Below are 115,343 nucleotides of genomic sequence, written 5' to 3'. Positions count from 1 at the left end.
CGAGCCTCAGGAAGACGAACTGATCGAGGGTGACGTGGTCGATGGCGAAGCCGTTGAGGGTGACGCGGTCGACTCGGGCGCCGATGCGGATTCGGTTGCTGACGACGGCGCTGCCGATGGCGTCGGTAGTGGTGAAACGAGCGGCAGCGAATCGACTGATGGTGAGTCGGACGACGACTGAGGAAATCGCGCCTCTGGCCATTTTGCCCGGGGTGCGAGCATGGCCGTTTTTTCAGGCGGGTTCTCAGCCGTTGATGCGTTTTGGACAAACTTCAGGAACCCAGGCAATGAAACGTCTGCATAATTTCTGCGCGGGCCCGGCGGCGATGCCGACCGCCGTTCTGGAACGCGCTCGTGAAGAGCTGCTCGACTATCGCGGGCAGGGGGCGTCGGTGATGGAGATGAGTCATCGCAGCCCGACGTTCGAGGCGATTGCCGCCCAGGCCGAGCAGGACTTTCGCGATCTACTGTCGATCCCCGATAACTATCGCGTGCTGTTCATGCAGGGCGGCGCGACGATGCAGTTCGCCTGCGTTCCGCTCAATCTGCTGGGTCTGGGTGGTACACCCAATTACCTGGATACCGGCATCTGGTCCGGCAAGGCGATCAAGGAAGCCGAGCATCTGAATCTCGCGAATAAGCATCTGAGCATCGCGAATGAGCATCTCGCGGGTTCTCACATTGCCGGATCGACCCGGGGCAACGGTTACGTTCACGTACCGCGACCAGACGAGATCGCGCTCTCCGGCGACGCGGCGTATCTGCATTACTGTCATAACGAGACCATCGGTGGTCTGGCTTACGACTACGTTCCCCAAGTCGGCGGGGCGAATGGTGAGGTGCCGCTGGTCTGCGACATGTCGTCTTCCATTCTGTCGACGCCGTTGGATGTCAGTCGTTATGGCGTGATCTACGCCGGCGCGCAGAAAAATATTGGCCCCGCGGGTATCACCGTGGTCATCGTGCGCGACGATCTGCTCGAGCGCGCCTTGCCGCAGACGCCTTCGCTGCTGGGCTGGAAGGTCTATGCCGACAACGACTCGATGATCAACACGCCGCCGACCTACGCCTGGTATCTGGCTGGACTGGTGTTTCAGTGGCTCAAGCACGACATCGGCGGCCTGGCGGAGATGGAGGCGATCAACCGACGCAAATGCGAGGCGCTCTATACCGCGATCGATACCAGCGATTTCTACGCCAACCCGATCGAACCGGTCAACCGCTCGATCATGAACGTACCGTTCACGCTGGCGGACGAGTCGTTGAATTCCGTTTTTCTGAGCGAAGCCGAGTCGGCAGGACTTCTCAATCTGAAGGGGCATCGTAGCGTCGGCGGGATGCGTGCGAGCCTCTACAATGCGGTCAGTGAGGCCGACGTTCAGGCGCTGCTAACCTTCATGCAGGACTTCGAGCGCCGTCGCGGCTGAACACAGCGTTACCCAACGCCCTGGATACAGTTAATCAGGATATGGGCATCAGGATATGATCATCAGGATAATGTCATGAGTGACTCCTCGAATTCGCCGCTGGACCTTGCTGCTCTGCGGCAACGCATCGATACCATCGACAGCGAGCTGCTGCGCTTGATCAGCGAGCGCGCCGATTGTGCTCAGCAGGTCGCCCACGTCAAGACGGCCGACGATCCGGACGCCGTGTTCTATCGCCCCGAGCGCGAGGCCCAGGTGCTGCGCCGAGTGATGGAGGACAATCCCGGGCCGCTTCATGGCGAGGAGATGGCACGGCTGTTTCGCGAGATCATGTCGGCCTGCCTGGCGCTGGAAAAACCGATCAAGGTCGCGTATCTCGGCCCGGAAGGGACGTTTACCCAGCAGGCGGCGCTCAAGCACTTCGGTCATAGTGCGATCAGTCTGCCGATGGCGGCGATCGACGAGGTCTTTCGCGAGGTCGAGGCGGGCGCGGTCAACTACGGCGTGGTGCCGGTCGAGAACTCTACCGAAGGCGTAGTCAACAACACGCTGGACTCCTTCATGGATTCCGGCCTGCACATCAGTGGCGAGGTGGTGCTGCGAATCCATCAACATCTGTTGATATCCAGCGTCACCCGCCAGGACAAGATCTCGCGGATCTACTCGCATCCGCAGTCCTTCGCCCAGTGCCGCAAGTGGCTGGACGCGCATTATCCGCACGCCGAGCGTATCGCGGTGTCGTCCAACGCCGAAGCCGCGAGACTGGTCAAGACCGAATGGCACAGTGCGGCGATCGCAGGCGACATGGCGGCTCAGCTCTATGGGCTCGACCATGTTGCCGAGAAGATCGAGGACCGCCCGGACAACTCCACGCGCTTTCTGATCATCGGTAACGAGTTGGTGCCGCCCTCGGGTACCGACAAGACCACGGTGGTGGTCGCCATGCGTAACGAGCCCGGCGTGCTTCATGATCTACTCGAGCCGTTCCATCGTCATCGTGTCGACATGACGCGGCTGGAGACGCGGCCGTCTCGAACCGGTGCATGGAACTACGTGTTCTTCATCGACTTCAAGGGCCATCTCGATCAGCCCGAGATCGCCAGCGTGCTGGATGAAGTTCGCCGTCGCGCTCAGGACATGAAAGTGCTCGGCTCCTATCCGGTGGGTGTGCTTTAAGATGCGGGCAGACGATACGCCGGTTGGTGCGTCGACGCTGCTGATCGTGGGGCTCGGCATGATTGGTGGCTCGCTGGCCGCCGCGCTCAAGGTCAATGGCTATCGTGGGCGGATCCTGGCATGCGACCCGAATGCCGACGAGATCGCGACCGGGCTCGAGATGGGATTGATCGACGACGGCGGCCGTGAGCTGGCGCCGCTAGTCGCCCAGAGTGATCTCGTCGTGCTGGCGGTGCCGGTGTTGGCCATGAATCAGGTTTTCGCGCAATTGGTGCCGCTGATCGGCGAGCGCATCCTGACAGATGTCGGCAGCACAAAGCGTAGGGTGTGCGATGCAGCGCGGGAAGCCTTTGGCTATCTGCCGCCGCATTTCGTGCCCGGCCACCCGATCGCCGGCTCCGAAAAGAGCGGTGTGGCCGCGGCCAACCCCGAGCTCTACCGTCATCACAAGGTCATTCTGACGCCGGAAGCTGTCACTTCGCCTAACGCCGTAGATGCAGTGCGTGCGTTGTGGCAGCGCTGCGGCGCCGAAGTGCTGGAGATGCCGGTCGACCGGCATGATCAAGTGCTGGCGCGTACCAGCCACCTGCCGCATCTGCTGGCATTCTCGCTGGTGGATACCCTGGCACGGCAAGACGAGCGCCTGGATATCTTTCGCTACGCGGCCGGCGGGTTTCGCGACTTCACCCGGATCGCCGGCAGCGATCCGGTCATGTGGCGCGATATCTTCACGGCCAATCGCGGCGCATTGCTGGCGGCGCTGGACGATTTCGAGACCGGGCTCGCCCGGCTGCGGACGGCGGTAGAGCAGGGCGATAGCGACGCCATGCTGGGCACGTTCGATCGCGCCAGCCATGCAAGACACTATTTTGAAACGCTGTTGAATCAGACGAGTTATCAGACCATGGAAGCACGACAGGTTCAGTACCGGGTGTCGCCCGGCGGTTCGGTCAGCGGCCGAATTCGCGTTCCCGGCGACAAGTCCATTTCTCATCGCTCGATCATGCTCGGGGCGCTGGCCAACGGTATTACCGAGGTCAAGGGCTTCCTCGAGGGCGAGGATAGTCTGGCGACGCTGCAGGCGTTCCGTGACATGGGCGTGGCGATCGAAGGCCCGCATCAGGGTCGAGTGACCATCCATGGCGTGGGCCTGCATGGGCTGAAGAAGCCGGCCGGGCCGATCTACGTGGGCAACTCGGGTACTGCCATGCGTCTGTTTACCGGTCTTCTTGCCGGACAGGCCTTCGACACCGAGTTGACCGGCGATGCCTCGCTGACCAAGCGGCCGATGGCACGGGTCGCCGATCCGCTGCGGCTGATGGGCGCTAAAATCGATACAGCGGAAGGCGGACGCCCGCCGCTGAAGATTCATGGCGGTCAGCCGCTGAAAGGCATCGACTACGACATGCCGATGGCCAGCGCCCAGGTCAAATCCTGCCTGCTGCTGGCCGGTCTCTATGCCGAGGGCGAGACACGCGTTCGCGAACCGGCACCGACCCGTGATCATACCGAGCGTATGCTCAATGGCTTCGGCTATCCGGTGGCCCGCGACGGTGATCTGGCGACGTTGCAGGGTGGCGGCGAGCTGACCAGTGCGCCGATCGATGTACCTTCCGATATTTCGTCTGCCACTTTCTTTCTGGTGGCGGCGGCCATCACGCCGGGGTCGGATCTGGTGCTCGAACATGTCGGCGTCAACCCGACCCGTATCGGCGTGATCAATATTCTCAAGGCGATGGGCGCCGACCTGCACCTGGACAACCCGCGTGAAGTCGGCGGCGAGCCGGTCGCTGATCTGCACATCCGCTATGCACCATTGAGAGGGATCGAAATTCCCGTTGATCAGGTGCCGCTGGCGATCGACGAGTTCCCGGCGCTGTTCGTCGCCGCGGCCAATGCCGAAGGCACGACCCGTCTGCGCGGTGCCGAGGAGCTTCGCGTCAAGGAGTCCGACCGCATTCAGGCGATGGCGGATGGCTTGGAGATTCTGGGCGTCGAGGCGACGGTCTATGACGACGGTATCGATGTCGTCGGCAAGGGCGGTGAACGGCCTAACTATTCGGGTGGACAGGTCGACAGTCTGGGCGATCATCGTATCGCCATGGCCTTCGCCATTGCCGCGCTACGAGCCGACGGACCGATCACTATCGACGACTGTGCCAATGTGGCGACTTCTTTCCCGGGGTTCGTCACGCTGGCGAACAAGGTCGGGCTCGAACTGACGGAGGCCTCGATATGATGCAGTCAGCGCCAATCGTGACCATCGATGGGCCGGGTGGCGCCGGGAAGGGCACCATCAGTCGAATGATCGCCGAACACATGGGCTGGCACCTGTTGGATTCCGGGGCACTCTACCGGTTGACCGCGTTGTCGGCGTTGCGCAAGGGCGTTGCGGTCGATGATGCCCAGGCGCTCTCCGACCAGGCCCAGAGTCTGAACGTGGTGTTCGCGGTCGAGAATGGGGCAATGCAGATTCTGCTGGAAGGCGACGACGTGACCCAGGCGATTCGCAGCGAGGGAGTCGGTAACGCGGCTTCCCAGGTCGCGGCGCTACCGCCGGTACGCGAAGCGTTGCTCCAGCGTCAGCGTGATTTCCGCCAGGCGCCCGGCCTGGTGGCTGACGGTCGCGACATGGGGACGGTGGTATTTCCCGATGCATCCCTTAAGATCTATCTTACCGCCTCCGCCGAAGAGCGGGCGCGGCGGCGCCTGCTCCAATTGCAGCAGGCAGGGGAAGATGCTAGACTCTCGACCCTTTTGAAAGAAATACAAGCGCGCGATGCGCGTGATATGCAACGCGCCGTGGCTCCGCTCAAACCCGCCGAAGATGCGGTAGAGCTGGACACGACGCAGTTGGATATACCGGAAGTCGTGGAGCGTATCGAGACGCTACTCGCCGAACGAAACTTGGTTTAACGCCGATAATATCGGCCATGACTAGGCTCGAACGGCAACAGCTGACGACGCACTTCCGTTCCGGGGCCCCTGGCAAGATGTCATGACGTGCGACGATCCGACTGGCAAGTCGTTGCAGGTCGAACCAGCGCTAACATCCCCAGGGATATGTCGATAAGGCCCGTGCTCGCTGGTGGTACGGAGGAAGACGGTTTGACCGTCATCAACGTTGATCACGTAGGAATCACATGAGCGAAAGCTTTGCTGAGTTATTTGAACAGTCTCTCCAGGACATCAATATGGAACCCGGTGCCATTGTCATGGCGACCGTGGTTGACATCGAAGGCGACTGGATCACTGTTAACGCTGGCCTGAAGTCCGAGGGGCAGATCCCCGTGGCGCAGTTCCGCGACGACAATGGCGAAATGACCATTGCGGTCGGTGACGAAGTCAAGGTCGCGCTGGAAGCCGTCGAAGATGGCTTCGGTGAGACCCGCCTGTCACGCGAGAAGGCCAAGCGTGCCGAAGCGTGGAAAGAGCTGGAAGCGGCCTTCGAGAAGGACGAGATCGTCAAGGGCGTGATCAACGGCAAGGTCAAGGGTGGCTTCACCGTCGATGTAGCCTCCATCCGTGCCTTCCTGCCGGGTTCACTGGTCGACGTGCGTCCGGTTCGCGATACCGCGCACCTCGAGCACAAAGAGCTGGACTTCAAGGTCATCAAGCTCGATCCGAAACGCAACAACGTTGTCGTTTCCCGCCGTGCCGTTCTCGAAGCCGAGAACAGTGCCGAGCGTGAAGCGCTGCTCGCCACTTTGCAGGAAGGCCAGCAGATCAACGGTATCGTCAAGAACCTGACCGACTACGGCGCTTTCGTCGACCTCGGCGGCGTCGATGGCTTGCTGCACATCACCGACATGGCCTGGAAGCGTATCAAGCATCCGAGCGAAATCGTTGCTGTTGGCGACGAGATCAATGTCAAGGTACTCAAGTTCGATCGTGAGCGTAACCGCGTTTCTCTAGGCCTGAAGCAGCTGGGCGAAGATCCGTGGGTCAACATCGTCGACCGTTATCCGGAAGGCATGAAGGTCAACGCTCGCGTCACCAATCTGACCGACTACGGCTGCTTTGCCGAGTTGGAAGAGGGTGTCGAAGGTCTGGTCCACGTTTCCGAAATGGACTGGACCAACAAGAATATCCATCCGTCCAAGGTGGTTCAGGTCGGTGACGAAGTCGAAGTCATGATTCTCGACATCGACGAAGAGCGTCGTCGTATTTCCCTGGGTATCAAGCAGTGCACCACCAACCCGTGGGAAGACTTCAGCGGCCGCTATAACAAGGGCGATAAGGTTGCCGGCACCATCAAGTCAATTACTGACTTCGGCATCTTCATCGGTCTGGAAGGCGGTATCGACGGTCTGGTTCATCTCTCCGACATCTCCTGGAGCGAAACCGGCGAAGAAGCGGTTCGTCAGTTCAAGAAGGGCGATGAAGCGGAAGCGGTCATCCTGTCGATCGATCCAGAGCGTGAGCGCATCTCGCTGGGCGTCAAGCAGCTCGATTCCGATCCGGTCTCCGAGTTCCTGGCCGTCAACGACAAGGGCGCGCTCGTCACGGGCCGTATCGTCGAAGTCGATGCCAAGGAAGCCCACGTCGAGCTGGCGACCGATGTCGTAGCCGTACTCAAGGCTTCTGAAATCAGCGCCGACCGTGTCGAAGACGCGCGTAACGTGCTGAACGAAGGCGATAGCGTCGAAGCGAGAATCGTGAGCGTGGATCGCAAGAGCCGCGTCATCAATCTCTCGATCAAAGCGAAAGATCAGGTCGAGCCGCCGCGTCGCGCGCCGGGTAAATCGCGTGATCAGGAAGCCGAGCCTAACGGCCCGACCACCATTGGTGATCTGATCAAGCAACAGATGGGGCAGGACTGATTCTCTGAATTAGACCGCTTCACTGAAAACAGCGCCTCCGGGCGCTGTTTTTTTATGGGTCGTCGTTAGTGGAGCGGCGAAATGGATAAACGGACGAATGAGTGGAACGGTAGAATGTATCACTCAACAGCCACTTGGCAGCCACCTCGACACATCCGTCCATTCGGGCTTCCAGCCGTTGGGCCCGAATGCCACTTGGTCGAGCCGAGGGGCAGGAAAAATCTCAGCGCCCGAACCAGTGGCGAAGACCTCGGTCAGCGACGGTAGCCTGGCTCGTCGGAACTTTCGGTTTTCCCGCAAGATGGCTGATGGCTTGCTCTAGCGGGGCGATGATGGCTTCGAGATGATGTCGACACAGGCGCTGGTCGAGTGCGCCTGGGCACTTCGCCATCAGTAGCCCGCAGTGGTAGATTGCTTGATCCAGAGGGATGTGAATGTCTCGAAACGGCATGGCATTCTGACGGCAGCGCTTGAGTTCGCCGAGTAGCATTTGCAGCGTCTGGGCGTCCAGCCAGCAACGCCGAGTTTCATCGGCTGCCGCGGTTACCGAATTTTCGATGGCCCGGAACGAAACCTGCAGAAAGACGCAGGTATAGTAGAGCTGGGAACGCTCGGTAATCATCGTTGTCATCGCCATTTATAATGAGACTGATTCCCATTCTCTATCTCGGTGACCGCCGTGTCAAAGGCCACCTTCAAGAGGGCGCTTTGCGGTTAACTCTTTAAAGGAGTTTTTCAAGGTGGGATCTCGGCCTCAATCTGGCTGATTGCGGCTCTCCAGCGCATTGAGGACGCCACGCAGGATCGATAGCTCCTTGCGGCTCGGTTCGGCGCGGGTAAACAGCGCCCGTAAATGGGCCTCGGTCTTGGCATGGGGTTGAGTCAGAAATCCCGCGCTATCCAGGGCTCGGTGTAGATGTCCGTAGAAATGTTCCAACTGCTCGACCGTGGGATAGGGCCCATTGGCTCTGGGTACCTGATCTGCCGTTCCCTGTATTCGAGACTGCTGGAATGCTTCGTAGGCGACGATTTGTACCGCCTGGGAGAGATTCAAAACGCCATAGTCGGGATTGGCGGGAATATTCAGCTGATGGGTGCAGTGGCCGATTTCGTCGTTGGTCAGCCCGTAGCGCTCTCGCCCGAAGACAATTGCGACAGGTCCCTCCGGCAGACGCTGCCACAGCTCCGCCGCCATGAGATCCGGCGCGTGGTAACACGGAAGTGGCAAGCTGCGCAAACGAGCGCTGGCACCGATGACCTGGACGCAGTCGCCAATCGCTTCGGCAAGGGATTCGACGACACGACAGTCATCGATGAGATCCGCAGCGCCTGCGGCGAGCCGAGTGGCCTCCTCATCGGGAAACTGGCGAGGCGACACCAGTACGAGATCGCTCAGACCCATGGTCTTCATGGCACGCGCGCTGGCACCGATGTTGCCGGGATGAAAGGTCTGGACGAGAACGATGCGAATGCGATCCAGCATGCGTGGAAAGCTCCTGATGACAAAAGAAGAAGGCGAAGTCTGACATAGATGGAAATCTGGAGGGAGTTAGCTGCGGCAATCATCTCTAAATCGCGCGAGATGCACAGATGCAAACGAGAAGGGGGCGATTGGAAGGTGTAACGATCCGGGAGTAACGAATCGGGTGTAAACGCGGCAAGACTGGTCAAGGTCATCCGCTGCCTGTAAAGACGAGCCCACCGAAATCGGTGGGTTCGTCACTCGCTCCAGTCATCGATGAATCTATCGATCCTGCAGTAAGATTATTGGCTCTCGATAGCGTCCCCGGCAGCGTCGCTCTGTCCCTCGGCGTTGATGTCATCCAGCTCTTCCGAATTGGTAACATCGGTCGCTTCATCGGTTTCGGATTCAACGGCATCGAGTGATTGGTTAGCAGCGTCGCTGTGGCCGCTCTCCTTGTCTGAGCTCTCCTTGCCCGAGGCAGTGACACCGCTGCCTTCAGCGAGAGGTTTATCGTTGGCGTTCTCGGCTTCCTGCATCGCATCGCTCTGCGCGAAGGCGCCACCTGCAAATCCCATCAACATCATGGCGGTCAAGGAGGCAGTGATCAGGTTCTTTCTCATGACAAATTCCTTTTGTGGAGGAGAGCCGCGTCGAGCGTTTCGGTTGAAACAGGTTAACTATAGTTCATGGGATTCATTTGTCCGGAGAATTTGTACTCATCATTTTCGCAGCCTGGTGAGGCCCGGGATCATTGAACTATCGCCACGTCGTCGCCATCTAACCTCAGGCCACCGAGAGAGCGCTGCCTGTCATGCGCCGTCCGGCTCAGGCCGCGAAGAGGAGAATCAGTCCATGAATGCAAGAGACTATCTGGCCAAGCAGGGAATTCCGCTCGACAAGGAGGAGGAAAAGCCTCAGTCGCTCGAGGAAAAAGCTTGGGCTCGTGCTCGCGAAGCTGCCGAACATGGCCCCCGTAGTGGTACTCCGCATGACTGGGAAGATTGGGAGCGCCACCACGAGGAGCTGGCATCCGGGTCGCGCTCGATCCACAGCAAGGTCGGTGATCGAGATCGCACCAAGGCGCGGCGTGATCAATGAGAGGCTGCGTTCGAGGCTAAAGGGCACTATGCTCTACACGGGGTGAAGCAAGAATTTTCAAAGAGTTTCGTCAATTGGCCTTCGAGAGAGGGTTGTCAGACTCCTCGAATCGTCGCAAGGGATTGTCGAATACCAATAACGATGTCGTTCTGAGCAAAGGAGGCTACATGGACATCATTCGCATTATTGTCGCTATCATTCTACCGCCGGTGGGGGTATTCCTGCAGGTGGGTCTAGGGCTGCAATTCTGGATCAATATCGTGCTGACGCTGCTGGGTTATATACCCGGCATCATCCATGCGATCTGGATCATCGCAACGCGTTGAAGTACGGCTTCGATGCGAACACGACGGCTTCCTTCGGGAAGCCGTCGTCGTTTTAGCGCCACGATTGACTCAAGGAATTTTCTGATCTCTCCAAGAATTTTCCGCTAGTCGTCTTCACTGTCGATAGTGGTAGAGAATCCGCTCGTCCTTGTGTGGACCCACGATTCGCCATTCAAGATCCAGTCCCTCCGAGGTCAGCACCAATCTGGCGCTGTAGGCATCTGCCGCGCACTGATGAACCTCGGCGTTGACCAGGCTGTCGTCATCCTCCGGAATCAGATCAAACAGTGCGACGGCCGCTTCGACACCGCGTCGTTCATGGAAGAGTCCGATACGGTCATCAAATAGCTCCCAGCGATAGACGTTACGCATGGGAACGCTGCGACTTCCTCCGGCGACGGTGAAGGTGCCCGACTCGAAAAATCGCACCCGATCGTCATCCTGCGTGATCTCGAGCGTACCTTGACCGTGACCGTTCCAGCCCACGTGTGATGCTTCGCCAGAGCATGCATCGAATTCGAAGCGGGAGAGCTTGGGCAAAAGTCGGCGTAGCCGTATAATGGCCGTCAACTTTTTATCCCTGCAAGGTTGACCATTCATGTCGTATCTCGTTGGTGTCACGGCGTTATGGGCTTTTTCGTTCAGTCTGATCGGCGTCTATCTCTCAGGGCAAGTCGACAGCTATTTTGCCGTCATGACCCGCATCATCCTGGCGACAGTGGTCTTTCTGCCATTCTTGCGACCTGCTGCACTGCGTTGGTCTGTCCGCCTGGGCCTAATGGCGATCGGTAGCGTGCAGCTTGGCGTCATGTATCTCTTCTTCTATCAGTCCTTCCTGCTGCTGAGCGTACCCGAAGTACTGCTGTTTACCATCTTCACGCCGATGTACATCACGCTGATCGATGATTTGCTGGCACGACGCTTTTCGCCGCGATATTTGCTGGTCGCGATGGTGGCCGTGGCAGGAGCCGCGGTCATTCGCTACGACGGCGTGACCAGCGATTACTGGTTGGGTTTTGTGGTCGTGCAGGGGGCTAACCTGAGTTTCGCGTTCGGACAGGTCGGGTACCGCCATCTGGCGCGCAGTTTGCCAACTGGCGTGGCGCATCGCCACCTTTTTGGCTGGTTCTATCTGGGAGCGCTATGTCTCGCGATACCGGCATTCTGGATTCTCGGCGATGCGACGAAACTGCCGTCCACGCCGCTGCAATGGGGCGTGCTGGGCTGGCTAGGCATCGCCGCCTCAGGGTTGGGATATTTCCTCTGGAACAAGGGTGCCTGTCGCGTCGACGCCGGTACCTTGGCCATCATGAACAATGCGCTGATTCCCGCGGGATTGATCGTCAACCTGCTGATCTGGAACCGGGATGCCGATTTGACCCGGTTGTGCATCGGCGCCGCCATTCTCGTGGGTTCGCTGTGGCTCAACGCCCGTTGGGCCAAGCGCGGCGGGGCGGTAGCGGCAGTGCCGGCGGCCAGCCGTCCCTGACCACGAAAATCCGGCAATGGCGTCCGTCCGGCAACATCAGCATCAGATGTCTGGGTGAAACGTGAAGTGAGAAGTGGTCGACGAGCGCGGCACTCAGCTCTGCCAGGGACAGTGGTGCCACCAGGGGCGGGGCGAGCCAGTGGGGTTTGATCAACCAATGGCCGGTAGTCGCCTCGGGGAGCCGCTGAGCCAGGATGGTCCAGCAGCGGTGAGAGCACCATAGGCCCTGCCAGGCGTCCTCATTGGCGAGTGTCGGCAGTACCAGGCGCTTTCGCCAGGGGTGATAGAGAACCCCTGGCATGATGATCCGCTGTCGCAGCGGTCCATCGGCACCGAGACTCTGTCGCTGAAGCTGGGCGGCTGGCGATTGGCCCCTGGGTAACTGATGGAACTGGAGGCGATGGCATTTGATGGCCAGGGAGTCGAAACTGCCGATGCCGATCCAGCGCGCGGCATCCCGTTCGTCGCCGGGGCCGTCGGGTAAACCGAGAAAGAACTTGATGGCCAGTTCGGCATGATAGATCAGCGGCTCCTGCTCGGCTCCGGTCGCCGCCGTGCCAGAATCGGTGCCATACAGCAGATCGAGTTCGCCGAGCGTCTGCCTGTTCTCTCGCAGCGCTACGTTGTGCGCCAGTAACCGGGTGCGAGGCGCGTGATCCAGGATCCATTGCCACAGCGACTCGTGATAGATGCCCAGGCGATGGGAGCGGCGTGCCTGGTGATGGGCCTCGAAACTGGCTGTCCGAAATTCCTGCGCCAGTAGCCAGCGACGTCGTCGTTGCGGCTCAGCGAGGCCGAGCTCTAGCAGCGAGGGGCGACCGGAATAATCGGACGTGGCATCGAGTGTCGCCATATCCGGCGCGTGTAGCAGCCAGGCGATGTCGCGGACCCAGAACTGGCGAAGTGGTGCCAGATCTTCCCGCAACGACGCCTCCATGGCGTGAAAGGCGTCGAGTAGCGGGTCCGATTCCGAGTGAGGGAGCATCAGGGCCCGCTCAGCGCGGTTTGGCCGCAGGACCGATGACTGTCGCACCGGCGGTGACGGTGCGAGTCACCACGGCGCCGGCACCGATTCGCGCATTCTCTCCGATCTCGATGTTGCCCAGAACGGTCGCGCCCGCTCCTAGAAAGGCCCCGCGGCGCACCTTGGGATGACGGTCGCCGTTCAACTTTCCCGCGCTACCCAGTGTTATCCCGTGGAAAAGGGTGACGTCGTCCTCGATCACCACGGTCTCGCCGATGACGATACCGGCGCCGTGATCGACGAAGAGCCCCGACCCCAGGGTCGCGGCGGGGTGGATATCGGCGCTGAATTGAACGGCAACCCGATACTGGATATAGCTGGCAAGGTCGGTCAGGCCTTCCCGCCACCACTGATTCGCGATGCGGTGGCACTGCACGGCCCGGTAACCAGGGAAGAACAGAAGGGGGGTGAATGGCTCGGGGATGGCGGCATCTTCACGCAGCAGGGTGATCAGATCGCGTTCTGCAGCGGTCACGATGGTGGGGGCATCTTTGAGCGTGGTCTCGATTCGTGCAAGCGCGACTTCGTTGGGTAACTCAGGCGTCGTCAGCGTGTCGGCGATGATCCGCGCCAAGGCGGCGGCGAAGTCACTGGCGTCGAAAAGATAGCGCCGGTAAACGGCTGCGAGTAGCGGATCTCTTTGTACCGCCGCTCGCGCGGCGGCAACCAGGATTGGCCATAACGTGCGCGAGGTTGGGGCACACGACGCTGAACTCTCGGCACTGGACCGCTCGGAAGAAGTGCAAGCGTCGCGCTGGATTTGGCTTGCCATGGCGTCGATATCCTGGCTGATTCGGTAATCCCGGTGGTTCATGCCCTTATCCCGGGAGGCGATAGAAACTGAACTCATGCGTTTGCGTTGTCTTGACCAGCGTCGCCATCCAGCCTGGCCCGATGCTGCGATGATGAAAGAACTGCGCGCCATGAGTGATGTCCGGGAGCATGCCGTTGAGCGCGCGGCGAGCCATCTCTCTGGCCGTCGTATATTCCTTGGGTTCGTCGGCTTCATCGGGGCGTCCGTCACACCACCAGGAAAACTGACAGCGCCCGGTCTCCGAACCCTGCTGAACGACGCCACACAGCGTGGAAGGGAAGACCGGATCGCCGAGTCGATTCATGATCACATTGGCGACCGCCTGCATTTCTCGCGAGTCGGTGCCCTTGGCCTCCCAGTAGATCGATCGTGCCAGACAGGTAATCGCATCGTCCAGCGGCGCCTGCCCGCTGGGGTCGACGGCACGCGTGCCCTCGGGCGTTAGTCTTATCGCTGCGGGGGCCGGCGCTATCTCATCCATGTCAACGACGCGCTGCTCGAGTTTTTCGGCCTTCTGCCTGGCGATTTCGGCTTTTGTGGGCGACGGTCCAGCCAGCGCTGAGGTACTGCCTAGCAGCAGACATGTCAGCGCAAGGTAGCTCGTCAGACGCCGGTGTAAACGACTAGACGGCCTGGTCATCGGGGCCGATCGTTTGAATGACCTCGAAACCCTCGAACTTGGGCGGACCTAGATAAAGACCTTCGCGTCGGCTTTGGCCAGCATTGGCATGGGCGGCACGGAAGGCTTCCGAATGCGTCCAATCCTCGAAGTGCTGGCGGCTGCGCCAGACGGTATGAGACGCGTAGAGCACGTGATCTTCTTCCGCGGGGCCACGCAGCATCTGGAATTCGACGAATCCGGGCAGATCTTGAAGGTGCGTTTCTCGCTCCAGCCATATCGTCTCGAATTCCTGGGTGCGTTCAGGATTGACGCGAAAGCGGTTCATGGCGATGAACATGAATTACTCCTGGTTAGGACATCATCCCGGTTAGGACATCGGCTCAACGAAAGGCACCGTTTGAAGACCCTCGCCGCCAGTTTTCAGGCATGACCGGATACATTGCCAGCATCCTGTGGCAAAAGTCGAGTCGGAAAGGCTCAGCCAGCGGCGAGTGAGGCGTTGACGCCACTGGGAGTTAGTGGGCTAATCGAGGCAACAGTTCCCGCTTCCTGGTCATCATCCATGGATATTCCCCACCAGCGCCTAGTCTACTTTCGCGTCACGGTCGAATCCGGCTCGCTGCGCAAGGCCGCGGCGAGACTCGACATAGCGCCATCGGCGGTAAGCCGGCAGATTGCGTTGTTGGAAGCTGCCTTCGAAGCGCCGCTGCTCGAACGCACCTCTAGAGGGATTCGACCGACGCCCGTTGGCGAGATGGCGCTGGATTACTGTCGCCAGCGCGGCAACCTGGACGATGCGTTCATCGGTCGGCTGGAGGCGTATCAGCGGCTCGAGACCGGCACCATCTCGCTGGTCGTTGGCGAAGGGTTCATCAACGATCTGATCGATGCCCCGCTGAAAGCCTTTGCCGAGCGCTATCGAGGCGTCCGCCTGGACATCGAGCAGGGCAGTACCGACGAGATCATCGAATCCGTGGTCGAAGATCGGGCGCATATCGGATTGATGTTCCATGAGCGAGTACACCCGCAGATTCGTTTCTGGGCCTCCAGTGGCCAGCCGCTGCTGGCGATCTGCCCCGTCGATCATTTGCTGGCTCGGGAACCGCAGCCGATCTCGCTGCAACGGCTCAGCGAGACGCCCATGGCACTCTGGAAACCGGGACACGGTGTGCGTCGATTGGTGGATCAGGCCTTCGTGCAGGCGGGGCTCCGGCCGCAGGTGGCCGTGGAGACCAATTCGATGGCCGTGCTGCGTCGCGCCGTGGTGGCGGGAATGGGCATCACGCTGCTGCCTCGCTTTGCCGTTGCTCAGGAACTGGCCGAGGGCTCTGTCGTCGCGTTGGCGGTGGGATCGGCACTGTTTCAGAATTCCCAGGCCCACATGATCACTCGGGTGGGTCGGCGCCAACCTCAAGCGAGTCTCAAGCTGCTGCGTCATCTCGGTTCGTGGATGCAGGCATTCCGCTCGCTGTCAGGCTGACTTGATCGAGATGTTCAGCGCTGCTCGAAACGCAGCAGCGTGCCGAGCACGCCTGGCGCGATATCGGCTTGGGTTTCGCTGTGGCGGTGGTAGTCGATGCCGACAGCTTCCCACTGCATGATAGCGGCATTCAGGTCGCGGCAGGTCAACGTAAGCGCTACGGCCCGTGGTGGCTGCTCTTCCAGATCCCCCAGCGTCGGGAAGGTTTCTGCCAGGGTTCGGCGATCAAGCAGGTGGCAATCACCCTTGTGGGTATGGATGGTCCAGCGAGAGTCGCTACCCCGTACCGAACCGTTGCCATGAATGCGTCTAAAGTATTCGACGTCATAGCCGGGATCGTCGCTGACGTACCAGATATCGGCGATCGAGGTGGCGGTATTGGCATGCGATTCCTGCGTCGGATCGACGCGAAACAGCTCCGGACGCAACTGCTGGCACAGGAACTGGGTCAGAAAGGGGCGTTCCGCATCATGCAGGATGTCCAGTGCCACGCTGACCTCCTCGTCGCGTCCACCTGGGAGGTGTGCCGTGCGTCGGAAGACGATAGGACAGGCTTCGGTAAATCCTCGCGCCGACACCAGCGCATGATCGCGCTGAATGCTGTGGCTATCGAGAGCCACCATGGCGATGCCATCGCCTACCGTCTTCAAACGGGCCTCGATCAGACGGCCGAACTGGAAGCCGTTATCGTCCTGAAAGTCGAGACACTCGGGCCGTCCGATACCGATCAATTCGATGAAATTATTGCTGAAGAACAGCAAATGATTGTCCGTGCCCCACGGATGCTGATGGCGTGAGTTGACGGTGAAACCAAGATCCGTGGCTGCCTGGGCGGCATGATCGAGATTACTGACCGCCAGTAAAGGGTGATCGATACCGAAGCTCATGAGCCGTCCGTCCGATGGTGTCGTTGTCTGCAGTATTGCCTAATATCGAGATTCGAGGGAGATAGGGTACGGGATCGGCCTCGCTTTTTCTCATTCCAGCGCTGCTCTCATTCCAGCGCTGCCATGGCACGGTCGATATCCTCCAGCGTATTGTGCCAATGCGGCGAAATTCTCAACAGCGAGCCGGTCGCCGGCAGGCGAATGTTCAGCGGTTCGGCGGCCGTGTCGCACACCTTGGCCACGATACTGGCCGCATCGAGTTTCTGGCGAGTCTGCAAGGGCGCGGCATCCGGCAGGTGGATCGTGGCGATGCCGCTCTCGGGATGCTGCAGCAGCGGACGAAATCCGCGGTCGCGAGCAAGCTCGTAGACCCGCTCGGTCAGCGTCGTCACGTGTCTCTGCAAATGATCCAGCGTGATCTGCTGGAGTTCGCCGACCGCCGCTGTGAGCGCGATCTGGTTCATGACGGAGACGTCCGAAGCATCGAAGCGTCGTGCTTGAGGAAGATCGATAAAACGTTGAGTTTCCAGATTCAGGCGTAATCCCGCCAGCTCCGGGGCCGGGTTGGGATGCATCATGGCCATTGCCGGCTGACTGACGTAGAGCAGTGCCATTCCACGAGGACCGCGAAGCCATTTACGGGTGGTGGCGACCAGTACGTCGCAGCCGAGTCGACGCACATCGACTTCGACCTGGCCCAGGCCCTGGGCGGCGTCCACGATGAGCGGGCAGTGTGACGGACGGGGCAGGCTCCCCAGTGCCTCGATATCGTAACGGCGACCTTCGATGCTGGTGACCAGCGGCGTCAGGATCGCCGCGACGTCCTCGTCGATCTGATGCGCGATGGCTGCGGGATCGAACTGGCCGTCGGCATCGGTTGCCAGCAGCTCGATGTTGCGTGGCGATTCGCTGCCCAGGCGCCGCAGCAGGACGATATTCGAGGCCCACTCGCCCGGTGCGATCAGTAGGCGCCGGCCGGCGAGATTCAGGCTACCGACCACCTGCGCCATGAGCTGAGACGTACTCGCGCCAAACGCGACCTGAGCTTCGGGGGCTCCGATCATGGTGGCCAGCCGGGTTCTCGTCGTCGGCAGATCCCAGATTGCACTTTCGAGGCGCTGGCGCGGATAGGCCGCCATCTCCGCCTCCAGCCACTCCTTCAGACATGCCGATACCGCCGGGCTTTGCAGACCGACGGAGGCGTTATTGAGATAGCACAAATCGGATGGCAGCACGGGAGGCCCTTTTCCGGGTTCGGGATCTTGCGGTCATGTTAACCGAAGTCGGAAAAGGACATGTCCGCGTCGTGCGGAATTTTTCAGATCGCTACGCCTGGCCGCTGCCGTAACCCATGGCGACGCTGGCTTCGACTCCGGTCTCGACCCACACGCTTTGCGGAATCGTGTATTCCCGCAAACCATCGAGTCCGCTCGAACGGCCAAAGCCGCTGTCGCGAAAGCCGCCGAAGGGCGACATCACGTTGATGGCCTTGTAGCTGTTGATCCAGACGGTGCCGGCACGCAGTTGACCTGCGACACGGTGTGCCCTGGCCGGATCCTGCGTCCACACCGCACCGGCCAGTCCGAAGCGGGTGCTGTTGGCGAGTCGAATCGCATCGGCTTCGTCATCGAACGGCAGGGCGACGACGACCGGGCCGAATACCTCCTCGCAGGCTATCTCCATCGAGGCATCGACATCGGCGATGACCGTGGGCGCGAGATAGTAACCGTCCGCCCCTTCCGGCAAGCCCTCGGGACGGGTACCTCCGGTAATGATGCGAGCACCGGCAGCACGGGCACGTTCGATCATTGCGGTGACGCGTTCGAACTGGCGCGCGTTCTGCAGCGGGCCCATGCGGGTCGCTTCATCCGCCGGCAGGCCGACGGCGATTTCGCTGGCAGCTCGGCCGACGCGTTCGACCACGGCGTCGAAAATGTCGCGCTGGATCAGCAGGCGCGAGCCGGCGACGCAGCTCTGCCCGGCCGCCGCGAAAATCGCGGCCTGGGCGCCGGCCACGACATCGTCGAGCTTGGCATCGTCGAACACGATGTTGGCGGATTTGCCGCCGAGCTCGAGCACGCTGGGCACTAGTCGACGGGCACCGGCTTCCGCAATCAGACGGCCGCTGTCGGGCGAGCCGACGAATACCAGCTTGCTGATGCCGTCATGGCCGGTCAGTGCCGCGCCGGTGGTCGGGCCGAGACCGTTGACGATGTTGATCAGGCCTTGCGGCAGGCCGCCGGATTCGAGCAGGCGAGCAATCACCACCGAGGAGAACGGCGTTAGCTCGGAGGGTTTGAGCACGACACCGTTACCCGCGGCGAGGGCCGGGGCCAGCTGCCAGGCGCAGGTGAACATCGGCGCGTTCCAGGGCGTGATCTGGCCGACGACGCCGAACGGCACGTGGCGCACGTAGTTGAGATGTGAGGTGGGCACCGGAATGACCTCGCCGTGCTGCTTGTCGCACCAGCCGGCGTAGTACTCGAACATTTCGCGGACCTTGCCGACTTCGCCGCGGCAGTCGCGAATCGGCTTGCCAGCGACCACACTCTCGAGCTGGGCCAGATCTTCCTCATGACCTTCCAGTCGGCGGATGGCCGTGTTCATGCGGCGACCCCGTTCGCTGGCGGTCAGTGCCATCCATTCGGTTTGTGCGCGTGAAGCGGCCTCGACGGCTTGGTTCAGCAGTTCGGCACCGGCATCTCGATAGTTGATCAGCTCACCGCCGGTGGCCGGATTCGTCAGCCTGATGGCATCACCCTGACCGGTGACCAGGTCCCCATTGATCCAGTTGGAGCAGGGGGTGTCCCCGGCTTCCAGCGATAAACCGAATTGGGTGAGAAGACGACGCAAGGTTTGCTGAGCCTGACTGTTCAGTTCATTCATGCGGGGGTTCCTTCGTCGCTGGCGGCGGAATGCGCGAAATCCATACCGGCCTGGGCCAGAATCGCCGAGGTGATGTGATTGAAATCGTCGGCATCCGCCGGCTGATCGACGTTGGCGTGCCAGCCAGCGACCACCTGATCCAACAACGCCAGATCGAGGTCGAGACCCTCGGCGGCATCGCGCGCCAGACGCAGGTCCTTACGCATCAAGCCGCTGGTAAATCCGGAATCGAAACGTCCGGACAGGATCCATTCGGGGAAATTGACCTCGCTGATGGCGCTCCGGCCGGAACCGCTGTTGAGGCCGGCCAGGCAGGCCGCCGGATCGACGCCGGCCTTGGCGGCCAGCGTTACCGCCTCCGCAGTCGCGATCAGATGGGTGGCGCAGAGATAGTTGTTGGCCAGCTTGACGACGTGGCCGCTGCCCGGACCGCCCACATGCGTGCGTTTGGCGGACATCGCCTCGAGCATCGGCATGACTCGTTCGATCGTTGTCATGTCGCCGCCCAACAGCATGCCGAGCTTCCCATTCGCTGCTCCCAGCGGGCCGCCGCTGACCGGCGCATCCAACCATTCGAGGCCGGCATCGATCACCTTGGCCGCCAGTTCGCGGCTCACCACCGGATCGCTGGTGGAGGTATCGACGATCACGCTGCCCTTGGGCGCCAGGGTGAGCAGACCTGGGGACGTCTCGATGACTTCACGCACGTGATCGGAGGTCGGCAGTGACAACAGATAAACGTCGCTGGCCGGAATCGCGTCGGGCGTGACGGTGTCGAGACCCTGATTGCCCAGGCGCTGTCGGGCGGCTTCGAAAACGTCGCTGCCGGTGATATCGAAACCGGCGCGCTTTAGCGTCAGCGCCATGTTTCCGCCCATCTGGCCAAGACCGATGACGGTGATTTTCATGGAGTTCTCCTGGCTTGGTCTTGAAATTAAGCGTTCTGGTCGGAGCGTCGTTTCAGTTGTTCAGCAGTTCCCTTACCAGCGTCTGCCAGTAGGCAACGCCGAGGGGAGCGATGGCATCGTTGAAGTCATAGGCCGGGTTGTGCAGCGCGGCGCTATCGCCGTTGCCCAGCCAGATATAAGCGCCGGGGCATTGATTCAGCATGAAGGCGAAATCCTCCGATCCCATGCTGGGCGCCATGTCGCGGTGGACCTTGACGATACCGGGGAGCGTATCGAGGACTTCGGCGCAACGTGCTGCGTGTTCAGGATTGTTGATCGTTGCCGGATAGCGCGCCTGGTAGTCGAACTCGGCCTTGAGGCCGTGGAACTGTGCGGTGGCATCGATGGCATCACGAAAGCGCTGCTCCAGCCTGGCCTTGAGCGTCGCATCGAAGCAGCGCACTGTGCCGCGCAATTCGGCCGTCTCGGGGATGACGTTGTAGGCGTCACCGGCGTGAAACTGAGTAACACTCAGCACGGCAGATTGATGTGGCGGGGTCTCCCTGCTGATCAGCCCCTGCAATTGATTGGCCAGCTGGCAGGCGGCAAGCACCACGTCCGTGCCCAGATGCGGCATCGCGGCGTGGCAGCCACGCCCCGTCAGGCGCAGGGTGAAAACATCGAACGCCGCCATCACCGCACCATCGTGGACGGCAGCTTCGCCCACGGCGAGCCCCGGCCAGTTGTGCAGACCGTAGACCGCCGCCATCGGGAAGCGCTCGAACAATCCCTCTTCGACCATCACGCGGCCGCCACCCTCGCTCTCTTCGGCGGGCTGAAAGATGCAGTGCACCTGCCCTGCGAAGTCCGGGTTTCCTGCCAGCGCGCAGGCCGCGCCGAGCAGCATGGTGGTATGGCCGTCGTGGCCGCAGGCATGCATGCGGCCCGGTATCGTCGAGCGATAGTCGACGTCGTTGAGCTCCTCGATCGGTAGTGCATCGATATCGGCGCGCAAGCCGATGGCACGGCCCGGTCCTCGGTTACCCTCGATGGTGACAACGATACCGGTACCACCGCCAAGACCGGTGACCGGATCGAGGCCGTGCTCACGCAGAATCTCGACGATGCGCTGGCTGGTGCGGGTCTCTTCGAACGCGATCTCGGGGTGCCGATGGAAGTCGTGTCTCCACTCGGTCAACGTTTCAGGATCGGGATAGGAAGCGGGTTGGTTCATGATGTCCTCCGACAATGGTTCATGATCGGCTCGAATCATCGAGAGGCGCCCCGACATGGAGTGGAATACGCCGAGCGCGCCGCCGAGTGAAAAGACGTTTAGTGCAGCTCTTGATTCATAGCAGCACCTGAGCCACGACGGCCGAACCCACGTAGGTTCCGGTGAACACCAGCAGCGAGATGATGATCAGTTTCCAGCCGGTCCGGCGGAACATGCTGAACTCGCGGCGACTGAGTGCCAGGCCAGCGTAAGCCAGCACCGGCGTGACGATGGCGAGGAAGTTGACCGCGGCGAGCTGATCGACGATCCAGCCGCTGTCCGGGAAGAACGGCAACGTCATGAGGATACTGACCAGTGACACCCAGGCGACGCCGGGCAGATAGAACGGCGCCAATCGGGTGATGACCAGGCCGATCATGGTCATGACGTAAAGAATGATCATGCCCGGCAGGGCATCGATCAGCGAGGCGCCATTGATGGTATTGGCGATCCAGCCGACGGCGCAGGCCATTGCCAGCACCGCGGCGGTCTTGCCGAGATTCGTTTCGGGGCGTTCTTCGGCGGCCAGGTCGTCGTTTTCACCCTGACTGCCACCATCGGTTGCCGTATCATCCGCCATGCTATCGGCGCGGCTGCGCCCGCCCAGGCGGCGATAAAGCCATTCCGCGACGGGCAGCGCGATGAACAGTGACACGTAAAGCCCCGTGGCATAGGTCAGCAGGTTGCTGGCGCCGGCGAAGGCAAGCAGATCATCGGCGAGATCGGGCAGCGCCCCGGCAAGGGCTCCGGAGCAGGCCGCAACCATGCTGCCGCTGCCGACACCGCAGGCCATCGCCAGCGCGCGCGGATCAAACCAGTCCAGCGAGGCCAGGTAGCCGGCCATCAGCGCGAACCACAGCGTGCCGAACATGGTGCCGACGACATACACGCCCATCACACCGATTCCTTCCGGCCCCTTAAGACCGTACTTGTCGGAGATGATCGCGATATTGGGTTCGCGGGCGATCGAGTAGGTCGCACCGATCGCCTCCCGGCCCATTTTTAGCACCAGCACCGCAACCGGTAGCGCCACCAGCATGGTGCCGAGGTTACCCAGTTCCTGCAGGATCAGCGCCGGGCCGGCGCTGATGAGCTGGTCGATGGCTGGGCCGATGGTCGAGCCGAAGCGCGCGATGAAGGGCATGATCGAAATCAGGATCAGCGGGGTAGCCGCCTGGCTGACGCTTTCCGGCAGGAATCGCTTCGTTCCCGCAAACAGATGGGGGTTGAGTAGTACACCGAGGATAAAGGCATAGAACAACGGCAACAGCAGCAGGGCGCCGGGCCCCAGCGGGATCTTGAGAATGCCGATCCATTCGCTGAACAGCGAGAGTACGACGACCAGCAGGTGCAGGCGCCAGTTGAGCAGTTGGGAGAGGGACATCGGTCGCGACCTCTTTATTGTTGGTGGAGAGGTGATTGACCGAGTATCGAGAGAGAGCGTGATCGAATGAAAGGCGCGAGGTGTTCTGTTTATTGGATGGCCTGACGCAAAACGGGGCGGGCCAAAGGCCCACCCCGTTACGACGATTGCGGCTGTTGCCGCATCAGTGTTGCCGAACTGGAGAATCAATCCTCCGGCAGGGCGTACACCACGACCTGATCGCCAACCTGATCCTTGAGGATCGTGTTGCCGCCGGCGACGAAGGCAACGTACTGGCGGCCCTTGTACTCGTAGACCGAGGGATTGGCCACGGCCGGTGCTTCGGCCTGGTCTTCCCACAACTCTTCACCGGTCTCGAGCGAGTAGGCGCGCAGCTTGGCGTCCATCGAGGCACCGATGAACACGACACCACCGGCAGTCACGGCCGGGCCACCGATGGTCGGCGAACCCCATTTTTCCGGCATGAAGAAGCCGAACTGCTGCGACGCGCCCACCGGACGACGCCATTTCACGTCACCGGTATGCATGTCGATGGCGACGATTTCGCCGAAGGGTGGCTCCCAGCAGGGCATGCCGAGCCAGTTGGTTGCCACTTGCAGGCGCATGCCGTACGGCGCGCCTTTCTGCGGCGCGAAGCCACTCTCGTTACCGGAGCCGCTATCTGCTTTTTCGTAGTCTTCGCGGTTGTACAGCTTGAGGGTCTGCACGATATGCGAGGTGTTGACGATGGCGGTCTGGCTCTGGGGATCGAACGCCACGCCACCCCACTGCACGCCACCCGAGCTGTCCGGATAAGTCAGCGCACCTTCACCTTTGGTAGTCGGCGGCGTGTACATGCCTTCGTACCAGAGATCGTCCCACAGGCGCGAGCACTGACCGCCACCCACGGCGTCGGCGAGACCCCAGATCTTGGGCTTCTCGGACTGATCCAGCAGCGGCGCGGGCTTGGTCGGGAACGGCTGTGTCGGGGCATAGACTTCGCCTTCGACAGTGCCATCGCCTTGGGGTACCGGACGCTCCTCGATCGGCCAGACGTCCTCGCCGGTCAGGCGATTGACCACGAACAGGAAGCCCTGCTTGGTCGCCTGAACGAGTGCCGGGATCTGCTTGCCATCGACGGTGATGTCCATCAGCGTCGGGGCGGAGTTGATGTCGTAGTCCCAGATATCGTGGTGAACCCACTGACGAGACCACACCACTTTACCGGTCTCGATATCGAGCGCGGTGGTCGAGGTCGCCAGCGGCGCCTCTTCAGTGCGGTTGCCGCCCCAGTAGTTCGGTGACGGCGAGGAGACCGGCAGATAGAGCAGGCCGTTCTCGCGATCGGCGGACATGTGCGTCCAGACGTTGGCGGTACCGCTCTTCTCACGCATCTCATCGGAGAGCGCCTGGAACGTCCATTCGAGCTCGCCGGTCTGGGCGTTGAGCGAGAAGATCGTTCCCGGCGGTGCCTGTTCGTAGGCCCAGTCCATGCCGGCCCAACCGAGCATCAGATGGTCGCCGACCACGGTCGGTGGCTGAAGCACGGAAAGCGGCCACTCGGCGTGGGTGTCGTTCCACTGGTTGACATTAAGCACGCCGTTGTCGGCAAAGCCCTTGCAGAGTTTGCCGGTGTCGGCGTCCAGCGCGAACAGCTGAGCGTCCATGGTTCCCATGTAGACGATCTTCTGGCACGGCTCGCCGGCGACCGGGTTTTCAGCCTCCCAGTAGGAGACCCCGCGATTCTTCAACACCGGCTGGGTCAGCGCCTTGCGCGAGGACTGGGTGTCGAAGCTCCACTTCTCTTTACCGGTGCCCGGATCCAGCGCGATCAGGCGATAGAAGGGCGTGCCGATATAGATGGTGTCGTTGGCGAATACCGGGGTCGCGGACCACACCGTGGCCGGCGTGTCACCGGAGCCATCGGAGACGTCACCGGTATGGAATTCCCAGACTTTCTCGAGATCGCCGACGTTGTCCGCCGTGATCTGGTCGAGCGGGCTGTATTTCTGCGCGTTGAGCTGACCGTGAAAGCTGTCCCAGGTAGCGTTTTCGGGAACCAGCGGAATCGAAGGGCGATCGCTGTCCTTGCGGCCACCGGTGTTCGTCGTGGCAACGTCTTCGGAATCCTGAGCGTCGGCAGCGCTGTCGCTCTGAGTCGACTCGCTTTGAGTAGACCCGCTCTGAGTGGCATCGGACTGAGTGACGCCCTGAGTCCCGGCTGACGAATCATCGGCACTGCTGTTGGCCGAAGACTGACTGGATTCGGTGGGCTGATCTTGCGCCAACAGCGGTGCGGGAGCGATCAAGAGCGCGAGTGCCGTGGCCATTCCCAGCCGCTGAGCCGTGGATTTCAGCGTGGGGATGGACAGCGTCGGCGAGGGTATGGGCATGAATCGGCTCCTCATGAATGAACTGTTTTGGTGGAGGCGGTCGGGCTGGCCATGTCCATCAGCAGACCGATAAGGCCAACCACCATGGCGGCCGTCAGCCACCACTGATGCAGCAGCAACCCAGCGAAGCCGGTACCGACGAGTGCCAGCAGGATCAGCACGCGTAGCGCGACGCGGCCGCTACGACATGACAGCGGTGCCAGCACCAGCGTCAGAACGACCAGCGCGATCGTCGAGAGGATGACGACGAGCGCGCCGAGCGTGTCGTTGACACCGGTCAGCGGAGTGAAATAGGCATAAAGTGACACGGCGAGCCCGACGAGCGAGCCCACCAGCAGCACGATGATGCCCGCCCTGAATGATCGAGATTGCGACATGAGGTTGTTGTCTCCTGATGAGAGCGGTTTGGTGCACTTGGCGGCTGCTTCTGCGTTGCTCTGATATTGCATCAGGCCAAAAAACATCGACGAAACAGCTCGATGGTGTGGCTACGCTTGCTCGTATTCCACATTCCAAGCCGACCAAAGTATAGAGGATTTTTGGAAGTTAGCAGAGCAACTATTTCGTTTTTTTAGCGAATTCAGCTCAGTTTGCCGGCAGGTAATAGCAGCCAGCATAATGGGCGACCGTCACGCTGCTAGAGACACGTAGTATGGAATCGTTCAACACCATCGGCCTGATCGGCCGCCTGGGCAGCGACAAGGTGGTCGAGACACTCAAGCGCCTGGTGATCTTCCTGGAGCGTCGCGGTCTCGATCTGATCATCGAGGATCGCACCGCCGCACTGCTTGCCGGCCATGGCTATCGTGAAGCCAAGCGCCGAGAGCTTGGTACGCTATGCGATCTGGTGATCGTGGTGGGGGGCGATGGTAGTCTCCTGGGAGCGGCGAGGGCGCTATGTCACAGCGCAACGCCGGTACTCGGTATCAATCGTGGGCGGTTGGGTTTTCTGACCGACATCTCTCCAGACGAAGTCGAACAGAAGGTCGCCGAGGTGCTCGATGGCCAGTACGACACCGAGCGCCGTTTTCTGCTCGAGGCGGAACTCTATCGCGGCGAACGCTTGATCGGCTCCGGCACCAGTCTCAACGATGTCGTGGTGCATCCCGGCAAGGCCGCGCGGATGATCGAGTTCGAACTCTTCGTCGACGATCGTTTCGTCTACTCCCAGCGATCCGATGGGCTGATCATGGCGACGCCCACCGGCTCAACGGCCTATGCGCTCTCCGGCGGCGGGCCGATCGTGCACCCGGGATTGGAAGCCATCACCCTGGTGCCGATGTTCCCGCATACGCTCTCCAGCCGGCCGATCGTGATCGATGCCGCCAGTGAAATTCGCGTGCATATCGGCGATATCAACCAGGCTTATCCGCATGTCAGCTGCGACGGTCAGACCCGCGTCGTCTGCAAGCCTGACGATGTGCTCTATGTACGACGCCACGCTGAGCGACTGACGCTGATTCACCCGCGCGGGCACAGTTTCTTCGAGGCCTGTCGCTCCAAGCTGGGTTGGAGCAGCAGGTTGGGAGACTGATGTGACCCAGCCAACCGATATTGATGGCTACGATCTGATCGGAGATGTCCACGGCTGCGGTCAAAGCCTGATCCGACTGCTCGAAAAGCTTGGCTATCGGGCGGAAGACGGGGTGTTTCGTCATCCGCGCCGGCAGGTGATCTTTCTGGGCGATCTGATCGATCGCGGCCCCAACATCCGGCTCGCCGTTTCCATTGCCAAACGCATGGTCGATGCCGGCGAGGCGCACATCGTGATGGGCAACCATGAGTACAACGCTCTGGCCTACTGTCATCAGGCCCCGAGCGATAGTGAGCGAGACTGGCTGCGGGATCATACTCCGCGCAACAATCGCATCATCGGCCGAACGCTGGAGCAGTTTCACGCCTTTCCGCTGGAGTGGGAAAGCTGCCTTTCGTGGTTCATGACGTTACCGCTGTGTCTCGACCTGGAGGGGCTGCGGGTGGTGCATGCGTGCTGGGACGACCCCCTGGTCAACGCTTTCCTCGAACAGAGCCCCGATGCCCGTATCGACCGCGAGTTCCTGGTCGAGTCGACTCATCCCGGCAGTTTCGCGCACCGAGTGATGGACCGTTTGACTCGGGGCACGCAGATGCCGTTGCCATCCGGTGTGGAGATAAGATCGGGGGATGGATTTACACGGCGATCTTTCCGTACCCATTTCTGGTGTCGTCACCCGCGTACCTACGGCGATGTGGTCTTCCAGCCCGACAACCTGCCAATGGGGCTAGAGGATCGGCCGCTGAGTCCTCAAGAACGGGAGCGACTAGCCTATTATCCGGAGTCGGCACCGCCACTGTTCGTTGGTCATTACTGGTGCAAGGGCGTACCAGCATTGCCGCGGGCGAATATTGCCTGCCTCGATTATAGCGCGGTGAAGTACGGTCGTTTGGTGGCTTATCGTTGGGAGGGCGAGCAACGACTCGATGCCAATCGCTTTGTCTGGGTCGATGTGTCGCAGGAGGGCATCCGTGATTGATACCTTCCCCCTGCGATCGCGAGTTTTCATTTTCCACATCGGCCTCAGAGATCTGATTCGGTGCCGGTGTTATGCGCTCCCGGGGGTGATTACTGGGGGGATTATGAAAAAAATTCGATTTTTTTCGCAGCAGCTGGGAACTCCTTCCGACGATTGCCCTCGAAGTCAGTGTTCCCTTGAATGATCCCTTGCTCTTATCCGGCGGCCCTACCGCCGGATTTTTCTTTGTTGGGCTTGTAGAATGTAGGGCCTGTAGAATGGCGATCCCGAACGGCATCAGCGTTCGGCGGGCTATGGCACTTACTCAATGCAGGTTTTGACTGCCTGGCATTTTCGATGCACGAGCGTCGATACTCTCTCGGCAAGCGGGTCGGACGTCTTCCATGTATAAACTCCTCGAACTGGCCGGTGATCTGGACACACGTCCATTGCGGCAAGCGCTGTGGGCGCACCATATCGGGCATCGATTCACCCAGCAGGAGAATCAGCAGGTGCTGTGGCTGGCCGATCCCGAACAGCGAGATGCGGCTGCCCGGTTGATCGAACTCTGGCATCGTGGTGAGCTGGATGCATCGGCGGCCAGCGTTGCCCCTCGGCGTCGGCCCAGCGTCACCGGTCAGGCGTTCGGCCAGGCACCGTTTGCGGCCGGACTGATTGCCGTCTGTGTCGCTGTGTTCCTCGTCATGTTCCTTGCCGGCGATGCCATCGTTCGTGCTTTTACCATCGTCCCGCTCGACGTGGTCGGTCAGCGGATCGTGCCGGGAGATCTGATCTCCGATACCTTGGCCGGTGGTCAGATCTGGCGCCTGTTTACCCCGGCGCTTCTGCACTTCGGCTGGATGCATCTGATCTTCAACATGTTGTGGGTGTGGTATTTCGGTCGGCAGGTCGAGTCGGTTCAAGGTTGGCGTCGGCTCGGGATCATCGTTCTGATCGCGGCACTGTTTTCCAACCTTGCGCAATACTTCACCGGCACCGTCCTGTTCGGCGGTATGTCGGGGGTCGACTACGCGTTGCTGGGCTACGTCTGGCTGTTGTCGCGTCGCCGCCCGGGCAGCGGATTTTTCGTGCCACAGATGCTGATGGTCTTCATGCTGGTCTGGATGGTCTTTACCATGACGGGTCTGGGAGATGCGTTCGGCTTCGGCAATGTCGCCAACGAGGCGCATCTGGGTGGGCTGTTGATCGGGCTGGTCATGGGCTGGTTTGCCAGCCGTGGCGCGTCGGGCAGCGCAGGTCGCGACGCTTCAGGAGAAGACAAATGAGCGATATGAATTTCGACCGCATGGTCGCGCAGATGACGCCGGAAATGTACGAGAACTTCAAGCAAGCCATTCAGTTGCGCAAGTGGCCCGATGGTCGTCGTCTAAGCGCCGAACAGACCGAGCTTTGTCTGGAAGCGGTGATCAAGTATGAGATGATCCACGACGTGCCCGCGGAGCAGCGCGTCGGCTACCTGGAGCGCAATGAGTGTGCTTCCGGCAGTAGCTCCTCGGCCGAGGAAGCCGCGGTCAAATGGATCAATTGATTCTGGGCCAGTCCGGATCGAAGCAACAGGGTCAGGCCGCCAGCGGTCAGCTTCGAAAGCTCGATATCCGGCTGTCGTCGGACACCGGCCGAGCCGACTACCATCTGCGTACCGGTGAGCATCGCCTGGCGATCAATGGATGGGTGGGGCAGCGAGTTCGCTTGCATTCCACCGGTCAGATTCACTGCGTCGAGTGCGGACGAGCGACACGCAAGAGCTTCGGTCAGGGCCACTGCTATCCCTGCTTCTCATCGCTGGCACACTGCGATCTCTGCATGATGCGCCCGGAGACCTGCCACTATTTCCAGGGCACCTGTCGCGATCCGGCCTGGGGCGAACGTCACTGCTTTCGACCGCACACCGTCTACCTGGCCAATGCTTCCGGACTGAAGGTCGGCATCACGCGAGGCACCAACATGCCGACGCGCTGGCTGGACCAGGGCGCGATCCAGGCGCTGCCGATTCTCGATGTCGATACGCGTCAGCAGTCAGGGTTGGTGGAAACGCTGTTCAAGTCCCATGTTTCCGATCGCACCAACTGGCGGGCCATGCTCAAGGGGGAGGTCGAACCGCTCGATCTGATCGCCGAGCGAGATCGTCTACTGGCCGAGCTCGAACCCGGCCTCGAAACATTGCGCCAGCGCTTCGGCAGCGACGCCATCCAGTCGGTCGACGACGTTGCGCCGCGGACGATCGACTATCCGGTGCTCGAGTGGCCACGCAAAATCGTCTCGTTGAATTTCGACAAGACGCCGCTGATCGAGGGCACCCTGATGGGACTCAAAGGTCAGTATCTTATCCTCGATGTCGGAGTCATCAATCTGCGTAAATTCGCCGGCTATCAGGTCGCAGTGACTGCTAAAGCTGCCTGACGCCGGCGACGGCCTCAGCGCGGTTTGTGTTCGAGCTGGCGTTCCATGCGCTTCAGAAACACCGCCATGACCTGCTCGTAGAGCGCATCCTTCAACACCAGATCCTCCACGCCGGCGTCCAGATTGGGGTTGTCGTTCACCTCGATGATCACGACGCGATCGCCGATCTGCTTGAGATCGACGCCGTAGAGCCCGTTGCCGATCAACTTGGTCGCTCTCAGGGCTGCCTTGACGACCTGTGACGGCACTTCCGACGGATCGTGGGTGGTGAATCCGCCACTCCGGGTCTTCCCGCTGGAGTGGTCGTAAATCTGCCAATGGCCGCGCGCCATGTAGTAGCGACTGGCGAACAGGATCTGGCCGTCGAGGACCCCGATACGCCAGTCGAAGTCGGTGGGCAGCCATTCCTGCAGCAGCAGCAGGGCGGACGACTCGAATAGCTTGGGCGCTTCCGTGACCAGCTCCTCCCGCGAGCGGATCTTGACCACGCCCTTGGAAAAGGCGCCGTCCGGCACTTTCAGTACCAGCGGGTATTCCAGGTGCGCGAGCTTTTCGTCGAGGCGGTTCATGTCGCCGCGATACAGCAGTTGCCCTCGAGGCGCCGGAATCTTGTGGGTGCCAAGCAGCTCATGGAGGAAAATTTTGTTGGTACAACGCAGGATCGACTGCGGATCGTCGATCACGACCATGCCTTCATGCTCGGCTTTTTTGGCCATGCGGTAAGTATGATGGTCCAGTCGCGTCGTTTCGCGGATAAACAGGGCGTCGAACTCGGCCAGCCGGCCGGCGTCGCGGTGCGTGATCAGGTTGACATCAATGCCCAAGCGGCGCCCGGCGCGGATGAATCGTTTTATCGCGCCTCGGTTGCTGGGCGGCAACGCCTCCTGTGGATCGACCAGAATCGCCAGATCGAAACGGTAGCGACGACGAGCGCGCGGCGTGCGCCAGACCCGAGTCGAGTGTCGGTTCAGCGCCGTCGCGAAGAGATCCTCCTCGCCCGGCTGCAATGCCGTCAGTGCCAAGGGTTTGAGGCGCACCAGTCGCCAGACGTTCTGTCGCTTCTCGAAGCGGGCTTCCATCAGTGGTTGAGGCAGGCGCTCGAATAGGCGACGCGCCAAGCGCTGTAGCTCCGGTTCAAGGCACTCGCCGAAGAAGACGCGCAGGGTGAAGGTATCTCCCGCGAGTACGCCGCGTTTGTCCAACTCCATCAGCAGTGGGTCGATCGCTGCCAGCTGCATATCGATCAGCGCCTTGCGCGACAACTGATTGAGCGTTTCCACGCTGGGCAGAACGCGCTGATCGCGGGCCTGGGCCAGTAGCGAGACGTAGTAGCCGGTTTCCAGATAGTCGAGGTTGGCGCACAGATTGATGACGTGAGTGGCATCATCGGCCGTTGCCGAACCTGCCAGCGCCAGGAAGTCGTCGGCGGCGGTAAGATCCTCGGAAGGATAGTAAGGTTGCCAGTCGGTGAGGCGGTCAACGACGATACGCAGGCGAGACATGAATGGGTGACTCCTTTTCCGACGTTGCCCGAGGGTATTCGGCGTTGATACGAAAAAGCGGCCGGAACTGCAAGGGAAAACAGCGTGCGATGATGCGAAGGCGACGACAAGCCGTTGCCGGCGTGAAATAATTTCAGTCTGATCGGTCAGCCCATCGAGTGAGTACGTCGTGTAGTACGTCAAAAGATTACCGCCGAAGGGCTGTCCGCAACCGAAATCCTAGATGAGAGCGCACGCATGCTCCGCACTCTTCGCTCCGGTCTGCCCGCCGACTGCGACGCCTTGTATCAATTGGAAGAACGTTGTTTCGACGACGATCGTTTCAGCCGCCGCCAGATTGCGCACCTGCTGACCCGAGCCAATGCCGTCAATCTGCTAGCTGTCAGCGATGAGCAGCGTGTCGTCGGCTACGGCACGCTGCTGTTCCGACGTAACAGTGTCACGGCCAGACTCTACTCCTTCTGTGTCGATCCGGCCGCTCGCGGTAGCGGTCTGGGACGAGAGCTGCTGCAGGCGCTGGAAGATGCCGCGCGCGAGCGGGGCAGCCAGCGTTTACTGCTGGAAGTCCGTGCCGACAATCGCGTGGCGATGGGGCTCTATCGGCGGATGGGATTCATCGCCCGCCGCTGGCTGGATGACTACTATGCCGACGGCTGTGCCGCCTGGCAGATGGACAAGCGACTCGAGGTGTCCGAGACACTGGATGCCTCGTCTATCGAATGATTTCGGCCGCACGCCGGCCATTATTTTTAGGGGATTGATATGCCATCTTTCGACATCGTTTCCGAATTCGATCGCCATGAAGCGACCAATGCCGTCGATCAGGCGAATCGGGAAATTCAGACCCGTTTCGACTTTCGCGGCGTCGACGCCAGTTTCGCGCTCGAGGGTGAGACCGTTTCACTCGAGGCGGACGCCGAATTCCAGCTGCAACAGATGATCGACGTGCTGCGCAATAAGTTGATCGCTCGCGGCATCGACCCGCGCTGCATGGATATTCAGGATGCGCAGACTTCCGGCGTCAAGGCGCGCCAGGAGGTCAAGCTCAAGCAGGGTCTCGAACAGCCCGACGCCAAGGCGATCGTCAAGCTGCTCAAGGATTCGAAGCTCAAGGTGCAGTCGGCGATCCAAGGCGACAAGGTCCGCGTGACCGGCAAGAAGCGCGACGATCTGCAACAGGCGATTGCCCTGTTGAAGGGGGAGCAGGGTCCGGATCTCGCGCTGCAGTACAACAACTTCCGCGATTGATGGCCTCCTCGTTTCCCTTGTTTAGCGTCGAGCCCTGATGGGTTCCCTCTTATTCTCTTCCTCCGCCTGTCTGCCTGAGCGGAGGAAGTGTGTCTTGCCAGCCTCGTTTTAATCGCTCCCGCCTGAATCTTTCCCCGCTTGCTCCGGGGCCCTGGTTTCTCTCATGGTTTCTCCGCTGGCTTTATGCGGATTTTCTGTCTTCCGCCCTGATATACGTTTTCAGATTGGTATTGAGTCGCTGATTAACACTCATTTCGGCTCTTGAACTTTGGTCTTGAAATCAGACTTAGGGGCAAATGCACAGACTCCATGGATAAATGCCGGATGGAGCGGCAATGCATCCCAATCAGCCCCACCCCTAGACTCCTCGATACAGGTTCGCACCCATCGGGGAGTTTTCGATGCATTCAGAGGTCTCGCTCTACCAGGATCCGCAGCACGCCTATATCGGCAAGCGCCAACCGCGTGTCGAGGACGAGGCTTTGCTGCGAGGGCTGGGGCGCTACGCTGACGACCTTGCCGTTCTGCCAGGAACGCTTTACGCGGCAATCGTTCGCTCTCCTCATGCCCATGCTGTCGTCAAGCAGGTCACGATAGACGCCGCTCTGGCGATGCCTGGCGTGCGGGGAATATTGACCGGAGCCGACGTCAAGCGCTGGGCGTCGCCGTTCCCCGTGGGAGTGCGCCAACCCATGGAGCATTGGTGTCTGGCGGTCGACAAGGTCCGCTACGTGGGTGAGCCGGTGGCGGTGGTCATCGCCGAAGACCGGTATCTGGCCGAGGATGCGCTGGATGCCGTCAAGGTCGAGTACGACATTCTTGCCGTGGCCATTGATCCTGAAACCGCGACTCATGACGATGCCAGTATTCTGCACGAGGCCGTCGGCAGTAACGTCGTCAACGACCGCCATTTCAGTTACGGCGAGGCGGATAGCGCCTTTGAGCAGGCAGAGCACACGCTCTCACTCAAGGTGCGTTACCCCCGTAGCGCCTGTACGCCGATCGAATGTTACGTCGTTGTGGGTCAGTACGATCCCGCCGAGGGCGGCTACGACGTCATGGCCAACTTCCAGGGGCCTTACGCGATTCATTCGGTCATGGCACGTGCTCTGCGGGTTCCTGCCAACCGATTGCGACTGCGCACGCCCCCGGATTCCGGCGGCAGTTTCGGAATCAAGCAGGGCGTTTTCCCGTACGTCGTGATGATGGGCCTGGCGGCGCGCAAGGTCGGAGCGCCGGTGAAGTGGGTTGAGGATCGGCTCGAGCATTTGTCGGGTGCGTCGTCGGCGACCAACCGGGTCACCACGATCGAAGCTGCCTTCGCCAGCGACGGGCGAGTCTCGGCATTGCGCTTCGATCAGCTCGATGACTGCGGGGCTTACCTGCGAGCGCCGGAGCCCGCTACCACCTATCGAATGCACGGCAATCTCACTGGCGCCTATGACATTCGTCATCTTCAGGTTCGCAATCGCATCGTCATGACCAACAAGACGCCGACCGGCCTCAACCGGGGCTTTGGCGGGCCGCAGGTCTACTTTGCGCTGGAGCGCCTGATGCAGCGCATCGCGGTGACGCTGGACATCGACCCTCTTGAGATTATTCGTCGCAACCTGGTGCCGTCGCAGGCGTTTCCCTATCGCTGTGCGGCCGGGGCACTGCTGGATTCCGGTGATTATCAACGGGGTCTCGAACTCGGCATCGAGCAGGGTGGCCTGGCTGAGCTGAGACAGCGGCGTGACGTCGCGCGTCAGGCGGGGCGTCATTATGGAATCGGCTATACCGTGGCCGTGGAGCCATCGATCTCCAACATGGGTTACATCACCATGGCGCAGACGCCGGAAGAGAGGCGGCGTGCCGGCCCCAAGAACGGTGCGGTAAGCACCGCCACGATCAACGTCGACCCCTTGGGTAGCGTCAGCGTGCATATCTCTTCTACGCCCCAGGGTCAGGGGCACCGAACGGTCGCTGCGCAGGTCGTTGGCGAGGTGCTGGGGCTGCCGCTCGAGAGTATTCGTGTCGATGTGGAACTCGATACCGGCAAGGATGCGTGGTCGATCGCCTCGGGCAACTATTCCAGTCGTTTTGCCGGTGCGGTGGCGGGGGCGGTCCACAATGCGGCGCTCAAAATCCGTGGCCGGCTCAAGGCCATTGCCGCGCAGCAGTGGCAGGTGCCGGTCGAGGACGTCGTGTTCAGCGAGGGGCGAATCCAGACCGCGGACGGCGAGCATTCGACATCGTTTCATCGTTTGGCCGGTGCCACTCACTGGGCACCGGGAACGCTACCGCAAGGCGAAACCGGTGGGTTGCGCGAGACCGCGTTCTGGACCCCGGCCGAATTGACAGCGCCCGATGATGACGAGCGTATCAATAGCTCCCTGTGCTACGGCTTCATTTTTGATTATTGCGGGGTGGAGATCGACTCGCTCACCGGGCGCGTGATGATCGACCGCTACGTCACGCTTCACGACGCGGGGCGCATGCTCAATCCACAACTGGTGGATGGTCAGGTCCGCGGCGCCTTCGCCCAGGCGGTGGGCGCGGCGCTCTACGAGACTTTTCATTACCACGAGGATGGCAGCTTTGCCTCCGGTACCCTGGCCGACTACCTGATTCCCACCACCATGGAAGTGCCGGACCCGCACATTCTGCACATGGAAACGCCTTCGCCCTTTACGCCGCTGGGCGCGAAAGGGGTGGGGGAAGGTAACAACATGAGTACGCCAGTGTGTATCGCCAACGCCGTGGCGGATGCGCTGGGTGAAACGGTTGAGCCGGGAGCCATTGAACTGCCGCTGACACCGTCAAGGGTCCGCACGCTCATGGGCATCGAGGAGCCCCCCCAGCCGGAAGGTGTGGGGGCAGATAGTGTCTCGGCCTCGGCCGGCGGTGGATCGAAACTGAGCGCCAGCGACAGTGTCGAGATCCCCGCGTCGCCGCAGCAGGTCTTCGACAGCATTCTCGAGCCCGAAACGCTGAAAGCCATGATTCCTGGCTGCCACTCACTGGAGCTGACCGGCGACAACGCCTACCGCGCTGACGTCACCGTCGGCGTAGGGATGATTCGCGCCCGCTTCGATGCCCGCGTCGAATTGACCGACCTCGAGCCGCCGCACTCGCTGCGCCTCTCCGGCGCGGGCAAGAGCGGCATGGGTGACGCTACCGGCGCCGCGACAATTCGATTTACTGAAATCGATGGCGGTCGGACCCGTCTGGATTACGACTACGAAGTCACGATCGGCGGCAAGATCGCCTCGGTGGGCGGGCGCATGCTTTCCAGCGCGTCGAAGATGCTGATTGGCCAGATCTTCTCGCGGCTTTCGCAGCAGGTCAGTGGCGACAGGATCAAGGGGTCGCTGTGGCAACGATTACGCGGCCTGCTCGGCAAGCGCGGAGGTGACGCATGAAACCGGCTGCCTTTGACTATTACCGACCCACGACTCGACGCGAGGCTATCGAGAAACTGATCGAATCCGGTGAGGACGCTCGCATCATTGCCGGTGGCCAATCGCTGATGGCCGTTCTCAACATGCGCTTGAGCCAACCCCGCGTGCTGATCGACATCAGTGCCATTGAAGAGCTGCGTTATATCGAACGGCGCGATGATTATCTCGCCGTCGGCGCTGCCACGACCCAGGCCGAACTGGCCGAGTACGCCTCACTCACAGAGGAAGTCCCGCTTGTGGCCAGCGTGCTGCCCTGGATCGGCCATTTTCAGACCCGTAACCGCGGCACCGTCTGCGGATCCATTGCCCACGCCGATCCCAGCGCCGAGCTACCGCTGTGCCTGACGACGCTGGGGGGTGAAGTGGTGCTGGAAACGAAGCGCGGCAAATCCCGTCGGGTGGTGGGCAGCGACTTCTTCCAGGGGGTACTGACCACCGATCGACAGCCCCACGAGCTGGTGACCGAAGTGCGCTTCCCGCTCGCTAAGGCTGAACACCGTTATCGCTTCCAGGAGGTCGCCATGCGGCATGGTGACTTCGCCATCGTCGCACTGGCTGTCGATATTGGCGAAACCGAGTATCGCCTCGGTGTGGGAGGTGTCGCCGATCGGCCCGTGGTGACGAGCATTTCACGGGACGTCGATCTCGAAGACGCCCTCAACGCACTGGCCTGGTCTCTTGAGGCGCAGGACGACATTCACGCGTCTGCCGCTTATCGCCGCCACCTGGTACGAGAGATGGGGCGGCGTCTGATCACTGAAGAGACAGCCCGAGAGGAGACCGACGATGTACGTCCGAGTCGATGAACGCCATCGCGTCGCACTGACGCTCAACGGTCGCGAACGCAGTGGCTACGCCGAACCACGCACGCAGCTTTGCGATTTTTTGCGCCACCAGCTCGGTGCTACCGGCACGCATGTCGGTTGTGAACATGGCGTGTGTGGCGCCTGCACCGTGATGGTCGATGGTCGGGCGACACGCTCGTGTCTGATGCTTGCCGTGCAGGTCGAAGGGAGACGTGTAGAAACCGTCGAATCTCTCAGCGACGAAGACGAACTCAGCGATCTACAGCGCGCGTTCCGCGAACACCACGCTCTGCAATGCGGATTTTGTACCGCCGGCATTTTGATGTCGTGCCATGAATTTCTGGGCCGAGTGCTGGAACCCAACGAGGCTCAGGTGCGCGACATGCTGTCCGGTCATCTGTGCCGATGTACCGGTTACACCGGCATCGTTCAGGCCGTACTGGACGTGGCCCGAGCCAGACAGAACAACCGACAGGAGACGCCGTAATGTTCGATCTTGGCCGCAGTTTTCTCGCAACGGTGGAGCGTCGACCGCAGTCGATAGCGATCACTGATGGTGAATTCCGGCGCAGCTATGCCGACTGGCTGGAGGACATTCAGAGCGTGGCGTGTGGGTTGGACGCCATGGGCCTGGGCCGGGGAGATCATCTGATCGTGGTGATGCAAAATCGCTGGCAGATGGCAACGCTGCACTGGGCCTGCCAGTTCGCCGGCATCATCATCACGCCGATCAACTGGCGCTCGACGTCACAGGATGTGCGCTATTGCCTAGAGGATGCCGAGGCTCGCGGTGTCGCGTTTGATACTGCCGGAGCGGCCGCGGTAATGGCCTGCGAGGAATCCAAAGCCATCCCTCGCATTACCGTCGGTGACTGTGGTGACGAATCGGCCGTGGCATTCGATTCGCTGCTCGGTGGGCGTGGCGAGATGCTGTGTCGCGCCCGGCCCGAAGATATTTCGCTGATGCTGTATACCTCGGGCACCAGCGGTAAGCCCAAGGGCGTGCCGCGAACTCATCTCGCCGAGCGCGCCGCCGCGGTAGCGCACGTGGCGCAGAACCTCTATCGCCATGACGAACGCACGCTCGGTGTCATGCCGATGTACCACACCATGGGTGTGCGTTCGCTGCTGTCGATGGCGCTGATTGATGGCCGATTTGTCTGTGTGCCGCGTTTCGACCCCGAAGCCACGCTGGAAGCCATTGAACGCGACCAGGTGACCAACCTCTATCTGGTCCCCACGCTCTATCACATGTTGATCGAGCACCCGACCTTTCATGCTGATCGCGTGGCCAGCGTCGACAAGATCGGCTTTGCCGGTGCGGCGATGAGTGCCGGCCTGATGGCCAGGGTCGAGGCTGCTTTTCAGCCAAGCCTGTTCGTCAATCATTACGGCTGCTCCGAGATATACACCTTCACGATCGATCAGCGAGCGAATCACAAACCCGGCTCCTCCGGGCGCGCCTCGCTTAACCAGCGCATCCGCGTGGTGTCGGTTGATGCAACGTCTGCCGACGACGTGCTGCCGCCGGGAGAGGAGGGTGAAATCATCGCCGATCTGGCCGGTGACGAGGCGTTTTCAGGCTACTGGCGGCGCCCGGAAGCCGATGAGAAGTCACTACGCGATGGGTGGTACTTCACCAGCGACATGGGCTACCTGGATGAGGACGGGGATCTGTTCGTCACGGGTCGTGTTGACGATCTAATCATCACCGGAGGAGAAAACGTCAGCCCGGCGGAGATCGAGAATGTACTTTCGCTGCATCCTCAGGTCGAGGAAGTCGTGGTTGCCGGACTACCCGACGAACAGTGGGGACAAATCGTCACCGCCTTTGTGAAAGTGCGCGGGACACCGGATGAAGAGGCCCTGAGCGAGTATTGCTCCGATGCCGGGCTCGCTCGTTTCAAGCGCCCGCGCCGTTACATCTTCGTCGAAGACATTCCCAAATCGGCCGTTGGCAAGGTTCTGCGCCGCGTGCTGGTCAGCGACCGCGCCGACTCCATGGCCGCTGACTGATCCTTTATTCGAACCACACATTGACCTTCTTTTTATCCCACTCGAGGAACTGTCATGACTCAACAATCCGTCCGGGATTATCTGGCCTCTGATTTTGACGGCTTTGATGTCCTGATCGACGTCGATCAGGAACGGGCCGATATCGTTCTCTGCCGCCCACCGCTCAACGTGATCGCCATGCCGCAACGCGATGCCCTGCGTCAGGTATTCGAGGCGCTCGACGCCCACGACGACGTTCGCGTTATCGTGTTGCGCTCCGAAGGAGAGCACTTCTCCAGCGGTGGGGATATCAGAGGATTCCTCGAAGCCTCTCCGGAACATGTTTCCAAATTGGCGTGGAACGTGGCGGCTCCGGCACGTTGCGAGAAGCCGGTCATCGTCGCCAATCGCGGTTACACCTTTGGGGTCGGATTCGAGCTCTCGTTGGCGTGCGATTTCCGCATTGCTTCCGAGACCACACGCTACGCGTTGCCCGAGCAGAATCTGGGTCAGATTCCAGGTTCAGGCGGTTCGGCTCGATTGCAGAAAATCATCGGCATTACCCGCACCAAGCACATGGTCATGCGCGCCAAGCGTATTTCCGGGGCCCAGGCCCTGGAGTGGGGAATCGCTACCGAATGTGTGCCGGACGACCAGTTGGAGGCCGCTACTCAGTCACTGGTCGAGGAGCTGCGTCGCTTCTCGCCGCTGGCACAGCGCACTGCCAAGAAATTGATCAACGACAACGAAGACTCACCGCTGTCGGTCGCCATCGAGATGGAAGGGCATTGCTACAGCCGTCTACGCAGCTCAAACGACTTCCGCGAAGGAGTCGAGGCCTTTCACGCCAAGCGCAAGGCGGTATTCCGCGGGGAGTGAGACCGGCGGCCCTGGGCCGCCTATCAACGCCAACATAATAATCAGGATAACGATAAAGAGGAGTCACGCCATGTCTCTCGATTCAACCCGGAAAACGCCGCCCAGTGGCAATCCCGCTTCCATGGCGAGAGATCTGCGCTCGGCTCTTTCCTTCCAATCCATCAGTACGGGTGTCGTTGCGGCGCTGTTCGGCTGCTCGGGTCCCGCATTGATCGTGATCAGTGCGGCGAATGCAGGACATCTGACCGACGGGCAGACGGTGGCTTGGCTATTCGCGGTGTATTTCCTCGGCGGGTTGATCAGTCTGATCATGGCGCTGCGATATCGACAGCCGATCACGGGTGCTTATTCCATTCCCGGTGCGGCGATCATGAGTGCCGCATTGGTCACCATACCGTTCGCCGAGGCTGTCGGCGCCTTCGTCATGAGCGGGATCATCGTGCTGTTGCTGGGTATCAGCGGGTGGGTGGGCCGTATCATGCGGTGGTTGCCCATGCCGATCGTGATGGCGATGATTGCCGGGGCGCTGATACGGTTTGGCGTTGGCGCTGTTGATTCCGTGGGCTCCGCGCCACTGATCGCCGGCACCGCGCTTATTGCGTTTTTTCTGACATCACGATTGTTGAAGTCCGTGCCCCCGGTGCTGGTGGCTGCGGTGGTGGGTTTTTTGATGGCCTATTTCACCGGCGCTATCCAGACTGGCGATGTCGATATCGAGATGGTCGCCCCGCAGTTTACCTTGCCGCATTTTTCACTCGATGCTTTCGTGGCGATATCGATCCCCCTCGCGGCGTTGGTGCTCGGGGCGGAAAATGCCCAGGCCACCGGTGTGTTGCTGGCGGAAGGGTACCGACCACCGGTCAACGCGATGACGATCATCAGCGGCATTGGCGGCATCCTGGCCGGGTTGCTCGGTGGGCATAACGCCAATATCGCCGGGCCGATGACGGCGATCTGTGCCTCCGATCAGGCCGGCGCCGAGCGTGACAAGCGTTACGGGGCGACGTTGGTCAATGGCGTACTGTTTTGCGCGTTCGGGCTATTCGCGGGTGGCGCCGTGCCGGTGATCATGGCGCTTCCCAAGGCGTTGATTGCGAGTATTGCCGGTGTGGCGATGATCGGCGTGCTGTTGGCGGCGTTCCAGCAGGCTTTCAACAAGCAGGTGGGTTATCAGATTGGCGCCTTTGTAGCCCTGGTGGTAGCGATGAGCAAGCTCAGTCTATTGGGTATCAGCTCACCGTTCTGGGCCTTGGTCGCGGGTATCGCGGTATCGGCAATCCTGCGTGAAGCGCCAACTGAAAGCCCACCGGGAACGCGGGATGGAAATGACTCGCTCGACGGCAAGCGCGTTTAGGCATTGCCTCGATGAAGGGAATAGGGACAAGCGCAATGGCGTTTGTCCCTGTGGTGTGGAAGGTCTTTCGAAGGGCTGTTGCCGACGAGTGCGTCTTTGGTCCAACGCCGCCAATATGCTGGTGTCGGAGTGATAACCTGAGACATTGGTCATTAATATGCTGAGGTGATCGAAAGGCACTATGTCGAACGCTTATCGAATCTTTCATGGGGGATTTGGACGCGTCGCCCTGTTGGATATGGACGAGCCGCTGGTGCCGCATGCCCATTCGGAATGCCATGTTCTGATCAAGGCAACCGGACAGAACACCTATTTTTCGGTGCGTGGGCGCCAGCTTCCGCTCACCGATGATACGGCCATACTCGTCAACGCCTGGGAGCCTCATTATTACGATCACCAGGCCGGCGTTTCTGAAAGCGTGATCCTGGCGCTCTACATCGAGCCCCGATGGCTGGCGGCGCTACAAACGGATCTTTCGACCAGCGCTCGTCCCGATTTCTTCGCACAGCCGTGTATCGAGCTGACGCCCCATATGCGTCGTCAGGCCGATATTCTGATCGGCGAGATGTTCGATTTTGGTCCCAGGTCGCGGGAAAAAATGGAGAGTCTGCTGTTCGATCTTTTGATTTCGATCGTGGAACGACATTCGGACTGGCATCACCTTGCCAGATTGAAGGTCGGTATGGCGCAAGACTTTTACGATGTGCGGATTCGGCGGGCAACGGAGATCATTCTCCATTCACCTCCAGGCGAATTGAACCTCGACGTGATTGCTCGGCAGTGTGGACTTTCGCGCGCGCATTTCTTTTCACTGTTCAAGAAAACGACCGGGATGACACCGCAGATGCTCGCCAATATGGGCAGAATGCGTTCGGCCTTTGATTGGTTTGCTGACAACCGCCAGGGATCGTTGGGGCAACTAGCCCTGGAGCTGGGTTTCTCCGAGCAGGGACACTTCACACGCTTTTTCCGACGCCATATCGGCGCGGCGCCCAGCCAGTATCAGCGAGTCATGGACGACTACTCGCACTAAGCGGGGATCAGACAGTAACAGCCTTGCTTCCCAGGGCCAGCATGCTGATGTTGCCGAACATGAAGCTGTCGTGCAGCACCTCCAGCGGTTCGCCTTCCATTGCACCAAGACACATCAGCAGCGGCAGAAAGTGTTCCGGTGTCGGGTGGGCGTAACGCGCATTCGGCGCGGCCTGCTGCCAATCCCGCATCGCTGCCTGATCGCCTCGCGCGGCCACGTCGATCACCCAATCATTGAACTGCCTGGCCCAGGCATCCGGCGCATCGTGAGTGAAATGCCGGTCCCCGAGGTTATGAGTGGCCGCCCCTGAACCGATCAGCATGAACGCGTTTTGCTCCGCCCAGCGACCTAGCGAGGCGGCGATCTTCAATTGGGCTGCAGCGCCGACCTGCATCGGTACGCTGATCGGTATCAACGGTACGTCGGCCTGCGGCCAGAGCAACGAGAGCGGCGACCAGATGCCGTGGTCGAGCGCCCGCTCGGCATCCAGAAGCGTATCGATCCCCTCGTCGTTGAGCTCGTTCACCAACGATTTGGCCATCTCGGGCAAGCCGCGAGCCGGATAATGCATTCGATAGAGGACGTCGGGAAAACCGTGGAAGTCGTGCCAGGTGCGAGGGCGGCTGGCTCCCCCAATGACGAGTCCCGACGTCTCGAAGTGCGCCGAAATGATCAGCGCACCGCGAGGCTTCGGCAGTCGCTCTCCGAAGTCCCGCAGAAAAGTGCGAGCAGGATGATCGATCAGGCTGAGGTCGGGGGAGCCGTGAGACAGATAGAGTACCTGGCGTGTGGTCATGGTCGGCGCTCCTGCGATGAGACGGCGTTGACGATATCGAAAGCCTACGCCGATCGACTCCCTGCGCTAGCCATCGTCGTGCGAATGGTCGATTTCCCTATCGTCAACATTGGCGTTTTCCATGGCCGGACATTGGAGCGGATGACCAGGGCTGGTTTACACTGTCCGTTCCAGCGTCCTCTTCGGGTGGCGCGATCGACACACCGTAGTGGGGATGTCCGGCATGCGTAATGCCATTTATGTCACCTTGGCCGCCATCAGCTTTGCGCTGGGCGTGATCGGTCTTTTCCTGCCGGTGATGCCGACCACCTGTTTCATGTTGGCGGCGGTATGGCTCGCGTCCAGGGGCTCGCCCCGGTTCGCCAACTGGATTCGTAATCACCCGCGTTTCGGCCCGCCCATTCAATCCTGGGAGCGCGAGCGCGCCATCCCCAAGCACGCCAAGATCATGGCCGTGATCATGCTCAGTGTTTCATGTCTGATCATCGCCTTCACCGTTCCCCACTGGCCGCTCAAGATCGGCTTGATCCTCGGCCTTTCGGGGCTGGCGATCTGGATCGTGACTCGGCCGCTACCCAGCCTGCAGTGCCCGGTGCGCGGCGTCTGGTCGGAAGAAGCCTCCGAGCGTCGTTGATCCCTTGAGGCCATCGCTATCCCTGCGCATGGCGTTTGCGGAACTCCTGGGCCACGACATCGATTCGATATCGTTCCGGTCCCACGGGTAGAATGGTGTCCGATCGTCGACCGGCACGCATATCGACGGATTCGTTTTACCGCCTGACTGGCTGATTCAATGGCTGGATCCGGTTCTCCGATTCGCTTTGCCGATTCGACCTACCTTTTTCTTCAAGGAGCGTTGCCATGTCTGAGATGCAAGCGACCTATCTCAAGGATTATCTGCCGCCGGCGTACCGCGTCACGCATACCGAGCTCACCTTTGATCTCTCGCCGTCCGCAACCCGGGTCAAGGCGCGCTTGCATGTGGAACGCCATCCCGATCGCGAGCCCGATGACGCTGAAACCAGCCTACCGCTGGAACTGGCCGGCGAGCAGGTCAAGCTGATCAGCATCGCGGTCGACGGCCGGACGTTGGAGGCCGGAGAGTTCGAAGTTGGCGATGACAAGTTGATCGTTTCCACGGTGCCGGAGCGTTTTTTGCTCGATACCGAAGTCGAGATCGACCCCGACGCCAATACCGCGTTAGAGGGTCTCTATCGTTCCAACGGGATGTTCTGCACGCAGTGCGAGCCGGAAGGTTTCCGCCGAATCACCTTTTATCCCGATCGTCCGGACGTGATGGCAACGTTCTCGACGACGCTGATCGGTGATCGCGACTCGTTACCGGTGCTGCTCTCCAACGGCAACCCGGTGGAGCAGGGCGAGCTGCCCAACGGTCGCCACTTCGTGACCTGGGAAGACCCGCACCCGAAGCCCAGCTATCTGTTCGCGCTGGTCGCCGGTAGCCTCGAGAAAGTCGAAGATCACCACACCACCACGAGCGGCCATGAAGTCCTGCTGCAGATCTGGGTCGAGGCCGAAAATCTCGACAAGACCGAGCACGCAATGGCCTCGCTCAAGCGCTCGATGGAGTGGGACGAAGAGACCTACGGTCGCGAGTACGATCTCGATCGATTCATGATCGTCGCCGTCAACGACTTCAATATGGGCGCGATGGAGAACAAAGGGCTCAACATCTTTAACTCCGCGGCCGTACTGACCCATCCGCAGACCGCCAACGATGCGACCTTCCAGCGGGTCGAGAGTATCGTCGCTCATGAATATTTCCATAACTGGTCGGGCAATCGCGTCACCTGCCGTGACTGGTTCCAGCTTTCGCTGAAGGAAGGTTTCACGGTCTTCCGCGACCAGACCTTCTCCGCCGACGCCAATTCGGCGCCGGTCAAACGGATCGAGGACGTCTCGTTCTTCCGGACCGCGCAGTTCGCCGAAGACGCCGGCCCGACCGCGCACCCGATTCGTCCCGATCATTACATCGAGATCTCCAATTTCTATACCCTGACCATCTACGAGAAGGGTGCCGAGGTCGTGCGAATGCTGCGTCATCTGCTGGGCTGGGAAGATTTTCGCCGCGGCAGCGACCTCTACTTCGAGCGCTTCGACGGTCAGGCGGTGACGATCGAGGATTTCGTTACCTGCATGGCTGAAGTCTCCGGGCTGGATCTCGATCAGTTCATGCGATGGTACTCCCAGGCGGGGACGCCTGAGATCGATGCCCACGGCGAGTACGATTACGCTACGGGTAACTATCACCTGCGCCTGTCGCAGCGCACGCCGGCGACCCCGGGCCAGACCGAGAAGCTTCCACTGCACATTCCGGTCCGCCTGGGCCTGGTCGGAACCAAGTCCGGTCACGATCTGACGCTCACGCTGAACGGCGATAACGGCCCGGAAAAGCTGGGCAAGGATGGCGTGCTGCATTTGCGCCAGGCAGAGCAGACTTTCGTCTTCACTGACGTCGAAGAAGCACCGGTGCCCTCGCTGCTGCGCGGTTTTTCCGCGCCAGTGAAGTTGCGCTATCCCTATTCGCGCGAGGAACTGGCGTTTCTGCTGACGCATGATTCCGACGGCTTCAACCGCTGGGATGCGGGCCAGCGCCTCACCCTGCTGGCACTGGATGACCTGATTGCCGCGCATCGTAACGGCGTCGAAAAGGTGATGGATAGCCGCCTGATCGAAGCCTATCGCAGTTTGCTCAACGAGCCCGGCGACGACAAGGCAGTGCTGGCGGAAATGCTGACGCTGCCGTCGGAGGCGTATATCGCCGAACAGCAGCCGGTGGTCGATGTCGATGCGATCCACGCGGCGCGGGAATTCGTGCGTCAGTCGCTGGCTTGGCAGCTGCGCGACGATTTTCTCGCTGTCTATCGCGACAATCTAAGCGACGAGCCCTACGCGCCGACCCCGGAGCAGATCGCCCAGCGTCGTCTCAAGAACGTTGCCTTGGCCTATCTGATGAGCATCGAGAACGACGAGGCCGTCAGCCTGACTCAGCATCAGTTGGAGCAGAGCGCCAACATGACCGATGTGCGCGCCGCGCTGACGTTGCTGGCGCACAGCGATCGGACCGATCTGGCCGAACCGGCGCTCAAGGCGTTCGGCGAGAAGTGGGCTCACGATCCGCTGGTCATGGATCAGTGGTTCACGATTCAGGTGACCCGGCCGCAGGCCGATGTGCTGGAGCGCGTGCGCTTCCTGATGGGGCATCCGCTGTTCTCGATGAAGAACCCCAACAAGGTACGGGCACTGATCGGCGCATTCGCCCAGAATCGGATCAACTTTCATCGTCTCGACGGCGAGGGCTACAAGCTGCTGGCGGACGTGGTGATCGAACTCAACCGGCTCAACCCTGAAATCGCCGCGCGCATCATCACACCGCTGACACGCTGGCAGCGCTTCGACGAGCAGCGTCAGGCGTTGATGAAAGCCGAACTCGAACGTATCCGCGCGGAGAAGCTTTCGCCCAACGTGTTCGAGATGGTCGAACGCGCGCTGGCGGACGCATGATCGCGCCGTAACGCACAGGACTGTTCCGTCAGAAGAATCGAGGCCGCTCTCCGTAGCGGCCTTTTTTATGGCTTCGAAGCGTCCGTGTGCATTCGAACTACGTGGCGGCGAATCGCCCATCGATGGCGCGATGCCTTTGACTTGAGTTCCAATGCGTACATGATATTCTCTATTTGGAAATGAAAAGTTATTTTCATTCTTTAAATTGAAATGGAGGTTTGCCACGATGTCTATCGATCTTGCCGAGCGTAGCGCCGATATATTGGCTCATTGTCTCTACGCGAATATCGCGACTGCCCAGGACGACGTGCCCTGGAATACGCCAGCGACGGCCATACCCGATTCGGCATTGACGTTCTACTGGTCGTCATGGGCGCAGGCCGTGCATTCCCGCAACATTGCGGCCAATCCTCGCGCTTTCATCACGTTCTACGACTCGACCCGAGCCAGAGGGACGAACAATCTGCGCTGTGTTTACCTGCAGTGTGAGGCAGGCGAAGTCACGAACGCCGACGAGGCCGAGAAGGCGTTCGGTCTGCTGTATCCCGATGAAACGGTCGATCTGAGCGGTTTTATGGGCGATGGCATCAAGCGTTTCTACCGCGCCACGCCGAAGCTGGCCTGGCTGAACAGCCTGTCGGAGAAAGAGCTGGCGCCGGACACGCTCAAGATGAGAACGGAAGTCTCTCTCGAAGCCATCAGGGCCGCGCTGAAATGATGGCCGAGAATCGACACCCGGCTTGGCGGAGTGGGCGCCATGGATGATTTCGAATCGCTCAGAATATTCGTCTGCGTCGCCGAAGAGCTGAGCGTGACCGGCGCGGCGAGAAGGTTGGGCAAGAGTCCCTCGAACGTGACGACCAAGCTGCAGAAGCTCGAAGCGAATCTCGGTGCCGAGCTGCTGGTGCGCACCGGCAAGCGCATCTCGCTGTCGCACGCGGGAGAGGCCTTTCTCGATTATGCCGCGAAGCTCCTCTCTCTGCGGGCCGAGTCCATGCACGTGGTATCGGGCGGGCGAACACCCGGCACGATACGAATCGGCAGCATGGAAGCCACCGCGGCCAGCCGCCTGCCGGATTTCCTGGCCAGCTTCAACACGGCGTTTCCCGCGGTGCGTCTGGAGCTCGGTACCGGGCCTTCGATGAAGCTGATGGACGACGTCCGCTCGGGGAGGCTCGACTGCGCATTTCTGGCGATCCCGCCGTCTTTTCTCGACAGTGCGCTATCTGATCGGCTGGAAGTTCTCGACCTGGTCTTCCAGGACGCTTGGGAGGAGTCGCTGGTACTGCTGTCGCCGAGAGGGATTGCCGACCAGCAGGACTCGACGGTAAGAACGCTGGCGGCCTTTCCGCCGGGATGCACCTACCGGCGCATCGCGGAAGAGACCTTGAACATACCGGAGAGCGACGACTGGACGATCCAGGAAACATCCTCGTATCACGTGATGGTGGCACTCGCCAGCACCGGCCGCTGCGTCACGGTGCTGCCGGAGAGTGTACTCGGGACCATGAAAATACCCGAGACCCTTATCAGTACACCGCTGCGCAGAGTGAAGACTCAGGTAACCTGGCGGAAAGGCTACGGAACACCCGCGTTTGATCAGTTCTTGGGTCACCTGTCGGGAACGGACTTCGGCTGATAATTGATGACCCTTTCACAGTCCCGATCAGGCAGGCAAGGGAGCGGTTAAGATGAGGTTTCCCAATCGCCACTTTTTCGTGTCGCTGCTGTTGTCGCGGCTGGCGGATCAGATGCTGCTGTTTCTGGTGCCGCTGGTCATCTATCAATTGACCGATAGCGTAGCCTGGTCGGGTCTGGCCTTTTTTTTCGAGACATTGCCACGTTTTCTGGCGTTTCCGGTATGCGGTCAGCTTTGCGATCGTCATCGTAACGACCGACTGCTCCGGCTGAGTCAACGCTGGCGCATGGCAACGTGCGGGGTCGCAATCCTGGGATATCTGGCGTTGCCCCACGTGGCGTGGTTGATCGGCCTGTCGGCGCTGGTCGGCGTGCTTTCGACCCAAGGTGTGATGGCGCGTGAAATGCTGCTGGTGCAGGCCTTCGGCTCGGCGCGCTACGAGCGACTCGTCTCCCATGCCCAGCTATTCGATCAAGTGGGCACGGTGCTTGGCCCGTTGGTCGCGGCGACGCTACTGGCGCAAATCGAGTGGGAAGCCGTGGTGGTCTTCATCGCACTCGGATTCGCGTTGAGTGATGTTGCCGTATGGTGCTGGCAGCGTCGGGTTCGGCCCGATCTTCCTGTGCCGCAATCGACGTCGGCCAACGGGTATCGGGCGCTGCTGATTGCCGGCCGCCATCTGCGTACCAGTCCCGCCTTGCTGGCCTCGATCGGACTGGCGATGGCCGTCAATCTGCTGCTGGGAACGCTATTGGCAACGGCGCCCGCCGTTGTCACAGGCGTTCAGAAGCATGGCGAAATCTACTATGGCGTGTTGCAGGCCGGCGGTGCGCTGGCCACGGTTTTGGTGTTGCTGTTCACGGCAAGGTCGGTGATACCGGCGGACCGGCTGGGGCTGTTGGCCTATGCGGTCATGGCGCTGGGCGGGCTGATGGCGAGCGTGACCGCGTTTTCGTCGCTCTACGCCCTCGGATTCCTGCTGGTGATCGGCTTCGACAAAATGTTCAGCGTGTCGATTCGCAGCCTGCGCCGTCGGGTCATCCCGCCGGAAGACTTCGGCAAGACGACCGGACTGGTGGTGATGCTCAACAATCTCACCCAGCCGCTGGGTGGGTTGATCGTGAGCGCGACGGCCGGTTTTCTGGCGACGGGTTCGATCCTGCTGGCCGTGGCGCTCGTCATGGTCGCCACCGGGGTGTTCATCCTGTGGTTCTATCGCGACCAAGTGCTGCCATCGTTGAGTCGGCGATAGCCGTTAACGACAACGGGCCGCCATTGGCGGCCCGTTGCCGGGAAAGGTCAGGTAAAACGTGGGCGACTCGATCGGGCGTCAGGAATGTTGCATGTACATGGTCTTGCTCTCGACGTAGGCCTCGAACCCGTACTTGCCGTCTTCGCCGCCGAGGCCGCTGTTGCGATAGTCTTTGTGGAAGCCCTGGACTGACTCGCCGCCGCCCCGATTGACGTGGATTTCGCCGAAGTCGAGTTCGGCAGCATTGATCCTCGGCCCGTCACCAATCAATGTGACCTTGCGACCTCAAGGTGGTAGACGGAAGGGCGTATGACAAGGGCACGGGGTGGGTCTGACAGGAATAGGCATGCGTTTTCGCCGATTGACCTCAAGAGACAGGTGCCTGGCTCAGCGAATCAGCCAACTCAGAATCAGCAGCCCCAGCAACAGCCAGACGATGCCGCCAATGACTCCGCCTCGAATCAGCGAGCGGATGCCGCTGATCAGCAACAACACGCCGATCACCAGTACGGCGATACTAAAGACCGAATCGCTGATGCCGAGCGAGCCGGTCAACCCGTCGACGAAGCCGTCGGCTGCCTGCCAAAGATTGCCAAAGACAGCGTGTAGACCGTTGATCACAGCGCGAATGACGTTGCCGATCGCTTCGCCGAGCCAGTTGAAGAATCCATCCATGTCGAGCAGGTTCCTTGGGGCGTAGTGGTGTAATGAGCCCGATTCGGGTCTCGGGTATAGAAGATCAACCAGCGTGCTGCTGATCGCGCAGCCATTGGATCTCTTCGGGCCAGATGGCCGGCTCGACGGTTTCCAGTATCAGCGGAATGCCATCGGTGCGAGGATCACGCATCAGCGCGGCGAAGCTTGGTAAGCCAATATTGCCCTTGCCGAGGCTGTGATGGCGATCAACGCGGCTGCTGAACTCGCTCTTGGCATCGTTCAAATGCATGCCGCGTAAGTACTTAACACCAACGACGTTCTCGAAGACATCGAGCATGGCGATGGCGTCCGCCTCGGTGCGCAGATCATAGCCGGCGGCGAACGCGTGGCAGGTATCGATGCAGGCGCCGACGCGATCCTTGTCGTCCACCTGCTCGATGATCGCGGCCAGTTGTTCGAAACGAAAACCGAGGTTGGAACCTTGCCCGGCAGTATTCTCGATCACGGCGACCACGGACCGAGTGGCGGCGTGGGTCTCGTTGATCGACTCCGCGATTCGTGCCAGGCAGTCGGGTTCGCTGATCTTCTTGAGATGACTGCCGGGGTGAAAATTGAGCAGCGTCAGTCCCAGCTGTTCGCAACGCTGGCACTCATCGAGAAAAGCGGCACGAGACTTTGCCAAGGCCTCGGCTTCGGGGTGGCCGAGGTTGATCAGGTAACTGTCATGGGGAAGAATCTGGGCAGGGCCGAACCCCTGCTCGCGGCAGGCCGTCTTGAATGCCTCGACCGTGGTTTCCTCGAGCGGCTTGGCTTTCCATTGGCGCTGATTCTTGGTGAACAGCGCAAAGGCGTTGGCGCCGATTTCGGTGGCGCGGCTAACGGCCTGATCGACACCACCCGCGGCACTGACGTGGGCTCCGATATATTTCATATGATGATCCAATCCTTGGGACGAGCCGCCGCAGTTTAGCAGCCGCTCCATGGCGGTGTCCTGCGGCCGCAAGGCGCTACTCTCAACCGGGGCAGCGGATGCTCAAGCAGGCGATACGAAATAGGGCGGATACTCCCCCGTACCTTGAAATGATGGCCGGCGACTTACGACATTCAACTCCCCATGAGTATCACTCGCGGTAGAACGACACGCCGTCATTGACCGAGTGCAATCGATCCATGGCATCTTCCCGGGAAAACGGTGGCTGGCGCGGCGGGTCGTAAACTTCACCGCTGGTGCCCTGAACGATGAGATCGATGGCGTAGCAGCTGCCATCGACCACGGCGCGATAGCCCTCCGCGTTCTGGAAGTGGCTCATTCCGGCATCGCCAAGCGTGAAGCCAGTAAAGGCTTCCCCGGCAATGGTCACTTTCGATGACATCGCTTGCGCGTTGGCTGGCAGGTTCAGACAGTGGTCGACGGCAGCCGCGTCTTTGCTCGCCCCGAGGCGCCATAGCGCCGTGGTGATCTCGTCGGACTCGGGCAACTTCAACAGGATCAATCGCTCGCCGGGTGCGTCATCCGCCAGTTGCCAGCCACCGTCGTCGAAATAGCTGGAAAGCTTGCCATCGACGCGAACCAACGAGGCGTCATACTTTACGCTCAGCGGATGATCTGCTGCGTGGAATGTGTCCCTGTGAGCGCTGGTGTCCACCGGCGAAGCATCGCGCTGCTGACAGCCGCTCAAGGTGGCCAGAGTCGACAGCGCGAGCGCGGTCGTCATCGAGAGTTTGGACATTGGTCTTCCTTGGTGAATAGGCAACTGGCTGACAGGGCAACGTCCGGTTTGGCGTCGAACGAGCTAGCGTGGGCGATAGCCGAGCGCATTCCGAGGCAATAGCGACTGACTTCTGACCCAAATCGACTCTATCACCGATGGCTAAAGTTGATGAGCGGATCGGCCGATAGCCGGGTGGATGGACCGAAAGATCGAAAAACCGTAAGACTGATAGATGGAAGACCTTTCTTCAACTCAAGGAGTTTGCGATGGATACCGCAGTCAATGCCGCCGTCGGCACCGCGTTGGCGCTACAGAACTTCAATCAAAACCAGGAAGCGCAGAACAGTCTGTTGAAGAAGTCCCTGGATGGACAGGCCTCGCATATCGAGCAACTGATGTCTTCCGTGGCGCCTTCACCGGCGTTGGCGGCCTCCGGTACGGTAGGAACGCAGATCAACACCTACGCGTAAAGATTGATCCGCCAGTATGGCATGCAGCTAACGCGCTCTGCGGAGCGCGTTTTTTGGTTCTAACTCTGCTCTCGTGTGGAAACTCGAAAAGGGGTCGGTTTTTTGTCGTTAATGGTTGACCTCGTTGAACGACTCGATTTTAATCAAAATCATCGGAAGGCGTTAATTCATGTCTTTCGGTAATTTCGTTTCAGTAAAGATCCATTACATTTCGGAAATCGTGATGAACTTTCATTGCCCGACTTTTACATCGTTCTTCAATATCGTGCGCCTGCACGGTATGCGAGCACGCTGTGAGTCGCGCGCCATGGATTGATGTTCATCACCGGCCGCGACACCCGTCGCGGCCGGAAGACGAAAAATCTCCTCTTTTTCCCGCGACTCGTGTCCGGCCTCCGATAAACAGGAGTTCGGAATCATGCCGTTATCGACTATCGTCAAAAACCTGATAAAACGCCTCGAAGGTTCTCGCCAGCGTCAACGCGACTTGAAAGCGTTGAAGGGCCTTAATGCGCACATGCTCAAGGATATAGGCTTGCGGTATGAAGGAAGCGAGATCGTTTCGATGTTTGATCCTTTTCCCTCAGGAAAAGAGAGCTATCTTGCCAGCAGCAAGAGCAGTATCGGACCTGTGATGGCGACGCGTATTGCGACAGAAAAGCAGCAGGAAGTGAAAAATAGTCGTGGTGGCGAAGGCCTCCAAAAATCAATATCGGTTTGTCGATATTGCGGAGAAAACCTGGCTTAGCCTAGCCCCGGTCACAGGATGTGGCCGGGGCTTTTTTAAAGTTTTCATTCATTTGGCAATGACACTTGTAGTGACGAATCTCAATAACCGAGGCTCGACTTGGGTTGTGGTGTGTCCGGCTTGTAGCGGGAAATCGTTTCCACAGCCGCTTGGCGCAGCAGGCTGACATCGATGCCGACGGCGATGAAATCGAATCCCCACTCGGCGTAGCGTTTGGCATCCGCCTCGGCAGGGGCGAGAATCCCGGCAGCCTTGCCAGCGGCCTTGGTCACCTCCAGCGTGTGACGAATCATCTTTTGTACGTCCGGATGATTGGGGTTGCCGGCATGGCCGACACCGGTGGATAGATCCACCGGGCCAACGAAGACGGCATCGACCCCCTCCGTGGTCGCAATCGCAGCGGCGTTGTCGACGCCGGTCTGCGACTCCACTTGCACCACCAGACAGAGCTCTTCATGGGCTCGGGCCAGGTAATCTTCGACGCTATCCCAACGAGTTGCCCGGGTCAGGCCGCCGCCGACACCCCGGAACCCGTGGGGCGGGTAGCGGGTCGCTGCCACCAGTTTCGCCGCCTGCTCAGGTGTATCGACCATGGGGATCATCAACGTCTGCGCACCGATATCGAGCAACTGCTTGATGAGCGCCGGATCGTGGTTGACGGTTCGCACCACAGGAGCACTGGCATTGGAGGCGATCGCATAGGGAGCGATGGCCTGCAGTTGGGCCAGCACGGAAGGCACCGTGTTGGGCGCATGTTCGCCGTCGATCAGCAGCCAGTCGAAGCCCGTAGTGGCGAGAATCTCGGTGACGTAGCCGGTGCCGAACCCGGCCCAGCAACCATAGCGTGGATTGCCGTCGAGTGAACGTTTGAAGGGATTCTGTGGCAGTTGCATGGCTACGGCTTCCTGTCGTGGCTGGGGAAAGAAATAGAACAGGCCGGGCATTCGCTGCGCCGGCCCGCTCGGAACAACACTATCCAATAGTCAGCGATTTCACTTCTTTAATGGAGACAATCCAGTAACGGAGGTGATCTAGTTGGTCAAACCCATCTCGCCCATTATCTTGCCGAACTTCTCATCGTCTTCAGCCATCAACTGCGTGAAGTCATCGGCATCTCGCCACACTACTCCATAGCCCTGTTTGGCCATGAAGTTCTGGTAGGCGTCGCTTTCGTAGGCTTTCTTGAGAGCGTCTTCCAGCGTTGCTACCACGTCTTCATCCATCCCTTTGGGGCCGACGATGCCTCGCCAAGCACCTAACGTGAAATCACTCCCGATCTGCTCCTTGAACGTGGGGATATCGGGAAAGCCTTTGAGCCTTTCGGGGGTCATGACGCCGAGACTGTGAAGCTCTCCGGCATCGATCATCGATCTCGCCTCGGGGGCAGACGAGGCCACCAGATCGATGCTGTTGGATGCCAGCTCGGTCATAGCCGGCGCCGAGCCCTGGCTGGGAATCCAGGTAATCTTCCCGGCAGGGATGTCCTGATCCATCAGAAACCCGTTGAGTGCGACGTGCCAGATGCCGCCCAGGCCGGTGCCGGACGCCGTATAGGTGCCTTGAGGGTTGTCTTTGACCTGCGTCACGAAGTCTTCGAGGTCTTTGAATGGGGAGTCGCCAGCCACCGAAAGACTCGCGGAATCGAAGTTGATCTGAGCGATCGGCGTGAAATCCTGATAGGTCAGATCGGTCAGCCCTTGCCAGTGCATCATCGCGACTTCGACGGTCGCTAGCCCTAGGGTGTAACCGTCGGGTTTGGCGTTGGCAATCGCCGTATGGCCGACGACGCCACTGCCCCCGGTTCGGTTCTGGACGTTGATCGTCTGTCCGAGCTGTTCCTCAAGCGACGAGGCGATGATGCGAGCGGTCGCATCGGTACCGCCGCCTGCCGCCCAGGGTACGATCAGCGTGATCGGCTTTTCGGGATAATCAGCCCAAGCCAGTGGCGAGGCCAGTACGGCAGCGGACAACAACAGGCTGAGGTGACGGGGTGGGCTTGATCGTTTCATGATGACCTCGCTAGGCGTGTTTGTTTTTCTAAGATGAACTTTGCATGCAAAGTCTTAACCTGACGTCGCCATCTCGACAATTGCGCAATCGTCTAATGAGAACGGGGCGAACACCTCACGGCGTGGCGACGAGGTCGGTGGGAACCGGCCGATTCTCGAACACGCGCCGTAGCACGAAACTGGTATGGGCGCCGGTGACGCCTTCGATTCGATTGATGACATGGAGTAGCAGATGTTGATAGTCGTCCATGTCGCGCACCAGAATCTTGAGCTGGAAGTCCGCCGCCTGGCCGGTAATGATCAGGCACTCGATGACATTGGGCACCTCGCGTATGTGCCGCTCGAAGTTGTCGAAGCGCTCCGGCGTGTGGAGATCCATCGAAATGTGCAATAGCGCCATCAGTTGGTAGCCCAGAGGGCGCGCGTCGATATCGGCACGGTATCGCACGATCAACCCATTCTCTTCCAGCGCTCTGACGCGCCGTAGACAAGGGGAGGGCGAGAGGCCGATACGGTCGGCAAGTTCCTGGTTGCTGATACGCCCCTCCTGCTGGAGGAGTTCGAGGATGCGTCGGTCGTATCGATCCAGTACTAACGGCGCTGATTGGTCCATAGGTGATTTCTACCAGTAATTAAATTTTTTCGGCAATTTTATGCCAATATACTTCGATTCCTGCCTTTGTTCGCAAGAAACTGTCGTGAGAAACGTTCTACACTGTTTCTGTCGTCCATACCCGCCGCCACAAGCTGCGGAATCGCACGCATGGGATATCCCGCCGTGCGGCACGATGACCGGACCGTCACCAGCGGTCGGAACGCGCCGAATTCTTCACCTTCAGGAATTTCACCATGTCTGCTTTCGATCATCGCGCCTTTGATCATAGAAAATACCGCCCGGCGCCCCGCGTGCCTGCCTTCGATCGCCAATGGCCGGATCGTGATCTCGATCACGCACCGATCTGGGTGAGCGAGGACCTGCGCGATGGCAATCAGGCGCTACTGGAACCGATGAGCGTCGAGCAGAAGAAGCGCTTCTGGCACCAGATCGTCAAGGTAGGCATCAAGGAGGTGATGGTCGGGTTCCCGTCGGCGAGCCAGCCTGACTATGATTTCGTGCGGTGGCTGATCGAGGATGGTCAGATTCCCGACGACGTCACCATCGCCGTACTGGTGCAGTGCCGCGAACATCTGATCGAGAAGACCTTCGAATCGTTGGTCGGGGCCAAGCGCGCCATCGTCCATCTGTATAATTCCACCTCGACCGTCCAGCGCGAACGCGTGTTCGAGATGGACCGCGATGGAATCGTCGATATCGCGGTGCAGGGCGCGACCTGGGTCAAGACCTATTCCGAGCGCTACCCGGAGGTGGCGTGGCGCTTTGAATATACTCCCGAGAGCTTCTCCAGCACCGAGATCGATTTCTCGCTGCGGATCTGCGAAGCGGTCATGGACGTTTGGCAGCCGACTCCGTCGAACAAGTGCATTCTCAATCTGCCGACCACAGTCGAAGTGGCCGGGCCGCATCATCACGCCGACCAGATCGAGTACTTCTGCCAACACATCAGCCGTCGCGACAGTGTGATCATCTCGGTGCATACCCATAACGATCGCGGCGGTGCGGTGGCCTCCGCGGAGCTGGCCCTGCTGGCCGGTGCGGAACGTGTCGAGGGTACCTTGTTGGGCAACGGCGAACGCACCGGCAACATGGATATCGTTACCCTGGCGATGAACCTCTACAGCCAGGGTATCGATCCCGAGCTGGATCTGTCGCGGCCGGACGAGATCATCGAGGTGGTCAACGAATGCACCAATATTCCGATCCACCCGCGCCATCCGTGGGTCGGTGAAATGGTCTATACCGCCTTTTCGGGCAGCCATCAGGATGCTATCCGTAAATCGCTCAAGCACCAGCAGCCGGACGAACCCTGGCAGGTCGCCTATCTGCCGATCGATCCGCATGACATCGGTCGCGACTATCAGGCGGTCATTCGGGTCAACAGTCAGTCCGGCAAGGGCGGCATGGCGTTCCTGCTCGAGCGCGATTACGGGATCAGTCTGCCCCGCTGGATGATGCTGGCGCTGGCGCCCTACGTGCAGCAGGAAAGCGAGAAGCGGGCCAGCGAGCTTTCCAGCGAGATCATTCGCCAGGTGATGTTCGATCGCTTTACCTGCGAATCACCGTTGTCGCTGGCCGATTATCGCCTTTCCAAGGGCCAGGACGAAGGAATCGAAGTGACACTGTGGCAAGGCGCCGAGACGCTGCGGCTCTCGGGCAAGGGTAATGGCGCGATGTCCTCTTTTACCGATGCTTGGCAGCGACACTCCGGCATCAGCGTCGGTATCGTCGACTACGCGGAACACTCGCTGGGCGGCGACAGCGAGGCCAATGCCATCGCTTTCGTCCAGCTCAATGTCGACGGACAGCGCGTGTGTGCCGTGGCCGAAGATAGTGACACCGTCAGCGCGTCGCTCAAGGCGCTGATCGCTGGCATCAACCTGGCGACAACGACTGTAGGGTCTACCCAGGATCGCGAGGTCGAGCGGACTCTATAGACGCATCATGTGTCGGCAGAAAAGTATACGGGGCGCCAGATCGGCGCCCCGTATACGTTTGCTGTCATCAGATTAGAAACGGTGCCTCAGCGATCGCTGTCGCTGCGAATCTGGGCATGGCTGATCAGTGCGAAAATGAACGTACCTCCAACGACGTTGCCGAGCAGGGTGGGCAGGCCGAAGCGGAATAGATATTCCGCCCAGCTCGCATGGCCGGAAAAGACCAGGTACATCACTTCGGTCGAGCCGACGATGATATGGGTGAACTCTCCGATTGCGACAAGGTAGGTCACGATCAGAATCACCCAGATCTTGGCGCTACCCGCGCTGGGTAGCAGCCATACCATGGTCGCGATCATCCACCCGGCGACGATGCCCTTGGAGAACATCTGCATCGGGGTGTTCACGAGGATGTGTTCCCCCAGGGCGAGAAAGGCTTCATGGGTCTGCATCGAGAAAATCGGCAGTGCCAGAATGGCCCACGCGGAAACGGCGACGCCGACCAGGTTGCCGATCAGCACCACGCCCCAGAGGCGAAGCAAACAGACAAACTTGCCAAGGCGGGGTTGGCTCATTACCGGCAGAACGGCAGTCACGGTATTCTCGGTGAAGAGCTGCTGGCGGGCCATGATCACCACCAGAAAGCCCACCGTATATCCCAGCGACTCGACCAGAAACCCGATATCGTTGTCCGGCAGGTGCGCTCGCAGCAGGCCTTTCGCCAGCATCGAAAAGCTCATCGAGAGGCCGGCGGCAATGGCAGACCAGAGCAACGCCGACACGGTGCGGCTCAACTCCTTTTCGCCTTCTTCGCGAATGGACTCATGAACCGCAGCCGCTTTCGAAGGCAGATCCTCGCCATTGAGCTGCAGGTCGTGCTCGTCCTCACCCTCTTTGACACGGCTGGGCGGGGTAAGGCTGTGGTGTTTACTCAAGCTTGCGTTCCTTCGTGGCGAGGAAAAGGTAGCGTCCGCAGTCCGCGCTAACCGTCAGGTTTGGCTGCGATGGCCAGCGGCAAGCATTATGCTGAAGCGACAGTCTTGAACGAAAAGATAGTCTTAAACGAAACGATAGTCGTAAACAAGACAAGGAGATAGCCAGCTATGTCGCCAGAATCCTGGACGATGTTGATACATTTGGGGATGGCCTGGCTGGCGGGAAGCCTGATCGGTCTGGAGCGGACTTTTCACGGGCGGCCGGCGGGATTCCGTACACACGCGTTGGTCTGCGTCTCGTCGGCGTTACTGATGATGGTCACGATGTATCAATGGCAGTGGCTGGGTACAACGGTGCCGGAAGCCACGATCCGTACCGATCCGACCCGAATGGCTCAGGGTATCATGACGGGGATCGGTTTCCTGGGAGCCGGTGTCATCTTCAAGGAGGGGCTGACGGTCCGAGGGTTGACCACTGCCGCTTCGATCTGGGTGACTGCCGTGCTCGGCATTCTATACGGCATCGGGTTTCTGTTTCCGGCGATATTGGCAACCGTGGTGACCTTGTTGACGCTCTCCCTGTTCCGGATGGTGGAATCGCGTATGCCCAGCCGGATCTTTGCCCGGTGTGTCCTGCGATTCGACAGTCAGGCGGTGATGGCCGAAGCGCAGATTCACGATCTAATGGCATCGCATCGATTCAAGATCGAAAGCCTTAGCTATCGCACCCGCGACGACGGCCGCCAGTTCGAATATCGTATGATGTTGCGAACTCATGATCGAAAGTACATTCCACCATTGGCCGCCGATCTGCGCGACCACGCTCGGTTGCTGGAGTTCCAGCTCTCCCCCACGGGGGACTGAGGTCGAGAATGGTTGTCATTCCCTTACCAGTCGATAGAGTGGGCGCTCTTGAATTCGTGGCGAGATGTTAATGCAGGCACGTGAGGGACGTCCGGCTTTCTGGATTTTGATGGGCGCGGTGATGTTATCGCCCTTGGCGATCGACATCTATCTACCCGCGCTGACGGCGATGGCCGATGAGTTCGAACGATCCCGCGCCGCGCTGCAATTGACCATTACCCTGTTCTTGATGAGCGTGGGCGTCGGGCAGCTGCTGGTGGGGCCGTTGACTGACCGCTTCGGCCGTCGCCCGGTACTGCTGGGCGGCGTCGCCATCTACATGGTGGCGGCGCTGGTCGGGATGACGGCGGTCTCGATCGAAATGCTGTACCTCTCGCGAATACTCCAGGGGCTCGGCGCTTGCGCTTCCGTGACCGTTGCCTTTGCGGCCGTCCGTGACAGTTATACGCCGACCGAAGGCGCCAAGCTCTACAGCTATCTCAATGGCTCGCTCACGTTGGTGCCGTCGCTGGCTCCGGTACTGGGTGGAGCGCTGACCGTGGCGTTGGGGTGGCGCAGTAACTTCACCTTCATGACCGGCTTCGCGGGGTTGCTATGGCTGAGCGTGTATTGGCGATTCGGCGAGACTCGACCGCCCGGTACGCTCATTGAAAAGCGCCTCTACCGGTGGTCACGGTATCGGCCGGTGCTGTTCAACCGCCGGTTTCTCTATTACGCCATTCTCGTTAGTACGATGATGGCGGCGATTCTCGTCTATGTATCAGCGGCGCCGGTAGTGATGATGGATCAACTGCGCCAACCGGAGTGGGTCTTCAGCTTATGGTTCGGGGGCAACGCTCTGGTCAGTACGGTGGCATTCTTCATCGTGCCGAGGCTGATGGCACGCTGGGGAAGACAGTCGACGGTGCAGCGGGGCCTGGTCGTCGTCGTTGGCGGGGGCGCCCTGATCGCCTGCCTCTATGGAACCGTACCCGTATCGATCGTGACCTTCATGGGGCCCATAGCCATACTCTCGGTCGGTTTTTCGATGGTATTGGGGGCGGCGGCCAGTCTGGCGCTGGAGCCGTTTCCCGAACGGGCGGGGACAGCGGCGGCGCTGCTGGGAGCTATTCAACTGGGCGGCGGTGCCTCTGTGGCAACGCTATTGCTGATGACGCCCTTGGCGCCACAGGTTTCGCTGGCATGGATCTGCTGCGGGGGCGGGATTGCCCTGTGGGTACTGGCAAATCGAGTGACGGAATACGCCGATTCCAGCGAGTGATCACCGTCGATGGAAAGATTCAGTATGGCGAGTGTCACAGCCTCATCGCCTTGCACGAACGTAGGTCTTTCGTCGAGACGTCGGATAGACCAGTGCTGCGTTAGAGTGCGGTTTAACGGGCTCGAAAACGACATGGGCGGAACACGCTAGAATGAGACGGTTGGCGGCAACGAAGCCGTGGAAGATCATGGCACGACGTCGGTAATTGGTCGGGCCCAGGAAAGGAAGCGATTGGTATGGCCAGTCATGGCAAGGACAGCACATGGTTGATTCTAAACGGTAAATCGGCGCAGCAGCCGGAAATCCGGCAGGCGGTCGAGTCTATGCGCCGTCAGGGACACGATCTCCAGGTTCGTGTGACCTGGGAGGGCGGTGATGGGGATTGGCTGGTCGATAATGCCGTCGCAGCCGGGGCGACGCGAATCGTCGCCGGTGGCGGCGATGGATCGATCAACGAAATCGTCGCAGGACTGATGCGCCAGCTCCCCGACCAGCGTCCGGCATTAGGCGTTTTGCCATTGGGAAGCGCCAATGACTTTGCCAACGGGCTGAACGTGCCGATGGCGCCGCGGGACGCGCTCGAGTTGGCACTGACGGGCTCCATTCGCCAGGTGGATGTCGGCAAGCTCGATGACGAAGCCTTTATCAATGTGGCATCCGGCGGCTTCGGGGCTGAGATCACTACTTCGACGCCGGTAGGGCTCAAGCGACTTCTGGGGGGAGGCGCCTATTCCCTGATGGGCATGCTGAAAGCATGGAATTACCAACCCTACGAAGGACATATGCGCTGGCCGGACGGTGAGGCACGAGTTCCTTTGTTCATGCTGGCGATCGGCAATGGTTCTCAGGCTGGGGGTGGTCAGCGTCTGGCGCCTTCCGCCAGATTGGACGATGGTCTGCTCGAGTTATTGTTTGTACGTCATTTCAACTCGCTGGGCGATCTAAAGCGGATCATCGACGAACTCGAAAATCTGCCGCAGGACGGTGAGTTCGTACGCTATCTGCGCGTGCCTTGGGTCGAGTTCGACAGTGATGGGGCTTTTCCCTTGAATCTCGACGGTGAACCGCGGCGCTACGAGCATTTCCGTGCGTCGCTGGATCGTGATGCGCTGCCGTTGGTGGTGCCGGAGAACTGCCCTTTATTGCATCAGTCCGAATGATCACCAGCGCTTAAAAGGGTGGAAGCCCTGATCGGCGAGAACACACCGGCAAGCACAGACCGGCGAGTGAATGGAGAAGGAGGCTTGAATGGACGAATTCATGCAGGCTGCTATCGATCAGGCAAGACGCAGTCTCGACAACGGTGGCGTTCCGATTGGTTCGGTTCTGGTGCACCAAGGCGAGATCATTGGTCGTGGGCACAATCAGCGCCAGCAAAAGGGCAGCGCCATTCTGCACGGGGAGATGGATGCCCTGGAAGACGCCGGTCGACTATCTGCCTCGATTTACCGTGATTCGGTGCTCTACACCACGCTGTCGCCATGTTCGATGTGTAGCGGGGCGATTCTCCTGTATGGCATCCCCAGAATAGTCATTGGCGAGAACCGCACTTTCCTGGGGGAAGAGGCACTATTGCGCGAGCGCGGTGTCGAGATCGAGGTTCTCGATGACTCTACCTGTCGGGAACTGATGACGCAGTTCATCGCGGCCTACCCGGACGTCTGGAACGAGGACATCGGCGAGCCTTGAGCCGAGTCGCCGGAACGCAGCGAACTTGTTGGTTTGAGCGTCGCTGGATTGCGCACTAAAAAGCCCACCGAGAGGTGGGCTTTGTTCAAGGCGGTCGGGCGACGGGGCCGAAGTCCCGGCGTCTGTGACCATTGACTGGGACTAGCCAGATACCTTGATGTTGGCGGCTTGAAGGCCTTTTTTACCCTGCGTGACGTCGAAGGTAACCTTCTGGCCGTCCTGCAGAGTCTTGAAGCCGTCTGCCTGAATTTCGGAGAAGTGCGCGAACAGATCATCGCCGCCGTCGTCTGGGGAGATGAAGCCGTAGCCTTTAGTGTCGTTAAACCATTTGACAGTGCCAGTTGCCATTGTCGATATCCTTAACTTGCATAGTGATGTACCCGAGCCTCCCGGGGGGATGCCCGAAACGCGTGGTCAGGCTAGGGGGGAATGCGCACTAGGAGTTGGACGAAATCGACTAACAACCGACGACATTCTACCTGCAAACCTACGCAACGAATGTTGCATTGGTGGCCATACCTGGGCAAGCGCAAGCGTCTTGACTTTGATAGAGCCGTTTTCCATACCCCGCTTTCGAACCATAGTGGGAAATTTTGCGCGCGTCTATAGTCGTTCGAGCCGATTTTTCGGGCTGATCGCGTCATGCAGTATGGTTTTATTAACTCTTTTTAAGAAGATTGATATATCCCTGTCACAATTGACGCCTTCCCGGTAGTGACGCGGCGCGATTCGCGGATTTCGTCACACGGACAGTGAATGTTTCCATTCTGACGTCATGATCAGGCATGCGTCAGGGCAGGTGTCTCGGGTAAGCTATCGCTCACCTCGAAAAGGGCGGCCTCGATCGGCGAGTGCCGCCCGTTTTATTCATCGGACAAGTCAGGAGTGACGTGCGTGGTGCAACGCGAAATCAGTCTCAACGACACCCACAGCAAGGTCATCGGTTATCTATTGTGGATCTTCGGATTTACCGGAGCCCATCGCTTTTACTACGGTAAACCCGTTACCGGGACGCTGTGGTTTCTGACATTGGGGTTATTCGGGATCGGCTGGCTGATCGATCTGTTCCTCATTCCAAGCATGGATCGGCAGGCGGACCTACGCTTTCGAGCCGGACCGATCAGCTACACGTTGGGCTGGATCCTGCTGACATTCCTGGGAGTATTCGGTGTTCATCGGATGTACATGGGAAAATGGATTACAGGATTGATCTACCTGTTCACCGGTGGTCTGTTCCTGGTCGGGGTGCTCTACGATTTCTGGACGCTCAATGATCAGATTTCGCTCAAACACGCGCGGCGCGGGCTGTAGCGTGGATCAACGGCTCTCGCAGAGCTTGCGGAAGCCCGTCCGGAGTCAACATTCGATGTTCCGGGGCGGGGAGAATGTCATAGCGCCACGTCAAAGGGGCATAGGGCGATGTCACGGACGATGCCACAGACGATGTCACAAGGAGGTGACGCATGTCGGAGCGAATGAAGCTTACCGATATCTTCGAAACGCTCGACCGCCAGGTCGCGGACGACACGATCACGCTGCAGGATATCATCGATACCTTCAATGCCCGGGGATTCGGGCCGGTAGTGCTGTTACCGGCCTTGATCGCGTTGTTGCCAACCGGCGGCGTGCCGGGAGTGCCCAGCGCCTGCGGTATCTTCATCGCGTTGATGGCGATTCAACTGGTGTTCGGGCGCAAGAGTCCATGGCTTCCCAAAGTGTTGGGTGAACGGGGCGTCAGTCATGACCGCTGGCACCGTGTCACACAACGGGCCAAACCCTGGACGCGTCGCATCGATCGCTTTCTGCAGCCTCGGCTGCGCTGGCTGATAGGAGATGTCACTCAGCGTCTGCTTGCCCTGCTGATGGTCGTACTCGGATTGGGAATGATCCCGCTGGAACTGCTGCCGTTCGCGGCAGCCATACCGGCGCTGGCGATCGCGATCATGGCGTTGGGGCTGACGGCGGGGGACGGCCTGATGATGCTGATGGGGCTCGGCGTCACGCTAGGGGGGGGAGCCGGCATCGGTATCTGGTTGTTATAGATCGACTCATCAATCCCGTGACTCTCGAGTCTCATCGAAAAACGCCCCGGCCCTGTCCTAAACGAATCAGTTGAGCTGATTCCTGGACGGCCGGGGCGTTTTGCTGTCGCAAAGGGCTGGGGTAAGGCCTAGCCTCAGTTACGTGCGATCAGCGTAGGATCGTAGTTACCTTGGCGCTCGGCCGAAGACAGCATGGCGACGCCTTGGGTGTCGCCTTGCTTGGCGAGGCTTTCGAAAATCACCCGGTATGCCAGCACCGCCTGCACGTAGTCGCGAGTCTCGCGGAACGGAATGCTTTCGACGAAACGATCGAACTCGGGTGGTGCGGAGGTCAGCCAGCGATCCACCCGCTGAGGGCCGGCGTTGTAGGCCGCCGTTGCGGCAATTCGATTGCCGCGGTAGCGCTCCAGCATCGAGCGAATATAGGTGCTGCCGAGACGAATGTTTATCTGAGGCTCGAACAATTCCGCCATGCTGGGGGCACTGATCCCGAGCCCTCGAGCGACATGATCGGCAGTGCCGGGCATCAGTTGCATTAGACCTCGGGCACCGACCGGTGACGCGGCAAAGGGGTTGAAAGCGCTCTCGCGCCGCGCGATACCCATTAGCAAGTAGGGATCGACCTGGTTGGTTTCGCCCCATTTAAGGAACGAATCACGGTAGGCGGCCGGGAACCGCCATGGTAGGGCATCCCACTGTTTGGCGGCGATAGTGGTCTGGATCGCCATGCCGTACCAGCCCTGACGAATGGCGTAATCTGCCAGCGCTTCGGCCTGAGCTGGCGTGTCGCGGGCGGCAGCGGTGTACCATTCGCTGCGCGCAAGCCCCTCTTCGCCGATCCGCATCAACGCCTCGGTACGCTGTACCACGGGCAGCATGCCCGTCAGCTCTCGCTGAAGCGTAGTGACGTCAGTATTGGCCATCTGCAATTGATAGGGCTGCCCTAGGCGATCGGCGGCAGCAAAGCCAAAGAAGCTGCGATCCCTGGCGGCCAATTGGTAAGCCTGGTGGGCCTTGGCGTCGTTGCCCATCGCCTCGCTCGCGCGGCCGAGCCAATACTGCCAGTGCGCCTCGGCGCGCACATCCGGCGGCAGCGCTTCGCTCCAACGGGCGACGTTGCCCCAGTTACCCTCGGTGACCGCATTGCGAATCCGGAGTTCGATCAAATCGGCATCTGCCAAGCGCGGTAGGGTCGCGTCGACCCAGCCCTGGTTATTACCGACATCGCGAACCATCGAATAAAACGCCAAGTCATGCTCGATCCGATCGCGCTGGTCTTCAGTGAGTGAGATGTGAGATGAAATCTTGCGCCATGCCTCAAGTGAAGCTTCGGTGTCTGCGCGGGTCAGGCCGTGCATCGCGGCAGTGATCAATGCGCCGCTGGCCTCGCCGTGAGGGCCAAGATCCAACGGGACCTGGGTGACGGCCGTATAATTGCCCCGGACATGATCGAAGCTGTCGAGCGCTCGCTGCCAGGAATCACCGAGACCACGCTCGAGATAGGTAACCAGCCCACTCTGTCCGTTTTCCCAGGCCAGCATCATGCGTTCCCAGGTGTCTTCATCGGTCAATACGCCGCGGTCTTCGAGCGTCGAGAACAGGGCGTCGCAGGCCGTGGGCTGCGACGCGCCGACATGCCATAGTGCTTCGCCGCCCGCGGCAGCCTGAGCAGGGTCTTTGTCGAGCAGCGCGGTATAGTAATAACACTGACGAATGGTGCTGGAGGGCTCTCCATCGCTGATGGCCAGCAGATCTTCGAAGCGTCCCAGCTTGCCAAATTGAGTCTGAGCCGCGCCACGCATCCAGTCGGCGAGCGGAGAGTCACCGTAACGCACGATGAAGTCGTTGATCTCTGCCGCCGAGGCGGTGGAAAGCCGGGCGCGGAGTCGATGGTATTCGACGTAACCGGCCAGCACGTGATTCTGAATGGCGGGCTGATTGATATCCCCCCAACGGCGGTCGCGAGCGGCATCCAGAGCCTGCTTCATGACTTGATCGTTACTGGTGTTCACACTGGATGGGACGGCCGCGCTGGCCGAGGCGCTCACTCCCATGGCGCCTGCCAGGCACCAGCTCAACCAACGTCTGCGGATAGGCAATGCGGGCATTGGGTCTCTCTCTTTCTCGAAGCGCTGTTCTACGAAGCGCGTGCTTGTACAGATCGCGCTCTTGGCAAGACTGCGTCACGGAGGGGGCTGCCATCGTAACGCGCCTCGAAGCGACGTCGACTCATCGGATGTCGACTCAGATGTTGCATGGGAGGTCGACTCAGCGCCCATCGTCGCCGATGGTGGCCGGCTTGGGTAGTGTCTGGTAGCGAAGATTTTAAGACGGCTGGATGACGTCGTCCTTGAGCGTGACTCTTGGCGGCGTCCCGACGCGTCGATCTGAACGATCTTTCGTGACGGTAACGTTGAATCTGGCGCGCATCGTGACCATTTAAGCTTCAGGTCGATGTCGATCGAATGTTTCTGCGCCTAACATCCTCATCGGAGGTCCCTCATGAACCCTTGGCGTTTTGTGACACAGTTTTCCCGACTCAAGCAGCGCGGTGGCGCCTTGGCTCGTATCGGGCGAGCTTTTCGGGTTTTCGGGCCGATGTCCATGGATGTGTTCCGGGGACGCTATCGGCCGATCCCTTGGGCAGCCTTCGGTTGGATGGCGCTGGCTTTCGTCTATCTGGTATCGCCGCTGGATCTGATCCCCGATTTTCTGATGATCATCGGTCTAGTCGATGACGTCTTCATCGTGGGCTGGCTGCTGACCCGAGTCGACCGCGCAATGGGCGACTACCGCCGCTGGAAAGGTATCGACGACGACCAGGATGTCGTCGCCGACTAAATGACTTGTTGAACAAACGAGTTTGAAAAGTACGGGCTTGAAATGGCATCAGCCAGCCCCATATCGCTGAACATCCTTATTGCATTCGGTTTATTCCGTTTCGTATTCATTACGTACTAGCGTCAAGAGGCCCATCAATGACCACTGCGACTCAAGAAGAAACTCTCGGCTTCCAGACCGAAGTCAAGCAGCTTCTCCACTTGATGATCCACTCCCTGTACTCCAATCGGGAAATTTTTCTGCGCGAGCTTATTTCCAACTCGGCGGACGCCTGCGACAAGCTACGTTATGAGGCGCTGGAGAACGATGGGCTCTACGCGGGCGACGCCGAACTCCGTGTCGAGATCGAACACGATGCCGAAGCAGGCACGGTGACCGTGCGTGATACCGGAATCGGCATGAATCGTGACGAAGTCATTCAGAATCTGGGCACCATTGCCAAGAGCGGCACGGCCGACTTTCTCAAGCAGCTTTCCGGCGAGAAGCAGAAGGATGCCAAGCTGATTGGTCAGTTCGGTGTCGGTTTCTACTCCGGTTTCATCGTTGCCGATGAAATGGTGGTACGTACCCGCCGCGCCGGTAGCGACCAGGGTATCGAGTGGCGTTCCAAGGGCGAGGGCGAATTCACCATCGCCGATATCGACCGTCCTGAGCGCGGCACCGAGATCGTGCTGCATTTAAAGGAAGACGCCAAGGAATTTGCCGACGAGTTCCGTCTCAAGAACCTGGTACGCAAGTACTCCGACCATATCGACGTGCCGGTGCGCATGCCAAAGGTCGAAAAGGCGCACGATGAAGAGGGTAATGAGATCGACGGCAGCGAGACCGTCAGTTGGGAGACCGTCAACGAAGCGACCGCGCTGTGGGTTCGCCCCAAGGCCGACATCGGCGATGACGAATACAAGGCTTTCTACAAGCACATCTCTCATGACTTCAGCGACCCGTTGATCTGGAGCCATAACAAGGTCGAGGGCAAGCTCGAATACACCAGCCTGCTCTACGTTCCCGAGCGCGCACCGTTCGATCTCTACCAGCGTGACGGGGTGCGTGGGCTCAAGCTTTATGTTCAGCGCGTCTTCATTATGGACGATGCCGAAGCATTCCTGCCGCTTTATCTGCGCTTCATCAAGGGCGTGCTGGATTCACGGGACCTGCCGCTGAATGTGTCCCGCGAGCTGCTGCAGAAGTCGCCACAGGTGGATTCGATGAAGTCCGCCTTGACCAAGCGTGCGCTGGACATGCTCAAGAAATTGTCGAAGGACAAGGAAGCCTATCAGACCTTCTGGAACACCTTCGGTGATGTGCTCAAGGAAGGGCCGGCGGAAGATTACGCCAACCGCGACAAGATCTCCGGCCTGCTGCGCTTCTCGACCACGCATACCGACAGCACGACTCAGGATCAGTCGCTTTCGGAATACGTCGAGCGCATGAAGGAAGGACAGCAGAAGATCTATTACATCGTCGCTGACGGGTTCAAGGCCGCGAGCCACAGCCCGCACCTCGAGATCTTCCGCAAGAAAGGCATTGAAGTTCTGCTGTTGCATGACCGAGTCGACGAGTGGCTGATGAGCCATCTCACCGAGTTCGACGGCAAGTCCTTCGCCGACGTGGCCAAGGGCGATCTGGAACTCGACGATATGGCCGACGAAGCCGAGAAGCAGGCTCAAGAGGAAACCGCCAAGTCCAAGGAAGGGCTGGTCAAGCGCGTGCAACAAGCATTGGGCGACGAGGTTCAGGAGGTACGGGTGACCCATCGACTGACCGACTCGCCGGCCTGCGTGGTGCTGCCGGAACACGAGATGGGCTTCCAGATGCGGCGGATGATGGAAGCCGCCGGGCAACCGATGCCGGAAGTGAAGCCGATTCTAGAGCTCAATCCCGAGCACGCACTGGTGTCGCGTCTCGAGAGCATCGAAGGGGGTCACTTCGACGATCTGGCGCGCATTCTCCTCGATCAGGCCGTTATTGCCGAGGGTGGTCATCTCGACGATCCGGCGGCTTACGTCAAGCGTCTCAATGCGCTGCTAAGTGCTTGATCACCTTCGTCTGATCCGTTTCTGAACCTTGACGGCCGGCCTTCGTGGCCGGCCGTCGCGTTTCTGAAAAAACTCATCTTGCACGTTTTTTCCTCAACCTTGCGGCTAATTGCTGATAACCTGCCGTCTTCTTCTCAATGGGGGAGCGAGTATGTCGCGATCCTTCTTGCCGGTCTTTACCCGACTTTCTTCATCACGCTTTTCACGCGTCGCGGATCGAGATCGATCTCGCGGTGAAGCAGACGCTGAGCACTCGAGGAGGGTCGCGACGGTCGTTGCGGGATTCTGTCTGGTGCTCAGTTTGGCGACGTTTCCGATGGCGGCTCATGGCGAGTCGATATCCGAAACCGTGCAGACGCTCGATACGCGGGTTCAACCGCCCGCGCTGGACCCGATTACCGAGCTGCCGGATCTGACCGAGATCAAGGCTGGCCCGAAGCGCAAGGCTGCCTTCCTGGGCATGCTGGTGCCGTTGGTACAGGCGGAAAATGCGCGTATTCAACGCGATCGTAACTGGCTTGTCGGCGTGCATACGCGTATCAATCCCATGACATCGGAAGAGCAACGACGGCTGGCTCGGCTATGTGATGACTACGGCGTGCAGTGCTCCCCGGGCAAGGTTAGCCGGGAGTTGCTGGCGCGGGTCAACACCGTACCGCTGGAGATGGTCGTCATTCAGGCGGTGGAAGAGTCCGGCTGGGGAACCTCCAGGCTGGCGAAGGATAGTAACAACCTGTTCGGCATGCGCTGTTTCAGCACCGGCTGCGGCATCGCGCAGCACGGCACTTCACGCCGTTTTCAGGTATTCGGGAGCGTGCGCGATGGCGTCGGTGCCTATCTGCACAACCTGAATACTCATCGCGCCTATGCGCAGCTTCGCGGACAGCGGGCCGCATTGGCCGCGACCGGCAAATCGATCTCCGCCGAGAAGCTGATCGGTACGTTACACAACTATTCCACATCGCCAGACTATCAGCGCCAGCTGTTGTCGCTGCTGCGCACCAACGGTGAGTTGATACGCACGCATGGTGCCGACAACGCCTTCACGACTGACAGTCCGGCCTGATCCGATTTCCCCGATTATTATTGTCTTCTCGCGCGGCCGCTATTTGGCCCTGGTGCCTGATCGGTCCCGGGTGGCCTTCATGATGGAGCGTTCGTGTGTGTTTGCCCAGTTGGGCTAGACTACAGCGACTTTCTGCCAACCCGAGGAGGCCGCCATGGCCAGCGAAACGTCCCTCGAGGCACTGACATTCGACAATGTCTGGTCCCGTTTCCCCGACGATTTTTTCACCCGAGTGACACCGACTCCCAGGCGCGGTACGCGACTGCTCGATATTAGCCCGCTCGGGGTAACTCGATTGGGCCTGGAAGTGGATGATATCGATCGTGATCGGTTGACGGCGTTGATGAGTGGCGAGCGGCTGCTGGAAGGCATGGATCCGCTGGCCCAGAAGTACACCGGCCATCAATTCGGTACCTATAACCCGGCGCTGGGTGATGGACGCGGCCTGCTGCTGGGTGAAGCGATGACGCCGTTGGGCCCGGTCGACCTGCATTTGAAGGGGGCGGGGCAGACGCCGTATTCGCGCTTCGGTGACGGCCGAGCGGTGCTGCGCTCATCGATACGGGAATATCTCGCTGGCGAAGCGATGGCCGGGCTCAAGATCCCGACCACGTTGGCGCTGGCCGTTGCCGTCAACGGCGAAAAAGTCATGCGAGAACGGGTCGAGCCAGGGGCGACATTATTGCGGCTGGCCGAAAGCCATGTGCGCTTCGGCCACTTCGAATGGCTCTATCACCAGCAGCGTGTCGAGGATCTCGAGCGTCTGATGCGTCATGTCATCGATCGTCATCGCCCCGACCTCGCGCAGGAGGCTTCGCCGCTGGAAGCGCTCTTCCAGGACGTGGTGACGCGAACCGCCGAGTTGATCGCTCGTTGGCAGGCCTATGGTTTCGTTCATGCGGTGATGAACACCGATAACATGTCGATTCTGGGGCTGACGTTGGACTATGGCCCCTATGCGTTCATGGACCGTTTCGAGTCCAACCTCACGCCTAATCACACGGATGCGACCGGTCGCTATGCCTTCGATCAGCAGCCTGGCGTGGGGTTATGGAATCTGACCGTGCTGGGGCAGTCGCTGACGCCCTTGATCGAGGTGGATCGGCTGCGTGAGATACTGGACAGCTACGAACCGACACTTCAAGCGGCGTATGCCATCTTGATGCGAGGCCGCCTCGGACTCGAAACCGAGCAGGAGAGCGACGGGGAGTTGATTCAGGATTGGCTGTCACTGCTCGAAAGTTCGCGGGCCGATTTTCACCGCAGTTTTCGCGCCCTGAGTGATCAGGACGTCGTCGGAGGCCTTTCTTTGACAGGGGAAATCGAAAGCTCCGGCCCGGGCAACAAGCTCGACGAGTGGCTCGAGCGTTATCGTCAGCGGCTATCGCATGAATCTCGCGGAGAGACGGAGCGGCTGGCGGCGATGCGCCGGGTCAATCCACTCTATGTCCTGCGTACTCATCTGGCTCAGCAGGTAATCGAAGCGGCACAGGAAGGCGATACCCGGCCGTTGCAGACATTCCGTGAGTTGCTGTCGTCGCCATTTCTTCGTCGGCCGGGCATGGAAATCTGGAGCGAGGCGCCATCACCCAGCGCGCCTCCCGTTTGCCTATCTTGTTCATCCTGATGGATCGGGTTGCCCTGATTGTGGAATAGCGCCGGTTTTCGAACCGGCACTATCGGCGTTATGGCATCAGCTGGCTCGCCTATCAAGGCGCTAAAAGGCATGGCGCCTGTAAGGTCGCAACGTTCCTTCGACACTTCCTGCCAATTGGACCAGACTCCGTAGCATATTTCCCTACCGACAAGTTTCACCAATTTGGAACGCAGTAGTCTATTTTCCTACTCGATAAGTCTTACAGGTCGTTCACTAGCTTGGAAACTGCATCTTGAGCGAGTGGTTCACCAGCCAATGAGCAGCTGGATGGCTTGCAGCGTTGCGTCATATTCCAGTTATATTATTGTTATAAAAACCATTAGTATTGCTCGCGGCACTTGCAGCAATCTTGTTTATTGCTCTCTTTCAAGGCTCGGGTTTTATTTAACACGAAGCTGGTTGCTGATAAATTTCATGTTTTTAGATTGGGGTTGCGTGCAGTTATTGGCTGACTTTAAAGTATATAAATGGTTGGTTTTCTAATTATTTGGCATGCCTTAGAATATCTCTCTACTCGTTGGCTTTGAACCATATGCTAATTTCAGGAGCCGTTCCATAGCCGCTACTCTGATGCCAATGGTTTTCTCTTCTGGAAGAAATAAAGGGACTCCTCATGGTGACTAATAATTTTTCTAAAAGCAGTCTCGACCTGAACGGAAAAATTTCCCTTAATATGCCCACGGCGCTGGACTGGGGCGTCGATGGCCGCCTTTACGTCACCGAGGTTAGCGGTGATGTAAAAGTATTGACAGTAGCGTTTGGCGACGCCAATCCGAGTGATGGGGATAATGCGGCAAGTTTCTATGTCACTGAAGCCGAAACCATTTCACTGATAAAGAACATTCCCAATCATAATGACGATGGCTCGAATAGCGGCTCAAATAGTCGCGAAGTCACTGGCATTGACGTGACGTCCCAGTTCGATGACAACGGCGCTCCGGTCATTATCGATGGCAAACCTGCGGTTACCGTTTATGTCACGTCGAGCGATAGCCGCATCGGCGCAGGCGGAGGTGGAGGCGATACCGGGCTGGACACGAATTCGGGGATCATCACGCGGTTGACCCAGACAGAAGAGGGTTGGGATGCGGTGGATCTCGTTCGTGGCTTGGCGCGTTCCGAGGAAAACCATGCTCTCAACGGGCTCGAGGTCATCCAGGAAATCGATGGAACGGGCCACCTGATAAGCGAGCGGCTTATCGTGGCGAGTGGTGGCAACTCCAACACCGGTGCGCCATCGAACAACTTCGCCGGCCAGCAGGAGACGGCCTATAGCGGCGCCATCCTCGAGGTCGATCTCGACCAGCTCAAGACCATGGAAATCCAGACGGATGGGGGTCGGCAATTCATTTACGACGTGCCGACGCTCGATGATCCCTCTCGTGCCGGTGCGATGGATAACGATGATCCGTTCGGCGGCAACGATGGCTTCAATGGGGGCAAGATCGATCCCGATGGCCCGGTGCAGATCTATTCGGCGGGATACCGTAACGCTTATGACGTCGAGGTCACAGAAGACGGTCGTGTCTGGACGTACGATAATGGCTCCAACAATAGCTGGGGCGGCCGGCCCATCGGTGAAGCGGGGGACAACGGCAGTCTCATCGACAAAACACAGCAAGCCGGCTATATCGCCACCAACCTGAATAATGGCGATGGTAACGGCAGCGACACCATCAACCTCGAGAACGGTTGGAATCCCAAGAATTACGACCAGTTCCATGAGATCACGCGCTCTGACGATCTTGCCGGACGCATTCTCTCCGCTGGGCAGGGCGGGGCTGCGACTTACAGCATGACGCATCCGGATTTCGCTGAGCCGCTGACGCTGGTCTATGGAGGACATCCCAATCCGACGCGCGCCAGCGGAGGCGAATCCGGTTTGCTGTTTACTCCCAAGAATGGGGTCGAAGACGCTTTTCTGCTGGTATCCGACAACCACTACGATGCGGTCATCGACTGGTTCGCCACCGTCGAGAGCGGTTCCGGGGGGGTAGGAGCTGGGGAGCTGACGAGTCGCGTGATCAGCGTGGCCCCTGGCAAGCTGTATTACATCACCGAGAACGGCAATGCCTATCTGGTCAGCGAAAATCCCGGCAAGCCTTCCAGCATCCAAGGATCGAGCGTACTGGGCGAAGCCGGCATACCCTCGGATTTCGATGATGTCGTGGCTGCACTCAATCCCATCGAAGGTAATTATCTGGAAGGGGGCTATACCGACGGTTCGCTCGATACGGGATTCGGATCAATCAATGGTCTGACGGAGTACACCTCGACTGTCTTCGATGACGGCGATACCAAGATGTCGGGAGCGATTCTGGCATCGCAGTACGGCGGTGGTGATCTGATCGTGATGGGGCGCGACGAGAACGGTGTCATGCAGGCCGCGAGCGGTTTCGGGGCAACGAAAGCGGCCGATCGAGTCACGCTGGAATTGACCGGCAGCCCCTTGGGTCTGACCTCGATCGGTGATGATCTCTCCGCCTGGGACAATCAGTCGGCATTTCGTGGCTCAGTCTGGGCGTCCGTTTATAGCGGTAGCGGTACCAAGGTCGAGATTCTGCAGCCGAACAACGGCGCCGTGCCGTTGGCGGGCTCGGATGTCAACGATCCGACGGATCATGATCTCGATGGCGTGGACAATATCCATGACCCTTTCGAATACAGCGCCACGAATGGCCTCGAACTGACGCCTGACAAGGCGATCCTTCTGGATTTCCAACCGACCGAGTCGCCTTACCCGGGAACGCTCGCGGATACCGGTCTGATGGGCGCGGCGCTGGATGGTTCAACGCCCAATCAGGATGCCAATCCCGATCAGGGCATTCCGGGGCTTTTCGACAACGGTGGCAATATCATTCCCGGTGCCAACGCGCCGATCTTCCAGATCAAGAACGTGGTTTCCGGCAGCGTGGTCGGCTCGGGCAATGGTGTCCGTGACGCCATGCAGGTGGGGGTCAATCCTAGTGACGATGTACAACGTCTGGTCGCAACCACCCAGGTACAGAACTGGATCCCCACCGCGGGCGGCGTGGAGGAAGGCCAACTGACCGGCATCATGTTCGGTGACGGCACACAAGCCAACTTCGTGCGCTTCGTATTCGGCGAGGTGAATGGCGCGCCGGGCTTCGAGGTTGGTTACGAAATCGGCGACAGCAACTATCAAACCCTGGCGCAAGTGGCGTTACCGGCACTGGTCGCTAGCGGAACCACCGAGGTCGAACTGCGTCTCGAGATCGACATGGCGAATGATTTCGCCCTCCATGCCGATTATCGTCTCAACGGTCAGGACGAATTCAGCGCCTTGCCGCTGGGAAGCTTCACCCTGCCGGAAGGGGTATTACAGGATGTGCTGACCGGTACGCATATCATCAGTGATGGCGATACCCAGCTCTCATCGGGCGCGGCTTTCGGCTTCCTTGCCGAAACCAGTGAAGGTGCGCCGCTGGCGCCGGTCAACTTCAATAGTCTGCATATCCACGGGTTCGGCAATGAGATCGCGGCCACCACTGCAGAAGGTGTCGGCGTCGTAGGCTCCGGTGGCGTGGATACCATTGTCTATACGGGTACCGATACCCAGCTTGCACCGCTCGATAATAGTGTCGAGAACTTCGATGGCTCCGGCTCCGCGGCAAACTTCCATGGCACGGGCAATAGCGGCGCCAACGTGATGATCGCCGGTAGCGGCGACAATACGTTTACCGGGGGCGGCGGCGCCGACAGCTTCCAGGGAACGCTGGAACATCTCGACGGCACGGAAATTACCGATTTCTCTTCCGACGATGAAATCCTGGTCCAGGGCGCTTCTTTCGATGCCAGCGACGTGAGCTATCAAGCGGGATCGGCGATCATCACCATCAGTGGCGAGACGGCGATCACCTTCAGCGGCGAGGACTTTGCCGACTTCGATCCCGACACTGACGCGTCCGTATTCCACTTCACCTCCACCGCCAACGGCACGCGCATTACCACCGCGCCTGAGCTGACACCGGTTGCCGCGATCAGTTCGGGCGGGCCCGATATCAACGGAGTCACCGTACGTGACCAGCAGGTCGATTTTTTATCCGACATGACCAATTCGGAGGTCAGTGGCTGGATCAGCGGTGTCGCCTCCAAGAATTACGTCAATACAATCGACGTCGATGGCAGCGTACCCGAGGCACTGCATCAGTCCGAGCGCTCGGCACTGGATACCGGGGAGTGGGGCTATTCGATTCCAGTCGAGAACGGCGAATATCTGATTGACATGTATTTTGCCGAGATTTACCACGGGGTGGAAAACGAAAGTGGTGCCGGCGCGCGCGTCTTCGACATCAGCGTCGAAGACGTGCTGGTGGAGGATGACTACGACATCATTGGCGATGTCGGCAGCGCCGCCACCGAGATCATCAAGACCTATGCCGTTACCGTCACCGACGGCGTGCTGGACATCGGCTTCGATGCCTCGGTCAACCAGGCCAAAATCAGCGGCTTAGCGGTATGGAAGGTGGAAGGCGCCTACGTGCCATCCGAGGATACGACACCTCCCGAAGTGGTTTCGATCAAGCTCGATCAACCGCTCGATAACGACAGCGCCATTCTGGCCACGGTCGTGGTGACCGATAATGCGGGCATCGACGTACAAGCGGTCACCGGTGATGAACTGATCTTCACCGGCTATACGCCGGGAGGCGTCTCGCTGGCAACCGGCAGCGACGCGATTACGCTCAGCAGCGATGGCAAGACGGCCACAATTCAGTATCTGATTTCTCCGCCGTCGGACAGTAATGCGTGGCGCAGCGGTTCTTTCGAGGTGGGCGTTGCCGCCGGTAGCTACACCGATACGGGGGGGCTCGGTGTTGCTGCTTACGAGACCGACGCCTTCATCGTCACGAACCTAGGCGGTCTGGTCAAAGGCGCGCTGCAACGGGCCATCAATGTCGGCCCGACTAGCGGCGCTATCGATAACAGCCTCGAAGGCGGTGACAAGCACACCTACGGCGGTGCGATTAGCGACGACCCGATTCTGGGCATCGATCTCGAAGCGGACAATCCCGATTACTACTCGCCAGGCACCAAAACAGGCAACAATATCGACGGCAAGGTCGGGATTACCGGTAGCAACAGCGGGGGTATCGATCTCGACGGTTCGGCCTACCATACCTATCGCGACTCTTCCGCAGGTTCGTATACGGCCACCTATGAAGTGCCCAACGGCGTCTATGTCGTCGAGCTGCATTTCGCTGAGCTTTATCAGTCCCAGGCGGGGCAGCGCCAAGGTGACTATACGATCCAGGGCGAGATATTCGCCGAAAACTTCGATGCTTTCACCCAGGCAGGCGGTGCCGATCAGCCGGTTGTCCTGACCAAGAATGTCATCGTCACCGACGGCAAGATCGTGATCGGTGTCAGTGCGGATACCGGTGAGCCGGGGTTCAACGCCATTGCCATCTATCAGGCTGTCGATGGGGACATGCCGTTCGCCAGCATTCTGTCGATCGACGCACCGGAAACTAGCGATGGGCAAGTGATCGTCAGCGTCCGATATACCGACGATGACGCCATTGCGCAGACGCAGATCGATGCCTCTGACGTGACGGTGTCATCTTCGGCCGGTGGTGCGCCGGTCTCTCCCTCGCTGGTGGCTTACGACACCGCCAGTGGTGTGGCCACCTATACCTTCGATGCACCAGACGGCGGCTGGCAGACCGGGACCGTTACCGCCACGGTCGGTGCCAATGCGGTGGTCGACGGAGACGACAACGGCAACGGTGCGACCTCCAGCTCGGTCTATGCCAGCTACTCGAGCGAAGGGGTCGTTCTCGCGCTGGATTTCGAGAATTCAGGGTCGCCGCTCGAAGAGGGCGGTTTCGACGGCACGTTGGGAAATGTCTTGGACGACTCCGTCATAACGACCGTCGAAGATGGCGAGCTGGTCGTGTGGACATCCAACGGCGATATCTCCCAGGCGGCCAATCCCAGTGCCAATGACTTCATCAAGAACGTGGCACTGGGCGACGAGTCCCTCAACGAGATCAATATCTCGTCACGCTTCGACAACCCCTTCCCCGAGGCGCTAGCAGGGCAGGGGCTGGACACCACGACCGTGCCCAACTACGCCCAGCAGGGCATCGTCTTTGGCTTGGGCAACCAGAACCATAATCAGCTGCTCAAGCTGGTGTTCGGTGGTAACGGTGGCACGGTGGTACAGCTATGGTCGAAGGGAAGTATCGACACGAAAATCAGTCTGGAAGACATGTTGAGTGATGACTCAAAAGGACTGACGGATATCGCCAAGATCGAACTCACGCTGTCCATCAACAAGGCCGCGGGCACCGTAACGCCAATTGCGACGTTCCTTGATGCCAACGATAACGTCATTGGCGGCTTGCGTGCCGAGCCGACCGAGGGTTTCGCAACGGCAGTCGCGGAAACTCTTCCGGCTGCGGTATTGGCCAACCTGATCGACCCTGACGGAGAAACGGCCGTCGGGGTGACCTCGACCGATTATGGCAACCCGGTAGGCTCTTTCAGGGTCAGTTGGGACCATCTCAACGTCACCTCGCCGGATCTGAGCGATCAGCCTGATCCGCAGATCGCGATTTCCATCACAGATGCTCCAACCGTTGTCGAAAACGGCGATGGCGGTACGACCGCGCTGAGCTTCGGCCTGGGTGCGTCGGGGGCTTTCAGTGGCGAGGTCGTTCTGGATCTGAGCATCGGCGGCGCGTCCGAGACACGCACGCTAAGCTTCAGCGACGGCGTCGGGACATTGACGGTCGAGGTGGCCAACGATGATCAGGATAACGGTCCGGCAGATATCACGGTCGACCTGACTGGTGTCGAGGACACCGCCTTCACCATCGATGCCGGATCCGCCACGGCAATCGGCCGCATTACCGAGGATGATACTGATATGGATGCCTCGACGGTCAACCTCGAATTCAATGATGGTGATACGCTCGAGGCGTTGTTCGATGGGGTCACTGACGGTTCGGGTACCGCTGCCGAAGAAACGGGCACTGCCACGATAACCGGTGGCAACCTGATAATTGCAACGACCGACGGCGATGCCGGAGGTGGCAATAATGCCAACGATAACTATTACACCAATATTCCCGGTGGAGACGGTTTCAGCGCCTCGCTGAGGTTTGGCAACCCCTTCCCGACCCTACCGGCGCAGTATTCGCAGCTCGGCATGAATGTCAGCCTCAGCCAGGACGAGTACCTGAAGGTCACGTTCGGCAATGTCGGCGGCGGCCAGCAGATCGAGTATTCCTACGAAAATGGCGGCGTGCAGACCAAGCAGGCCTTCGGCCTGCCCAGCGGTGTCAGTGTCGCGCAGATTGCCGACGTCGTCATTGCGCTCGATGCGAGCGTGGCCAACGAGGTGGCGACCTTCTCGGGCAGCATGACCTTCCTCGACGCCTCGGGGCAGGCTCTGGGGTCGACCGCGCTGCCGGCGCTGGCGCTACCTGACGGGCCGCTCAATACGGCTATCGTCACCGAGGGCGCAACGTTCGGGGTGGGCGTTACCCAGACCTCTATCGGGAGCGGTCCGAACTTCGATGCCAGCTATGACTATCTGAAAGTCGCGGCAACGGAAACCGACGACGATACGGGCATACCACCGGTACCGGCCGCGCAGGTCGAGGAGATATTTGCCACGGCCAATCTCGACCTCACCGACATTTACGGCCAAGGCGAACTCGGTTCGGCGCTCGTGACGGTGACGCCAGGCAACGACAATGTTCAGGTATCGAACTACGGCAACGACTCGTTCAAGGTTCAGAACACTGGCGACAAGAAGATCGCCGCCATTTTCTTCGATGTCACCACGGCGCTGTACGGCGATAGTGTTTTCGATCCCGATGGCAAGGGAGGGGATGCCGCATTCAAGGAGTGGGCGATCAACAGCGGCGGGAATACCGGCGCCATTCAGCCCAGCGGTTATGAGCATTATTTCCTGCCGGGCACCGATCCCGATCCGACCAATCCGAACGCCAACGGCGGTTTCCGGGGCGCCCTGGTGAAGTTTTCCGCGACGGACGACAACGGCTTTACCAATGGGGAAGTGGTCGGCTTCAGCGGTGACATGGATCCCAATTCCATTGCCGGCTTCGCCAAGGGTGGAGCAGTGGGCGTCGATACCGGATCGATGCCAGCCTGGGATGTCGGAGGTGTGTCCGGTGCAGAACTCATCGGTTCCAACGTCTACATCAAGTTTACTGATGGCACCACGGCCAAGGGCCAACTGATGAGTGACGGCAGTCAGGCGGGTGCGCAGGTGCAGATCACCGAAGCATCACCGAATCTGACGGCGGAGCTGTCCGTCAATGGGGTGTCATCAGGCGAGCAAGGCACCTATGGCGGCGCGATGCCGTCTGTCATCGTCAGCGGCCCGGCAGGTGAATGGGTCCGGGTAGTGATGACCAAGGGACATCAGCCGGTAGCCAACGACCAAAACGGTATTGCCGCTACCGTCGAGGAACGCTTGGCTGACAAGGATTTTCCGGCCAACAACGCGGCAGAGTTCCAGATCGTTGACGTGCAACTCGGGGCAAGTGGGACTGCCGACGTTTCACAAGCCTTCACTTACGGTGATTTCCTCAATGGCACGTCCAGCTTTGATGGAGATGACACCCTCCCGCTTGGTTTCGTAGCATCCGTCATCGACAACCCGAATACCTCCGAGGGGTTGGCCCTAGGCCCGGTCTCGCAACCCATCTATATGATCTCCAATGGTGCTCCGGTCAATGTTGCTCTGGCCGACGGCACCGCTCCGGTCAATACCGAACCCTTCGTCAATCATTCGATCGATGACCAGTCAGTCGAGGCCGGGGGGGGATTCGTGTTCCAGCTGCCAGATGATGTCTTTGTCGATCTTGATGGCGATGGGCTGACTTATGAAGCCCTGAATCTACCCGATGGCGTTCTGTTCGATACACAAACGAAGACTTTCTCAGGAATGCCTGTTTCTGGCGAAGGCCGGTACGTGCTGGAAGTCAGGGTCGTCGATGAGGATGGCTACTCCGCCACGACAGGCTTTGATTTGGAGGTATTGCCCGCAGAACAGAGCGAGCCTGAGAATGATTTTGTAGCCGTAGTCGAACAAGCCAGTGATGACATCGAGCAGGGGTTTAGTCCCTCCAGCCCGGATCTTGAAATTGGGTCCTATATTGTCGGATTGCAATTTACGGTACCCGATAACGTCAATCTGGACAGCGGAGATACGGTAGACAGTGCTGTTATCAACTGGGTGTCAGATAGGACGCACTCGGCGAATACGACGCTGACCTTCTCGGTGGAAAACAGGCTCAATGGCGATGGGTTCGGCTCGGTTACCGATCGAGGCTATCTCGCAGAAAATGAAGTCTGGCAGACTTCAGGAACATGGCAGGATGGTGAGCAGATCACTGCGGGTGCCGACCTGGCCAATCAAATCAACTCTCTCGTTGACCAGGGGGGGCTTGATGCGGGAGATGTCATTACGGTCAAGATAGAAGGCGTCGGAGGCACTCGATACATTGAAGCGGCTGGTGGTGGCCGTACCGCTCCAACGCTTTCCATTACCTTGGCCGATAGTGCCAGTACTAGTCAGTCGAGCAATACGATGGCTTATATGCTGGAAAATGATCAATCGATGGATACGGTGTCAACGAGCGATGAAATGGGTCTGCTTGGAGTCAATGATGCTGTAGAAGTCGGTATTTTATAGTGAGATATTATCTATAAAAAAGAATCAGAGGATTACTGCCATGGCCTCACGCCGCCTTATGCACAGGGACGGAGGGCATTGAAAGCCTCTGTCGCAGATTCGATAAGCGACGCGCTTTCCATCATGTCTCTTTCAGGAGTGTTCCAGCAGTGGCGCATTCGCCCTGCCCATCATGATTCGTGAGTACCGGTTCAGGGAGCCGGTATTTTTTTGCGATAAGCGATTGGTTATAAGACCAATAACGAAAACCATGGGTTCGTTTTTTAACATTTAAAACAGAGGCTTAGCGAGACTTTTAATTATAACGATTTTATTATGCCTATCATAAATTATTGATTGGGTTGGTTTTTCTCCCAATCGCTTGATTCATCTGCTGTATCTCCGGAAAACTACCCGCACCTACCACAGTGGTTTGTAATCATTGACGGCAAATTTTCCATTTTGTTGCCATTCTTGGCGTAGAAATGGTGTGTCATCGATTCGCTCAGATGAGGAATATCGGCGCATGGCTGAATATCGGGAGAGCATCAGATGAAGATTGGGGCGCCCAAGGAACTCGCCAGAGGAGAAGCGCGCGTCGCGCTGACACCCGAGAGCGCGCAACAGATACAGAAACTGGGTCATGAGTGCCTGATCGAAAGCGGGGCTGGCAAACTGGCCGGTTTCGACGATGAAACCTATCGCGAAGCCGGTGTCAGCGTGATCGGAAGCGCGGAAGCGTTGTGGCGCGAGGCGGACGTCGTGATCAAGGTGCGCGAGCCGGTCGAAACCGAAATCGACCGACTGAGAGCCGGTCAGACGCTGATCACGTTCTTCTGGCCAGCGCAGAACGAAGCGAGCCTGGAACGCTGCCGTGCGCAAGGGGCGACAGTGATGGCCATGGATATGGTGCCACGTATCTCGCGTGCCCAGAAGATGGATGCCCTCTCGAGCACCGCCAACATTGCTGGTTATCGTGCCGTGATCGAAGCGGGCAATCAGTTTGGACGTTTCTTCACCGGACAGGTGACGGCGGCCGGAAAGGTGCCTCCGGCCAAGGTACTGATCATCGGCGCCGGCGTTGCCGGGTTGTCCGCAATCGGTACCGCAACGAGTCTGGGCGCGGTAGTGCGGGCTTTCGATGTCCGCCCGGAAGTGGCGGAGCAGATCGAGTCGATGGGGGCCGAATTCCTGTTCCTCGATTTCGAGGACAATCAGGACGGCTCGGGCAGCGGCGGCTACGCAGCGCCTTCCAGCCCCGAGTTTCGAGAGAAGCAGCTGGCGCTGTTCCGCGAGCAGGCGCCGGATGTCGACATCGTCATTACCACCGCGCTGATCCCCGGTCGTCCCGCCCCCAAGCTGTGGCTCGAGGATATGGTCGCGGCGATGAAACCCGGTTCGGTGATCGTCGATCTGGCTGCCGAGAAGGGTGGTAACTGCGATTTGACTGTGGCCGACGAGCGCATCGTCGCCGATAACGGCGTGGTCGTGATCGGCTATACCGATTTTCCCTCGCGCATGGCGACGCAGGCTTCGCTTCTCTATGCCACCAATATTCGTCACATGCTGTCCGATCTGACGCCGGAAAAGGATGGTGTGATCCACCACGACATGGAAGATGATGTCATCCGTGGCGTCACGGTGACCCATGCTGGCGAGATTACGTTCCCGCCGCCACCACCCAAGGTGAAGGCGATCGCTGCCGCCAAACCGAAGGCGAAGGTCAAGGAGCCGACGCCGGCGGAGAAGAAGGCCGCCGAACACGCCGCATTTCAGGCGCAGAGCAAGCGCCAGATGGGCATCTTGATCGCCGGTGGTGTGCTGATGTGGCTGTTGGGAATGGTCGCGCCAGCGTCTTTCATGCAGCACTTCATCGTCTTCGTCCTGGCCTGCTTCGTCGGGTTTCAGGTGATCTGGAACGTCAGTCATTCTCTGCATACCCCGCTGATGGCGGTGACCAATGCCATCTCGGGGATCGTGATTCTAGGGGCCGTATTGCAGATCGGTTCCGGGAGCTGGCTGGTCGGGTTGCTGGCCGGCATCTCCGTGCTGATCGCCTCGATCAATATCGTCGGTGGCTTCCTGGTGACCCGCCGTATGCTCGCCATGTTCCAGAAATCCTGATCCGCGGAGAGAAATGCAATGTTGCAACATGAGTTTGTTTCCGCTGCGGCGATCGCGGCGAGTGTTCTGTTCATTCTCTCACTGGGGGGATTGAGCAATCAGGAGAAGGCCAAGCGTGCGGTGTGGTATGGCATCGTCGGGATGGCGATCGCCGTGGTCTTCACCGCGCTGGGACCCAACGTCGGTGGCTACGGCTGGCTGATTCCGATGATGCTGGTCGGCGGACTGATCGGGGCCTGGCTGTCGCGCAAGGTCGAGATGACCGAGATGCCGCAACTGGTCGCCGCGCTCCATAGTTTCGTCGGCCTGGCGGCAGTGTTCATCGGCTGGAACGCCGAGCTGGAGCGTGCCCGCGTGGTGGCAATCCAGGCGGCTGGCGTCTCCTTCGACGGGCTGTCGGCGTTTGCTTCGACGTTGGCCCACAAGACCCCGGCGGAGCTGACGTTCCTGCAGGTCGAAGTGGTGCTGGGGGTGTTCATCGGTGCGGTTACCTTTACTGGCTCTGTCGTTGCGTTCGCCAAGCTGGCCGGCAAAATTGGCGGCCAGCCGCACAAACTTCCCGGTGGGCATTGGTTGAACGCGGCGGCGATGGCGCTGGTTTTACTGCTGGCCATCGCCTATCTCAACGGCGCTGGCTTGTGGACGCTATTGGTGTTGGCGGTGCTGGCTTTCTTCATTGGCTGGCACTTGATCATGGGGATCGGCGGCGCCGACATGCCGGTCGTTGTCTCCATGCTCAACAGCTACTCGGGGTGGGCCGCTGCGGCGATCGGGTTCACGCTGTCCAATGATCTGCTGATCGTGACCGGCGCGCTGGTAGGGTCTTCCGGGGCGATTCTCTCCTACATCATGTGCAAGGCGATGAACCGCAACTTCGTCAGTGTCATTCTGGGTGGATTCGGGGGAACACAGGGGCCGGCAGCCGAGATCGAAGGTGAGCAGATCGCGATCGATACCGCTGGCGTGGCAAGCGCGCTCAACGATGCCGATAGCGTGATCATCGTGCCGGGTTACGGCATGGCGGTAGCGCAGGCGCAGAACGCTGTCAGCGATCTGGTGCGCAAACTGCGCGCAGCAGGCAAGGAAGTGCGGTTCGGCATCCATCCGGTCGCTGGCCGTCTGCCGGGACACATGAACGTTCTGCTGGCGGAAGCGCGTGTGCCATATGACATCGTGTTGGAAATGGACGAGGTCAACGACGACTTCGCCAAGACCGACGTGGTGATCGTCATCGGTTCGAACGATATCGTCAACCCGGCGGCGCAGGAAGATCCCGCGAGTCCGATCGCCGGCATGCCGGTCCTAAAAGTGTGGGAGTCGAAGCAGGTCTTCGTGTGCAAGCGCGGGCAGGGAACCGGCTATTCGGGCATCGAGAACCCGCTGTTCTTCAAGGACAACACCCGCATGCTTTATGGCGACGCTCGATCCAGTATCGATTCACTGGTCGGGATGATCGACTAGCGCGTCTCGTGTGTCGCTAAAACCACTGTCTTGCCATGATCAACGCCCCGTTTTCGGGGCGTTTTTTCGTTACACTGTGGGTATTGCTCATCGTCAATGGAACGACCATGTCGGACAAAACCATGCCGGATCAAACCAGGACAGACAAAGCTCAGTCAGAAAAGCCCAAGGCAGAAGAGCGCATGCAGGTCGCGGTATTGGGAGGGGGGAGTTTCGGTACCGCCATCGCCAGCATCGCCGCCGATAATGGCGCCGAGGTTCGCCAATGGTTGCGAGATGAAGTTTTGGTCGAGCAGATCAATCGCGAACATCGCAACGGCCGCTATCTGCCCGACTATTCGATCAATCCGGCAGTGGTGGCTTCCACCGACCTGGCGAAGACAGTCGCCGAGGCTGCCGTGGTCTTCATCGCGATTCCGTCCAAGGCTTTTCGCATGGTTTTACAGCAGGTACGGCCATATCTGCGTCCCGAGCAGATTCTGGTCAGTACCACCAAGGGCATCGAGGCCGACGGCTTCAAATTGATGAGCCAGGTGATCGAGGAGGAGACCGGTTCTTCGCATATCGGTGCGCTGTCCGGCCCGAACCTGGCGGCCGAGATCGCCCAGAAACACCTGACGGCAACGGTGATCGCCAGCGACGATCCCGTAACGCGGGCCTACGTCCAGGCGGCGCTGGGGTGCAGTTATTTCCGCGTCTACGCTGGCAATGACCGCTATGGTGCCGAACTGGGTGGTTCGCTCAAGAACATCTATGCCATTGCCGCCGGCATGGCCGCCGCGCTGGGTATGGGCGAGAACACGCGCAGCATGTTGATGACTCGCGCGCTGGCAGAGATGAGCCGGTTTGCCGTCGCACTCGGTGCCAATCCAATGACCTTTCTGGGGCTCTCCGGCGTCGGCGATCTGATCGTCACCTGCTCTTCGGAGCTCTCGCGTAATTACCGCGTCGGCTTCGCCCTAGGGCAAGGGTATGATCTCGACGCCGCGATCGAGGTGCTCGGTCAGGTGGCCGAGGGCGTCAATACGGTCAAGCTCGTGTGCGAAAAGGCGCGTCAGGAAGATATCTACATGCCGTTGGCGCAGGGGCTCTATCAGGTGATGTTTGGTGGTGTCCCCGCCAAGGACATGGCCAAGGCCCTGATGGAGAGCGAACAAAGCAGCGATGTCGAGTTCATGCTGTCGCGGGAAGCGGTATCCCGCGCTCATGGGCTGGCTTCGGATGCCGAATGATGGGGTGGCTCGCGATTGTCAGGCACGGAGAGGCGCGGCCGGGAACTCCCGATTTCGAACGGCGGCTGACCCAGCTTGGTGAGCAGGAAGCAAAGAGCGCAGGCCATTGGCTGGCATCGCGACCCGAGTTCGACGGGGCGAGGGTGTGGACCAGCCCCTATCATCGCGCGCGTCAGACCGCTCAGGCGGTGAATGGCGCGATGCGTTGTAAACTCGAGACCGTCGATGGCATCACGCCGGATGACGATGTCGACTTCCTCATCGAAAAGCTGACGACGCTGGACATGTCACAGCCGCTGATCATCGTTAGCCATATGCCCCTGGTCGGCCTACTGACAGGGCGGCTGGTGGAAGGCGCGGCCAGCGGCGGGCTGGCGTTTCCGACGGCGGGCGTCGCCTTGCTGGACGCCGAGGTCTGGGCAGCAGGGTGCGCAACTCTGAAGACGTTCGTCTCTCCACCTCACCGTTGATCGGCAGGACGGGGGAATGGGTGTAGTCGCTGTCGACGGGACATTGAATGATGGCGCTATCAGCCCCGCCGGGCGATGCACTCAATGGGGGCGACCGAAGTCGGTTTCGATTTGAAGGATAGAGAGAAGGATAGGCGAGTGGATAAGTACATTGATGAACGATAGCGGCGGTAGACCTCGCTCCTCGCGTTCGACCGGGAGCGCACGCCTGACCGATGTGGCGCGCGTTGCCGGGGTGGCGCCGATGACGGTATCGCGGGCGCTCAATCGCCCCGAAATGGTGAGTGAGAGCACTCGGCTTCGTGTGCAGCGGGCGGTGCTTCAGACCGGCTATGTGCCCAATCGAGTGGCCGGTGCATTAGCCTCTAGCCGAAGCCGTCTGGTGGCGCTGCTGGTGCCGACGGTTGCGCATTCGCTATTTGCCGAAGTCGTGCAGACGGTGATGGGTGTGCTGTCCCCTCAGGGTTATCAGGTGCTGCTGGGCCTGGTCGGTTATACCCCGGAGCAGGAAGAGACGATCATCGAGACCGTCCTGAGCCGCCGTCCCGATGGCATCGTGCTGACCGGTTGTCGTCACTCTCCGCTGACGCGCCAACGTATCAGGGCTGCCGAGGTGCCGCTGGTCGAAATCTGGGACATGACCGATGACCCGCTGGATATGCTGGTGGGTTTCTCCCATGAGGCCGTCGGACGTGCCGTCGCCGAGCATCTGCTGGCGCGAGATTATCGCCGTTTCGGCATCATCAGTGCCGATGATTCACGCGGTAAGCTTCGCGTGGCGGGCTTCATCTCCGGACTGGCGCTCGCCGGGAAAGGCGAATATCAGTTGCGTGAAGTCGGTACGCCCTCGAGCATGCCATGGGGGCGAGAGAAGAGCGCCGAACTGCTCGACCTCCATTCGCTGGACGCCATCGTTTGCAGCTCGGACATCCTCGCCCTCGGGGTGTTGGCGGAAGCTCAGAGCCGCGGGCTGTCGGTGCCCGGGCAACTGGCGATCATGGGGTTCGGTGACAGCAGCTACGCGGCTGCCAGCTTCCCCGCTCTTAGTACCGTGCGTATCGATGGGGCTGCGATCGGCCAGCGTGCAGCCGAGCATCTGCTGCAGCGCATGGCGCAACCGGCGTTTGAGCGGGCAGGGCAGGTCCAGGATGTCGGCTTCGAGATCATCGATCGCGACACCACCTGAATCGCTTCGATCTCTTTTCATGAAAACCAGAAAATTCTCATCCTTTGGTCGCAATTGGAGAAGCGACGCCTTGTCATACAAATTGATTGCGCTAACATTTCGAGCCATCAATTGCTCGCCGACACGGTGATAGCGCAATCATCACGAGTGTCGGGCAAATCGGGAGGTCACCCTCTCAGCCACGTCAATGAGGTAGTCCGATGTCCAACGATGCCATCAGCTGGATCCGTTTCTCTCACATATTGTTGCCGCTGGCGACGCCCATCAGTGACGCCAAGGTGCTGACCGGCCGTCAGAAGCCGATGACGGAAGTCTCGTTTTTGTTCACCGAAATCGAAACGCGTGATGGTCATCAGGGTATCGGCTTCAGCTATTCCAAGCGTGCCGGCGGCTACGGCCAGTTCGCCCACGCCAAGGAAATTGCGCCAGCGATTCTGGGCGAAGATCCCAACGACACCGGCAAGTTGTGGCAGAAACTGGTCTGGGCCGGGGCTTCGGTCGGACGCAGCGGACTGTCGACCCAGGCCATTGCCTCGGTCGATGTCGGATTGTGGGACCTCAAGGCCAAGCGCGCGGGTCTGCCGCTGGCCAAGCTGTTGGGCGCCCATCGCGATTCCGTACAGTGCTACAACACCTCAGGCGGTTTCCTGCATACGCCGATCGAAGAGGTGATGGAGAACGCCACTCGCTCGCTCGAAAATGGCATCAAGGGCGTCAAGATCAAGGTCGGCCAGCCCGACATGCGCATCGATCTCAAGCGCGTCGAAGCCGTGCGCAAACATCTGGGCGATGACGTGCCCTTGATGATCGACGCCAACCAGCAGTGGGATCGCGCGACCGCACTTCGTTTCGGGCGTGCCATGGAGCAGTACAACCTGGTATGGATCGAGGAGCCGTTGGACGCCTACGACGTGGAAGGTCACGCAGCGTTGGCCGCAGCACTGGATACCCCGATCGCCACCGGTGAAATGCTGGCGAGCGTCGGTGAGCATATGGAGCTGATCAAGCATCGTAGCGCCGATATCATCCAGCCGGATGCACCGCGCATCGGCGGGATTACGCAATTTTTGAAGCTGGCGACCCTGGCTGATGCCGCCGGTCTGCAGTTGGCGCCGCACTTCGCCATGGAAATCCATCTGCACCTGGCCGCCGCCTATCCGGCCGAGCCGTGGGTCGAGCACTTCGACTGGCTGGAGCCGCTGTTCAACGAGCGTCTGGAAACGCGGGACGGTCGCATGGTGGTGCCGGATCGCCCGGGTCTGGGCATCACGCTGACCGAACAGGCGCGGAAGTGGACGGTCAATAGCGCCGAATTCGGCAAGCGAGCTTGATCCCTCAGTCATCTGGAGCATGCGCATGAATTTTCCCAAAGTGACCAAGATGACCGTGATGCCGGTCGCCGGGTATGACAGCTTTCTGCTCAACTTGAGCGGCGGGCACGCGCCCTGGTTCATTCGCTGCCTGCTGATCCTCGAAGATGATGCGGGCAACCAGGGGGTCGGCGAGATCCCCTCCAGCGAGGGTATCCTCAAGGGGCTGGAACAGTGTCGTTCGTTAGTCGAAGGCTCGAGAGTCAACGAGGTCAAACAGACGCTCAACCGCTCGAGATTGCTGCTGGCCAGCAACGGTCGCGAGGAGCGGGGCCGTCAGACTTTCGACCTGCGAGTCGCCGTCCACGTGTTGACCGCCATCGAATCGGCGCTGTTCGATCTCTACGGTCAGGCGCTTGGCCAGCCGGTTGCCAACCTGCTCGGGCGTTTCGGGCGACAGCGCGATGAGGTCGAGGCCCTGGGTTATCTGTTCCTGCTTGGCGATCCCGACAAGACCGATCTGCCTTATCCCAAGGCAGAAAGTCCGACCGATGCCTGGGACGAAGTGCGCCGGCGTGAAGCACTGACGCCGGACGCGGTCGCCAATCTGGCTAAGGCAGCCTATGAGCGTTATGGCTTCAAGGACTTCAAGCTCAAGGGTGGTGTATTGCGCGGTGAAGAGGAGGCGGACTGTATCCGCGCGCTGTACGAGGCTTTCCCCGAGGCACGTCTGACGCTTGACCCCAATGGCGCCTGGAAGCTCGAGGAAGCGGTTCGTGTGCTAGAGCCGATCAAGCACATTTTGAGCTACGCCGAAGATCCGTGCGGCCAGGAAGAGAGCTGGTCAGGCCGTGAGACGATGGCCGAATTCAAGAAGCGTACCGGTATGCGCACGGCGACCAACATGATCGCCACCGACTTCAAGCAGCTGCAATACGCGGTGGCGCTCAATGCCGTCGACATCCCGCTGGCGGATTGTCATTTCTGGACCATGCAGGGCGCGGTGATGGTCGGTGAGCTGTGTGACGAGTGGGGGATGACCTGGGGTTCACACTCCAACAACCACTTTGACGTCTCGCTGGCGATGATGACGCATGTGGCGGCGGCTTGCCCCGGTAACATCACGGCTATCGATACCCACTGGATCTGGCAGGATGGGCAGCGCCTGACCGAGGAACCCTACCAGATCCGAGACGGTAAGCTGAGGGTCCCGAAGACCCCGGGGCTGGGAGTCAAGCTCGATATGGCCCAGGTGGCACAAGCGCACGCGCTTTATAAAACGCTGGATGTGCGTCAGCGCAACGATGCGATGGCCATGCAATACCTGGTGGACGGGTGGGCGTTCGATCCCAAGCAGCCGGCACTGGTGCGCTGATTTCACATTAGCCAGCTCGCGGCTCGATACTGCTATATCAAAGCAGCATCTCAGGATGCTGCTTTTTTGTTTCTCGGCAGAAGCATCAACGGTCTCGCGCACATGCGCCTTTAGTCTAGAGTTGGGTTGTTAGGCACTAATGCATTGTTTTTTTGATAATTTATAGAGAAAACTAATCTTGTCGATGCTTTGATGACCTGGCATCTCCCTGACGATTCCAAAGTCTAATATGGAGTCAAGTATGATGTATGGCATTCTACAATCCGACAATCACAAGTCGCTTTTGACAAGCGAGGGAGTCACACGATGACACGACGTTTCTGGGACAACATTTCCTTCTCTTTACCCGCGGTAGCCGTTGCCGGCGCGTTATCTGTTGCTGCGTTCCCCGCTCAGGCGGAAGATTGGAGAGGATGGAACGTGCACCCCGACGGTTATCCCAACTCGTTGGCATTGAAGTCATTTGACGAGGAAGTTTCCAAGAATACGGACGGACGAATCAACCCTCGAATCTACAACAATGCGGTGCTGGGTGATCAGCCTGATGCAATCGACCAGGCACGGAGCGGCGCCCTGGATTTCGGTAATTTCAACATGGGTCCGATGGGTCCTATCGTCCCGGAAACCGATGTGTTGTCTCTGCCGTTCCTGTTCAATAGCGTCGACCAGATGTATCGCGTAATGGACGGAGAAATCGGTAAGCGATTCGCGGATGCACTGGCGAAAAAAGACCTGATTGCCTTGTCGTGGTTCGGCTCGGGGGCTCGCAGTTTCTACAATACCGATCATGCCATCGAAGAACCGGATGATTTGAAAGGGCTTAAACTGCGTGTCATGAACAACGACCTCTATGTGGATATGGTCGATGCCTTGGGTGGTAATGCGACGCCGATGTCTTACGGCGAAGTGTTTCAGTCACTCAAGACAGGAGTCATCGACGGGGCCGAGAACAACTTCCCGTCATTCGAATCCAGCAACCATTACGAGGTTGCCAAGTACTACTCCGAGACTGGTCACCTGATCATCCCCGAGTGCCTGTGTGTCGCAAAATCCAGCTGGAATGCGCTGTCTGACGATGACAAGTCGATCGTGCGCGCGGCAGCAGAGAATGCGGCTAAAGAGCAGCGCGAACTGTGGGAAAAAGGGGCGAAGGAGAGTCGTGAGAAAGTCGAGGCGGCCGGCGTCAAGGTCAATGAGGTAGAAGACAAGGCGGCGTTTCAGAAGCGGATGGAGCCGATTTATCAGGCATTCATCAAGAAGCATCCCGACCTTGAATCGCTTATCGATGACATCCGTAGTACTCAGTAAACCTTTCAATCGTGACGGGCCCTCGATGTTTGGGGGCCCGTCGTTTGTCTTCGATATCAATTAGGGAAATCCATCGTGGATAAGGTCCCGGATTCGGCTGCCACTCCCGATGCTCTGCCAGACAGGGTGCTGGATGGCCTGGCGCGCCTGTGTCTGATCGTCGCTGGCGTGCTGTTGGTTTTTTTGATCTTTTCTTTCGGATGGCTGGTCTTCGGTCGTTATGTTCTCAATGACACGCCGACCTGGATCGAGCAGTCTTCGCTGTTGATCGTGGTCTATATCACCTGCCTGGGCGCTGGCGCCGGGGTTCGTTTCAACTCCCATTTGAGCATCGATTTTCTGCGTGAAGGCGCACCGCGGATTCCGCGAGTGATCATGCATGCCATCTCCGATGGATTCGTCCTGCTTTTTGGTGGCTTCATGGCCTGGCAGGGGTGGCTGATGATGCTGAACAACGCTGGCCGACCGATCCCCATGATCGGAATATCCGAGAGCTGGCGTGCCGCGCCTCTGGTAGCTTGTGGCGCGCTTCTGGTGATCTTTACCTGCGCCAATCTCATTCAACGCATTACACGAACCGGCCGGGCAGGGAGCTGACACCATGGGACTAGCCATTCTTTTTGGAGTCTTTCTGCTGGGATTGATCGTGGGGGCGCCAATCGCCTTTGCCGTAGGGTTGGCCTCGATCGTGACGTTTCTTTATGAAGGGCTACCGCTGTTTGTAGGATTTCAACGAATCGTTTCCGGGATTTCGGTGTTTTCGCTGCTGGCGATTCCGTTTTTCATTTTCGCCGGTGAACTGATGCTGCACGGCGGTATCTCGACGCGTCTGGTGCGTTTTGCCTCGGCGGCCGTCGGGCGTGTCCGCGGTGGTCTGGGAATGGTCAACGTGACCTCGTCGATGCTGTTTGGCGGCATCTCCGGTTCTGCCGTTGCCGATACCTCAGCGCTTGGCTCGATTCTGATTCCGGTGATGAAGGAAAAGGGCTATGACACCGATTACGCGGTCAACGTAACGGTGACGTCTTCCATTGCCGGGGTGGTGATTCCACCCAGCCACAACATGATTCTCTATGCGGTGGCAGCCGGCGGGGGCATTTCGGTGACCCAGCTTTTCGTCGCGGGTATCGTCCCCGGCATTCTGATGTGTCTTGCGCTGGCGGTGGCGGCGTATCTGGTGGCGGTCAAGCGCGGCTACGGTGGCGAGCCCTTTCCGGGTTGGTATGCGCTGTTAATCAGCTTCGTCGCCTCGCTGCCGGGACTTTTGACGGCGGTGATCATCGTCGGCGGTGTACTGTCCGGTATTCTGACCGTCACCGAATCCGGTGCATTCGGCGCGATCTATGCCATCGTCGTCACCGGGCTCGTCTATCGCGAGTTACGCTGGGCGTCGTTCAAAAAGGCGGTCTACCAGGCAGTCAAGACCACTGCGCTGGTGATGATTCTGGTCGGCTGCGCGTCGGCATTTTCCTATCTGCTGGCGCTCTACAACGTGCCGGAAATGCTGGCTAATGCGCTGACGTCATTCTCCGACAACCCCATCGTCGTATTGCTGATGCTCAACCTGCTGCTGCTGGCGCTGGGCATGATCATGGATATGGCACCGCTGATCCTGATCTGTACGCCGATCTTCCTGCCGGTAGCCCAGCAGTTCGGAATGGACCCCATTCAGTTCGGGATTCTGATGATGATGAATCTGGGCATCGGTCTGTGCACGCCGCCGGTCGGCGGGTGTCTGTTCGTCGGCAGCGCGATCGGCGGAATCAAGATCGAACAGACCGTGAAGACCATCTGGCCGTTCTATCTGGCATTGTTCGTGGTGCTGATGCTGGTCACTTACGTGCCGGCCATTTCGCTGACCTTGCCTGAGTTGCTGCAGTGATTCCACGAGCCCGCTCGGTCGTCGAATCATTCGACATCTCCATCAACGAAGAGAAGAGGCAAACATGCTGAATCGATTACTGGTTACCGGTGCAGCCGGCGGCGTCGGGCAGGCGATCCGTCCGTATCTTTCGAAGCTGGCCCGTCAGGTGCGCCTGTCGGACATCGAGGCGATCGACGATGCCGGGAAGCACGAGGAGATTGTCAGCTGCGATCTGGCCGACGCATCGGCGGTGGAAACACTCGTCAGTGGCTGCGACGGTATCGTTCACCTCGGCGGCATCTCGGTGGAGAAACCGTGGGAAGGAATCCTTCAGGCCAATATCATCGGGGCCTACAATCTCTATGAAGCGGCGCGCAAGCAGGGCAAGCCGCGCGTCGTATTTGCCAGCTCGAATCACACCATCGGCTATTATCCGCGTTCGACGAGGATCGACACTCAGGTACCGCGTCGGCCGGATTCGCTTTATGGCGTCTCCAAGTGCTTCGGTGAAGATCTGGCGAGTCTCTATTTCGATAAGTTCGCGATCGAGACGCTCAGCGTGCGTATCGGCTCCTGCTTTCCCAAGCCCAAGGATACCCGCATGCTGGCGACCTGGCTGGGCGTCCAGGATTTCGTGGCGCTACTGGAGCGAGCCTTCGTGGCACCCAAGCTGGGATACACCGTGATCTACGGCGTCTCCGATAACGACGAACAGTGGTGGGACAATCGCCATGCTCAGTTCCTGGGCTGGGCGCCGCAGGAGAGTTCGGCGCCATGGCGGGCCGAAGTCGAGGCTGAAGCAGCGGAGTCCCCGCAGGATCCGAATGACCCCGCTGTCATCTATCAGGGCGGCAAATTCGCAACGCTTGGGCATCCTGACGACGAAACATGATCCAATGCCTGGATGGGTCAAGCTGGTATGCTAGCGGTCTCGAATGTTTTACAGCAACGACCGCGCCAGGGCGATCATGGAGCCAGTGGCGGACAAGAAATTCAATAAGGTAGGCAGCACGATGGAGCAGACCAGAGCTTGGGAGATCAAGCGCATCTCCTCTCAGGAGAGTCTTTCGCGCCAGATCGCCCGGCAGTTGGAGGCCCTGATCACTCAGGGCCGCATCGCGGTGGGGGACAAGTTGCCGACCGAGAGCCAACTGTGCGAAATGTTCGGCGTCAGCCGAACCGCGGTGCGCGAAGCGATTGCCCATCTCAAGTCGATGGGGCTGGTCGAAACGCGCCGGGGTATCGGGACGCGCGTTTTGCGTTCCGCGCCGGATCATCATTTCCCCGCACGGCGTATCAGCGCCAACACGGTGGAAGATATTCTGCATGTGCTCGAAATGCGTATGACGCTGGATTCCCAGGCCGCGGCGCTGGCAGCCGAGCGGCGGACATCGGAAAACATGGCAGCGATACAGGCGGCTCATGAACAATTCCTTGCCGCCTGCGATTCTGGCAGTCAGGCGCGTCATGAGGACTACGTCTTTCACCGGGCCATCGTCGAGGCGACGCACAACCCGTTTTTCGTCTCGTTATACGATCAGCTCAACGAAGGCGCCATTCCACGAACCAAGTTGTTGTCGGTAGAGCTCGACCCCGAAGCGGTATCTTACTATCTTGAAAGGGTCGCTCGTGAGCACGCTGATGTCCTGCAGGCGATAGTCGCCGGTGAGGCGGAAGCCGCACGCGATGCCATGTATCGGCATCTTCAGCGGGCCTACGACAATTACGCGGCGTATCAGGACCGTCCTCGAGCGTGACGTCCCACCGGCTCGGATGACCATTCGAACCGACACGAGCGAAGTCTCGTTGGTTTGCACTGCCATTCTCCCGAGTGGCAGTGCCCTGATGCTGCACTGGTGTTGCGGTACGCGATCATTGCTAGGTTCTGCATTACCACGTTCGACATCGTGACGTTCGCGCATTGTCATGTTCGAGCGAGTCACACCGGAGCAAATCCATGCTCGAACCTGCGTCGCCCGAATGTACTTTGCGTCATCCGTCTTTCATTCCAGTATCTTGCCAGGAGGTAACGTGAATCTGACCGGCGAATTATTGATTGGACAACAAGCCATCAAGGGTAGCCGCGATCCGATCGTGGCGATCAATCCGGCGACCGGCGAACGGCTGCCGACCCAGTTCTTTGGCGGTACGCAGGAAGACGTGGCACGAGCTTGCGAGCTGGCCTGGTCCGCATTCGACGGCTATCGTGAATCCTCACTCGAGGATCGCGCCACTTTTCTCGAGTCGATCGCCGATGAAATCGAAGCGATCGGGGATGCGCTGATCGATCAGGCCGTGACCGAGTCCGGTCTGCCTCAGGCCCGTATCCAAGGCGAGCGCGGACGCACCTGCGGCCAACTCCGTCTGTTTGCCAAGACCGTGCGGGCCGGCGAGTGGCTCGATGTTCGCATCGATCCGGCGCTGCCGGATCGCCAACCGATGCCGCGCGTCGATCTACGCCAACGCCACATCGCGCTTGGCCCGGTCGCCGTCTTCGGTGCCAGCAACTTCCCGCTGGCGTTCTCGGTCGCCGGTGGTGATACCGCGTCGGCGCTGGCCGCGGGTTGCCCGGTCGTGGTCAAGGCGCACCCGGCGCACCCCGGTACCTGCGAGTTGGTCGGTCGTGCCGTGCAGGCGGCGGTCAAGAAGTGCGGCCTGCCGGAGGGTGTCTTTTCCATGTTGCACGATTCGAGCTTCGAAGTCGGCCAGGCGCTGGTTGCCGACCCTCGAATCAAGGCGGGCGGTTTCACCGGATCGCGCAAGGGTGGGCTGGCATTGCTGCAGATCGCCCAGAAGCGTCCAGAACCGATTCCTTTCTATGCCGAGATGAGCAGTATCAACCCGGTGTTCTTGCTGCCGGCGGCGTTGAAAGCGCGTGGCAAGGCGTTGGCCGAGTCGTTCGTCGGATCACTCAACATGGGGGCCGGTCAGTTCTGCACCAACCCGGGGCTGGTGATCGCCATCGAAGGCCCGGATCTCGACGCGTTCGTCGAAGCGGCCAGCGAGGTCGTCAAGGCCAGCGTCGCTCAGACGATGCTCACGCCCGGCATCCACGAGGCTTATGATCGCGGCGTTTCGGCACTGGCCGGTAATGCCAAAGTGCATGAACTGGCGCGGGGGCCATCAGGCGAGGGGGTTAATCAGTGTCAGGCTGGGCTCTTCATGACTACCGGCGAGGACCTGATCGCCGATGAGGCGCTACAGGCTGAAATCTTCGGGGCTTCCTCGTTGATCGTCGCCTGCCGCGATTCGGCCGAGGTCAAGCGTGTCGCCGAAGCGCTGGAGGGGCAACTGACCGCAACGTTGCAGATGGACGATGCGGACATCGATACCGCGAGCCGGCTGCTACCGACGCTCGAGCGCAAGGCAGGCCGCGTCATGGCCAACGGCTGGCCGACCGGCGTCGAGGTGAGTCACGCGATGGTTCACGGTGGTCCGTTCCCGGCTACGTCGGATGCGCGCTCGACGTCCGTCGGCACGGCAGCGATCTTCCGCTTCCTGCGTCCGGTCTGCTATCAGAATCTGCCGGATGCGCTGTTGCCGGAAGCCATGCGCGAGGGCAACCCGCTGAAGCTGCGTCGCCTGCTGGACGGCGAACGCGAAGACTGATTTCGTCAGGCCCAACGCCGTTGATGCTAGAGTAATCATGGGATGAAAAGGGCCGCTCGAAAGAGCGGCCCTTTCTTTCGCGTCGATTACGGTCAGATGCCTAAACCAGCGCCAACCATTTCAGCAGGAATAGCCCCAGGCTCAAGGTGAACATCGAGGCGAAAGTGGTGATGACGATGATATTGGCCGCTAGTTTATCGTTACTCTTGAACGCCTTGGCCATGACGAAGCTGGCGGCGGCTCCGGGGCAGCCCAGGTAGAGGAAGAGAATTCCCAGCGCCGGACCGTGAATGCCCACGGCAAGTGCGCCGAGAACCCCAAAAAGCGGCACCCACACCAGCTTCCACAGGCTGGCGTCCAGGGCGATGGCGCTGCTGCGTTTGAACGCGCTGATCGAGAGCGTGCCACCGATGCAGATTAGCCCCAGCGGCAGCGACATGCCGGCGAGATAGCCGCCTGAGGTCATGATCCATCCGGGCAGCTCGAAGCCCGATAGCGCCACCGGAATCGCGAATACAACGCTCAGGATAAGCGGATTCTTGGCCAGATTTTTGACCAGACTGCGGAAGTCGGTAGCCACGTCATCGCTGTAGAGCGACAGGATGAACACCGAGAAGACGTTGTAGATGACGATAACCGCGCCGGCCAGTACACCGCCGACGGACAGGCCGTAATCACCGTACTGGCCGGCCGCCAGGGCTAGACCGACGATGCCGTTGTTCGCGCGGAAGGCGCCTTGGGTGAAGATGCCTCGCTCGACCCGAGGGTGTCGCCAGACCGACCAGGCCCAGGCCAGCAGGAAACTGATTACGGTGTAGGCGATGAAGTAACCGATCAGCTCCGGCTGCAGTGCGCGACTCAGGTCTGCCTTGATGATGCTCAGGAACAGTAGCGCCGGCATGGTGACCTTGAATACCAGCATCGACGCCGTCGTGATGAAATGCGAATCGATCCAGCCGATCCGCTTGAGTCCCAGACCCAGAAACACCATCAGAAACACCGGTAGCGTGATTTCCAGGGTATGGGTGAACGCCGCCAGCAGACCCATGGATCAGTCTCCGCCGCGTACTAACCAGAAGCCGACGACCAGCGCCGCGATCAGCAGCGCCCAGAATAATCGGTTACGAAGGCGGGTATCACGATGGGTTCCTTTGCGAGACACAGTACAATCCTTGATTGGAGTCGGTACGAACGTCGCTACACAAGCAGTGGCGTTCGACGGAAGTCGTTAAAATTTACAATCGTCAGTTGTGACAGTCGATCGTTCATCGGCGACTGTTTTATCGCCGATAGTCTAAGGGAATTCGGATGTCGATGCTGCGTTACCCATTGGTCTTTGCCCATGCCAACGGTTTCACCGGCGCCAGTTATCGGACGCTATTGCAGCCGTTGGCACCACATTTCGAACTGCATCCGCTGGACCGCCTGGCGCATGACCCTGCGTTTCCGGTCGGGCGCAACTGGCTGGCACTGCGTGAGGAGTATCTATCGGCCATCGAACCGTTATCGACGCCGATCGTTGCCGTGGGCCACTCCATGGGTGGTGTGCTGTCGATCATGGCCGCCGCCAAAGCGCCGCAACATTTCCGCGCCGTGATAGCGCTGGATCCCCCTTTGCTGCTCGGGCGAGACGCCTGGATGCTCAAATTCGCCAAGCTGGCGGGCTTCGTCGACCGCGTGACGCCCGCCGGCAAGGCGTTGCGTCGCCGCGAGACCTGGCCCAGCCGAGAAGTCATGGCCGCCTCGCTGCGTCATCGTTCGCTGTTTCAGCGCTTCACCGAGACCGCGCTGGACGATTATGTCACCGGGGCGACGACCATCGTCGACGATAGCGGCGCGGCCAGGCTCGTCTTCGCGCCCCGGACGGAAGCTGCGGTGTTTCGCCACCTGCCGGATCATCTCACCGCGGTGCTGCGCAAACTCGAGGTGCCGCTGACGGTCATCGCCGGAGAAGACTCCGATCTGCTGACGCCCGCACGCCGACGCACGCTCACACGCCTGGGCGTGCGACTGCGCTATGTACCGGGTGGCCACATGTTCCCGTTCGAGCATCCTCAGGCTACCCGCCAGGCGATTCTGGCCGCGGCCGAGGACATGCTCGAGGCGTCGACATGAGCCCGCAAACGCTCGTCCTGGGAGCAAACCGTCTGGCTGCGTTGAGCTGGGGCGAGACGAGCGCGCCTACTTGGGTCGCTCTGCATGGCTGGTTGGACAACGCGGCGACGTTTTCGCGGCTGGCGCCCGCGTTGGTCACAACGCTGGGCATTCGTCTGGTGGCACTGGACCTGCCGGGGCACGGCCACTCACCCCATCGGGGGGCGGGCGCCGATTATCCGCTGTGGGGCTATGTACCCGATGTTCTCGATGCGCTGGACGTACTGGATCTGCGCTCGACGACGCTCGTCGGCCACTCGATGGGCGCGGGCGTTGCCAGCTTGATCGCCGCCGCCGCACCGGAACGCGTCGATCGGCTGGTGTTGATCGACGGGTTGGCCTCGACCACCAGCGAGCCTGACGAGACGGCGACGCAACTGCAGGCCGCGCTGCACGCGCGTCGGCGGCCACGTAGTGCCGGCAAAGGTTATGCGACCCTTGACAATGCCGTCGCGGCGCGGGTGCGCGGTGGTGTTACTCGAATAGATGGGGATACCGCGCAACCGATCGTCGAGCGCAATCTGGTCAACCGCGAGGATGGACGCTACCACTGGCGCACCGATCGTCGGCTGGTCCAGCCGTCGCTGTTGCGTTGGACCGCGGCGCAGATGCTGGCAACGGTCGCTGGCATTCGTGCCCCGGTGCTGCTATTGCAGGCGACCGGCGGCGTATTGACCGAGCGTCCCTACCTCGGAGAGGCGTGTCGTCGAATCGACGGGCTCGAGCGGCGAATCGTCTCCGGCGGCCATCATTTGCATCTGGAGCGCGTGAGAGTAGCGCAAGTGGCTTCCGAAATCGTACGCTGGCATCAATCGATCATCGGGGAGCCCGTATCATGAAACCTCGAGTGTCATTGGTCCTGGGAAGTGGCGGTGCGCGGGGCTACGCCCATATCGGCGTGATCGAGGAGCTCGAGGCTCGCGGCTACGACATCGTCTCGATTTCCGGCTGTTCGATGGGTGCCTTGATCGGTGGCGTATACGCTGCCGGTAAACTCGACGGATATCGCGACTGGGTCTGTCAGCTGGATTATTTCGACATTCTGAGACTGGTCGATATCACCTGGAGTGCCATGGGCGCCATGCGTGCAGGCAAGGTAATGACCAAGCTCGAATCGCTGGTCGGGGATATCCGCATTGAGGATCTGCCGATGCCGTTCACCGCCGTGGCGACCGATCTGAACCGTCAGCGCGAGGTATGGTTCCAGAGCGGGCCGCTGCTACGGGCAATCCGTGCCTCGATTGCGGTGCCCGGCATCATTACTCCGGTTCAGGAAAACGGCCATGTGCTGGTCGATGGGGGGTTGCTGAATCCGCTTCCCATCATTCCTACCGTATCCGTCGACGCGGACATCGTGCTGGCGGTCAACGCGACTGCGCAGACGTCGAGGCCGGTCACGTTGGAAGAGCTGTTGCCTGCCGATCAGGCTGCGGAAGAGCAGGCGCGGGAGATCAAGCGACAAGCCGAAGGCAAGAGCTTCAGCGGTTGGCTGAGGAATGTGCGAACGCGAGTGCAAGGCATGGTTTCGTCGTTCGGCGATGAAGAGGTCGCGTCGGAGAACATCAGTTGGTCCAGCCAGACCGAACGCGCCTGGAGCAAGCTCGACATGATGCTGGCGTCGTTCGATATCACTCAGGCTGCGCTGGCCAAGTACAAGATCGCCGGTTATCCGCCGGATATTCTGATCGAAGTCCCCAAGAGTGTCTGCGGCGCCTACGAGTTTCATCGGGCGGAGGCGCTGATCGAGCTGGGGCGCTATCTCACCGCCCAGGCTCTTGATAGGCATGAACATCGACGAGACCGGACGACCGTTACCGCCGAGCCGGTCGACGGCCACAAACACCCGTCCAGCAGTGCCGATCCGCAGGGGCGGCTGCCGTTGCCGCTATCGTCGCCCAAGCGGCATGGCTGATGGCGAATGGCGGATCATAGCGAGTAGAACTTGCCCTAGTCACGGCGCATGGTCGCCGCGGGTGCGCAGCAGTACGTAGAGCGCGCCGGTGCCGCCGTCGATTTCGCTCGCCGAGCAGAATGCCAGCACCCGCGACCAGTTCTTGAGCCAGGTATTGACGTGGCTCTTGATTACCGGGTAGTCCGCGCCGCTGCCGCGATAACCGCGGGCCTTGCCGTGAACCACCAGCACGCAGCGAACGCGGTTGGCGATGGCGTCATCGACGAAGGTTTCGAGCTCGACACGGGCTTCGTCGAGCGTGTAGCCGTGAAGGTCGAGCCCGCCTTCCCAGGGTATGTGACCCTTCTTGAGCTGAGTGAAGGTACGCCTGGGTAAATCCGGAATCGAGAATTCGAGGCGCTGATGCGGCGTTACCGCTTCGACGCCACCGTCCGACAGCGCCGATTGCATCTGAGCCGATGCCTGTTCCGCCGCCTCGCGGCGTGCGCTGACATTGAGTGCATTGCGCCGAGGGCGACCGGTCTGGGCACGGTTTATCCTGAGCCGCTTGACGCCGGCCGCCTCCAGCGCCTCGCGGAAGGCATTATCGGGCTCATCGCTAGGGTCGGGATTCGCGGGGCGATCGTCGTCATCGCCGGAGGAGTGGGTCATGGCCATGGTGCCTCTGCTGATCGCGGTCTCGATGGCTTGAATCATTCGGCGGGCGGAAGGGTAACCGATTCCGTGCGCCGTGGCATGGCCGACTGTGAACGCGCGAGCCTTGCGCGTACAATCGTCGTCCGTTTTTCAGACAGATGCGAGCCCTGACCATGTCCTCTAAGCAGTCGACCCTGACGCTAGCCGATGACGCCATCGCCGGAGACCTGTTCAGCGTACGCGACTGTCTACGCTGGGCCACTACCGAATTCCATGCCCATCGGCTGCATTTCGGCCACGGCACCGACAGCGCCTGGGATGAGTCGGTGGCATTGGTACTGGGCGCGCTGCATCTGCCATGGGACGTCGATCCGGCGGTGCTCGATGCGCGGCTGCTGGGTCTCGAGCGGCGGCGTATCGTTTCGCTGGTACGCAGTCGGATCGAAACCCGTCGGCCACTACCTTATCTGCTGGGCGAGTCGTTCTTTGCCGGATTCCCGTTCGAGGTCGACGAACGCGTGCTGATTCCGCGTTCGCCGACCGCCGAGCTGATCGAGCAGGGCTTCTCGGCCTGGTTCGACGAGCTGCCCCCGAACCGCGTACTGGATCTGTGCACCGGTTCCGGCTGTATCGGCATCGCTACGGCGCTGTATCTACCAACCTGCGAAGTGGATCTGGTCGATATCAGCGTGGAGGCGCTCGAGGTCGCCAAGGCCAATATCGTGCGGCATGATGTCGGACGCCGAGTGCGCGCGGTGGCATCCGACCTGTTCGAGGGCGTAGCGGGGCAGCACTACGATTTGATCGTCAGCAATCCCCCCTATGTGGATGCCCGCGATCTGGCGACGATGCCGGCAGAGTATCGCCACGAACCCGATCTGGCGCTGGGCGCCGGCCGTGATGGACTCGACATCGTTCGGCGCATTCTGCGTGAAGCCCGGACCTATCTGAACGACGGCGGCATGCTGATCGTCGAGGTGGGCAACTCCATGCGGCATCTGGAAGCGGCCTTCCCCGAAGTGCCGTTTCTGTGGCTGGAGTTCGAGCGAGGCGGCGAAGGGGTATTCGCGCTGAGTGCCGAGGATCTCGACACCCACGCCGAATCCTTCGTCGCAACACGTCCGGCTTGAATCCAAATTCCCCGTCTCTTTTCTGAGGATCGCGCATGTCCGGCAACACCTTCGGCAAACTGTTCACCGTCACCACTTTCGGTGAAAGTCATGGTCCTGCGCTGGGCGCCATCGTCGACGGCTGCCCGCCGGGGCTCGAACTCAGCGAGGCAGACCTGCAGCGCGATCTGGACCGCCGCCGACCGGGTTCCTCGCGCCATACGACCCAGCGCCGCGAACTGGATCAGGTCAAGATCCTGTCCGGTGTGTTCGAAGGCAAGACGACCGGCACGCCGATCGGGTTGATGATCGAAAATACCGATCAGCGCTCCAAGGACTACTCCAAGATCGCCGAGCAGTTCCGTCCGGCCCATGCCGATTACACCTACCACCACAAGTACGGCATTCGCGACTATCGCGGAGGCGGCCGTTCCAGTGCCCGCGAGACCGCCATGCGAGTGGCTGCGGGGGCGATCGCCAAGGCGTGGCTAGCGCAGATGGGTATTCAGGTGCGCGGCTACATGAGTCAGCTCGGCCCCATCCCGATCGAGTTCAAGAGTTGGGACGGCGTTGACGACAATCCGTTTTTCTGTCCGGATCCGGACAAGTTGTCTGAACTCGAGGCTTACATGGACCAGCTACGTCGGGATCAGGACTCGGTGGGCGCCAGAATCACGGTCATCGCCGAGGGCGTGCCGGTGGGGCTGGGAGAACCTGTTTTCGATCGCCTGGATGCCGATCTGGCTCACGGGCTGATGAGCATCAATGCGGTGAAAGGTGTCGAGATCGGCGATGGCTTCGATGTCGTTGCTCAGCGTGGTAGTGAGCACCGCGATGAAATGACTCCGGACGGGTTCCTCTCCAATCATGCCGGTGGCGTACTTGGCGGCATCTCCAGTGGCCAGCCGATCATTGCGCATCTGGCGCTCAAACCCACTTCCAGCATCACTCAACCTGGGCACTCCATCGACGTCAATGGCGACGCGGTGGAGGTCGTGACCAAAGGGCGCCACGATCCCTGTGTCGGCATCCGCGCCACGCCGATTGCCGAAGCGATGATGGCGCTGACGCTGATGGATCATCTGCTGCGCCATCGTGGCCAGAACGCCGACGTTCGCGTCGATACGCCGCGTCTCGGTCAGCGCTGATCGGGAGCCGCCGTGTGATGTAACACGATGCCTGCCGCCCGGCGGGTGTCGTGATCAGGACGTCTCGTCGTCCTGTGGGTGTTTTCGTGGTGCTCTGGTCTGCCTTTCGGCCTGATTCTGCGTGTCTTCTTCTTGCTTTTGCTCGTCTTTCGCTCGGTGCTCTTTCTCCTCTTTCTCTTAGTCCTCTGCCTGCCGCGATTTGACCTTGCGTTGCCGCAGCTGCTGACGGTAGCCGTAGGTGGCGCTGCGTATCGTTTCGTCGCTTTCCAGGCTTGACCCCAGCGCGCCGGCCACAGTAGCGACCGAGGTGGCAAGCCAAGCCAGCGCCGGGAAGGTAAGCCAACTGATTGACTGGCCGACCGTCGATTCCAGCAAACTGGCCGGCACGAATAGCACGACGGCGATCAGGAAAAGCACGAACAGGATCGCGTAGTAGCACGCTACGCCTGCGACCAGGGTCAGCACCGTGGTCAGGTTGTAGAAACGTGTCAGCCGATCGTTGCTGGTGTAGCGTTGTGGCTCCCATAGTCCGTGATCGAGAATCAGCCAGATCACCATGGCGATGATCGAGGCGATCATCAGGACGAAGAATCGATAAAGGTCATAGGCGGCGCTGAGTTTCCACAGGGTCGGAAAAATCAGCCCGTAGGCCCCGGTGGCAAACGCCACCGCCACGATTCGTCGGAAGGCGGGCAGGATCGTCCATGGGCGGTTGGCTCTGACCATACCGCCCAGCAACTTGGCGTAGCCTAGCCACTTGGTTGCGCTGACGAAGCGAACATCGACATCCTTCTCGTGCTCGTCGTCCGGTGTCACCCGCCTTATCGGCACCAGGCGTTCGGAGAGACGCGAGCCCATCAGCTCGCGAGAACTTCGATTACGGATGCCGCTCCGCTCGCGAGCCTGCTGGCTTTTTTCCATGTGCTCTTGCTGGCGTTCTCGATGATGGCCGTCGCTGCCGTGATGCATCTCGTTGACCAGGTGCAGGATGGCTTCACGCAGGCGCCGTTTGAGCGGCGAAATACCCAGCGCGGGCTGGGAAATAATCGCGACGCCCAGGTTCTCACTGGCCTCCGCCAGCGTCATTCGATCGTCACGGAATAGTGGCAGGTCCGTGATGCAGACTGCGTAATCCCAGCCGTTGTCGCGTTTGATACGCTCGACCTGTTCGATGACGTTGGTCGTCGAGTCATCGGCGCCGATCAGCGGATCAGTGAGGCAGTCGACGTGCCAGTGGTGGCGATCGTCGATATGGCACCCGAGTAGCTCAGGCAGCTGGTCGGCGATTCGATTGACGATCCGTTCCGGTAGTTCCGGCGCCGATACCAGGCCCAGCCGCAGCGATTCGATGGCTTTCCCGTCCTGCGAATCCGAGTATCGGGACGTACCCTGATCGTCCTGCGTCATGGATGGCAGCTCCTGTGTATGTTGGCTTGCTCGGATTGGTGATGGCCTGAAAGTCGAGTTGGCATCTCGAAGAAACGCATTCAAGCATAGTCGCTTGGCGACCGTCTGGCGGCTCGCGCACTTTCCAGTTCCGCAATCATCGCCCGTCCGGCATTGGAGAGCGTACGACCCTTGTGCACCAGATAGCCCAGCCGGCGCTCGATCGGCGGATGCGCGACGGGTAACACTTCGATCTCCTCGTCGATCATGCTTTCCGGTAGTACGCTCCAACCCAGCCCGATACCCGCCATCATTTTCAGCGTCTCCAGGTAGTTGGTAGAAAGCGCGACATCGATGACCAGTCCTTCTCGATTGAACGATCCCACCACGATATCGCGCGTGAAGGTCAGCGGGCCCGGTAGCACGGCCGGGTAGTTCACCAGTTTCGATAGTGGCAACTCGCCTTGAGTCGTCAACGGATGCCCGGGGGCTGCCACGAAGCGCAACTGATCGATCCATACCGGCACCGATTCCACCTGGGGATTGGGGCGGGGCGACAGCGTCACCACGGCCAGTTCGATCTCCCCGGCGATGACGCCATGATAGGCCTGCTCGGAATCGAGAAAGCGCAGATCTAGATCCACGTTAGGGTAGCGTTGGGTAAAGGCCTTGAGTACCGGTGGCAGTCGATGCAGGCCGACGTGGTGGCTGGTCGCGAGCGTCAGACTGCCTTCGATGCTGCCGCTCAGGTTGCTCAAGGTGCGACGGCTGTCTTCGACCAGCTGCAATATCTGACGCGCCCGAGGTAACAGCAGCCGGCCAGCCTCGGTCAGGCTGACGCGACGATTGATGCGGTCGAACAGTTTGGCGCCGGTCTGATATTCGAGTGTGGCGATTCGCTTGCTGATCGCCGGCTGGGTCAGATGCAGCTGCTCGCCGGCCAGCGAGAACGATGCGGTATCGGCGACCGCGATGAAAGCTTGCAGGCTTTGAGTGTCCAAGGGTTGATTCCTGTCTGATGAATTCGTCAATTCTGTTATGGAATCGAAAGCATAATCAAGATGAATTGATTTTATGCACGCCGGCACCGTATCTTGATCGTCCAATCATTCGCGGCGTCGTTGTCCGACGCTACGATTCGCACGCGTTACGTCACTGAAGCTGCCCGAGACAGCGTGACGGAGGAGATGACACACATGGCAAGCCAGACGCTCTATGACAAGCTGTGGGCGCAGCATTTGGTGACTCAGCGCGACGACGGTTCGGCGCTGATCTATATCGATCGCCACCTGCTGCATGAAGTCACTTCACCGCAGGCATTCGAGGGGCTGCGTCTCGCCGGCCGAAAGCCGTGGCGTCGCGATGCCAATCTGGCCACGCCGGATCACAACGTGCCGACCACGCTCAAGGAGCGCAGTGCCGGGAACGCGGGGATTCTCGATGACGTTTCGCGCATTCAGGTCGAAACGCTGGATGCCAACTGCGAGAGCTTCGAGATCGAGGAATTCCGGATCAACGACGAACGTCAGGGGATTGTCCACGTGGTCGGACCCGAGCAGGGCGCCACGCTGCCGGGCATGACCGTGGTCTGCGGCGACTCCCATACCGCCACCCACGGCGCGTTTGCGGCGTTGTCTCACGGTATCGGGACATCCGAGGTCGAGCACGTGCTCGCCACGCAGTGTCTGATTGCCCAGAAGATGAAAAACCTGCAGGTGCGTGTCGAGGGCAAGCTGGGACTCGGTGTCACCGCCAAGGATATCGTGCTGGCAATCATTGGCCGTATCGGCACCGCTGGCGGCACCGGCTACGCGATCGAATTCGCCGGCAGCGCGATCCGCGATCTTTCCATGGAAGGCCGCATGACGATCTGCAACATGGCGATCGAAGCCGGCGCCCGGGTGGGACTGGTAGCAGTGGACGATCATACGATCGACTACCTGAAGGGGCGTCCCTTCGCGCCCACCGCGGATCAGTGGCCGGCGGCGGTCGAGGCATGGCGTGATCTGGTTTCCGATGATGACGCGCATTTCGACAAGATCGTCGAACTCGACGCCGCCGAAATAGAGCCGCAGGTGACCTGGGGCACCAGCCCGGAAATGGTCGCCAACGTCTCGGCGAGAGTGCCCGATCCGACCGATGCCAATGATGAGACCGTTACTCAGGGCATGAACCGCGCGCTCGAATACATGGGGCTGAGCGCCGGCCAGAAGATCACCGACATCCAGCTCGACAAGGTGTTCATCGGTTCCTGCACCAATTCCCGTATCGAGGACTTGCGCGAAGCCGCCAAGGTGGCCAAGGGGCGCAAGGTCGCCACTAACATCCAACTGGCGATGGTGGTGCCGGGCTCCGGTCTGGTTAAGCGGCTGGCCGAAGCCGAAGGGCTCGACAGAATCTTCGTCGAAGCCGGCTTCGAATGGCGTGAGCCGGGCTGCTCCATGTGTCTGGCCATGAACGCCGACAAACTGGGTGCCGGCGAACGCTGTGCCTCGACCTCGAATCGAAATTTCGAGGGGCGGCAGGGCTACGGCGGTCGCACCCATCTGGTGAGTCCGGCGATGGCGGCCGCCGCGGCCGTCGAGGGCCACTTCGTGGACGTCCGGGATTATGATTATGATCCTGGAAACAACATGGGTCGCGCAGATGCTGGGGAGATGAGCGCATGAAAAAGTTCGAACGCTTGCAGGGACTGGTCGCGCCGATGGATCGCGCCAACGTCGACACCGATCTGATCATTCCCAAGCAGTTTCTGAAGTCGATCAAGCGTACCGGCTTCGGGCCCAACCTTTTCGATGAGCTGCGTTATCTCGATGAGGGTTATCCGGGCCAGGATGCTACCAGCCGCCCGCTCAATCCCGATTTCGTGCTCAATCAGCCCCGCTATCGTGGTGCCCAGGTACTGCTGGCGCGTCGCAACTTCGGTTGTGGTAGCTCGCGAGAACATGCGCCCTGGGCGTTGGATGACTTCGGCTTTTGCGTGGTGATCGCGCCTAGCTTCGCCGATATCTTCTACAACAACTCGTTCAAGAACGGGATCCTGCTGATCACGTTGGACGAGGCGACGGTCGAGCGTCTGTTTCAGGCGACCGAGGCAACGGAGGGCTATCGCCTCGATATCGATCTGGAAGGTCAGCGAGTCATCACGCCGAGCGGTGAGGCGTTTCCGTTTGAAGTCGATGCGTTTCGCAAGCACTGCCTTCTGGAAGGGCTCGACGATATCGGTTTGACCCTCGAACAGTCGGGAGCGATTCGTGATTTCGAGAGCCGCCATCGCCCCTCGAATCCATGGCTGTTCCGCGATGCCTGATTCCAGTGGATGCACTAATGGCAGCGGGGCGGATCACGGCGCTGCCAACCATAGCGCCGTCGTCGAACGTCAGTTCGGCGGCCAGGCGGCAGCGTATCTGGCGAGCCAGGTCCATGCTCAGGGCGAGGAATTTGCTCAACTGAGACAGCGCGTTGGTGGGATCGATGCCGCTCGCGTGCTGGATCTGGGTTGCGGCGCCGGCCATGTCAGCTTCCAGATCGCTGACCTGGCGGCGGAAGTCGTGGCCTACGATCTGTCGCCACGAATGCTCGACGTTGTCGGCGAGTCGGCCAGGGATCGCGGCTTTGGCAATATCCGCACGGTTCAGGGTGTCGCCGAGTCGCTGCCGTTTGCCGACAGCACTTTCGATGCGGTGTTTAGCCGTTTTTCCGCCCATCACTGGCGTGACGTCGGGCTGGCGCTGCGCGAGGTGAGGCGCGTGCTGAAGCCTGGCGGCGTCGCGGCTTTCATCGATGTCGCGGCATCCGAGCAACCGCTCTTCGACAGCTTTCTGCAAACCGTCGAAATGCTGCGTGATACCAGCCATGTGCGCGACTACGCGCCGAGCGAGTGGGCGCAGATGGTTGGCGAAGCGGGGTTGGTGATGACGGCCAACTCGCGTCAACGCCTGCGTCTGGATTTCGAGACCTGGATTGCGCGGATGCGCACGCCGGACGTGATGCGCGATGCGATTCGTCAATTGCAGCATGATGTCGGTCAGGAGGTGCGCGCTGCGTTCGACATCAGCGATGACGGCTCCTTTACCACGGACATGCTGGTGCTGTGGGCGACCAAAGAACACGTTTAAGGAAAATGCATGAGCAAGAAGATTCTGGTGTTGCCTGGTGACGGTATCGGCCCGGAAATCACCGCCGAAGCGGTCAAGATTCTGAACGCCTGCCGCGAGGCCGGTCTCGATGCCGAGCTGGAAGAGGGGCTGGTCGGCGGCGCCGGCTATGACGCCGAGGGCGAGCCGCTGCCCGCGTCGACACTGGCCAAGGCCAAGGCTGCCGATGCGATCCTGTTGGGCGCCGTGGGTGGCCCCAAATGGGATACGCTCGAAGATCTGAGCAAGCGTCCGGAAAAGGGACTGCTGGGTCTGCGCAAGAACCTCAACCTGTTCGGCAACCTGCGCCCGGCGCTGCTCTATCCGCAGCTTGCCGAGGCTTCTACCTTGAAGCCGGAAGTGGTCTCCGGGCTCGACATCATGATCGTGCGTGAGCTGACTGGCGGTATCTATTTCGGCCAGCCGCGAGGCATCGAAGAGCGCAATGGCGAGCGGGTCGGCTTCAATACCTATGTCTATTCCGAGTCCGAGATCGAGCGCATCGGCCGGGTGGCGTTCGAGATGGCGCAGAAGCGGGGCAAGAAACTCTGTTCGGTGGACAAGGCCAACGTGCTCGAGGTCACGATTCTATGGCGCGAGGTGATGAATCGGTTGGCGCCGGAATACCCGGACGTCGAGCTGTCGCACATGTACGTCGACAACGCTGCCATGCAGCTGGTGCGCGCGCCCAAGCAGTTCGATGTGGTCGTCACCGGCAACATGTTCGGTGACATCCTGTCGGACGCCGCTGCCATGCTCACCGGCTCGATCGGCATGCTACCGTCGGCTTCGCTGAACGAGAAGCAGCAGGGCATGTACGAGCCGTGCCACGGCAGCGCGCCGGACATTGCCGGCAAGGGGTTGGCCAACCCGTTGGCGACGATCCTCTCGGTGGCGATGATGCTGCGCTACTCGCTGGGTGAACCCGCGCTTGCCGAGCGCATCGAACGTGCCGTCGGTCAGGTTCTCGATCAAGGTCTGCGCACTGCGGATATCGCCTATCCGGGAACGCGTCAGGTTTCTACCCGCGAGATGGGGGATGCCGTTCTGGCCGCTTTTGCCAGCGCCTGAGCCTGGAGGCGCAGGGCGGATATCTGAGGGCGGATATGCTAGACCAATGCGCTATAATAAGGTTTCAGGATTGACATGATGCGACGACTCGAATGAGTCGTCGTGTCGCTTCATGACCACTAAAAAGTTTCGGGGTATGAAATCTATGTTGAAAGTCGGATTCGTCGGCTGGCGCGGGATGGTGGGTTCCGTGCTGATGCAGCGCATGATGGATGACAATGATTTCACCGGGCTCGAGCCGGTGTTCTTCTCCACCTCCCAGGCCGGGCAAACCGGGCCGAACATCGGCGTCGACGTACCGGCACTGAAGGACGCCAACGACATCGAGTCGCTCAAGGCGATGGACGTCATCGTCACCTGCCAGGGCGGCGACTACACCGGCGCGGTTTATCAGCCGCTGCGTCAGGCTGGCTGGAAGGGTTACTGGATCGACGCGGCCAGCACGCTGCGCATGGCGGACGAGGCGACCATCGTGCTCGACCCCGTCAACCGTCACGTCATCGACGCGCAGTTGGTCAAAGGCGCCAAGACCTTTGTTGGAGGCAACTGCACGGTCAGCCTGATGCTGATGGGCCTGGGTGGGCTGTTCGAGGCCAACATGATCGAGTGGATGACCTCGATGACCTATCAGGCCGCTTCCGGCTCCGGCGCCAAGCACATGCGCGAACTGATCGGCCAGATGGGATCGTTGCATTCTGCGGTCGCCAAGGACCTGGCGACGCCGTCCAGCGCGATTCTAGATATCGATCGCGACGTGACCGCCAACATGCGCGGCAGCCAGTTTCCGGTCGATAACTTTGGCGCGCCGCTGGCCGGCAGCCTGTTGCCCTGGATCGACAAGGCGATGGACAACGGCCAGAGCAAGGAAGAGTGGAAAGGCGGCGTCGAGACCAACAAGATTCTCGCAACCGGTTCCAGCCCGATCCCCATCGATGGACTGTGCGTGCGGATTGGCGCGATGCGCTCGCACAGTCAGGCATTCACCATCAAGCTCAAGCAAGACGTGCCGATCGACGAGATCGAGGACCGGCTGGCCAAGCACAATGATTGGGTCCAGGTCGTTCCCAATGAGAAGGATGCGACGCTCGAGCACCTGACCCCGGCGGCGGTCAGCGGCACCTTGACCATCCCGGTGGGCCGCCTGCGCAAGCTGGCCATGGGGGGCGACTACCTGACGGCGTTCAGCGTTGGCGACCAATTACTGTGGGGTGCTGCCGAGCCGCTGAAACGGATGCTCAAGATTCTGCGCGAACGCGCCTGAACCTCACTCCGGTTTCGCCATGTCAAGCCCTGCCAGCTCAAGTTGGCAGGGCTTTTTGCGCTTAACACCGTCGTGGACGTTGGAACTGCCTGTGTGCGACATATTGTTACGCAATGTTAAAGTTTACTGAGCTCTTGCCGATGAGGGAGTCGATACTGACTCCAATGCGCTGGCGAGGGACGACATGCGGCAATGGCTCACATTTCTGGTTGGCGGACTCTGTTTGACGCTGGCTTCGTCGGCTCAGGCGCTCGGCGTTGGCGAACCGCAACAGCTTTCGCCGCTCAATCGGCCATTGCATGTCGTGCTGCCGCTGACTGATGGTCGCGGTCTCGAGACTTCGCAGATCTCGGTGGCGATCGCTGATGATGCCGCCTATCGCCAGTCCGGGCTGACCCGAAGCGCATTGACGGATACCGTGTCGGCCAAAGTCGTGCGAGAGGGCAGGATGCTCAGCGTGGTGCTCGACAGTCCTCGCCGCGTGAAAGAACCTTTCCTCGATCTGTTGTTGGTCGTCACCTGGCCGGAGGGGCAGTGGCAGCGCGAGATTTCGTTGCTGTTCGATCCGGTCGATTACGCCAGTGCGCCGCCGTTGATCGATGGCGACCGCAGTGCCTGGCAGGGTCGGGAGGCTTTGGCATCATTGGCGACGAATGCCATGGCGGCGGGCGTCCCCGTGACCGGGGATACTCATTCAGAATCCACTCGACGGGGAACGCTGGCGTGGCCCTCGCGCGTGACCGTTCGCCCCGGAGATTCGCTGTCAACGTTGGCGGCATCGCTGTTGCCGCAGCCCGGTGTGAGCCGTGAAGCGCTGATGCTAGCGCTGTTCCAGTCCAATGCCTCGGCTTTCATCGGTAGCGATCCCGATCGGCTGCGTGCCGGCGTCGGTCTGAATGTGCCATTGCTTGACGACGTCGCTGTCATATCTCGACACGAGGCTGCGGCTACCCTCGCCGAATTGTCGGGAACGCAGGATGATCGGCCGGTCATCGATATCGTGGGCCGAGAGAACGCGTTGGCGACGACTGAAGTACCGCCATCCGCGCAACTCGCGATGCTGACTCAGCGGCTATCGGACCTGACTGCAGAAACCGAGCGTCAGCGCGCGACGATCGATACTTTGCAAGCCGAACGGGACGCCTTGCAGGGCGCGCTCGCGGTTCGAGGCACCCGCGACGTCAGAAATTCTGCGGCGGCGACCATTGCCCCGGTGACGGTGGTTCCTGATCGGTTAAAGCCTGATGGGGCGACTGATGGAATGAATGCGGATACGACCAAGGCGGGCGTCGCGACGTCGGGCGCCGTTGCTGCAGCCGTGGCGGCAGCGCCGGGGCCGTCCCCGACACTGCCGTCGCCGTCATTTTGGAAGCGTCTGCTCGTTCATCTCGACTGGATCGGCGGCGCGATACTGGTGGTGTTGCTGGGGCTGTGGATCTGGCAGCGACGACGCCAACGTTCCCGCCACGTCGCTCCTTCGCCATCGAGGTCGCCAGCGACCGACACGCTTGCAAAGCAGGAATCAGCGACATCGCGACGGCCCGTCGCTAGAGATGCCGATTCCGGCTCGATCAGTCAGGCCGATATCTATATGGCTTACGGACGTCATGGCGAAGCACGGGACTGGCTTCGTCAGCGGCTGGCGCAGACGGAGGATGCGCATCTTCGTCTGGGGCTGCTGAAAGCTTTGGGCGAACTGCGAGAGATGGAGGCGCTGGAAGAGGCGTTGTCCGGGTTTGGCTACGACGCGACATCAGAACAGCGGCGTGAAGGGAGAGAACTCGCCGACCATTACCGTGCACGATACGTCGAGGAGAGCTGGCAGGAGGCGACAGCAGACGACGCCGAAAGCGAGGTCGAGGGAGAAAATATTCAGGTATTTAGCGGCGACGTGCAGGATGTCGATGCGCTATTCGAGGCCCAGGTCACTCCCCTTGAGACAAGCGCCGATCTTCTTCGATCCTCTCGACGCGACGACCTCGGCGGAGCCGAGGATCGGTATGATTCGGCATCGGCTCCATTCGATGATGAATGGCTAGTGCCGCAGGAGGCGTCGGATATTTCGCTGACGGCCACCAGTATCGACTACGAGGCGCCGACGCTGGAGTTGAACGTCCCAACGACCGACGACGTGCTACCGTCTTCTTCGACGTCATCCGACGCGGGGGGCGTGTCATCGGACGCAAAAGACGAAACGTCACGGCCAATGCCGACCATCGATTTTTCGGCGCTATCCCTTGAACCCATTAGCGCAGCAGCGGTTGCTGACGACGACAGTCGCCATGTGGTTGCCGTCAATAGCCATGCGCCCCGGGAGGACAGTCGCAACGAGACTCCTGAAGCGGCCCCGAAGCCATCCGCGGGCAAGCCTGACGGCGAACATCGGGGCGTTCCCGCCGGGTGGGATGTCGAGGAGGTGGAATTCCAGTCGTCGCATCGGGATAATGGTCGCCCCTAACGACTTTGGGCTGCACAGGTTTCGATGGCGTTTTTCACCCGGCAGGACGACAACCAGCCCTTGAGCGGCCGCTTGGCCCTTGGCGTCGAGTACGATGGC

Annotated in this window: 100 protein-coding genes (2 of these 100 cut by a window edge); 68 read left to right on the top strand and 32 right to left on the bottom strand. The window is 60.0% G+C overall.

Features of this window, described 5'->3' with window-relative positions; all coding sequences use genetic code 11:
* The 6 genes from gyrA to rpsA form a co-directional block, all read left to right on the top strand.
* Window positions 1-181 carry the 3' end of a DNA gyrase subunit A gene (gyrA, locus tag DOM27_RS05575; protein ID WP_110655080.1) on the top strand. The gene continues 2,609 nt to the left of window position 1, outside the view, so only the last 181 of its 2,790 coding nucleotides appear in the window; the start codon falls outside the window, past its left edge; the stop codon is at window positions 179-181.
* A gap of 106 nt (window positions 182-287) precedes the next feature.
* Complete coding sequence (gene serC, locus DOM27_RS05570) at window positions 288-1,427, top strand: 3-phosphoserine/phosphohydroxythreonine transaminase (RefSeq protein ID WP_110655079.1); 1,140 nt, start codon at window positions 288-290, stop codon at window positions 1,425-1,427.
* Window positions 1,428-1,502: 75 nt separating this feature from the next.
* On the top strand, window positions 1,503-2,603 hold the full coding sequence (gene pheA / locus DOM27_RS05565; protein ID WP_110655078.1) for a prephenate dehydratase: 1,101 nt from the start codon (window positions 1,503-1,505) through the stop codon (window positions 2,601-2,603).
* Between the two features lies 1 nt (window position 2,604).
* Window positions 2,605-4,842 (top strand): bifunctional prephenate dehydrogenase/3-phosphoshikimate 1-carboxyvinyltransferase, encoded by a 2,238-nt coding sequence (locus DOM27_RS05560; RefSeq protein WP_110655077.1) that lies wholly within the window; start codon window positions 2,605-2,607, stop codon window positions 4,840-4,842.
* Window positions 4,839-5,519 (top strand): (d)CMP kinase, encoded by a 681-nt coding sequence (cmk, locus tag DOM27_RS05555; RefSeq protein WP_110655076.1) that lies wholly within the window; start codon window positions 4,839-4,841, stop codon window positions 5,517-5,519. Before DOM27_RS05560 ends, cmk begins: the two co-directional genes overlap by 4 nt.
* A gap of 227 nt (window positions 5,520-5,746) precedes the next feature.
* Window positions 5,747-7,426 carry a 30S ribosomal protein S1 gene (gene rpsA / locus DOM27_RS05550; RefSeq protein ID WP_110655075.1) on the top strand — a complete coding sequence of 560 codons (1,680 nt, stop codon included), beginning with the start codon at window positions 5,747-5,749 and terminating at the stop codon, window positions 7,424-7,426.
* A 223-nt stretch (window positions 7,427-7,649) separates the two neighbouring features.
* Here rpsA and DOM27_RS05545 read toward each other — a convergent pair whose 3' ends face one another.
* The 3 genes from DOM27_RS05545 to DOM27_RS05535 form a co-directional block, all read right to left on the bottom strand.
* The gene (locus DOM27_RS05545; protein ID WP_245392602.1) at window positions 7,650-8,063 is read right to left on the bottom strand and encodes a hypothetical protein; all 414 of its coding nucleotides are present in this window, start codon (window positions 8,061-8,063) and stop codon (window positions 7,650-7,652) included.
* Window positions 8,064-8,180: 117 nt separating this feature from the next.
* Window positions 8,181-8,909 carry an RNA methyltransferase gene (locus DOM27_RS05540; RefSeq protein WP_110655074.1) on the bottom strand — a complete coding sequence of 243 codons (729 nt, stop codon included), beginning with the start codon at window positions 8,907-8,909 and terminating at the stop codon, window positions 8,181-8,183.
* A gap of 281 nt (window positions 8,910-9,190) precedes the next feature.
* Window positions 9,191-9,511, bottom strand: a complete 321-nt coding sequence (locus DOM27_RS05535) for a hypothetical protein (protein ID WP_110655073.1) — start codon at window positions 9,509-9,511, stop codon at window positions 9,191-9,193.
* A gap of 232 nt (window positions 9,512-9,743) precedes the next feature.
* Here DOM27_RS05535 and DOM27_RS05530 point away from each other — a divergent pair, with 232 nt between their 5' ends.
* The gene (locus DOM27_RS05530; protein WP_110655072.1) at window positions 9,744-9,989 is read left to right on the top strand and encodes a hypothetical protein; all 246 of its coding nucleotides are present in this window, start codon (window positions 9,744-9,746) and stop codon (window positions 9,987-9,989) included.
* A 167-nt stretch (window positions 9,990-10,156) separates the two neighbouring features.
* Entirely contained in the window at window positions 10,157-10,315 is a 159-nt protein-coding gene (locus DOM27_RS05525; protein WP_110655071.1) for a YqaE/Pmp3 family membrane protein, read from the top strand.
* Between the two features lie 114 nt (window positions 10,316-10,429).
* Here the strand turns inward: DOM27_RS05525 and DOM27_RS05520 are convergent, their stop codons facing one another.
* Entirely contained in the window at window positions 10,430-10,885 is a 456-nt protein-coding gene (locus DOM27_RS05520) for a DUF6314 family protein (protein WP_157956722.1), read from the bottom strand.
* 28 nt (window positions 10,886-10,913) lie between these two features.
* Here DOM27_RS05520 and DOM27_RS05515 point away from each other — a divergent pair, with 28 nt between their 5' ends.
* A complete protein-coding gene (locus tag DOM27_RS05515) occupies window positions 10,914-11,804 on the top strand; it encodes a carboxylate/amino acid/amine transporter (protein ID WP_110655069.1) in 891 nt (296 codons plus the stop codon).
* Here the strand turns inward: DOM27_RS05515 and DOM27_RS05510 are convergent.
* The 4 genes from DOM27_RS05510 to hmuQ form a co-directional block, all read right to left on the bottom strand.
* The gene (locus DOM27_RS05510) at window positions 11,740-12,789 is read right to left on the bottom strand and encodes a DUF1853 family protein (protein WP_110655068.1); all 1,050 of its coding nucleotides are present in this window, start codon (window positions 12,787-12,789) and stop codon (window positions 11,740-11,742) included. The genes DOM27_RS05515 and DOM27_RS05510 overlap by 65 nt on opposite strands.
* A 10-nt stretch (window positions 12,790-12,799) precedes the next feature.
* Window positions 12,800-13,678, bottom strand: coding sequence for a serine O-acetyltransferase EpsC (gene epsC, locus DOM27_RS05505; RefSeq protein WP_188113689.1), 879 nt, complete (start codon window positions 13,676-13,678; stop codon window positions 12,800-12,802).
* Window positions 13,647-14,123, bottom strand: a complete 477-nt coding sequence (locus DOM27_RS05500; protein ID WP_245392601.1) for a cell wall hydrolase — start codon at window positions 14,121-14,123, stop codon at window positions 13,647-13,649. The genes epsC and DOM27_RS05500 overlap by 32 nt, the downstream gene beginning before the upstream one ends.
* 142 nt (window positions 14,124-14,265) lie before the next feature.
* Window positions 14,266-14,601, bottom strand: a complete 336-nt coding sequence (hmuQ, locus tag DOM27_RS05495; RefSeq protein ID WP_110655065.1) for a heme-degrading protein HmuQ — start codon at window positions 14,599-14,601, stop codon at window positions 14,266-14,268.
* A gap of 225 nt (window positions 14,602-14,826) precedes the next feature.
* On the opposite strand from hmuQ, the gene DOM27_RS05490 reads away from it, so the two are divergent.
* Complete coding sequence (locus DOM27_RS05490) at window positions 14,827-15,744, top strand: LysR family transcriptional regulator (protein ID WP_110655064.1); 918 nt, start codon at window positions 14,827-14,829, stop codon at window positions 15,742-15,744.
* Between the two features lie 14 nt (window positions 15,745-15,758).
* Here the strand turns inward: DOM27_RS05490 and DOM27_RS05485 are convergent, their stop codons facing one another.
* The 8 genes from DOM27_RS05485 to DOM27_RS05450 form a co-directional block, all read right to left on the bottom strand.
* A complete protein-coding gene (locus DOM27_RS05485; protein WP_110655063.1) occupies window positions 15,759-16,631 on the bottom strand; it encodes a VOC family protein in 873 nt (290 codons plus the stop codon).
* Between the two features lie 107 nt (window positions 16,632-16,738).
* A complete protein-coding gene (locus DOM27_RS05480; protein ID WP_110655062.1) occupies window positions 16,739-17,866 on the bottom strand; it encodes an aminotransferase class V-fold PLP-dependent enzyme in 1,128 nt (375 codons plus the stop codon).
* Window positions 17,867-17,957: 91 nt separating this feature from the next.
* Entirely contained in the window at window positions 17,958-19,517 is a 1,560-nt protein-coding gene (locus DOM27_RS05475) for an aldehyde dehydrogenase family protein (RefSeq protein WP_110655061.1), read from the bottom strand.
* Entirely contained in the window at window positions 19,514-20,425 is a 912-nt protein-coding gene (locus DOM27_RS05470) for an NAD(P)-dependent oxidoreductase (RefSeq protein ID WP_110655060.1), read from the bottom strand. Before DOM27_RS05470 ends, DOM27_RS05475 begins: the two co-directional genes overlap by 4 nt.
* A 52-nt stretch (window positions 20,426-20,477) precedes the next feature.
* Entirely contained in the window at window positions 20,478-21,638 is a 1,161-nt protein-coding gene (locus DOM27_RS05465; RefSeq protein WP_110655161.1) for a M20 aminoacylase family protein, read from the bottom strand.
* Between the two features lie 115 nt (window positions 21,639-21,753).
* Window positions 21,754-23,061: a DUF3100 domain-containing protein gene (locus DOM27_RS05460; protein WP_110655059.1), complete on the bottom strand. Its 1,308-nt coding sequence runs from the start codon at window positions 23,059-23,061 to the stop codon at window positions 21,754-21,756.
* Between the two features lie 185 nt (window positions 23,062-23,246).
* Window positions 23,247-25,433 carry a pyrroloquinoline quinone-dependent dehydrogenase gene (locus DOM27_RS05455; protein WP_245392600.1) on the bottom strand — a complete coding sequence of 729 codons (2,187 nt, stop codon included), beginning with the start codon at window positions 25,431-25,433 and terminating at the stop codon, window positions 23,247-23,249.
* An 11-nt stretch (window positions 25,434-25,444) separates the two neighbouring features.
* Complete coding sequence (locus tag DOM27_RS05450; RefSeq protein WP_245392599.1) at window positions 25,445-25,897, bottom strand: hypothetical protein; 453 nt, start codon at window positions 25,895-25,897, stop codon at window positions 25,445-25,447.
* A 188-nt stretch (window positions 25,898-26,085) separates the two neighbouring features.
* Here DOM27_RS05450 and DOM27_RS05445 point away from each other — a divergent pair, with 188 nt between their 5' ends.
* From DOM27_RS05445 to DOM27_RS05425, 5 genes are all read left to right on the top strand, one after another.
* Window positions 26,086-26,967: an NAD(+) kinase gene (locus tag DOM27_RS05445; protein ID WP_110655058.1), complete on the top strand. Its 882-nt coding sequence runs from the start codon at window positions 26,086-26,088 to the stop codon at window positions 26,965-26,967.
* A gap of 19 nt (window positions 26,968-26,986) precedes the next feature.
* Window positions 26,987-27,946, top strand: coding sequence for a metallophosphoesterase (locus DOM27_RS05440; RefSeq protein ID WP_110655158.1), 960 nt, complete (start codon window positions 26,987-26,989; stop codon window positions 27,944-27,946).
* Between the two features lie 383 nt (window positions 27,947-28,329).
* On the top strand, window positions 28,330-29,211 hold the full coding sequence (locus tag DOM27_RS05435; protein WP_110655057.1) for a rhomboid family intramembrane serine protease: 882 nt from the start codon (window positions 28,330-28,332) through the stop codon (window positions 29,209-29,211).
* Window positions 29,208-29,474: a YeaC family protein gene (locus DOM27_RS05430; RefSeq protein WP_110655056.1), complete on the top strand. Its 267-nt coding sequence runs from the start codon at window positions 29,208-29,210 to the stop codon at window positions 29,472-29,474. The genes DOM27_RS05435 and DOM27_RS05430 overlap by 4 nt, the downstream gene beginning before the upstream one ends.
* A complete protein-coding gene (locus DOM27_RS05425; protein WP_110655055.1) occupies window positions 29,462-30,346 on the top strand; it encodes a DUF2797 domain-containing protein in 885 nt (294 codons plus the stop codon). The genes DOM27_RS05430 and DOM27_RS05425 overlap by 13 nt, the downstream gene beginning before the upstream one ends.
* A 14-nt stretch (window positions 30,347-30,360) precedes the next feature.
* Here the strand turns inward: DOM27_RS05425 and DOM27_RS05420 are convergent, their stop codons facing one another.
* Window positions 30,361-31,848: a RimK family protein gene (locus DOM27_RS05420; RefSeq protein ID WP_110655054.1), complete on the bottom strand. Its 1,488-nt coding sequence runs from the start codon at window positions 31,846-31,848 to the stop codon at window positions 30,361-30,363.
* Between the two features lie 237 nt (window positions 31,849-32,085).
* Between DOM27_RS05420 and DOM27_RS05415 the strand changes: the two genes are divergently transcribed.
* From DOM27_RS05415 to DOM27_RS05375, 9 genes are all read left to right on the top strand, one after another.
* Window positions 32,086-32,571, top strand: a complete 486-nt coding sequence (locus DOM27_RS05415; protein ID WP_110655053.1) for a GNAT family N-acetyltransferase — start codon at window positions 32,086-32,088, stop codon at window positions 32,569-32,571.
* Window positions 32,572-32,610: 39 nt separating this feature from the next.
* Window positions 32,611-33,096 carry a YajQ family cyclic di-GMP-binding protein gene (locus DOM27_RS05410; RefSeq protein WP_110655052.1) on the top strand — a complete coding sequence of 162 codons (486 nt, stop codon included), beginning with the start codon at window positions 32,611-32,613 and terminating at the stop codon, window positions 33,094-33,096.
* Window positions 33,097-33,497: 401 nt separating this feature from the next.
* Window positions 33,498-36,500 (top strand): xanthine dehydrogenase family protein molybdopterin-binding subunit, encoded by a 3,003-nt coding sequence (locus tag DOM27_RS05405; protein WP_110655051.1) that lies wholly within the window; start codon window positions 33,498-33,500, stop codon window positions 36,498-36,500.
* Window positions 36,497-37,345 (top strand): FAD binding domain-containing protein, encoded by an 849-nt coding sequence (locus DOM27_RS05400; RefSeq protein ID WP_110655050.1) that lies wholly within the window; start codon window positions 36,497-36,499, stop codon window positions 37,343-37,345. The genes DOM27_RS05405 and DOM27_RS05400 overlap by 4 nt, the downstream gene beginning before the upstream one ends.
* A complete protein-coding gene (locus tag DOM27_RS05395) occupies window positions 37,326-37,832 on the top strand; it encodes a (2Fe-2S)-binding protein (protein WP_110655049.1) in 507 nt (168 codons plus the stop codon). The genes DOM27_RS05400 and DOM27_RS05395 overlap by 20 nt, the downstream gene beginning before the upstream one ends.
* Window positions 37,832-39,361, top strand: a complete 1,530-nt coding sequence (locus DOM27_RS05390) for an AMP-binding protein (RefSeq protein WP_110655048.1) — start codon at window positions 37,832-37,834, stop codon at window positions 39,359-39,361. The genes DOM27_RS05395 and DOM27_RS05390 overlap by 1 nt, the downstream gene beginning before the upstream one ends.
* A 54-nt stretch (window positions 39,362-39,415) precedes the next feature.
* Window positions 39,416-40,219 (top strand): enoyl-CoA hydratase/isomerase family protein, encoded by an 804-nt coding sequence (locus DOM27_RS05385; protein ID WP_110655047.1) that lies wholly within the window; start codon window positions 39,416-39,418, stop codon window positions 40,217-40,219.
* Window positions 40,220-40,289: 70 nt separating this feature from the next.
* The gene (locus DOM27_RS05380; protein ID WP_110655046.1) at window positions 40,290-41,573 is read left to right on the top strand and encodes a benzoate/H(+) symporter BenE family transporter; all 1,284 of its coding nucleotides are present in this window, start codon (window positions 40,290-40,292) and stop codon (window positions 41,571-41,573) included.
* 238 nt (window positions 41,574-41,811) lie between these two features.
* Window positions 41,812-42,606 carry a helix-turn-helix transcriptional regulator gene (locus DOM27_RS05375; RefSeq protein WP_245392598.1) on the top strand — a complete coding sequence of 265 codons (795 nt, stop codon included), beginning with the start codon at window positions 41,812-41,814 and terminating at the stop codon, window positions 42,604-42,606.
* A gap of 7 nt (window positions 42,607-42,613) precedes the next feature.
* On the opposite strand, the gene DOM27_RS05370 is transcribed toward DOM27_RS05375, so the two are convergent.
* The gene (locus tag DOM27_RS05370) at window positions 42,614-43,402 is read right to left on the bottom strand and encodes a DODA-type extradiol aromatic ring-opening family dioxygenase (RefSeq protein WP_110655044.1); all 789 of its coding nucleotides are present in this window, start codon (window positions 43,400-43,402) and stop codon (window positions 42,614-42,616) included.
* Between the two features lie 223 nt (window positions 43,403-43,625).
* On the opposite strand from DOM27_RS05370, the gene DOM27_RS05365 reads away from it, so the two are divergent.
* From DOM27_RS05365 to DOM27_RS05345, 5 genes are all read left to right on the top strand, one after another.
* Window positions 43,626-44,036 carry a YbaN family protein gene (locus DOM27_RS05365; RefSeq protein WP_342588602.1) on the top strand — a complete coding sequence of 137 codons (411 nt, stop codon included), beginning with the start codon at window positions 43,626-43,628 and terminating at the stop codon, window positions 44,034-44,036.
* Window positions 44,037-44,263: 227 nt separating this feature from the next.
* Window positions 44,264-46,927, top strand: a complete 2,664-nt coding sequence (gene pepN / locus DOM27_RS05360; protein ID WP_110655042.1) for an aminopeptidase N — start codon at window positions 44,264-44,266, stop codon at window positions 46,925-46,927.
* Window positions 46,928-47,153: 226 nt separating this feature from the next.
* Window positions 47,154-47,645 carry a pyridoxamine 5'-phosphate oxidase family protein gene (locus DOM27_RS05355; protein WP_110655041.1) on the top strand — a complete coding sequence of 164 codons (492 nt, stop codon included), beginning with the start codon at window positions 47,154-47,156 and terminating at the stop codon, window positions 47,643-47,645.
* A gap of 39 nt (window positions 47,646-47,684) precedes the next feature.
* Window positions 47,685-48,566, top strand: coding sequence for a LysR family transcriptional regulator (locus DOM27_RS05350; protein ID WP_110655040.1), 882 nt, complete (start codon window positions 47,685-47,687; stop codon window positions 48,564-48,566).
* A 52-nt stretch (window positions 48,567-48,618) separates the two neighbouring features.
* Complete coding sequence (locus DOM27_RS05345; RefSeq protein ID WP_110655039.1) at window positions 48,619-49,818, top strand: MFS transporter; 1,200 nt, start codon at window positions 48,619-48,621, stop codon at window positions 49,816-49,818.
* 78 nt (window positions 49,819-49,896) lie between these two features.
* Here the strand turns inward: DOM27_RS05345 and DOM27_RS05340 are convergent, their stop codons facing one another.
* From DOM27_RS05340 to DOM27_RS05325, 4 genes are all read right to left on the bottom strand, one after another.
* The gene (locus DOM27_RS05340; protein ID WP_223162296.1) at window positions 49,897-50,088 is read right to left on the bottom strand and encodes a hypothetical protein; all 192 of its coding nucleotides are present in this window, start codon (window positions 50,086-50,088) and stop codon (window positions 49,897-49,899) included.
* Window positions 50,089-50,205: 117 nt separating this feature from the next.
* The gene (locus tag DOM27_RS05335; protein WP_110655038.1) at window positions 50,206-50,493 is read right to left on the bottom strand and encodes a hypothetical protein; all 288 of its coding nucleotides are present in this window, start codon (window positions 50,491-50,493) and stop codon (window positions 50,206-50,208) included.
* A 64-nt stretch (window positions 50,494-50,557) separates the two neighbouring features.
* A complete protein-coding gene (gene nfo, locus DOM27_RS05330) occupies window positions 50,558-51,406 on the bottom strand; it encodes a deoxyribonuclease IV (RefSeq protein WP_110655157.1) in 849 nt (282 codons plus the stop codon).
* A gap of 190 nt (window positions 51,407-51,596) precedes the next feature.
* On the bottom strand, window positions 51,597-52,205 hold the full coding sequence (locus tag DOM27_RS05325; RefSeq protein WP_110655037.1) for a hypothetical protein: 609 nt from the start codon (window positions 52,203-52,205) through the stop codon (window positions 51,597-51,599).
* A 248-nt stretch (window positions 52,206-52,453) separates the two neighbouring features.
* On the opposite strand from DOM27_RS05325, the gene DOM27_RS05320 reads away from it, so the two are divergent.
* Window positions 52,454-52,657 (top strand): putative motility protein, encoded by a 204-nt coding sequence (locus tag DOM27_RS05320; protein ID WP_110655036.1) that lies wholly within the window; start codon window positions 52,454-52,456, stop codon window positions 52,655-52,657.
* Window positions 52,658-53,075: 418 nt separating this feature from the next.
* Window positions 53,076-53,405, top strand: coding sequence for a DUF1127 domain-containing protein (locus DOM27_RS05315; RefSeq protein WP_110655035.1), 330 nt, complete (start codon window positions 53,076-53,078; stop codon window positions 53,403-53,405).
* 80 nt (window positions 53,406-53,485) lie between these two features.
* Here DOM27_RS05315 and DOM27_RS05310 read toward each other — a convergent pair whose 3' ends face one another.
* The 3 genes from DOM27_RS05310 to DOM27_RS05300 all read right to left on the bottom strand — a co-directional run bounded on the left by DOM27_RS05310 (window position 53,486) and on the right by DOM27_RS05300 (window position 56,027).
* Window positions 53,486-54,298, bottom strand: a complete 813-nt coding sequence (locus DOM27_RS05310) for an HpcH/HpaI aldolase family protein (RefSeq protein ID WP_110655034.1) — start codon at window positions 54,296-54,298, stop codon at window positions 53,486-53,488.
* Between the two features lie 138 nt (window positions 54,299-54,436).
* On the bottom strand, window positions 54,437-55,414 hold the full coding sequence (locus DOM27_RS05305) for a tripartite tricarboxylate transporter substrate binding protein (protein ID WP_110655033.1): 978 nt from the start codon (window positions 55,412-55,414) through the stop codon (window positions 54,437-54,439).
* A gap of 115 nt (window positions 55,415-55,529) precedes the next feature.
* Window positions 55,530-56,027, bottom strand: a complete 498-nt coding sequence (locus tag DOM27_RS05300) for an Lrp/AsnC family transcriptional regulator (RefSeq protein WP_110655032.1) — start codon at window positions 56,025-56,027, stop codon at window positions 55,530-55,532.
* Window positions 56,028-56,263: 236 nt separating this feature from the next.
* On the opposite strand from DOM27_RS05300, the gene DOM27_RS05295 reads away from it, so the two are divergent.
* Window positions 56,264-57,967: a 2-isopropylmalate synthase gene (locus DOM27_RS05295; RefSeq protein WP_110655031.1), complete on the top strand. Its 1,704-nt coding sequence runs from the start codon at window positions 56,264-56,266 to the stop codon at window positions 57,965-57,967.
* Between the two features lie 86 nt (window positions 57,968-58,053).
* Here the strand turns inward: DOM27_RS05295 and DOM27_RS05290 are convergent, their stop codons facing one another.
* Window positions 58,054-58,902: a formate/nitrite transporter family protein gene (locus DOM27_RS05290; RefSeq protein WP_110655030.1), complete on the bottom strand. Its 849-nt coding sequence runs from the start codon at window positions 58,900-58,902 to the stop codon at window positions 58,054-58,056.
* Window positions 58,903-59,070: 168 nt separating this feature from the next.
* On the opposite strand from DOM27_RS05290, the gene DOM27_RS05285 reads away from it, so the two are divergent.
* The 4 genes from DOM27_RS05285 (at window position 59,071) to DOM27_RS05270 (ending at window position 62,716) form a co-directional block, all read left to right on the top strand.
* Window positions 59,071-59,766 carry an MgtC/SapB family protein gene (locus tag DOM27_RS05285; protein ID WP_110655029.1) on the top strand — a complete coding sequence of 232 codons (696 nt, stop codon included), beginning with the start codon at window positions 59,071-59,073 and terminating at the stop codon, window positions 59,764-59,766.
* A gap of 70 nt (window positions 59,767-59,836) precedes the next feature.
* Window positions 59,837-61,027: a multidrug effflux MFS transporter gene (locus DOM27_RS05280; protein WP_223162295.1), complete on the top strand. Its 1,191-nt coding sequence runs from the start codon at window positions 59,837-59,839 to the stop codon at window positions 61,025-61,027.
* Between the two features lie 236 nt (window positions 61,028-61,263).
* A complete protein-coding gene (gene yegS / locus DOM27_RS05275; protein WP_110655028.1) occupies window positions 61,264-62,187 on the top strand; it encodes a lipid kinase YegS in 924 nt (307 codons plus the stop codon).
* A gap of 88 nt (window positions 62,188-62,275) precedes the next feature.
* On the top strand, window positions 62,276-62,716 hold the full coding sequence (locus DOM27_RS05270; protein WP_110655027.1) for a nucleoside deaminase: 441 nt from the start codon (window positions 62,276-62,278) through the stop codon (window positions 62,714-62,716).
* A gap of 141 nt (window positions 62,717-62,857) precedes the next feature.
* Here the strand turns inward: DOM27_RS05270 and DOM27_RS05265 are convergent, their stop codons facing one another.
* Entirely contained in the window at window positions 62,858-63,064 is a 207-nt protein-coding gene (locus tag DOM27_RS05265) for a cold-shock protein (RefSeq protein WP_071232112.1), read from the bottom strand.
* Window positions 63,065-63,610: 546 nt separating this feature from the next.
* Between DOM27_RS05265 and DOM27_RS05260 the strand changes: the two genes are divergently transcribed.
* Together DOM27_RS05260 and DOM27_RS05255 are read left to right on the top strand one after the other, a co-directional pair.
* A complete protein-coding gene (locus DOM27_RS05260; RefSeq protein ID WP_188113688.1) occupies window positions 63,611-64,027 on the top strand; it encodes an NINE protein in 417 nt (138 codons plus the stop codon).
* Between the two features lie 152 nt (window positions 64,028-64,179).
* Window positions 64,180-64,758, top strand: a complete 579-nt coding sequence (locus tag DOM27_RS05255; protein ID WP_110655026.1) for an exopolysaccharide biosynthesis protein — start codon at window positions 64,180-64,182, stop codon at window positions 64,756-64,758.
* 134 nt (window positions 64,759-64,892) lie between these two features.
* Here the strand turns inward: DOM27_RS05255 and DOM27_RS05250 are convergent, their stop codons facing one another.
* Window positions 64,893-66,746, bottom strand: a complete 1,854-nt coding sequence (locus DOM27_RS05250) for a transglycosylase SLT domain-containing protein (protein WP_245392597.1) — start codon at window positions 66,744-66,746, stop codon at window positions 64,893-64,895.
* A gap of 514 nt (window positions 66,747-67,260) precedes the next feature.
* Between DOM27_RS05250 and DOM27_RS05245 the strand changes: the two genes are divergently transcribed.
* The 18 genes from DOM27_RS05245 (at window position 67,261) to DOM27_RS05160 (ending at window position 97,973) form a co-directional block, all read left to right on the top strand.
* Window positions 67,261-67,599 (top strand): YkvA family protein, encoded by a 339-nt coding sequence (locus tag DOM27_RS05245; protein WP_245392596.1) that lies wholly within the window; start codon window positions 67,261-67,263, stop codon window positions 67,597-67,599.
* Window positions 67,600-67,736: 137 nt separating this feature from the next.
* Window positions 67,737-69,635, top strand: a complete 1,899-nt coding sequence (htpG, locus tag DOM27_RS05240; RefSeq protein WP_110655024.1) for a molecular chaperone HtpG — start codon at window positions 67,737-67,739, stop codon at window positions 69,633-69,635.
* A 292-nt stretch (window positions 69,636-69,927) separates the two neighbouring features.
* Entirely contained in the window at window positions 69,928-70,701 is a 774-nt protein-coding gene (locus DOM27_RS05235) for a glucosaminidase domain-containing protein (RefSeq protein ID WP_245392595.1), read from the top strand.
* A gap of 154 nt (window positions 70,702-70,855) precedes the next feature.
* On the top strand, window positions 70,856-72,328 hold the full coding sequence (locus DOM27_RS05230; protein ID WP_110655023.1) for a protein adenylyltransferase SelO: 1,473 nt from the start codon (window positions 70,856-70,858) through the stop codon (window positions 72,326-72,328).
* Window positions 72,329-73,031: 703 nt separating this feature from the next.
* A complete protein-coding gene (locus DOM27_RS05225) occupies window positions 73,032-82,055 on the top strand; it encodes a malectin domain-containing carbohydrate-binding protein (protein ID WP_188113687.1) in 9,024 nt (3,007 codons plus the stop codon).
* A 531-nt stretch (window positions 82,056-82,586) separates the two neighbouring features.
* Entirely contained in the window at window positions 82,587-84,158 is a 1,572-nt protein-coding gene (locus DOM27_RS05220) for a Re/Si-specific NAD(P)(+) transhydrogenase subunit alpha (RefSeq protein ID WP_110655021.1), read from the top strand.
* Window positions 84,159-84,176: 18 nt separating this feature from the next.
* Window positions 84,177-85,619 carry an NAD(P)(+) transhydrogenase (Re/Si-specific) subunit beta gene (locus DOM27_RS05215; protein WP_110655020.1) on the top strand — a complete coding sequence of 481 codons (1,443 nt, stop codon included), beginning with the start codon at window positions 84,177-84,179 and terminating at the stop codon, window positions 85,617-85,619.
* Window positions 85,620-85,801: 182 nt separating this feature from the next.
* A complete protein-coding gene (locus DOM27_RS05210) occupies window positions 85,802-86,851 on the top strand; it encodes an NAD(P)H-dependent glycerol-3-phosphate dehydrogenase (RefSeq protein ID WP_110655152.1) in 1,050 nt (349 codons plus the stop codon).
* Entirely contained in the window at window positions 86,848-87,321 is a 474-nt protein-coding gene (gene sixA / locus DOM27_RS05205) for a phosphohistidine phosphatase SixA (RefSeq protein WP_342588601.1), read from the top strand. The genes DOM27_RS05210 and sixA overlap by 4 nt, the downstream gene beginning before the upstream one ends.
* A gap of 154 nt (window positions 87,322-87,475) precedes the next feature.
* Window positions 87,476-88,507 (top strand): LacI family DNA-binding transcriptional regulator, encoded by a 1,032-nt coding sequence (locus DOM27_RS05200; protein WP_110655018.1) that lies wholly within the window; start codon window positions 87,476-87,478, stop codon window positions 88,505-88,507.
* 200 nt (window positions 88,508-88,707) lie between these two features.
* Window positions 88,708-89,838: an L-talarate/galactarate dehydratase gene (locus DOM27_RS05195; protein WP_110655017.1), complete on the top strand. Its 1,131-nt coding sequence runs from the start codon at window positions 88,708-88,710 to the stop codon at window positions 89,836-89,838.
* Between the two features lie 25 nt (window positions 89,839-89,863).
* Window positions 89,864-91,192, top strand: a complete 1,329-nt coding sequence (locus DOM27_RS05190) for an enolase C-terminal domain-like protein (protein WP_110655016.1) — start codon at window positions 89,864-89,866, stop codon at window positions 91,190-91,192.
* Window positions 91,193-91,498: 306 nt separating this feature from the next.
* Window positions 91,499-92,500 carry a TRAP transporter substrate-binding protein gene (locus DOM27_RS05185; protein WP_110655015.1) on the top strand — a complete coding sequence of 334 codons (1,002 nt, stop codon included), beginning with the start codon at window positions 91,499-91,501 and terminating at the stop codon, window positions 92,498-92,500.
* A gap of 75 nt (window positions 92,501-92,575) precedes the next feature.
* A complete protein-coding gene (locus DOM27_RS05180; protein ID WP_110655014.1) occupies window positions 92,576-93,097 on the top strand; it encodes a TRAP transporter small permease in 522 nt (173 codons plus the stop codon).
* Between the two features lie 4 nt (window positions 93,098-93,101).
* On the top strand, window positions 93,102-94,382 hold the full coding sequence (locus DOM27_RS05175; RefSeq protein WP_110655013.1) for a TRAP transporter large permease: 1,281 nt from the start codon (window positions 93,102-93,104) through the stop codon (window positions 94,380-94,382).
* 64 nt (window positions 94,383-94,446) lie between these two features.
* A complete protein-coding gene (locus DOM27_RS05170) occupies window positions 94,447-95,256 on the top strand; it encodes an NAD-dependent epimerase/dehydratase family protein (protein WP_110655012.1) in 810 nt (269 codons plus the stop codon).
* Between the two features lie 43 nt (window positions 95,257-95,299).
* Window positions 95,300-96,121 (top strand): FadR/GntR family transcriptional regulator, encoded by an 822-nt coding sequence (locus DOM27_RS05165; protein ID WP_245392594.1) that lies wholly within the window; start codon window positions 95,300-95,302, stop codon window positions 96,119-96,121.
* Window positions 96,122-96,395: 274 nt separating this feature from the next.
* Window positions 96,396-97,973 (top strand): aldehyde dehydrogenase (NADP(+)), encoded by a 1,578-nt coding sequence (locus tag DOM27_RS05160; protein WP_110655011.1) that lies wholly within the window; start codon window positions 96,396-96,398, stop codon window positions 97,971-97,973.
* 100 nt (window positions 97,974-98,073) lie between these two features.
* On the opposite strand, the gene DOM27_RS05155 is transcribed toward DOM27_RS05160, so the two are convergent.
* The gene (locus tag DOM27_RS05155; RefSeq protein WP_110655010.1) at window positions 98,074-99,021 is read right to left on the bottom strand and encodes an AEC family transporter; all 948 of its coding nucleotides are present in this window, start codon (window positions 99,019-99,021) and stop codon (window positions 98,074-98,076) included.
* A gap of 260 nt (window positions 99,022-99,281) precedes the next feature.
* Between DOM27_RS05155 and DOM27_RS05150 the strand changes: the two genes are divergently transcribed.
* Genes DOM27_RS05150 through DOM27_RS05140 form a run of 3 tightly spaced genes read left to right on the top strand, consistent with a single transcriptional unit; the run spans window position 99,282 to window position 102,039 of the window.
* On the top strand, window positions 99,282-100,088 hold the full coding sequence (locus DOM27_RS05150; protein WP_110655009.1) for an alpha/beta fold hydrolase: 807 nt from the start codon (window positions 99,282-99,284) through the stop codon (window positions 100,086-100,088).
* On the top strand, window positions 100,085-100,966 hold the full coding sequence (locus DOM27_RS05145; RefSeq protein WP_110655008.1) for an alpha/beta fold hydrolase: 882 nt from the start codon (window positions 100,085-100,087) through the stop codon (window positions 100,964-100,966). Before DOM27_RS05150 ends, DOM27_RS05145 begins: the two co-directional genes overlap by 4 nt.
* Window positions 100,963-102,039 (top strand): patatin-like phospholipase family protein, encoded by a 1,077-nt coding sequence (locus tag DOM27_RS05140; protein WP_110655007.1) that lies wholly within the window; start codon window positions 100,963-100,965, stop codon window positions 102,037-102,039. The genes DOM27_RS05145 and DOM27_RS05140 overlap by 4 nt, the downstream gene beginning before the upstream one ends.
* A 39-nt stretch (window positions 102,040-102,078) precedes the next feature.
* Here the strand turns inward: DOM27_RS05140 and DOM27_RS05135 are convergent, their stop codons facing one another.
* Entirely contained in the window at window positions 102,079-102,690 is a 612-nt protein-coding gene (locus DOM27_RS05135) for a Smr/MutS family protein (protein ID WP_110655150.1), read from the bottom strand.
* 158 nt (window positions 102,691-102,848) lie between these two features.
* Between DOM27_RS05135 and prmB the strand changes: the two genes are divergently transcribed.
* Both prmB and aroC read left to right on the top strand, forming a co-directional pair.
* A complete protein-coding gene (gene prmB, locus DOM27_RS05130; protein ID WP_245392592.1) occupies window positions 102,849-103,805 on the top strand; it encodes a 50S ribosomal protein L3 N(5)-glutamine methyltransferase in 957 nt (318 codons plus the stop codon).
* A gap of 35 nt (window positions 103,806-103,840) precedes the next feature.
* Window positions 103,841-104,932 (top strand): chorismate synthase, encoded by a 1,092-nt coding sequence (aroC, locus tag DOM27_RS05125; RefSeq protein WP_110655005.1) that lies wholly within the window; start codon window positions 103,841-103,843, stop codon window positions 104,930-104,932.
* Between the two features lie 177 nt (window positions 104,933-105,109).
* Here aroC and DOM27_RS05120 read toward each other — a convergent pair whose 3' ends face one another.
* Together DOM27_RS05120 and DOM27_RS05115 are read right to left on the bottom strand one after the other, a co-directional pair.
* Window positions 105,110-106,339: an MFS transporter gene (locus DOM27_RS05120; RefSeq protein WP_110655004.1), complete on the bottom strand. Its 1,230-nt coding sequence runs from the start codon at window positions 106,337-106,339 to the stop codon at window positions 105,110-105,112.
* Window positions 106,340-106,419: 80 nt separating this feature from the next.
* Window positions 106,420-107,319, bottom strand: a complete 900-nt coding sequence (locus tag DOM27_RS05115) for a LysR family transcriptional regulator (RefSeq protein ID WP_110655003.1) — start codon at window positions 107,317-107,319, stop codon at window positions 106,420-106,422.
* 195 nt (window positions 107,320-107,514) lie between these two features.
* Here DOM27_RS05115 and leuC point away from each other — a divergent pair, with 195 nt between their 5' ends.
* The 7 genes from leuC to truA all read left to right on the top strand — a co-directional run.
* Window positions 107,515-108,987, top strand: coding sequence for a 3-isopropylmalate dehydratase large subunit (leuC, locus tag DOM27_RS05110; RefSeq protein WP_110655002.1), 1,473 nt, complete (start codon window positions 107,515-107,517; stop codon window positions 108,985-108,987).
* Window positions 108,984-109,628: a 3-isopropylmalate dehydratase small subunit gene (leuD, locus tag DOM27_RS05105; RefSeq protein ID WP_110655001.1), complete on the top strand. Its 645-nt coding sequence runs from the start codon at window positions 108,984-108,986 to the stop codon at window positions 109,626-109,628. The genes leuC and leuD overlap by 4 nt, the downstream gene beginning before the upstream one ends.
* Window positions 109,621-110,436: a class I SAM-dependent methyltransferase gene (locus tag DOM27_RS05100; protein ID WP_110655000.1), complete on the top strand. Its 816-nt coding sequence runs from the start codon at window positions 109,621-109,623 to the stop codon at window positions 110,434-110,436. The genes leuD and DOM27_RS05100 overlap by 8 nt, the downstream gene beginning before the upstream one ends.
* Before the next feature lie 9 nt (window positions 110,437-110,445).
* Window positions 110,446-111,525 carry a 3-isopropylmalate dehydrogenase gene (gene leuB, locus DOM27_RS05095; protein ID WP_110654999.1) on the top strand — a complete coding sequence of 360 codons (1,080 nt, stop codon included), beginning with the start codon at window positions 110,446-110,448 and terminating at the stop codon, window positions 111,523-111,525.
* Between the two features lie 145 nt (window positions 111,526-111,670).
* Window positions 111,671-112,786, top strand: coding sequence for an aspartate-semialdehyde dehydrogenase (gene asd, locus DOM27_RS05090; protein ID WP_110654998.1), 1,116 nt, complete (start codon window positions 111,671-111,673; stop codon window positions 112,784-112,786).
* A gap of 184 nt (window positions 112,787-112,970) precedes the next feature.
* Window positions 112,971-115,244: a type IV pilus assembly protein FimV gene (locus DOM27_RS05085; protein ID WP_110654997.1), complete on the top strand. Its 2,274-nt coding sequence runs from the start codon at window positions 112,971-112,973 to the stop codon at window positions 115,242-115,244.
* Between the two features lie 24 nt (window positions 115,245-115,268).
* On the top strand, window positions 115,269-115,343 hold the 5' portion of the coding sequence (gene truA / locus DOM27_RS05080) for a tRNA pseudouridine(38-40) synthase TruA (protein WP_110654996.1). Its footprint extends 891 nt past the window's final position; 75 of the gene's 966 nt are visible here — the first part of the coding sequence; it begins with the start codon at window positions 115,269-115,271; its stop codon lies off the right edge, out of view.

This window comes from Salinicola halimionae (genome assembly GCF_003206065.1).
Classification (GTDB): domain Bacteria; phylum Pseudomonadota; class Gammaproteobacteria; order Pseudomonadales; family Halomonadaceae; genus Salinicola; species Salinicola halimionae.
The sequence above is the reverse complement of the archived record's forward strand: the minus strand, read 5'-3'. Positions and strand labels throughout refer to the sequence as shown.

Coding starts and splice junctions, on each gene's coding strand:
- serC (WP_110655079.1), top strand. CDS start 288: ATGAAACGTCTGCATAATTTCTGCGCGGGCCCGGCGGCGATGCCGACC.
- pheA (WP_110655078.1), top strand. CDS start 1,503: ATGAGTGACTCCTCGAATTCGCCGCTGGACCTTGCTGCTCTGCGGCAA.
- DOM27_RS05560 (WP_110655077.1), top strand. CDS start 2,605: ATGCGGGCAGACGATACGCCGGTTGGTGCGTCGACGCTGCTGATCGTG.
- cmk (WP_110655076.1), top strand. CDS start 4,839: ATGATGCAGTCAGCGCCAATCGTGACCATCGATGGGCCGGGTGGCGCC.
- rpsA (WP_110655075.1), top strand. CDS start 5,747: ATGAGCGAAAGCTTTGCTGAGTTATTTGAACAGTCTCTCCAGGACATC.
- DOM27_RS05545 (WP_245392602.1), bottom strand. CDS start 8,063: ATGGCGATGACAACGATGATTACCGAGCGTTCCCAGCTCTACTATACC.
- DOM27_RS05540 (WP_110655074.1), bottom strand. CDS start 8,909: ATGCTGGATCGCATTCGCATCGTTCTCGTCCAGACCTTTCATCCCGGC.
- DOM27_RS05535 (WP_110655073.1), bottom strand. CDS start 9,511: ATGAGAAAGAACCTGATCACTGCCTCCTTGACCGCCATGATGTTGATG.
- DOM27_RS05530 (WP_110655072.1), top strand. CDS start 9,744: ATGAATGCAAGAGACTATCTGGCCAAGCAGGGAATTCCGCTCGACAAG.
- DOM27_RS05525 (WP_110655071.1), top strand. CDS start 10,157: ATGGACATCATTCGCATTATTGTCGCTATCATTCTACCGCCGGTGGGG.
- DOM27_RS05515 (WP_110655069.1), top strand. CDS start 10,914: ATGTCGTATCTCGTTGGTGTCACGGCGTTATGGGCTTTTTCGTTCAGT.
- DOM27_RS05510 (WP_110655068.1), bottom strand. CDS start 12,789: ATGCTCCCTCACTCGGAATCGGACCCGCTACTCGACGCCTTTCACGCC.
- epsC (WP_188113689.1), bottom strand. CDS start 13,678: ATGAGTTCAGTTTCTATCGCCTCCCGGGATAAGGGCATGAACCACCGG.
- DOM27_RS05500 (WP_245392601.1), bottom strand. CDS start 14,123: ATGGATGAGATAGCGCCGGCCCCCGCAGCGATAAGACTAACGCCCGAG.
- hmuQ (WP_110655065.1), bottom strand. CDS start 14,601: ATGTTCATCGCCATGAACCGCTTTCGCGTCAATCCTGAACGCACCCAG.
- DOM27_RS05490 (WP_110655064.1), top strand. CDS start 14,827: ATGGATATTCCCCACCAGCGCCTAGTCTACTTTCGCGTCACGGTCGAA.
- DOM27_RS05485 (WP_110655063.1), bottom strand. CDS start 16,631: ATGAGCTTCGGTATCGATCACCCTTTACTGGCGGTCAGTAATCTCGAT.
- DOM27_RS05475 (WP_110655061.1), bottom strand. CDS start 19,517: ATGAATGAACTGAACAGTCAGGCTCAGCAAACCTTGCGTCGTCTTCTC.
- DOM27_RS05470 (WP_110655060.1), bottom strand. CDS start 20,425: ATGAAAATCACCGTCATCGGTCTTGGCCAGATGGGCGGAAACATGGCG.
- DOM27_RS05465 (WP_110655161.1), bottom strand. CDS start 21,638: ATGAACCAACCCGCTTCCTATCCCGATCCTGAAACGTTGACCGAGTGG.
- DOM27_RS05460 (WP_110655059.1), bottom strand. CDS start 23,061: ATGTCCCTCTCCCAACTGCTCAACTGGCGCCTGCACCTGCTGGTCGTC.
- DOM27_RS05455 (WP_245392600.1), bottom strand. CDS start 25,433: ATGCCCATACCCTCGCCGACGCTGTCCATCCCCACGCTGAAATCCACG.
- DOM27_RS05450 (WP_245392599.1), bottom strand. CDS start 25,897: ATGTTTTTTGGCCTGATGCAATATCAGAGCAACGCAGAAGCAGCCGCC.
- DOM27_RS05445 (WP_110655058.1), top strand. CDS start 26,086: ATGGAATCGTTCAACACCATCGGCCTGATCGGCCGCCTGGGCAGCGAC.
- DOM27_RS05435 (WP_110655057.1), top strand. CDS start 28,330: ATGTATAAACTCCTCGAACTGGCCGGTGATCTGGACACACGTCCATTG.
- DOM27_RS05430 (WP_110655056.1), top strand. CDS start 29,208: ATGAGCGATATGAATTTCGACCGCATGGTCGCGCAGATGACGCCGGAA.
- DOM27_RS05425 (WP_110655055.1), top strand. CDS start 29,462: ATGGATCAATTGATTCTGGGCCAGTCCGGATCGAAGCAACAGGGTCAG.
- DOM27_RS05420 (WP_110655054.1), bottom strand. CDS start 31,848: ATGTCTCGCCTGCGTATCGTCGTTGACCGCCTCACCGACTGGCAACCT.
- DOM27_RS05415 (WP_110655053.1), top strand. CDS start 32,086: ATGCTCCGCACTCTTCGCTCCGGTCTGCCCGCCGACTGCGACGCCTTG.
- DOM27_RS05410 (WP_110655052.1), top strand. CDS start 32,611: ATGCCATCTTTCGACATCGTTTCCGAATTCGATCGCCATGAAGCGACC.
- DOM27_RS05405 (WP_110655051.1), top strand. CDS start 33,498: ATGCATTCAGAGGTCTCGCTCTACCAGGATCCGCAGCACGCCTATATC.
- DOM27_RS05400 (WP_110655050.1), top strand. CDS start 36,497: ATGAAACCGGCTGCCTTTGACTATTACCGACCCACGACTCGACGCGAG.
- DOM27_RS05395 (WP_110655049.1), top strand. CDS start 37,326: ATGTACGTCCGAGTCGATGAACGCCATCGCGTCGCACTGACGCTCAAC.
- DOM27_RS05390 (WP_110655048.1), top strand. CDS start 37,832: ATGTTCGATCTTGGCCGCAGTTTTCTCGCAACGGTGGAGCGTCGACCG.
- DOM27_RS05385 (WP_110655047.1), top strand. CDS start 39,416: ATGACTCAACAATCCGTCCGGGATTATCTGGCCTCTGATTTTGACGGC.
- DOM27_RS05380 (WP_110655046.1), top strand. CDS start 40,290: ATGTCTCTCGATTCAACCCGGAAAACGCCGCCCAGTGGCAATCCCGCT.
- DOM27_RS05375 (WP_245392598.1), top strand. CDS start 41,812: ATGGACGAGCCGCTGGTGCCGCATGCCCATTCGGAATGCCATGTTCTG.
- DOM27_RS05370 (WP_110655044.1), bottom strand. CDS start 43,402: ATGACCACACGCCAGGTACTCTATCTGTCTCACGGCTCCCCCGACCTC.
- DOM27_RS05365 (WP_342588602.1), top strand. CDS start 43,626: ATGCGTAATGCCATTTATGTCACCTTGGCCGCCATCAGCTTTGCGCTG.
- pepN (WP_110655042.1), top strand. CDS start 44,264: ATGTCTGAGATGCAAGCGACCTATCTCAAGGATTATCTGCCGCCGGCG.
- DOM27_RS05355 (WP_110655041.1), top strand. CDS start 47,154: ATGTCTATCGATCTTGCCGAGCGTAGCGCCGATATATTGGCTCATTGT.
- DOM27_RS05350 (WP_110655040.1), top strand. CDS start 47,685: ATGGATGATTTCGAATCGCTCAGAATATTCGTCTGCGTCGCCGAAGAG.
- DOM27_RS05345 (WP_110655039.1), top strand. CDS start 48,619: ATGAGGTTTCCCAATCGCCACTTTTTCGTGTCGCTGCTGTTGTCGCGG.
- DOM27_RS05335 (WP_110655038.1), bottom strand. CDS start 50,493: ATGGATGGATTCTTCAACTGGCTCGGCGAAGCGATCGGCAACGTCATT.
- nfo (WP_110655157.1), bottom strand. CDS start 51,406: ATGAAATATATCGGAGCCCACGTCAGTGCCGCGGGTGGTGTCGATCAG.
- DOM27_RS05325 (WP_110655037.1), bottom strand. CDS start 52,205: ATGTCCAAACTCTCGATGACGACCGCGCTCGCGCTGTCGACTCTGGCC.
- DOM27_RS05320 (WP_110655036.1), top strand. CDS start 52,454: ATGGATACCGCAGTCAATGCCGCCGTCGGCACCGCGTTGGCGCTACAG.
- DOM27_RS05315 (WP_110655035.1), top strand. CDS start 53,076: ATGCCGTTATCGACTATCGTCAAAAACCTGATAAAACGCCTCGAAGGT.
- DOM27_RS05310 (WP_110655034.1), bottom strand. CDS start 54,298: ATGCAACTGCCACAGAATCCCTTCAAACGTTCACTCGACGGCAATCCA.
- DOM27_RS05305 (WP_110655033.1), bottom strand. CDS start 55,414: ATGAAACGATCAAGCCCACCCCGTCACCTCAGCCTGTTGTTGTCCGCT.
- DOM27_RS05300 (WP_110655032.1), bottom strand. CDS start 56,027: ATGGACCAATCAGCGCCGTTAGTACTGGATCGATACGACCGACGCATC.
- DOM27_RS05295 (WP_110655031.1), top strand. CDS start 56,264: ATGTCTGCTTTCGATCATCGCGCCTTTGATCATAGAAAATACCGCCCG.
- DOM27_RS05285 (WP_110655029.1), top strand. CDS start 59,071: ATGTCGCCAGAATCCTGGACGATGTTGATACATTTGGGGATGGCCTGG.
- DOM27_RS05280 (WP_223162295.1), top strand. CDS start 59,837: ATGCAGGCACGTGAGGGACGTCCGGCTTTCTGGATTTTGATGGGCGCG.
- yegS (WP_110655028.1), top strand. CDS start 61,264: ATGGCCAGTCATGGCAAGGACAGCACATGGTTGATTCTAAACGGTAAA.
- DOM27_RS05270 (WP_110655027.1), top strand. CDS start 62,276: ATGGACGAATTCATGCAGGCTGCTATCGATCAGGCAAGACGCAGTCTC.
- DOM27_RS05265 (WP_071232112.1), bottom strand. CDS start 63,064: ATGGCAACTGGCACTGTCAAATGGTTTAACGACACTAAAGGCTACGGC.
- DOM27_RS05255 (WP_110655026.1), top strand. CDS start 64,180: ATGTCGGAGCGAATGAAGCTTACCGATATCTTCGAAACGCTCGACCGC.
- DOM27_RS05250 (WP_245392597.1), bottom strand. CDS start 66,746: ATGAAGCAGGCTCTGGATGCCGCTCGCGACCGCCGTTGGGGGGATATC.
- DOM27_RS05245 (WP_245392596.1), top strand. CDS start 67,261: ATGAACCCTTGGCGTTTTGTGACACAGTTTTCCCGACTCAAGCAGCGC.
- htpG (WP_110655024.1), top strand. CDS start 67,737: ATGACCACTGCGACTCAAGAAGAAACTCTCGGCTTCCAGACCGAAGTC.
- DOM27_RS05230 (WP_110655023.1), top strand. CDS start 70,856: ATGGCCAGCGAAACGTCCCTCGAGGCACTGACATTCGACAATGTCTGG.
- DOM27_RS05225 (WP_188113687.1), top strand. CDS start 73,032: ATGCCCACGGCGCTGGACTGGGGCGTCGATGGCCGCCTTTACGTCACC.
- DOM27_RS05220 (WP_110655021.1), top strand. CDS start 82,587: ATGAAGATTGGGGCGCCCAAGGAACTCGCCAGAGGAGAAGCGCGCGTC.
- DOM27_RS05215 (WP_110655020.1), top strand. CDS start 84,177: ATGTTGCAACATGAGTTTGTTTCCGCTGCGGCGATCGCGGCGAGTGTT.
- DOM27_RS05210 (WP_110655152.1), top strand. CDS start 85,802: ATGCAGGTCGCGGTATTGGGAGGGGGGAGTTTCGGTACCGCCATCGCC.
- sixA (WP_342588601.1), top strand. CDS start 86,848: ATGATGGGGTGGCTCGCGATTGTCAGGCACGGAGAGGCGCGGCCGGGA.
- DOM27_RS05200 (WP_110655018.1), top strand. CDS start 87,476: ATGAACGATAGCGGCGGTAGACCTCGCTCCTCGCGTTCGACCGGGAGC.
- DOM27_RS05195 (WP_110655017.1), top strand. CDS start 88,708: ATGTCCAACGATGCCATCAGCTGGATCCGTTTCTCTCACATATTGTTG.
- DOM27_RS05190 (WP_110655016.1), top strand. CDS start 89,864: ATGAATTTTCCCAAAGTGACCAAGATGACCGTGATGCCGGTCGCCGGG.
- DOM27_RS05185 (WP_110655015.1), top strand. CDS start 91,499: ATGACACGACGTTTCTGGGACAACATTTCCTTCTCTTTACCCGCGGTA.
- DOM27_RS05175 (WP_110655013.1), top strand. CDS start 93,102: ATGGGACTAGCCATTCTTTTTGGAGTCTTTCTGCTGGGATTGATCGTG.
- DOM27_RS05170 (WP_110655012.1), top strand. CDS start 94,447: ATGCTGAATCGATTACTGGTTACCGGTGCAGCCGGCGGCGTCGGGCAG.
- DOM27_RS05165 (WP_245392594.1), top strand. CDS start 95,300: ATGTTTTACAGCAACGACCGCGCCAGGGCGATCATGGAGCCAGTGGCG.
- DOM27_RS05155 (WP_110655010.1), bottom strand. CDS start 99,021: ATGGGTCTGCTGGCGGCGTTCACCCATACCCTGGAAATCACGCTACCG.
- DOM27_RS05150 (WP_110655009.1), top strand. CDS start 99,282: ATGTCGATGCTGCGTTACCCATTGGTCTTTGCCCATGCCAACGGTTTC.
- DOM27_RS05145 (WP_110655008.1), top strand. CDS start 100,085: ATGAGCCCGCAAACGCTCGTCCTGGGAGCAAACCGTCTGGCTGCGTTG.
- DOM27_RS05140 (WP_110655007.1), top strand. CDS start 100,963: ATGAAACCTCGAGTGTCATTGGTCCTGGGAAGTGGCGGTGCGCGGGGC.
- DOM27_RS05135 (WP_110655150.1), bottom strand. CDS start 102,690: ATGACCCACTCCTCCGGCGATGACGACGATCGCCCCGCGAATCCCGAC.
- prmB (WP_245392592.1), top strand. CDS start 102,849: ATGTCCTCTAAGCAGTCGACCCTGACGCTAGCCGATGACGCCATCGCC.
- aroC (WP_110655005.1), top strand. CDS start 103,841: ATGTCCGGCAACACCTTCGGCAAACTGTTCACCGTCACCACTTTCGGT.
- DOM27_RS05120 (WP_110655004.1), bottom strand. CDS start 106,339: ATGACGCAGGACGATCAGGGTACGTCCCGATACTCGGATTCGCAGGAC.
- leuC (WP_110655002.1), top strand. CDS start 107,515: ATGGCAAGCCAGACGCTCTATGACAAGCTGTGGGCGCAGCATTTGGTG.
- leuD (WP_110655001.1), top strand. CDS start 108,984: ATGAAAAAGTTCGAACGCTTGCAGGGACTGGTCGCGCCGATGGATCGC.
- DOM27_RS05100 (WP_110655000.1), top strand. CDS start 109,621: ATGCCTGATTCCAGTGGATGCACTAATGGCAGCGGGGCGGATCACGGC.
- leuB (WP_110654999.1), top strand. CDS start 110,446: ATGAGCAAGAAGATTCTGGTGTTGCCTGGTGACGGTATCGGCCCGGAA.
- asd (WP_110654998.1), top strand. CDS start 111,671: ATGTTGAAAGTCGGATTCGTCGGCTGGCGCGGGATGGTGGGTTCCGTG.
- DOM27_RS05085 (WP_110654997.1), top strand. CDS start 112,971: ATGCGGCAATGGCTCACATTTCTGGTTGGCGGACTCTGTTTGACGCTG.